The 115,343-nt window shown below is 37.1% G+C and carries 120 protein-coding genes, 1 other RNA gene, 2 pseudogenes and 1 riboswitch (2 of these 124 running past the window's edge); of the genes and pseudogenes, 25 read left to right on the top strand and 98 right to left on the bottom strand.

All coding sequences use genetic code 11. The annotated features are described in order from the left end of the window. On the top strand, positions 1 to 336 hold the 3' end of the coding sequence (gene trpS / locus KYI10_03320; GenBank protein ID QYA33474.1) for a tryptophan--tRNA ligase. It extends 657 nt beyond the left edge of the window; 336 of the gene's 993 nt are visible here — the last part of the coding sequence; the start codon falls outside the window, past its left edge; its stop codon occupies positions 334 to 336. Positions 337 to 534: 198 nt separating this feature from the next. Here trpS and KYI10_03315 read toward each other — a convergent pair whose 3' ends face one another. The 11 genes from KYI10_03315 to opp4A form a co-directional block, all read right to left on the bottom strand. Next, complete coding sequence (locus tag KYI10_03315) at positions 535 to 1,338, bottom strand: ABC transporter permease (GenBank protein QYA33896.2); 804 nt, start codon at positions 1,336 to 1,338, stop codon at positions 535 to 537. Next, on the bottom strand, positions 1,328 to 2,206 hold the full coding sequence (locus tag KYI10_03310; protein ID QYA33895.2) for an ABC transporter ATP-binding protein: 879 nt from the start codon (positions 2,204 to 2,206) through the stop codon (positions 1,328 to 1,330). Before KYI10_03310 ends, KYI10_03315 begins: the two co-directional genes overlap by 11 nt. 4 nt (positions 2,207 to 2,210) lie before the next feature. After that, the gene (locus KYI10_03305; protein QYA33473.1) at positions 2,211 to 3,776 is read right to left on the bottom strand and encodes an ABC transporter ATP-binding protein; all 1,566 of its coding nucleotides are present in this window, start codon (positions 3,774 to 3,776) and stop codon (positions 2,211 to 2,213) included. A 1-nt stretch (position 3,777) separates the two neighbouring features. Further along, a complete protein-coding gene (locus tag KYI10_03300) occupies positions 3,778 to 4,029 on the bottom strand; it encodes a DUF2087 domain-containing protein (protein QYA33472.1) in 252 nt (83 codons plus the stop codon). A gap of 52 nt (positions 4,030 to 4,081) precedes the next feature. Next, entirely contained in the window at positions 4,082 to 4,354 is a 273-nt protein-coding gene (locus tag KYI10_03295; GenBank protein ID QYA33471.1) for a hypothetical protein, read from the bottom strand. A 10-nt stretch (positions 4,355 to 4,364) separates the two neighbouring features. Continuing rightward, positions 4,365 to 4,508, bottom strand: coding sequence for a hypothetical protein (locus KYI10_03290; GenBank protein ID QYA33470.1), 144 nt, complete (start codon positions 4,506 to 4,508; stop codon positions 4,365 to 4,367). A 10-nt stretch (positions 4,509 to 4,518) separates the two neighbouring features. After that, on the bottom strand, positions 4,519 to 5,436 hold the full coding sequence (opp4C, locus tag KYI10_03285) for an oligopeptide ABC transporter permease (protein ID QYA33469.2): 918 nt from the start codon (positions 5,434 to 5,436) through the stop codon (positions 4,519 to 4,521). A gap of 10 nt (positions 5,437 to 5,446) precedes the next feature. Beyond that, the gene (opp4B, locus tag KYI10_03280) at positions 5,447 to 6,412 is read right to left on the bottom strand and encodes an oligopeptide ABC transporter permease (protein QYA33468.1); all 966 of its coding nucleotides are present in this window, start codon (positions 6,410 to 6,412) and stop codon (positions 5,447 to 5,449) included. After that, complete coding sequence (locus tag KYI10_03275) at positions 6,393 to 7,397, bottom strand: dipeptide ABC transporter ATP-binding protein (GenBank protein ID QYA33467.1); 1,005 nt, start codon at positions 7,395 to 7,397, stop codon at positions 6,393 to 6,395. The genes opp4B and KYI10_03275 overlap by 20 nt, the downstream gene beginning before the upstream one ends. Then, positions 7,397 to 8,392: an ABC transporter ATP-binding protein gene (locus KYI10_03270; protein QYA33466.1), complete on the bottom strand. Its 996-nt coding sequence runs from the start codon at positions 8,390 to 8,392 to the stop codon at positions 7,397 to 7,399. The genes KYI10_03275 and KYI10_03270 overlap by 1 nt, the downstream gene beginning before the upstream one ends. Positions 8,393 to 8,455: 63 nt before the next feature. Next, the gene (gene opp4A, locus KYI10_03265; GenBank protein QYA33465.1) at positions 8,456 to 10,189 is read right to left on the bottom strand and encodes an oligopeptide ABC transporter substrate-binding protein; all 1,734 of its coding nucleotides are present in this window, start codon (positions 10,187 to 10,189) and stop codon (positions 8,456 to 8,458) included. Between the two features lie 345 nt (positions 10,190 to 10,534). Between opp4A and KYI10_03260 the strand changes: the two genes are divergently transcribed. Further along, positions 10,535 to 11,635: an IS30 family transposase gene (locus KYI10_03260; protein ID QYA33464.1), complete on the top strand. Its 1,101-nt coding sequence runs from the start codon at positions 10,535 to 10,537 to the stop codon at positions 11,633 to 11,635. Positions 11,636 to 11,724: 89 nt separating this feature from the next. On the opposite strand, the gene KYI10_03255 is transcribed toward KYI10_03260, so the two are convergent. The 5 genes and pseudogenes from KYI10_03255 to opp3b all read right to left on the bottom strand — a co-directional run bounded on the left by KYI10_03255 (position 11,725) and on the right by opp3b (position 17,660). Then, positions 11,725 to 13,350, bottom strand: a complete 1,626-nt coding sequence (locus KYI10_03255; protein ID QYA33463.1) for a peptide ABC transporter substrate-binding protein — start codon at positions 13,348 to 13,350, stop codon at positions 11,725 to 11,727. 185 nt (positions 13,351 to 13,535) lie between these two features. Further along, positions 13,536 to 14,591, bottom strand: a complete 1,056-nt coding sequence (locus KYI10_03250; GenBank protein ID QYA33894.2) for an ATP-binding cassette domain-containing protein — start codon at positions 14,589 to 14,591, stop codon at positions 13,536 to 13,538. Then, positions 14,591 to 15,664: an ABC transporter ATP-binding protein gene (locus tag KYI10_03245; protein ID QYA33462.2), complete on the bottom strand. Its 1,074-nt coding sequence runs from the start codon at positions 15,662 to 15,664 to the stop codon at positions 14,591 to 14,593. Before KYI10_03245 ends, KYI10_03250 begins: the two co-directional genes overlap by 1 nt. Before the next feature lie 14 nt (positions 15,665 to 15,678). Then, a pseudogene (gene opp3C, locus KYI10_03240) lies at positions 15,679 to 16,659 on the bottom strand (oligopeptide ABC transporter permease). 74 nt (positions 16,660 to 16,733) lie between these two features. After that, positions 16,734 to 17,660: an oligopeptide ABC transporter permease gene (gene opp3b, locus KYI10_03235; protein QYA33893.1), complete on the bottom strand. Its 927-nt coding sequence runs from the start codon at positions 17,658 to 17,660 to the stop codon at positions 16,734 to 16,736. 344 nt (positions 17,661 to 18,004) lie between these two features. On the opposite strand from opp3b, the gene KYI10_03230 reads away from it, so the two are divergent. After that, the gene (locus KYI10_03230; GenBank protein QYA33460.1) at positions 18,005 to 18,352 is read left to right on the top strand and encodes a DUF3899 domain-containing protein; all 348 of its coding nucleotides are present in this window, start codon (positions 18,005 to 18,007) and stop codon (positions 18,350 to 18,352) included. A gap of 33 nt (positions 18,353 to 18,385) precedes the next feature. Here KYI10_03230 and fabF read toward each other — a convergent pair whose 3' ends face one another. The 3 genes from fabF to KYI10_03215 all read right to left on the bottom strand — a co-directional run bounded on the left by fabF (position 18,386) and on the right by KYI10_03215 (position 21,651). Continuing rightward, on the bottom strand, positions 18,386 to 19,615 hold the full coding sequence (fabF, locus tag KYI10_03225) for a beta-ketoacyl-ACP synthase II (protein QYA33459.1): 1,230 nt from the start codon (positions 19,613 to 19,615) through the stop codon (positions 18,386 to 18,388). Then, a complete protein-coding gene (locus KYI10_03220; protein QYA33458.1) occupies positions 19,612 to 20,565 on the bottom strand; it encodes a beta-ketoacyl-ACP synthase III in 954 nt (317 codons plus the stop codon). Before KYI10_03220 ends, fabF begins: the two co-directional genes overlap by 4 nt. 84 nt (positions 20,566 to 20,649) lie before the next feature. After that, entirely contained in the window at positions 20,650 to 21,651 is a 1,002-nt protein-coding gene (locus KYI10_03215; protein ID QYA33457.1) for a BMP family ABC transporter substrate-binding protein, read from the bottom strand. An 86-nt stretch (positions 21,652 to 21,737) separates the two neighbouring features. On the opposite strand from KYI10_03215, the gene KYI10_03210 reads away from it, so the two are divergent. Next, entirely contained in the window at positions 21,738 to 21,932 is a 195-nt protein-coding gene (locus KYI10_03210; protein ID QYA33456.1) for a DUF2929 family protein, read from the top strand. Positions 21,933 to 21,988: 56 nt separating this feature from the next. Here the strand turns inward: KYI10_03210 and clpB are convergent, their stop codons facing one another. Beyond that, positions 21,989 to 24,568, bottom strand: coding sequence for an ATP-dependent chaperone ClpB (clpB, locus tag KYI10_03205; protein ID QYA33455.1), 2,580 nt, complete (start codon positions 24,566 to 24,568; stop codon positions 21,989 to 21,991). Between the two features lie 129 nt (positions 24,569 to 24,697). On the opposite strand from clpB, the gene KYI10_03200 reads away from it, so the two are divergent. Then, positions 24,698 to 25,417: a Crp/Fnr family transcriptional regulator gene (locus tag KYI10_03200; protein QYA33892.2), complete on the top strand. Its 720-nt coding sequence runs from the start codon at positions 24,698 to 24,700 to the stop codon at positions 25,415 to 25,417. A gap of 56 nt (positions 25,418 to 25,473) precedes the next feature. Here the strand turns inward: KYI10_03200 and KYI10_03195 are convergent, their stop codons facing one another. After that, positions 25,474 to 25,782, bottom strand: a complete 309-nt coding sequence (locus KYI10_03195) for a metal-sulfur cluster assembly factor (GenBank protein QYA33454.1) — start codon at positions 25,780 to 25,782, stop codon at positions 25,474 to 25,476. Positions 25,783 to 25,867: 85 nt separating this feature from the next. Here KYI10_03195 and KYI10_03190 point away from each other — a divergent pair, with 85 nt between their 5' ends. Together KYI10_03190 and KYI10_03185 are read left to right on the top strand one after the other, a co-directional pair. After that, positions 25,868 to 26,680 carry a Cof-type HAD-IIB family hydrolase gene (locus KYI10_03190; protein QYA33453.1) on the top strand — a complete coding sequence of 271 codons (813 nt, stop codon included), beginning with the start codon at positions 25,868 to 25,870 and terminating at the stop codon, positions 26,678 to 26,680. Then, complete coding sequence (locus KYI10_03185) at positions 26,680 to 27,999, top strand: CoA-disulfide reductase (GenBank protein ID QYA33891.1); 1,320 nt, start codon at positions 26,680 to 26,682, stop codon at positions 27,997 to 27,999. Before KYI10_03190 ends, KYI10_03185 begins: the two co-directional genes overlap by 1 nt. 132 nt (positions 28,000 to 28,131) lie before the next feature. Here KYI10_03185 and KYI10_03180 read toward each other — a convergent pair whose 3' ends face one another. The 9 genes from KYI10_03180 to KYI10_03140 form a co-directional block, all read right to left on the bottom strand. Beyond that, positions 28,132 to 29,532: an alpha-amylase family protein gene (locus KYI10_03180; protein ID QYA33452.1), complete on the bottom strand. Its 1,401-nt coding sequence runs from the start codon at positions 29,530 to 29,532 to the stop codon at positions 28,132 to 28,134. Between the two features lie 130 nt (positions 29,533 to 29,662). Next, on the bottom strand, positions 29,663 to 30,049 hold the full coding sequence (locus KYI10_03175; protein ID QYA33890.2) for a YisL family protein: 387 nt from the start codon (positions 30,047 to 30,049) through the stop codon (positions 29,663 to 29,665). Between the two features lie 87 nt (positions 30,050 to 30,136). Then, the gene (locus KYI10_03170) at positions 30,137 to 31,036 is read right to left on the bottom strand and encodes a fumarylacetoacetate hydrolase family protein (protein QYA33451.1); all 900 of its coding nucleotides are present in this window, start codon (positions 31,034 to 31,036) and stop codon (positions 30,137 to 30,139) included. A 75-nt stretch (positions 31,037 to 31,111) separates the two neighbouring features. Next, positions 31,112 to 32,104 (bottom strand): hypothetical protein, encoded by a 993-nt coding sequence (locus tag KYI10_03165; protein ID QYA33450.1) that lies wholly within the window; start codon positions 32,102 to 32,104, stop codon positions 31,112 to 31,114. After that, positions 32,104 to 35,550: a helicase-exonuclease AddAB subunit AddA gene (addA, locus tag KYI10_03160; protein ID QYA33449.1), complete on the bottom strand. Its 3,447-nt coding sequence runs from the start codon at positions 35,548 to 35,550 to the stop codon at positions 32,104 to 32,106. Before addA ends, KYI10_03165 begins: the two co-directional genes overlap by 1 nt. Then, a complete protein-coding gene (addB, locus tag KYI10_03155) occupies positions 35,534 to 38,890 on the bottom strand; it encodes a helicase-exonuclease AddAB subunit AddB (GenBank protein QYA33448.1) in 3,357 nt (1,118 codons plus the stop codon). Before addB ends, addA begins: the two co-directional genes overlap by 17 nt. Positions 38,891 to 38,951: 61 nt before the next feature. After that, complete coding sequence (gene lepB / locus KYI10_03150; protein ID QYA33447.1) at positions 38,952 to 39,500, bottom strand: signal peptidase I; 549 nt, start codon at positions 39,498 to 39,500, stop codon at positions 38,952 to 38,954. A 33-nt stretch (positions 39,501 to 39,533) separates the two neighbouring features. After that, a complete protein-coding gene (locus KYI10_03145; protein QYA33446.1) occupies positions 39,534 to 40,100 on the bottom strand; it encodes a VTT domain-containing protein in 567 nt (188 codons plus the stop codon). Between the two features lie 95 nt (positions 40,101 to 40,195). Then, positions 40,196 to 41,533, bottom strand: a complete 1,338-nt coding sequence (locus KYI10_03140) for a glucose-6-phosphate isomerase (protein QYA33445.1) — start codon at positions 41,531 to 41,533, stop codon at positions 40,196 to 40,198. Between the two features lie 220 nt (positions 41,534 to 41,753). On the opposite strand from KYI10_03140, the gene KYI10_03135 reads away from it, so the two are divergent. Together KYI10_03135 and argH are read left to right on the top strand one after the other, a co-directional pair. Then, positions 41,754 to 42,962 carry an argininosuccinate synthase gene (locus tag KYI10_03135; GenBank protein QYA33444.1) on the top strand — a complete coding sequence of 403 codons (1,209 nt, stop codon included), beginning with the start codon at positions 41,754 to 41,756 and terminating at the stop codon, positions 42,960 to 42,962. Continuing rightward, a complete protein-coding gene (gene argH / locus KYI10_03130; GenBank protein QYA33443.1) occupies positions 42,955 to 44,328 on the top strand; it encodes an argininosuccinate lyase in 1,374 nt (457 codons plus the stop codon). The genes KYI10_03135 and argH overlap by 8 nt, the downstream gene beginning before the upstream one ends. A 40-nt stretch (positions 44,329 to 44,368) precedes the next feature. Here the strand turns inward: argH and KYI10_03125 are convergent, their stop codons facing one another. The 8 genes from KYI10_03125 to KYI10_03090 form a co-directional block, all read right to left on the bottom strand. Beyond that, a complete protein-coding gene (locus KYI10_03125) occupies positions 44,369 to 45,529 on the bottom strand; it encodes an iron-containing alcohol dehydrogenase (GenBank protein ID QYA33442.1) in 1,161 nt (386 codons plus the stop codon). 77 nt (positions 45,530 to 45,606) lie between these two features. After that, on the bottom strand, positions 45,607 to 46,851 hold the full coding sequence (locus KYI10_03120) for a Glu/Leu/Phe/Val dehydrogenase (GenBank protein QYA33441.1): 1,245 nt from the start codon (positions 46,849 to 46,851) through the stop codon (positions 45,607 to 45,609). Between the two features lie 93 nt (positions 46,852 to 46,944). Next, positions 46,945 to 48,138 (bottom strand): ornithine--oxo-acid transaminase, encoded by a 1,194-nt coding sequence (locus tag KYI10_03115; GenBank protein ID QYA33440.1) that lies wholly within the window; start codon positions 48,136 to 48,138, stop codon positions 46,945 to 46,947. A 60-nt stretch (positions 48,139 to 48,198) separates the two neighbouring features. Next, a complete protein-coding gene (pruA, locus tag KYI10_03110) occupies positions 48,199 to 49,743 on the bottom strand; it encodes an L-glutamate gamma-semialdehyde dehydrogenase (protein QYA33439.1) in 1,545 nt (514 codons plus the stop codon). Between the two features lie 131 nt (positions 49,744 to 49,874). Next, on the bottom strand, positions 49,875 to 50,243 hold the full coding sequence (ygs, locus tag KYI10_03105) for a S1 domain-containing post-transcriptional regulator Ygs (GenBank protein ID QYA33438.1): 369 nt from the start codon (positions 50,241 to 50,243) through the stop codon (positions 49,875 to 49,877). Positions 50,244 to 50,309: 66 nt separating this feature from the next. After that, positions 50,310 to 50,564 carry a DUF1871 family protein gene (locus KYI10_03100; protein QYA33437.1) on the bottom strand — a complete coding sequence of 85 codons (255 nt, stop codon included), beginning with the start codon at positions 50,562 to 50,564 and terminating at the stop codon, positions 50,310 to 50,312. Then, positions 50,548 to 50,751 carry a hypothetical protein gene (locus KYI10_03095; protein ID QYA33436.1) on the bottom strand — a complete coding sequence of 68 codons (204 nt, stop codon included), beginning with the start codon at positions 50,749 to 50,751 and terminating at the stop codon, positions 50,548 to 50,550. The genes KYI10_03100 and KYI10_03095 overlap by 17 nt, the downstream gene beginning before the upstream one ends. A 93-nt stretch (positions 50,752 to 50,844) precedes the next feature. Continuing rightward, positions 50,845 to 51,435: a peptidylprolyl isomerase gene (locus KYI10_03090; GenBank protein ID QYA33435.1), complete on the bottom strand. Its 591-nt coding sequence runs from the start codon at positions 51,433 to 51,435 to the stop codon at positions 50,845 to 50,847. A 63-nt stretch (positions 51,436 to 51,498) separates the two neighbouring features. Here KYI10_03090 and KYI10_03085 point away from each other — a divergent pair, with 63 nt between their 5' ends. From KYI10_03085 to mnhG, 8 genes are all read left to right on the top strand, one after another. Then, on the top strand, positions 51,499 to 51,876 hold the full coding sequence (locus KYI10_03085; protein QYA33434.1) for a kinase-associated lipoprotein B: 378 nt from the start codon (positions 51,499 to 51,501) through the stop codon (positions 51,874 to 51,876). A 171-nt stretch (positions 51,877 to 52,047) separates the two neighbouring features. Beyond that, positions 52,048 to 54,426: a Na+/H+ antiporter subunit A gene (locus KYI10_03080; GenBank protein ID QYA33433.1), complete on the top strand. Its 2,379-nt coding sequence runs from the start codon at positions 52,048 to 52,050 to the stop codon at positions 54,424 to 54,426. Then, entirely contained in the window at positions 54,410 to 54,838 is a 429-nt protein-coding gene (locus tag KYI10_03075; GenBank protein QYA33432.1) for a Na(+)/H(+) antiporter subunit B, read from the top strand. Before KYI10_03080 ends, KYI10_03075 begins: the two co-directional genes overlap by 17 nt. Next, positions 54,838 to 55,179 (top strand): Na(+)/H(+) antiporter subunit C, encoded by a 342-nt coding sequence (locus KYI10_03070; protein QYA33431.1) that lies wholly within the window; start codon positions 54,838 to 54,840, stop codon positions 55,177 to 55,179. Before KYI10_03075 ends, KYI10_03070 begins: the two co-directional genes overlap by 1 nt. Next, positions 55,169 to 56,650: a Na+/H+ antiporter subunit D gene (locus KYI10_03065; protein QYA33430.1), complete on the top strand. Its 1,482-nt coding sequence runs from the start codon at positions 55,169 to 55,171 to the stop codon at positions 56,648 to 56,650. Before KYI10_03070 ends, KYI10_03065 begins: the two co-directional genes overlap by 11 nt. 1 nt (position 56,651) lies before the next feature. Further along, positions 56,652 to 57,131 (top strand): Na+/H+ antiporter subunit E, encoded by a 480-nt coding sequence (locus tag KYI10_03060; GenBank protein ID QYA33429.1) that lies wholly within the window; start codon positions 56,652 to 56,654, stop codon positions 57,129 to 57,131. Beyond that, positions 57,131 to 57,430 carry a Na(+)/H(+) antiporter subunit F1 gene (locus tag KYI10_03055; GenBank protein QYA33889.1) on the top strand — a complete coding sequence of 100 codons (300 nt, stop codon included), beginning with the start codon at positions 57,131 to 57,133 and terminating at the stop codon, positions 57,428 to 57,430. Before KYI10_03060 ends, KYI10_03055 begins: the two co-directional genes overlap by 1 nt. After that, entirely contained in the window at positions 57,402 to 57,743 is a 342-nt protein-coding gene (gene mnhG / locus KYI10_03050) for a monovalent cation/H(+) antiporter subunit G (protein ID QYA33888.1), read from the top strand. Before KYI10_03055 ends, mnhG begins: the two co-directional genes overlap by 29 nt. A 49-nt stretch (positions 57,744 to 57,792) precedes the next feature. On the opposite strand, the gene KYI10_03045 is transcribed toward mnhG, so the two are convergent. The 8 genes from KYI10_03045 to KYI10_03010 all read right to left on the bottom strand — a co-directional run bounded on the left by KYI10_03045 (position 57,793) and on the right by KYI10_03010 (position 63,415). Then, complete coding sequence (locus tag KYI10_03045; protein QYA33428.1) at positions 57,793 to 58,188, bottom strand: PaaI family thioesterase; 396 nt, start codon at positions 58,186 to 58,188, stop codon at positions 57,793 to 57,795. A 21-nt stretch (positions 58,189 to 58,209) separates the two neighbouring features. Beyond that, the gene (locus tag KYI10_03040; GenBank protein ID QYA33427.1) at positions 58,210 to 59,523 is read right to left on the bottom strand and encodes a Na+/H+ antiporter NhaC family protein; all 1,314 of its coding nucleotides are present in this window, start codon (positions 59,521 to 59,523) and stop codon (positions 58,210 to 58,212) included. A 51-nt stretch (positions 59,524 to 59,574) separates the two neighbouring features. After that, the gene (locus tag KYI10_03035) at positions 59,575 to 60,543 is read right to left on the bottom strand and encodes a hypothetical protein (protein QYA33426.1); all 969 of its coding nucleotides are present in this window, start codon (positions 60,541 to 60,543) and stop codon (positions 59,575 to 59,577) included. A 10-nt stretch (positions 60,544 to 60,553) separates the two neighbouring features. Next, a complete protein-coding gene (locus KYI10_03030; GenBank protein ID QYA33425.1) occupies positions 60,554 to 60,874 on the bottom strand; it encodes a YuiB family protein in 321 nt (106 codons plus the stop codon). A gap of 10 nt (positions 60,875 to 60,884) precedes the next feature. Continuing rightward, positions 60,885 to 61,364: an NUDIX hydrolase gene (locus KYI10_03025; protein ID QYA33424.1), complete on the bottom strand. Its 480-nt coding sequence runs from the start codon at positions 61,362 to 61,364 to the stop codon at positions 60,885 to 60,887. 87 nt (positions 61,365 to 61,451) lie between these two features. Continuing rightward, positions 61,452 to 62,669 carry an NAD(P)/FAD-dependent oxidoreductase gene (locus KYI10_03020; protein ID QYA33423.1) on the bottom strand — a complete coding sequence of 406 codons (1,218 nt, stop codon included), beginning with the start codon at positions 62,667 to 62,669 and terminating at the stop codon, positions 61,452 to 61,454. Positions 62,670 to 62,807: 138 nt separating this feature from the next. Next, positions 62,808 to 63,167, bottom strand: a complete 360-nt coding sequence (locus KYI10_03015; protein ID QYA33422.1) for an iron-sulfur cluster assembly accessory protein — start codon at positions 63,165 to 63,167, stop codon at positions 62,808 to 62,810. A gap of 11 nt (positions 63,168 to 63,178) precedes the next feature. Then, positions 63,179 to 63,415, bottom strand: a complete 237-nt coding sequence (locus KYI10_03010; GenBank protein ID QYA33421.1) for a YuzB family protein — start codon at positions 63,413 to 63,415, stop codon at positions 63,179 to 63,181. A gap of 158 nt (positions 63,416 to 63,573) precedes the next feature. On the opposite strand from KYI10_03010, the gene KYI10_03005 reads away from it, so the two are divergent. Beyond that, positions 63,574 to 64,638, top strand: a complete 1,065-nt coding sequence (locus KYI10_03005; GenBank protein QYA33420.1) for an NAD(P)/FAD-dependent oxidoreductase — start codon at positions 63,574 to 63,576, stop codon at positions 64,636 to 64,638. 47 nt (positions 64,639 to 64,685) lie between these two features. On the opposite strand, the gene KYI10_03000 is transcribed toward KYI10_03005, so the two are convergent. Then, positions 64,686 to 64,994, bottom strand: a complete 309-nt coding sequence (locus tag KYI10_03000) for a YuzD family protein (protein QYA33419.1) — start codon at positions 64,992 to 64,994, stop codon at positions 64,686 to 64,688. Positions 64,995 to 65,094: 100 nt separating this feature from the next. Between KYI10_03000 and KYI10_02995 the strand changes: the two genes are divergently transcribed. After that, the gene (locus KYI10_02995; GenBank protein QYA33418.1) at positions 65,095 to 65,337 is read left to right on the top strand and encodes a NifU family protein; all 243 of its coding nucleotides are present in this window, start codon (positions 65,095 to 65,097) and stop codon (positions 65,335 to 65,337) included. Positions 65,338 to 65,380: 43 nt separating this feature from the next. On the opposite strand, the gene dltD is transcribed toward KYI10_02995, so the two are convergent. The 7 genes from dltD to KYI10_02960 all read right to left on the bottom strand — a co-directional run bounded on the left by dltD (position 65,381) and on the right by KYI10_02960 (position 70,970). Beyond that, entirely contained in the window at positions 65,381 to 66,535 is a 1,155-nt protein-coding gene (gene dltD, locus KYI10_02990) for a D-alanyl-lipoteichoic acid biosynthesis protein DltD (protein QYA33417.1), read from the bottom strand. Next, a complete protein-coding gene (dltC, locus tag KYI10_02985; GenBank protein QYA33887.2) occupies positions 66,532 to 66,768 on the bottom strand; it encodes a D-alanine--poly(phosphoribitol) ligase subunit 2 in 237 nt (78 codons plus the stop codon). The genes dltD and dltC overlap by 4 nt, the downstream gene beginning before the upstream one ends. 12 nt (positions 66,769 to 66,780) lie before the next feature. Then, positions 66,781 to 67,992 carry a D-alanyl-lipoteichoic acid biosynthesis protein DltB gene (dltB, locus tag KYI10_02980; GenBank protein ID QYA33416.1) on the bottom strand — a complete coding sequence of 404 codons (1,212 nt, stop codon included), beginning with the start codon at positions 67,990 to 67,992 and terminating at the stop codon, positions 66,781 to 66,783. Further along, a complete protein-coding gene (dltA, locus tag KYI10_02975) occupies positions 67,992 to 69,398 on the bottom strand; it encodes a D-alanine--poly(phosphoribitol) ligase subunit DltA (GenBank protein ID QYA33415.1) in 1,407 nt (468 codons plus the stop codon). Before dltA ends, dltB begins: the two co-directional genes overlap by 1 nt. Positions 69,399 to 69,413: 15 nt before the next feature. Continuing rightward, positions 69,414 to 69,545 carry a teichoic acid D-Ala incorporation-associated protein DltX gene (dltX, locus tag KYI10_02970; GenBank protein QYA33414.1) on the bottom strand — a complete coding sequence of 44 codons (132 nt, stop codon included), beginning with the start codon at positions 69,543 to 69,545 and terminating at the stop codon, positions 69,414 to 69,416. Between the two features lie 215 nt (positions 69,546 to 69,760). After that, positions 69,761 to 70,546, bottom strand: coding sequence for a TIGR01457 family HAD-type hydrolase (locus KYI10_02965; protein ID QYA33413.1), 786 nt, complete (start codon positions 70,544 to 70,546; stop codon positions 69,761 to 69,763). Continuing rightward, positions 70,533 to 70,970 carry a DUF86 domain-containing protein gene (locus KYI10_02960; protein QYA33412.1) on the bottom strand — a complete coding sequence of 146 codons (438 nt, stop codon included), beginning with the start codon at positions 70,968 to 70,970 and terminating at the stop codon, positions 70,533 to 70,535. The genes KYI10_02965 and KYI10_02960 overlap by 14 nt, the downstream gene beginning before the upstream one ends. Positions 70,971 to 71,053: 83 nt before the next feature. On the opposite strand from KYI10_02960, the gene KYI10_02955 reads away from it, so the two are divergent. Further along, the gene (locus KYI10_02955; protein QYA33411.1) at positions 71,054 to 71,317 is read left to right on the top strand and encodes a DUF3055 domain-containing protein; all 264 of its coding nucleotides are present in this window, start codon (positions 71,054 to 71,056) and stop codon (positions 71,315 to 71,317) included. A 39-nt stretch (positions 71,318 to 71,356) separates the two neighbouring features. On the opposite strand, the gene KYI10_02950 is transcribed toward KYI10_02955, so the two are convergent. The 7 genes and pseudogenes from KYI10_02950 to KYI10_02920 all read right to left on the bottom strand — a co-directional run bounded on the left by KYI10_02950 (position 71,357) and on the right by KYI10_02920 (position 78,037). Further along, entirely contained in the window at positions 71,357 to 72,448 is a 1,092-nt protein-coding gene (locus KYI10_02950; protein QYA33410.1) for a serine hydrolase domain-containing protein, read from the bottom strand. 61 nt (positions 72,449 to 72,509) lie between these two features. Continuing rightward, a complete protein-coding gene (locus tag KYI10_02945) occupies positions 72,510 to 73,472 on the bottom strand; it encodes a serine hydrolase domain-containing protein (protein ID QYA33409.1) in 963 nt (320 codons plus the stop codon). Positions 73,473 to 73,712: 240 nt separating this feature from the next. Then, positions 73,713 to 74,000, bottom strand: a pseudogene (locus tag KYI10_12620) (YutD family protein). 10 nt (positions 74,001 to 74,010) lie between these two features. Beyond that, a complete protein-coding gene (gene lipA, locus KYI10_02935) occupies positions 74,011 to 74,925 on the bottom strand; it encodes a lipoyl synthase (protein ID QYA33408.1) in 915 nt (304 codons plus the stop codon). Positions 74,926 to 75,011: 86 nt separating this feature from the next. Further along, complete coding sequence (locus KYI10_02930) at positions 75,012 to 76,328, bottom strand: bifunctional UDP-sugar hydrolase/5'-nucleotidase (GenBank protein QYA33407.1); 1,317 nt, start codon at positions 76,326 to 76,328, stop codon at positions 75,012 to 75,014. 15 nt (positions 76,329 to 76,343) lie between these two features. After that, positions 76,344 to 77,180 carry a sulfite exporter TauE/SafE family protein gene (locus tag KYI10_02925; GenBank protein ID QYA33885.2) on the bottom strand — a complete coding sequence of 279 codons (837 nt, stop codon included), beginning with the start codon at positions 77,178 to 77,180 and terminating at the stop codon, positions 76,344 to 76,346. 8 nt (positions 77,181 to 77,188) lie between these two features. Continuing rightward, a complete protein-coding gene (locus KYI10_02920) occupies positions 77,189 to 78,037 on the bottom strand; it encodes a DUF72 domain-containing protein (GenBank protein QYA33406.1) in 849 nt (282 codons plus the stop codon). A gap of 72 nt (positions 78,038 to 78,109) precedes the next feature. Between KYI10_02920 and KYI10_02915 the strand changes: the two genes are divergently transcribed. Both KYI10_02915 and fetB read left to right on the top strand, forming a co-directional pair. Beyond that, the gene (locus KYI10_02915) at positions 78,110 to 78,826 is read left to right on the top strand and encodes a phosphate ABC transporter ATP-binding protein (protein ID QYA33405.1); all 717 of its coding nucleotides are present in this window, start codon (positions 78,110 to 78,112) and stop codon (positions 78,824 to 78,826) included. Continuing rightward, the gene (gene fetB / locus KYI10_02910; GenBank protein ID QYA33404.1) at positions 78,823 to 79,584 is read left to right on the top strand and encodes an iron export ABC transporter permease subunit FetB; all 762 of its coding nucleotides are present in this window, start codon (positions 78,823 to 78,825) and stop codon (positions 79,582 to 79,584) included. The genes KYI10_02915 and fetB overlap by 4 nt, the downstream gene beginning before the upstream one ends. Before the next feature lie 54 nt (positions 79,585 to 79,638). Here fetB and KYI10_02905 read toward each other — a convergent pair whose 3' ends face one another. From KYI10_02905 to KYI10_02845, 13 genes are all read right to left on the bottom strand, one after another. Further along, on the bottom strand, positions 79,639 to 80,565 hold the full coding sequence (locus tag KYI10_02905) for a magnesium transporter CorA family protein (protein QYA33403.1): 927 nt from the start codon (positions 80,563 to 80,565) through the stop codon (positions 79,639 to 79,641). A gap of 116 nt (positions 80,566 to 80,681) precedes the next feature. Further along, positions 80,682 to 82,079, bottom strand: a complete 1,398-nt coding sequence (gene sufB / locus KYI10_02900) for a Fe-S cluster assembly protein SufB (protein ID QYA33402.1) — start codon at positions 82,077 to 82,079, stop codon at positions 80,682 to 80,684. Between the two features lie 20 nt (positions 82,080 to 82,099). After that, complete coding sequence (gene sufU / locus KYI10_02895) at positions 82,100 to 82,564, bottom strand: Fe-S cluster assembly sulfur transfer protein SufU (GenBank protein ID QYA33401.1); 465 nt, start codon at positions 82,562 to 82,564, stop codon at positions 82,100 to 82,102. Beyond that, positions 82,554 to 83,789 (bottom strand): cysteine desulfurase, encoded by a 1,236-nt coding sequence (locus tag KYI10_02890; protein ID QYA33884.1) that lies wholly within the window; start codon positions 83,787 to 83,789, stop codon positions 82,554 to 82,556. The genes sufU and KYI10_02890 overlap by 11 nt, the downstream gene beginning before the upstream one ends. A gap of 24 nt (positions 83,790 to 83,813) precedes the next feature. Beyond that, complete coding sequence (gene sufD, locus KYI10_02885; GenBank protein ID QYA33400.1) at positions 83,814 to 85,118, bottom strand: Fe-S cluster assembly protein SufD; 1,305 nt, start codon at positions 85,116 to 85,118, stop codon at positions 83,814 to 83,816. A gap of 30 nt (positions 85,119 to 85,148) precedes the next feature. Then, a complete protein-coding gene (gene sufC, locus KYI10_02880) occupies positions 85,149 to 85,925 on the bottom strand; it encodes a Fe-S cluster assembly ATPase SufC (protein ID QYA33399.1) in 777 nt (258 codons plus the stop codon). 188 nt (positions 85,926 to 86,113) lie between these two features. Continuing rightward, positions 86,114 to 86,938 (bottom strand): MetQ/NlpA family ABC transporter substrate-binding protein, encoded by an 825-nt coding sequence (locus KYI10_02875; GenBank protein ID QYA33398.1) that lies wholly within the window; start codon positions 86,936 to 86,938, stop codon positions 86,114 to 86,116. Positions 86,939 to 86,992: 54 nt separating this feature from the next. After that, the gene (locus KYI10_02870) at positions 86,993 to 87,688 is read right to left on the bottom strand and encodes a methionine ABC transporter permease (GenBank protein ID QYA33883.2); all 696 of its coding nucleotides are present in this window, start codon (positions 87,686 to 87,688) and stop codon (positions 86,993 to 86,995) included. After that, a complete protein-coding gene (locus KYI10_02865) occupies positions 87,678 to 88,712 on the bottom strand; it encodes an ATP-binding cassette domain-containing protein (protein ID QYA33397.1) in 1,035 nt (344 codons plus the stop codon). Before KYI10_02865 ends, KYI10_02870 begins: the two co-directional genes overlap by 11 nt. A gap of 66 nt (positions 88,713 to 88,778) precedes the next feature. After that, a riboswitch (SAM riboswitch) is annotated at positions 88,779 to 88,881 on the bottom strand. Between the two features lie 49 nt (positions 88,882 to 88,930). Then, complete coding sequence (locus KYI10_02860) at positions 88,931 to 89,242, bottom strand: thioredoxin family protein (GenBank protein QYA33396.1); 312 nt, start codon at positions 89,240 to 89,242, stop codon at positions 88,931 to 88,933. Further along, the gene (locus KYI10_02855) at positions 89,214 to 89,603 is read right to left on the bottom strand and encodes a toprim domain-containing protein (GenBank protein QYA33395.1); all 390 of its coding nucleotides are present in this window, start codon (positions 89,601 to 89,603) and stop codon (positions 89,214 to 89,216) included. Before KYI10_02855 ends, KYI10_02860 begins: the two co-directional genes overlap by 29 nt. Before the next feature lie 67 nt (positions 89,604 to 89,670). Further along, on the bottom strand, positions 89,671 to 90,039 hold the full coding sequence (gene gcvH, locus KYI10_02850) for a glycine cleavage system protein GcvH (GenBank protein ID QYA33394.1): 369 nt from the start codon (positions 90,037 to 90,039) through the stop codon (positions 89,671 to 89,673). A gap of 73 nt (positions 90,040 to 90,112) precedes the next feature. Then, positions 90,113 to 90,466 carry a Spx/MgsR family RNA polymerase-binding regulatory protein gene (locus KYI10_02845; protein QYA33393.1) on the bottom strand — a complete coding sequence of 118 codons (354 nt, stop codon included), beginning with the start codon at positions 90,464 to 90,466 and terminating at the stop codon, positions 90,113 to 90,115. 127 nt (positions 90,467 to 90,593) lie between these two features. Here KYI10_02845 and KYI10_02840 point away from each other — a divergent pair, with 127 nt between their 5' ends. Continuing rightward, the gene (locus KYI10_02840) at positions 90,594 to 90,917 is read left to right on the top strand and encodes a thioredoxin family protein (GenBank protein ID QYA33392.1); all 324 of its coding nucleotides are present in this window, start codon (positions 90,594 to 90,596) and stop codon (positions 90,915 to 90,917) included. A 43-nt stretch (positions 90,918 to 90,960) separates the two neighbouring features. Here KYI10_02840 and KYI10_02835 read toward each other — a convergent pair whose 3' ends face one another. Together KYI10_02835 and aroD are read right to left on the bottom strand one after the other, a co-directional pair. Continuing rightward, positions 90,961 to 91,494, bottom strand: a complete 534-nt coding sequence (locus KYI10_02835; GenBank protein ID QYA33391.1) for a nitroreductase — start codon at positions 91,492 to 91,494, stop codon at positions 90,961 to 90,963. 68 nt (positions 91,495 to 91,562) lie between these two features. Beyond that, complete coding sequence (aroD, locus tag KYI10_02830; protein QYA33390.1) at positions 91,563 to 92,285, bottom strand: type I 3-dehydroquinate dehydratase; 723 nt, start codon at positions 92,283 to 92,285, stop codon at positions 91,563 to 91,565. Positions 92,286 to 92,462: 177 nt separating this feature from the next. Between aroD and KYI10_02825 the strand changes: the two genes are divergently transcribed. Further along, positions 92,463 to 92,717, top strand: a complete 255-nt coding sequence (locus KYI10_02825; GenBank protein ID QYA33389.1) for a hypothetical protein — start codon at positions 92,463 to 92,465, stop codon at positions 92,715 to 92,717. Positions 92,718 to 92,804: 87 nt separating this feature from the next. On the opposite strand, the gene KYI10_02820 is transcribed toward KYI10_02825, so the two are convergent. The 13 genes from KYI10_02820 to KYI10_02760 all read right to left on the bottom strand — a co-directional run bounded on the left by KYI10_02820 (position 92,805) and on the right by KYI10_02760 (position 105,155). Further along, positions 92,805 to 92,966, bottom strand: a complete 162-nt coding sequence (locus tag KYI10_02820; GenBank protein QYA33388.1) for a hypothetical protein — start codon at positions 92,964 to 92,966, stop codon at positions 92,805 to 92,807. Positions 92,967 to 93,039: 73 nt separating this feature from the next. Next, positions 93,040 to 93,398, bottom strand: a transfer-messenger RNA (tmRNA) gene (gene ssrA / locus KYI10_02815). A 247-nt stretch (positions 93,399 to 93,645) separates the two neighbouring features. Continuing rightward, positions 93,646 to 94,107 (bottom strand): SsrA-binding protein SmpB, encoded by a 462-nt coding sequence (smpB, locus tag KYI10_02810; GenBank protein QYA33387.1) that lies wholly within the window; start codon positions 94,105 to 94,107, stop codon positions 93,646 to 93,648. Between the two features lie 10 nt (positions 94,108 to 94,117). Further along, entirely contained in the window at positions 94,118 to 96,442 is a 2,325-nt protein-coding gene (gene rnr / locus KYI10_02805) for a ribonuclease R (GenBank protein QYA33386.1), read from the bottom strand. Between the two features lie 12 nt (positions 96,443 to 96,454). Next, on the bottom strand, positions 96,455 to 97,195 hold the full coding sequence (locus tag KYI10_02800; GenBank protein ID QYA33385.1) for a carboxylesterase: 741 nt from the start codon (positions 97,193 to 97,195) through the stop codon (positions 96,455 to 96,457). Positions 97,196 to 97,291: 96 nt separating this feature from the next. Then, positions 97,292 to 97,525 (bottom strand): preprotein translocase subunit SecG, encoded by a 234-nt coding sequence (secG, locus tag KYI10_02795; GenBank protein ID QYA33384.1) that lies wholly within the window; start codon positions 97,523 to 97,525, stop codon positions 97,292 to 97,294. Positions 97,526 to 97,617: 92 nt separating this feature from the next. After that, the gene (gene eno / locus KYI10_02790) at positions 97,618 to 98,922 is read right to left on the bottom strand and encodes a phosphopyruvate hydratase (protein QYA33383.1); all 1,305 of its coding nucleotides are present in this window, start codon (positions 98,920 to 98,922) and stop codon (positions 97,618 to 97,620) included. 91 nt (positions 98,923 to 99,013) lie between these two features. Beyond that, positions 99,014 to 100,549, bottom strand: coding sequence for a 2,3-bisphosphoglycerate-independent phosphoglycerate mutase (gene gpmI / locus KYI10_02785; GenBank protein ID QYA33382.1), 1,536 nt, complete (start codon positions 100,547 to 100,549; stop codon positions 99,014 to 99,016). Next, entirely contained in the window at positions 100,549 to 101,295 is a 747-nt protein-coding gene (tpiA, locus tag KYI10_02780) for a triose-phosphate isomerase (protein QYA33381.1), read from the bottom strand. Before tpiA ends, gpmI begins: the two co-directional genes overlap by 1 nt. Positions 101,296 to 101,311: 16 nt before the next feature. Next, positions 101,312 to 102,502 (bottom strand): phosphoglycerate kinase, encoded by a 1,191-nt coding sequence (locus KYI10_02775; GenBank protein QYA33380.1) that lies wholly within the window; start codon positions 102,500 to 102,502, stop codon positions 101,312 to 101,314. Positions 102,503 to 102,608: 106 nt separating this feature from the next. Next, a complete protein-coding gene (gene gap, locus KYI10_02770; protein ID QYA33379.1) occupies positions 102,609 to 103,622 on the bottom strand; it encodes a type I glyceraldehyde-3-phosphate dehydrogenase in 1,014 nt (337 codons plus the stop codon). A 137-nt stretch (positions 103,623 to 103,759) separates the two neighbouring features. Next, positions 103,760 to 104,776: a sugar-binding domain-containing protein gene (locus KYI10_02765; protein QYA33378.1), complete on the bottom strand. Its 1,017-nt coding sequence runs from the start codon at positions 104,774 to 104,776 to the stop codon at positions 103,760 to 103,762. A 139-nt stretch (positions 104,777 to 104,915) separates the two neighbouring features. Beyond that, entirely contained in the window at positions 104,916 to 105,155 is a 240-nt protein-coding gene (locus KYI10_02760) for a glutaredoxin family protein (GenBank protein ID QYA33377.1), read from the bottom strand. A 161-nt stretch (positions 105,156 to 105,316) separates the two neighbouring features. Here KYI10_02760 and clpP point away from each other — a divergent pair, with 161 nt between their 5' ends. Next, the gene (clpP, locus tag KYI10_02755) at positions 105,317 to 105,901 is read left to right on the top strand and encodes an ATP-dependent Clp endopeptidase proteolytic subunit ClpP (GenBank protein ID QYA33376.1); all 585 of its coding nucleotides are present in this window, start codon (positions 105,317 to 105,319) and stop codon (positions 105,899 to 105,901) included. An 82-nt stretch (positions 105,902 to 105,983) separates the two neighbouring features. Here clpP and whiA read toward each other — a convergent pair whose 3' ends face one another. The 9 genes from whiA to uvrA all read right to left on the bottom strand — a co-directional run. Further along, positions 105,984 to 106,934, bottom strand: a complete 951-nt coding sequence (gene whiA / locus KYI10_02750) for a DNA-binding protein WhiA (GenBank protein ID QYA33375.1) — start codon at positions 106,932 to 106,934, stop codon at positions 105,984 to 105,986. A gap of 1 nt (position 106,935) precedes the next feature. Beyond that, on the bottom strand, positions 106,936 to 107,928 hold the full coding sequence (locus KYI10_02745) for a YvcK family protein (GenBank protein QYA33374.1): 993 nt from the start codon (positions 107,926 to 107,928) through the stop codon (positions 106,936 to 106,938). Further along, positions 107,915 to 108,817: an RNase adapter RapZ gene (gene rapZ, locus KYI10_02740; GenBank protein ID QYA33373.1), complete on the bottom strand. Its 903-nt coding sequence runs from the start codon at positions 108,815 to 108,817 to the stop codon at positions 107,915 to 107,917. The genes KYI10_02745 and rapZ overlap by 14 nt, the downstream gene beginning before the upstream one ends. Before the next feature lie 86 nt (positions 108,818 to 108,903). Then, positions 108,904 to 109,833, bottom strand: a complete 930-nt coding sequence (gene trxB, locus KYI10_02735) for a thioredoxin-disulfide reductase (GenBank protein ID QYA33372.1) — start codon at positions 109,831 to 109,833, stop codon at positions 108,904 to 108,906. Between the two features lie 53 nt (positions 109,834 to 109,886). Continuing rightward, a complete protein-coding gene (locus tag KYI10_02730; GenBank protein QYA33371.1) occupies positions 109,887 to 111,305 on the bottom strand; it encodes a hypothetical protein in 1,419 nt (472 codons plus the stop codon). A gap of 21 nt (positions 111,306 to 111,326) precedes the next feature. After that, the gene (locus KYI10_02725) at positions 111,327 to 111,800 is read right to left on the bottom strand and encodes an acyltransferase (protein ID QYA33370.1); all 474 of its coding nucleotides are present in this window, start codon (positions 111,798 to 111,800) and stop codon (positions 111,327 to 111,329) included. Continuing rightward, on the bottom strand, positions 111,778 to 112,617 hold the full coding sequence (gene lgt / locus KYI10_02720) for a prolipoprotein diacylglyceryl transferase (protein ID QYA33369.1): 840 nt from the start codon (positions 112,615 to 112,617) through the stop codon (positions 111,778 to 111,780). The genes KYI10_02725 and lgt overlap by 23 nt, the downstream gene beginning before the upstream one ends. A gap of 1 nt (position 112,618) precedes the next feature. After that, entirely contained in the window at positions 112,619 to 113,548 is a 930-nt protein-coding gene (gene hprK, locus KYI10_02715; GenBank protein QYA33368.1) for an HPr(Ser) kinase/phosphatase, read from the bottom strand. 155 nt (positions 113,549 to 113,703) lie between these two features. Then, a protein-coding gene (uvrA, locus tag KYI10_02710) for an excinuclease ABC subunit UvrA (protein ID QYA33367.1) crosses the window boundary here: on the bottom strand, positions 113,704 to 115,343 show its 3' portion. The gene runs 1,180 nt beyond the window's last position; 1,640 of the gene's 2,820 nt are visible here — the last part of the coding sequence; the start codon falls outside the window, past its right edge; the stop codon is at positions 113,704 to 113,706.

Raw genomic sequence — 115,343 nt, 5'->3', positions numbered from 1 at the left:
TCAGCAGTAACAGACTCTGACGGAATTGTGAAATATGATAAGGAAAATAAGCCAGGTATCTCGAATCTACTCAGCATCTATTCAATATTTACCGGTAAGACAATCGCCGAACTTGAAGCAATGTATGAAGGCAAAGGATATGGCGACTTTAAATCCGATCTTGCTGACGTCATGGTTGAATTTATTACGCCATTCCAGGAGAAATATGAGTATTATATGAACTCTGAGGAATTAGACAGAATATTAGACGAAGGTGCTGAGAAAGCACGTAAGAAATCATTCAAGATGTTAAAGAAAATGGAAAACGCAATGGGACTCGGAAGAAAGAGAAGGTAAGTTAAAGTTCAATTAAGAACGCCTGAACCGGTGATGGTTCAGGCGTTTTCATAGTGTTGTGCCCATATAGGTTAGTGTTTGGGCATTTTGTGCACAAACAGATGAGTATTTGGGCGTTTCCGAGTAGTTGTGATCAAACATACTCTAGTAAATGCAGAATCTTACCATTAAGCACCATCCATCATGCATACGTGCATCTCAATATTGATTGAGTGATCCTTTCTTTCTTGCATAATATGACAAACGATTAAACACTATCACACCAATTACAAAATATACAAACGAATTAATAATGAGCATTATTATCTCACCTATTGAAACAGTTCCATCAAATATAGCATTGATATTAATAATACCCCATGTTATCGGTAAACATTTTGAAAAAATATCTAATACGAACGGTAAATTATTGCCACTAACTAATACACCCGTAAAAAATAAAAATATATAATTCAAAATAACAGTAATCGCAGATATTCTTTTAAAAATAATGGATAGACCAGCTAACAAAAATGAAAACCCATATATTCCTAACATCGTCAATATTAATATAAGTATCATTAATGGATTGAGTAACGGTATAAGATTAAAGTGTCCTTTAACTAAATCAGGTGAGAAGATAAAGATAAACAATAATGTTCCCGATGACAGTATTATGCCTCCAATTGCATCAAAAATAAACGTTGCAATTGCTCGACCAAGCAGCATTAAATTTAAATTTGTCTTGGTCAGAAAAATTTGTTCAAGAGTTCCCAGCTGCATCTCTTCTTGTAATATAAAAGTAAATATTGCGATTGCATTGATACCGATATACCATACAAATATTCCTATCAATAACTGTGCAACAATATTGCTATTCCCACTATCCCTTGTCACTACTGCATAAGTAAGACCAGAAAATAATATCAAATATGAAATAATTTCAGCAATAGAATCCACATAATATCGCTTGAACATTCCTTTAAACTTGATAAATTCTGCATATAGTATATCAATCATCATACTCACCCATCACTTGTACAAATATCGATTTCAAATCTTGTCTCTCGGTCGTGATTTCTTTGATTTGAATATTTTGTTCATTTGCTTTCTGTATAAATTTCGATAATATATTCATATCTATTCGATAGATCATATCTTCGCTTATATATCCTGTTACTTTCTTATCAGTAACGATATTTACATAAGATTCATTTTGAAATGAAGCAAATAATTCCTGTTTAGATATGTCTTTTATAATACGACCATCCTTATATAAGATGATTTGATCAGCGAGCTGTTCGGCAACGTCCATTTGATGTGTCGTTAAGATGATGGTCTTTCCTGCATTCGTTAACTTCAATAAGTATTCCATCAAACTATTTGTAGATTGCACATCTAAGCCAAGTGTAGGTTCATCAAGTATAAGGAGCTCAGGATCGCGAATCATAACTATTGCTAACGCAACTTTTTGTTGCATCCCTCTCGATAATTCTGCTACATAAGTAAATTTCTTATGCGATAAATCTAATACCTCAAGCACTTCATCAATTCGATGATTCAATTGATTACGTCTTAATTTATTTAACTTGCCAAAATAGAACAAATTATCGTACACCGTTAAATAATAATAAACGTTTCGTTCTCCTTCTAGAATACATCCTATCTGAGATAATGGATTATTACCAATATAGTAATGAATCGTTCCCCTATCCGGAATAATCAAATCTACAAGGCATTTAATTAATGTAGACTTCCCAGCACCATTTTCACCGAGCAGACAAGTTATCTTTCCTTTTTGAATACTAAAAGACACATTATCTACCGCATTTACAACATCATTCTTATTTTTAAATACTTTACTTAAATTTTGAACTTCCAGTGCAAGCACTTCGTCACCCCACCTTTAACGTTCTATTTGTAAATCGTTCGACCTCCGGATCATGAGAGATTATAAATACAATTTTGTCATTACAATACTTTAACACTGATTCCAGAATCATCTGCTGTGAGGCTTTATCAATGTTACTTGTCACCTCATCTAAAATGACACAGTCTACCTGTTCATGGAATAGTCGTGAAATCATAATACGCTGCTTTTCTCCACCTGAGAAGTTCGTACCTTTTTCATAGATAACTTCATCTAAATTATGATGTGTTAATACTGACTGTAATACATCCAGACCGCTCATCATATCCCAGTCAATCGCACTTTCATCTTTCCCGAATGCGATATTATGCTTGATTGATATCGGTAATATGGAACTATCCTGAGAAAGATAATAAATATGTTCACGTAAATTTTGATTATTAAGTTCATTGACACTTTGTTCATTAATCATTACGCCTGAACTTGTTCTATACTTTAATAAGCTCTTCATCAATGTACTCTTCCCACTTCCTGACGTGCCTGTAACAAAGACGATATCACCTTTGTTAAATGTCTCGTCCACATGATATTGAAAGATACGATCGCCAATTTTAACAGTTGCATCTTTAATTGTTATTTTATCAATTCCATCAATGCTTTTATGTCCTTCTTTTTCAACTACAGGCAAAATTTCATCTGTAATAAATTCATTGGACACCTGCATATCACGATATTCTAAGTTGATACTTGTAAATGCTTGTAATGATACAAAGTATATCGGTAATACGATACTCACAATAACAAGCGCACTTACTTCAGTCTGTCCTGTATAGATAAAATAAGCGAGTACAAAATACATCATATTCTGAATAAAGCTGTTTAATAACTTAATCATTAAACTCGTGCTTTGCGCGAATTTATTTACTTCTTTCATCGAATGAAATATACGATGAACAGAAGGTCTGATTAAATTTTCTATACGTTCATATGTCGCTTGTTTAATCATATCAACATTATTAAATACACCAATGATTTCTTTATACCCTGTAGATGTCTGCTGCTGCATAACCTTACTTTTTTCCATCAATTTTTTATTGATCAGTTTATATCCAAAGTAGTTGATAGGAATCAGTATAAACAATATGACTGCAAGCCATAAATTAATTTTCAGTACAATCGCAAGGCATACAAGCAAAATAATAATATTGCTCATTAAACTGGTAATGCTATTTGCGATAAACATATAGAAACTGTTTACAATCATAGCAAATCGATCAATAAGATATGTCGGTTCTTTTTGAAGTAGATCATCATAGTTCATTTTATGCATCAGTCGATACAATTTATGCGTATGGCTTACATTAAACGAATAGGCAAAATGCTCTCTAATATACACCATGACAATTTGAATGACGTATGTTATGAACATGAAAATGATGACTAACCAAAGCGTGCTTTTATTGATATTATAATTCTCACCAAATACAGTTGTAAGCAGTAATGGTACAGATACTGTCAGCAGTGCAGTTATTAAAGTAAAAATAAAAGTAATGATTAAAAGCTTCTTATTTTCTTTAAAAAGACCGTCCACCTCACTTCACCCTTTCATAGCACTTCCCATCATCTGTTCGTTTCAAATATCCGTAATCTACCATGTACCTTCTGATTATTGCATAATCATCGTAGTATGCTTTGATTATTTCATTGATTTCTTTTTCTGAATACGTTTTAGTATGATTAAACAGAGTGACAAACCAATCGAACAATAATATTTTATCTTTTTCTTTCTTTGGAATTTGTACCAGTTTATTATTTTTGAAAAATCTTAACCTTAAATCTTCCATATAAACCTCCTTATAAAAATAAGCGACTGATTATGTTATCAGTCGCTTATTTTCAAAGTACTTCAACTATTACTTCAAATTTTGCAAACTTGAAATAACTTATGAGCATCTGCTCAAGTTGAGTTTTAAATTCCAATAGAGTGGTCTCTTCAACTTCTCCATCATGATGTAAATCTATTGAAATTCTATCATCTTGTTTTTCATGATTTTGTAATAGTCCTATACCTGTAACCAATGCATTTTTAAGTGCAATTATCTGAATAACAGACGGCACAAGTAATGGATTTGAAATAATGTCATGATTTCCAGTAATATCTACTTTCATATCCTCACTCCTAAATCAACTTACGATCATGTTCAATGATTTCTTCTTCAATTTCGATCTTTCGTTCTGTGATTTCTTCTTCAGACACTTCCTGTTCTGTAATCAGTTCGTCTTCATCATAACGAATTTCTCTGTCATCGTGATGTTCTGTCATATTATCACCTCTATCGATTTGATTTAGGGTTCATTGCATCTTTAATACCTTCACCGATGAAGTTAATACAAAGGATTGTTACTGTAATCGCAATCGCTGGTGGCATCCAGATCCATGGTTTCCCACGCAGGATATCCCCTTCTTGCGCGTCAGATAACATATTCCCCCATGTCGGTGTAGCTTTATCGATACCGAATCCTAAGAAACTCAATCCTGCTTCTGCTACAATCTGTACTGCGAATAATAATGTTGCCTGTACGATAATAACGCTTAAGATGTTCGGGAATAGGTGTTTGAATAAAATCTTATATGTTGGTGTTCCGATTGATTTTGCGGCTAAAAAATATTCATTTTCTTTCTCCTGCATCACTTTACCACGTACGAGCCTTGCAATTCCGACCCACGACAGCGCGATTAATACTGCTGCTAAGATCATTGCTGAACCGTATGGGTTTTTAATCTTATCGCTGAATGTTGCGTTTAATACGATAGCGAATGGTAGGAACGGGAATAACATTACGAACTCAGTGAAACGCATGAGTATCGTATCTACCCATCCACCGTAGTATCCCGAGATCATTCCAATCAATATACCAATAAGGAGTAACCCTACTGTTGTTACAAGTCCAAAGATTAATGACACGCGTCCTGAGTATAATAATCGGCTTAATATATCACGTCCACCGGCATCTGTTCCTAACCAGTGCTCCGGACTCATATCACCTTTAATAAGTACTAAGTTCTGAAGATTCGGATCATATGGGGCGATAAGGGGCGATAACAATGAAATAATAAAGATTGATAGTAAAGTTATCAATGCGCCCATCGCAAGTTTATTTTTCATAAATTTTGCACGTGCAATTTGCAGAGGTGACTTGGCTACTTTTTTAGGTTTTACGTTTACTGTTTCAGTTTTTACTGTATTCATAGTCATCCTCCTAGTTACTCTTAATTCTTGGGTCAACAATGCTGTATGCGATATCTGAGATTAAGTTCGCAAGTAACCCTAAGAAAGAGAAGAATAGTAATAACGCCATCATCAGAGGATAATCTTTACCACTGATTGAATCTACGAGTAATTTTCCGATACCCGGATAAGAGAAGATTGTTTCAGTGATAACTGCCCCACCAAAGATTGACAATACATCTGCTCCAAAGAAAGTAACGATTGGAATTATCGAGTTTCTTAAGATATGTTTATTATAAATCTTTGACTTAGATAATCCTTTTGCACGTGCTGTTCTTGTATAATCCTTACGTGAATTTTCAATGATATCATTACGTAGAAACTGAACATAGCTTGCTGTAGACAGAATCCCCAATATTGTTCCTGGTAGTATTGCATGGTATAGCTTACTTAAATAATATTGTAATGAACCATCTTCAAGCCCGATTGCTACCGATCCTGAAAATGGGAACCACCCTAATTTGAATGCAAAGATATAAATTGCAAACACACCAGCTACAAATGATGGTACAGCAAGCATGAGATAATTAAAGAATTGAACCGCATAATCTATAAACGTATAAGGCTTACGTCCAGAAATGATACCTAATGGAAATGCTGCAAGATATGTAATAATTAAAGTAACCACACCTAACAGTATTGTATTCGGCATTCTTTCTTTTATTAAATCAATAACTGGTCGCTTATAACGAATAGAATCACCTAAGTCTCCCTTAATTACGTTCTTACCCCATTTCATGTATTGTACATGAATCGGATCATTTAGCCCAAGCTTTTCACGCTGTGCTTCGATGTATTCAGATTTAGCATTTTTAGGATCACCCATCCCAGTAAATGCATCTCCTGGTTGAAGCTTTGAAATTCCAAATATAACAATTGATGTTAAAAATAATAACGGAATCATTAATAGTAGACGCTTAATGATTAACTGAACCATCTATAGCACTCCCTTCCTCTAGTAAGATGCAAGAAGCATAATGTCTTTCACTTAATTGAACACTTCTCGGCTTAATCGTCTTACACTCTGCTTTTGCTACAGGACATCTTGTGTGGAACGGACATCCCGATGGTGGATCAGCAGGTGAAGGGAGATCACCTTTTAATATAATACGCTCTTTACGCTTTTCAGGATCGATCTCCGGTATTGCTGAAATGAGTGCTTTCGTATACGGATGCTGTGGATTATTGTATACTTCATCTGCTGGCCCTTGTTCTACAAGGTGCCCAAGATACATAACACCAATATAATCACTAACGTGTTTCACTACACTTAAGTCATGAGCAATAAATAAATAGCTTAGATTAAACTCTTTCTGTAAATCATCCATAATATTTAATACTTGTGATTGTACGGATACGTCCAAGGCACTAACAGGTTCATCTGCTATGATGAGTTTAGGTTTTAATGCAAGTGCACGTGCAATTCCTATCCTTTGACGCTGTCCACCAGAAAATTCATGAGCATAGCGGTAATAAGCATCTTCATTTAAACCTACACGATTGAGCAGATCCTTAACCTCATCCTCAATTTCATCCATCTTTTTTCCGTAATAATTTCTAATAGGTTCACCAACAATATCTCCAACCATCTGCATAGGATTTAGTGATGCATAGGGATCCTGAAAGACCATCTGAAATCCTTTTCGCGCTTCTCTTAATTCTTTACCTTTGAGCTGTGTAATATCTTGTCCGAGAAAGTCGATTGTCCCATCTGTTGCATCTTGCAACCTTAATATTGTACGACCTGCTGTTGACTTACCACAACCTGACTCACCGACAAGACCCATTGTCTCTCCTTCAAATATCTTGAAAGATATACCATCAACAGCTTTTACGTGACCTACTGTGCGTTTAAAGAAACCGCCTTTGATTGGATAATACTGTTTCAAATTTTTAACTTCTAATATCGTTTTTTTCTCCATTACTTCACAACCTCCTTAGCGTCAGTATATAGATGACAATATGCTACATGTCCTGTTTCAAACTCCGACGCCCTTGGTGTAGTTGTATAACAATGATCCATTGCAAATGGACATCTCTCTGCAAAACGACATCCTTCAGATCTTAATTCCGTGATGGAAGGTACGATGCCCTTAATCGTTTCAAGACGCTCTACTTCTTCATCTAATTTCGGAATCGATTTAAGTAGAAGTTGAGTATATGGATGCTTTGGGTTCTTAAATACTTCAGCAACCGTTGCCTTTTCAATTATACGTCCGGCATACATCACCGCAACAGTATCACATACTTCTGAAATTACGCCTAAATCATGAGAAATAAAGATAATTGACATATCCGTCTTTGTCTGAACATCTTTCAGTAATTCTAGAATTTGAGCTTGAACAGTTACGTCTAAAGCTGTGGTTGGTTCATCAGCAATGAGTAAGCTTGGCATACATGATATAGCAAGCGCAATCATAACACGCTGACGCATGCCACCTGATAGCTGATGGGGGTATTCATCAACAATCTTGTCGGCACGAGGGATTCCAACTTGTCTTAATAATTCTATTGCACGTTCTCGTGCTTGCTGTTTATTTAACTTTAAATGTAATTGAATCATTTCAATCAGCTGATTTCCAATTGTGAAAACTGGATTTAAGGAAGTCATCGGCTCCTGGAAGATCATCGAAATTTCTTTACCACGAAATTTGTTGATTTCTTCTTCGGTTTTCTTTTCAATATGCTCACCCTTATATATAACTTCTCCTCCAGATATTCTAGAAATTTTCTCAGGGAGTAGTTTCATAAGTGACATACTAAGCACAGATTTCCCACATCCTGATTCACCAACGATGCCCATCACTTCGCCACGATCTATACTAAATGATACGCCATCGACCGCATTGTAGAACTTACCTTTGATATCGAATCCAACCTCTAGATCATTAACCTCTATAATTCTTCTATCACTCATATTCTCCCACCTTCATTCTTTCTTTCTTAAAAAAAACCTCGATAAGGATCGAGGTTTTTTTTATTATTTCTTGTCTTCTACAGCCCATTCATAAGATGGATTTGTACCTTTAAGTGATACTTCAAAGTTTTTAACTCGATCATTAACTACCGTAGTATCTACTAATTCCGCCATAGGAATAACTGGTAATTCTTTGTTCATTAATTGTTGCCATTTCACGTATAAGTCTTTACGTTTTTCTTTATCTGTTCCAACTTTGTCAAAGTCTAATGCATCATCTAATAACTTATCAGCTTCTGGATTATTATAACGAGACTCATTCCAAAGTGCATCTGAACGATATAGTCCTGATGGGTCTGGATCAGCGCCTTGAGACCAACTTCTGAAATACACTTCCATGTCTTTATCAGCATTCTCTAAATCTGTACCAAACTTACCAAATTCAACCATTTGAACTTTTGTTTTTAAACCAACTTTTTCCCAGTAACCTTTTAAAGCTGCAGTTCGTGGTTCGAATGTCGGATTAGAACCTGCATAATGTTTCAAGTTAACTTCGAATGGTTTACCTTGAGGATCCTCACGGAAGCCATCTCCATCTTTATCTTTATATCCTGCTTCATCCAGTAATTTTTCTGCTTCTTTTGTATCATATTTATAATCTTCTAACTTATCTTTATCCGCTGCTACCCAGTGATTAGATGGAATTAAACTATTCGTTTTTTCTCCATAACCATATAAGAATGCTTTAATCCATTCATCACGATTAATTGCATGCGCCATCGCTTTACGTAATCTTACATCTTGGTACTTCGGACGTTCTTTTCCGATTTTCATCGTCTTTTTATCATAATCATTTAATACAAATCCAAGAATCATGTAGCTTGTTGAAGGTGATTCTAAAACTTTAAGTTTTTCATCTCCAGATTCTTTAACCTCTTTAGCAATTGGTGCAGTAACAGAAGCCATATCTACTTCTCCACTTTCTAATGCTTGGGTTAATGAAGTCTGTTCAATTACACGTAGGTTAACCTTATCGATTTTTGGTTCACCTTGCCAGTAGTCTTTGAACTTTTCAAATTCAACAGACTCACCGTCAACAATCTTTTTAACTTTGAAAGGTCCAATACCGATTGGATTTTTACGAACTTCTGGTGATTTCCCCATATCCTTTACTGGAATATCTTTAAAGACTTTCTCACTGATTGGAGCGCCTGTCCATAAATTTAATAAATTATTTACTTTCTTCTTATCAAAAGTGACTTCTGCTGTATAGTCATCAATTTTCTTGATACCTGATACAGTATCGGCTTTGCCATCGTGCTTTTCTTTAGCACCTTTAATATCTTCCACACCAGTATAACGAGGACCATCGTAATCTTTATCCGCTAAAGTTTCTAAAGTGAAGATCCAGTCATTGATTGTAAATTCATTACCATCTTGCCATTTAATCCCTTTTTTAACTTTGAATTCATAAGTTTTACCGTCACCTTTATCTTTCCACGAAAGAATTTTAGGCTTCATTTCTAGTTCATCGTTATAATCTACTAATCCATCATTGAAATAACTAATAACTTCTGAATCTCCCGTACTTTTTGCAAAGATAGACTGGAAGTTACCTTCTGGTGGTGCACTCAGCCCTACATTTAAAGTCCCGCCTTTAGCGTCACTTTTTTCTGTTTTACCACTTTTTGCACCTGTCTTACCTGTGTCTTCATTCTTCTTACCGCCACCACATGCAGCAAGTACTAAAACTAATGCAAGTATTAAAATACTGAAAAACTTAAACTTTCTCTTCATGTTATACCCCCCATATTTGAATTAAAGTTGGAATCTATACTTATCGTGTTAGATTTTCCATTATATGAATAAATATTATATTCATATAATGGAAAACCCAATGAATAATGTACGAATTCCGATATAAATTATTAGCTTAAATAAATTATATTGATTTCAGACAATTCTGTCAACGTTATTTTCAGAATTTTTGTTTTTTTATATTATATTGATATTTATGTTTTTATGGGAAATTCTATAATCAAGTTAGCCACCTACGGTGTGCTTTAAAAAAATAAAAAATGAGCCATGTGCATCCATGTTAATATTGTAGTTACCACAACAAACAATAAGGAATGAATGCAAATGACTCATCTAAATGGTACCACTAATCATATTAAAGGAAAACACTTAACTGAATTTGAAAGACATCAAATTCAGATTTTGAAGAGTGAAAATTATTCAAATCGTGCTATTGCTAAAATTTTGAATAGAGCACCTCAAACGATTAACAATGAGATCAATAGAGGAACTGTTAAACAAATTAAGCGCATAGTTTCTAATAGTAAAGAATATTTTTATGATTATGAATGCTATTTCCCTGATGTTGCTCAACTTAAATATGAAACAAATCGTATGAATTCTTGCAGGACACCAAAACATCAGTTATCTCATGCTTTTATTGATTGGGCTGATAAGATGATGTTGAATAAAAAATGGTCTCCCGATGTTGTAATAGCCTATGCTAAAAAGAATAATATTTTTTGTGATTCTATTATTCCTTGTGTTTCAACACTATATAACTGGATTGAAAGAGGAATTATGAAGACCTCTAATATCGACCTTATAGAGAAGATATCACGAAAACCAATTACAAATAGAAGACCTAGTCGAAAAAATAAAAAAGTATTAGGAAAATCTATCGAAGATAGAAGTCACGAAATCAATTCTAGAGATGTCTTTGGTCATTGGGAAATTGATACTGTTATTGGTTCTAAACTTAAAAACGAAAGAGCGTTACTTACACTTGTTGAAAGACAGACACGATATGAAATCATCGTTCCTATTAAAAGTAAAAATAATGATGCTGTCACATTAGCATTAAGTCAATTAAAAGATCAATTAGATAATTCATTTTCACGAATATTCAAGTCTATTACTTCTGATAACGGATCAGAGTTCAGTGACCTTACGGAGACACTACCTGACACTGAAATATACTTTACGCACCCTTATTCATCATGGGAACGAGGTACTAAAGAAAACCATCATAAATTCATTAGACGGATAATCCCTAAAGGAATCAGTATGGAATCAGTATCTGATGAGATAATTTATCGTATCCAAAACTGGATGAACAATTATCCCAGAAAAATTCTAGATTATGAAACACCTAAATACCTGTTTCTGAAGTCACTAAAATCCGAAGGATTATTAAGTGAACCATTAAGCTACTATCTCTATTAATTTGGATGTAGTGGCTAACTTGCAATTGAAATTTTCGTTTATGTTTTTATAAAAAATAGCAGCGGAATTTTCCACTGCTAAATCGTCAATTATTTTTTCTTTTCGATATAAACTTCTTTTAATGAAGTGTCAGCTCCAAATTTGTGAATTATAAAGTTTTTAACGTGAGGTTGTACTAATCGAGCAGCTCCACGTTGATAAATAGGGGCAATTACAGCTTCTTCTAATACAATATCTTCTGCTTCAACCATCGTTGTCCATCGTTTATCAATATCATCTAATAATGGACCTTTTGCATCTTGAACCTTTTGATCAAATTCTTTATTTGACCAACCTGTTTGGTTATGGCCTCCATCTGTAACATATAAGTCAACAAACGTCATTGGGTCTGGATAGTCAGGACCCCAACCAGCAAATGATAAATCATATTTCATTTTCGATTCTAATTGAAGTTTCTGTTTAAATGGTTGCTGCTTAATATTTATTTTTAATCCAGGTAAGTTGTTCTCTAATTGTTCTTTGATATACTCACCAGCAGTTTTCGACTCTTCTTGATCATAAGTTAAATATTCAAATGTAAACGAATCTTTACCTAAAGCTTTTTTAGCTTTTTCGAAATGTGCTTTAGCTTCTTCTTTATTATAAGATAATTTATTCTTTAATGAATCAGTAAAATCTTTGCCGTCTTTTTCAACAAATTCTTTAGGTGTATTTGTATCTAAAGGTTTTGAACCATTTTTAAGTAAAGTATCAACATACGCTTGTTTATCAATTGATTTTGCAATCGCTAATCTTAAGTCTTTGTTAGCCAAATCTTTATTCTCTTGATTCATGCGGATAAAAAATGTAGTTGACTGTAATTCTGTCGATAATTTAGGATCATCTTTATATTTATCAACTTGCTCCGCTGGTAATGTTACACGATCTAATTTTCCAGTATTAAATAAGTTTAATGCAGTATTTTGATCTTTAATGATTTTGTAGTTTACTTCTTTAAGTTTTACTTTATCTTTATCCCAATATTTTTTATTAGGTGTTAACTTAAATGATTTTTCAGTTTGCCAATCATTTAAAACGAAAGGACCGTTGAATAAAGTAGTTTCTTTTGTAGTACCATACTTATCACCTTGTTCTTTAACAAACTTCTCATTTTGAGGTAGGAATACTCCAAATGTTAATAATTCTTCAAAATAAGGAACATTGTCATTTAACTGAATTTCTAAAGTATTATCATCTATAGCTTTAACACCTAGTTCCTCTGGTTTCATTTTTCCAGTATTAACTTCTTGTGCATTTTTTAGATCCATCATAATGTATGAATATTCAGATGCTGTTTTAGGATCTAATGTTCTTCTCCAAGCAAAAACAAAGTCTTTTGCTGTTACAGGATCTCCATTTGACCATTTTGCGTCTTTACGTAATTTAATCGTCCATGTTTTTCCATCTTTTGACTTTTCGGGTTTTCCTTCAGCAACTGCAGGAATCGCTTTATCATTTTTATCTAATGTATAAAGTCCTTCCATTACTTGAAAGAATACATTGAATGCAACAGCGTCTGTTGCTAATGAAGAGTCAAGTGTTGGTATATCTGAACCTTCTTGTAAGTTTAATACTTGAGCATTTTTATCATCTGATTTGTTGCCTCCAGAACAAGCTGCTAAAAATCCAGATAATGTAATTATTAGTACAAGTAAATAAGAAAAACTTTTTTTCATTTATATATCCCCCCAACTTTTTTTAAATCATCTGCGCAAATATTCAGAAGATTTGTAATTAATTATATTTTAATAGTTTCAGATAATCAATACCTTTGATTATATATATCTATAATTTTTTGAATATCTCTTTAACTTTGATTATTAAAGAAATATCAAAAATCATCTTCCTTATTAATATTTCTCTATAATTTGTAATTTTTCTTATATTTTTCAAGTTCTTCAATAGAACAATAAACATAATGATCGGGGGCGACTTCACGCAATTCAAGCTTATCTTCTGGAGAATATGCATGAACTTCCGGATTGTATGTTCTTCTGACTCTTGTTCTCTCTGACTCGGGATCTGGTAATGGAATTGCCGACAATAACGATTTAGTATATTCATGCATAGGATTATTGTAAAGTGAATCAGCTGGACCTACTTCAACAAGCTTGCCAAAATACATAACACCAATTCGATCTGAAATATATTTAACCATGGATAAATCATGGGCAATAAACAGAAAAGTGATGCCACGTTCTCGTTGTAGTTTCTGCATTAAATTTACAACTTGTGCTTGGATTGAAACATCAAGAGCTGAAATAGGTTCATCTGCGATAATAAATTCAGGTTCTACTGCTAGTGCACGGGCAATGCCTATACGTTGTCTTTGACCACCTGAAAACTCATGTGGATAACGGTTCGCATGTTCTTTGTTTAATCCTACTGTTTCTAATAATTCATACACACGATCAGCACGTTCTTCTTTATTTTTAGCCAATTTATGGATATCTATTCCTTCTGCAATTATATCCATTACTTTTAATCTTGGATTTAAGGATGCATAAGGATCCTGAAATATCATTTGCATACGACGATTAAATTTTAATAAGTCTTTCTTTTTCTTAATTGATTGAATATCAATTCCATCAAAAATTACTTCGCCGCCTGTTGCATTATATAACTTAATTAAAGTACGTCCTGTAGTTGATTTACCACATCCAGACTCTCCTACAAGACCTAAAGTTTCACCTTTATAAATATCAAACGAAATATCATCAATTGCACGTACTTCATTAGGTTTACCAACATTGAAATATTGTTTCAAATTCTTAACTTCAATAAGTTTTTCTTTTCCATCACCATATAATCCTTGTGACGTTATTTGTTTTGGTAAATTTTTTTTGTTCTCATCCATATGTTCTTTAAAGTGTACATTCTCATTTGTTGAATGATTATGAATTATTTTACTCACCATTAAAAGCTAACCCCCTCAACGCGAATAGGTTTATCAAAATCACTTGATATTGGACGCATCATTTGTTTTACCATTTCAGGTGGTTCAACTTTAGGTGCATTCGGATCCATTAACCATGATTTCACAAAATGTGTTTCAGACACTTGATACCATGGTGCCTCTTGTTCAAAGTCAATTTGAAGTGCGTATTCTGAACGTCGAGCAAATGCATCACCAATAGGTGGTTTAATTAAATCAGGTGGTGTACCTGGTATCGCTTTTAGCTCTGTTTCACCATCAGTATCTAAACTCGGCATTGATGACAATAATCCCCATGTATATGGATGTTTTGGATTATAGAAAACTTCATCAACAGTTCCTGTTTCAACAATTTGCCCTCCATACATTACTGCCACACGATCAGCTACGTTAGCGACTACTCCTAAATCATGTGTAATAAATATTATTGATGTATCAATTTTCTTTTGTAAGTCTTTCATTAATTCAAGAATTTGTGCTTGAATTGTAACATCTAAAGCAGTGGTAGGTTCATCTGCAATTAATATTTTAGGATCACATGCTAATGCTGTTGCAATTACTATACGTTGACGTTGCCCACCAGAGAACTGATGTGGATAATTGTTAAATCTACCTTCAGGGTTAGGTAAACCAACAAGTCTTAATATATCTAAAGCTCTTGATTTCGCATCAACTCTAGATAATTTCTGATGTTTAATCAATGGCTCCATCACTTGTTTACCAATCTTCATTGTTGGATTTAAACTTGTCATAGGATCCTGGAAAATCATAGAAATATCTTTTCCGCGCACCTTTTGCATTTCTTTTTCACTCAATTTCGTTAAATCTTTTCCGTCAAATAAAATTTGACCTTCTTTAATACGACTTGGAGGTGTCGGTAATAATCTCATCAATGCTTTTGTAGTAACCGATTTCCCTGAACCCGACTCTCCTACAATTGCAAGTGTTTCCGCTTTATCCAGATAAAAATCAACACCACGTACTGCTTGAACTTCCCCCGCCTTAATATCGAAGGAAACTTTTAAATTCTTAACTTCTAAAATTCTTTCTGCCATTTTCATTTCCTCCTTTATTTACGCATTTTTGGATCAAAAGCATCGCGAACACCATCACCAAATAAGTAAAAACATAAGATTAGTAAACTAAGTATCATTGAAGGTACAAACATTTGATACGGCTCAATTAATAACATTTTTCGTCCATCGTTTACAAGTGATCCCAATGAAGCATTCGGAGCTGGAATACCTAACCCTATGAAACTTAAGAATGCTTCAAAAAATATAGCACTCGGAACAGAGAACATAGCTGTTACAATAATTGGGCCTAAAGTATTAGGTAATATATGTTTAAAAATTAGACTCGAATTTGAAGCACCGAGTGTTCTAGATGCCATAACAAACTCTTGATTTTTAAGCTTCAAAAATTGGCCTCGGACAATTCGACTCATACCTATCCATCCTGTCAGACTCATTGCTAATACAATTGTTAACATACTCGCATCAAAGATAATTACAAATAAAATCATAATAATTAAGTTTGGAATAGATGCAATAATTTCAATAATACGTTGCATAAAAGTATCAGTTGCACCACCAAAAAATCCAGAAACAGACCCGTAAGTAATTCCTATCACTACATCTAACAATGCTGCAATTATACCTATTAATAGAGAGACTTGTGTTCCCTTCCACACTCGAGTAAAAATATCTCTTCCTAACCTATCTGTTCCAAACCAATAACTGTCTTTTATATTATTTTCTTCGTATTTGTTATACCCATCCTTATCTTCACCTGTAAAAGGTAAGAATTTAACATCTTTTAAGATTTCAATTCTGGGCGCAAGATTTTCATGACCTTTATGTTGTTCTCTATATGTATGTCCACTAATCAACGGACCTATAAGTGCCATTAATGTTAACAAAACTAACCCTATCAAACCTAAGACAGCGCCTTTGTTTGCTTTTAGCTGAAGCCATGCATCCTGCCAAAATGTTCTTGATTCTCTTTCAATTTTTTCATCGTTAATTTCATTTTTATCAGCAAGTATAAATGAGCCAGGATGTATTTGTAATGATTGGTTTAAATCGCCATGATTAATATATTTTTCATTATATTCTTGAGTCATTAATCTTTTCCTCCTTGAACTCGAATTCGCGGGTCAATTATTCCATATAGAATATCAACAATGAATAACACTGTAATGAATAAAAAGCTAAACAAAATAGTTAATGCCATAATTACAGGATAATCATTTTGTTGTATAGACCTAACGAACTGATCTCCAATTCCGGGAATTGCAAAAATTGTTTCAATGGTTAATGCACCTGTTAATATACCTACAGTCATTGGTCCGATCAAAGTAATAATTGGAATTAATGCATTTCTCAATGCATGACCAAATAATACTTTGATTGTTGAATTTCCTTTTGCTTTAGCTAAAGTTATATAATCAGAACTTAACACTTCAATCATTTCTGAACGAATATAACGTGCAATCGTTGCAATTACTCCTGCAGAAAGTGCTAAAGAAGGCAATACTGCATATTTTAGACCATCAAATTCTGCAACAGGAAAAATTGGATTTCTTACAGCAAAAAAGTACTGAAGTAAAACTGCTAGTACAAATGAAGGTACAGATATAGCTACTACTGAAAAGAGAGTTGCTAAATAATCAATCCAAGTATTTTGTTTAACTGCTGCAATAATACCTAGTATGATACCTATTGTTACACCAATTAACATAGCATAAGCACCTATTTCCGCTGATGGTCCCAATCTCGGTATTATTAAATCTAATACTTCTTTCCCATCATATTGGAAACTATTTCCAAAATCACCTGTTGCAACATTTTTAATGTAGTTACCATACTGTACTGGTAATGGGTCATTTAACCCGTATTTTTCTTTTACAATTTGCTTTTGTTCAGCAGATAATTTCTCATCGTTAAAAGGTGACCCTGGCATTAACTTCATAAGAAAGAAAGTTGCTGTAGCGACAATAAATAACGTAATTACCATGTAGAATAATCTTTTTAAAGCATACTTAAACATGAAAAAGCCTCCCATTCCTCCATAAAATACTTCTTTCAAACAGTTACAACATATTTTTAATTGTTTTTCTATATTTGTAGTACAATTATTATTTAAATTTTAAAAGTAACTAAATTTTCAGAAGATTAATTATATTATAAAACTTATGTATACAAAATATCAATATCTATTTTAAGATTTTTAATAATTATCTGGCTTTAAACAACATAATATAATGAGATAAACAAATGTTCATCGCGTTATCTCATATTTAAGTATATTTTTTTATAATAATATATAGTTATAATTATTTAGATATATTTATTTTTTTAATATAATAGATTTAATATAGAGGAGGACAATATATGGAAAAGTTTATTTATATAATTTTGACTGAATTATTTTTTATTTTATTATTAACTTTTATATTTCATTTTTCATTTATTAATGCTTTATTCATCATAGGTATGACAGGCTTGTGTGCTGGTTTACTTCTCTTGATTTATTCCGGTGGTGCCTTTAGTATTATCGGCTTTTCATTTCGAAGATTCCATTATATAATGGCCCCTAAAAGTGTGAAATCTACTATGGACGAGAGTAGTGATTCACATAAATCACTTACAATCAGAAGTGAAAAATATCCAATTACATCACCATTAATTATTGTATCTACGTTGTTACTAACGTTAAGCATTCTATTATTAATATTATAAAAGCGTATGCAGCAATTGCTGCATACGCTTTTATTAATATTTCTTCAACACTAGTACTGCATTATGTCCACCGAATCCAAGGCTGTTTGTCATGGCGTATTCGATATCCTTTGTCACTGCTTTCTCCGGAACATAATTTAGATCAAGTTCCGCATCAGGTGTATCTTGATGTATCGTCGGAGGAATCTGGCCTGTCTGTAATGCGAGGGCTGTAATAATCGTCTCAACAGCGCCTGTTGCGCCGAGTAGATGCCCTGTCATCGATTTAGTTGATGACACAAGTAGATCTTTCGCTGATTCCCCGAATGTTGCTTTGATGGCCATCGTCTCATATAAATCGCCAATGGGTGTACTCGTACCATGGGCGTTCAAGTATCCCACATCACTCGGTGTTATTCCAGCGTCTTTCAGTGCCATGTTCATCGTACGTGTGCCACCTTCACCGTTTGGCGCGGGTGCTGTAATATGATGGGCATCACCGTTATTCCCGTAGCCCACGACTTCTGCATAAATATGTGCTCCACGTGCTAATGCGTGCTCGAGTTCTTCCAGGACAACGACACCTGCGCCTTCACCCATAATGAAACCATCGCGTCCTTCCTGGAATGGTCTGCATGCTGTATGTGGATCATCGTTCGTACTTAATGCTTTATTCGCACTGAATCCTGCTAAGCTCATACGTGTAATCGGTGCTTCAGCACCTCCTGCAAACATTACATCTGCGTCGCCGTACTGTATAATACGCATGGCATCACCGATAGAGTTTGTTCCTGTGGCACATGCTGTCACTGTACAGCCATTCGGCCCTTTAGCACCGAGTGCAATTGATACTTGCCCTGCTGCCATGTCAGGTATCAGCATCGGTACGAAGAATGGACTTACACGTCTAGGTCCCTTTTCTGTCATCGCAGTATGTGCAAGCTCAAATGTCTCCATCCCACCAATTCCAGAACCAATCCAGACACCAACACGATCGCTGTTGTCATCATCAATCTGCAGCTTAGAATCTTTAAGCGCTTCATTTGCTGCGACAACCGCATATTGTGTAAAGCGATCCATTCTACGGGCTTCTTTCTTATCTATATAGTCTTCAACATTGAAGTCTTTCAGTTCTCCAGCCACTTTCACATTCATATCACTCGTATCAATACGCGTAATCGTATCGATACCATTGACACCGTTTAATGCATTGTTAAATGTTGTCTGTACATCGTTACCGATAGGTGTCAAAGCACCCATACCTGTTATTACAACTCTTCTCATCTTTTTTCCTCCTGTCCCCATATCAATGCGATTGCGCCGAATGTCAGTCCACCACCAAATCCGGTTAATATGAGTTGATCTCCATTTTTTATTTTACCGTTTTGACATTCATATGCAATAGATAATGGAATACTTGCCGCTGAAGTATTACCATACTTGTCGAGCGTTGTACTCACTTGTGAAGCGGAGAGTCCGAGGCGTTCTCTCGCTGATTCAATGATTCTCGTGTTCGCCTGATGTGGAATCAGCATATCAATATCCTGTGCATGAAGTCCTGCCTTATCCATAACAAGTTGTGACTGTTCTTCAAGAATACGCACCGCAAACTTAAATACTTCACGCCCATTCATCTTTAGGTACCCGGATGCTTTATCATCATAGAGATGAAATGCACCGCTACCGTCACTTCCCCAGTTATAAGCCTGAATACCATAATTATCACTGACCTGACTGACAATCACTGCACCTGCACCATCACCAAAGAGCACTGCAGTATTACGGTCCTCCATATTGGTAATTTTCGAAAGTTTATCTGCACCTACAACAAGAATATTACGGTAATTTCCTGATAAGATAAACTGCTGTGCCGTTATAAGAGAATAAATAAATCCCGTACATGCTGCAAGCTGATCCATTGCCGGCACTTTGCTCAATTTTAAACGATGCTGCAGCTGACAAGCCACCGATGGAAAGTGATGGTCTCCTGTTGATGTTGCAACAAGAATCAGATCAATGTCTTCCGGTTTAATCGCTGCATCTTCAATCGCCTGCAGCGCAGCATAATATGCCATATCACTGACATCCATGTCTTGATCTGCGAACCTTCTTTCCTTGATGCCTGTACGCGATACAATCCATTCATCTGTTGTTTCGAGATAGTTTTCAAAATAATGATTATCTATAATCGTTTCAGGTACATATGTTCCAATCCCTATAATCCCTGCATTCATTACAGCACCTACTTATATCAAGTTTTAGTATCTGGTACTAATTTATCACATAATAAAAAACACTTCAATATAAAGAAGTGTTTTTTAGCTTACTTTAATCAGATACGCACTCTCCTGATATGTCGGGGGTAGTTTCTTATTCGGAAGAATGCCTGTCACTTTAAATCTCTGTATATCCGATTTGAGTTTCTTAACATACACTTCATCTACAGATTTCGATATCTCAAGATCAGTGATGTTGTTATTCATTCCGTATTTTTTGGTTCCACCTTTAAGTCTCCGTTCATAGTAATCATCAGCAATATCTGAATATAATTTCGATATATTCTGCGTCGTACTACCGATAACAAAGTCCCCTAAGTAACTTTGATCAGAAATATACCCGATGGCTTTCTTATTGCGTGCTTTAACAACCTCCATTACATCTCGATTTGTCCCGTCTGCTGCTGGATAGATCACATCTGCACTCTCCTTATCAATCAACCCTATTGTACATGCTTGTGAATCCCCATTATATCCCCATGTCTTTATATACTTTGTTTTAACTTTAACAGATTTTTCTTCATAATGGGCGCCATCTATAAATCCATCTATCTCTGGCTGTCCTTTAAATGCCCCGACAATTCCAAGCACCTTCGTTTTAGACTCATGTGCCGCGAGCATTCCTCCGAAAAATCCCATCGCATATCCTTCTATATTTAATGAAGATACATTTTTAGCACGACTCTCCCCATTCAAAAAGACAAAATGCATCTTCGGATACTTCACTGCAGCCTGATTAAACACTGCTTCAAATTCAGAGCCTTGCCCGTATATAATATTGACATCGCGCTCAGCAAATTGATGAATCGTATCCATTACCGCCTTATCGGTCTTTAGATTCTCCTGAACAAAAAAGTTGGCGTTGTGTGTCTGGATAATATTTAATATACCCTTATATCCTTCTGTGCCCCATGTCTGGTCATGAACTGATTCTTTGGATAAATATGCGATACTTCTAATCTCCTGATGTTTCGGAATAATAGAATAAATACATAGGACAATAAGTACGCAGACCGTTGCTAAGGAGATAACTTTATAATTCATAATATTTCCTTTCTAAAATAAGGTATACTTTTTTATGCTACTCTTTTATAATAAACTATATAGAATAAAGTTGGGGGAGAAATATTATGAATTATATTTTCACATTTGTGTGGGCTTTCATTCTTGTTCAAATGATTAATTTCGTTTTAATGAGTCTCGGTGGCGGACAGGATCTTAACTTACCATTTGCATCAATCATGGGCGTCATCTTTGGTATTCTTGCAATTATTATTGCACATATTATTCCGAATGAACCGATACCCCACCACGAAGAGCATTAATATTGACATAAGAAAGTACCAGATGATGAATCATCTGGTACTTTCTTTATATCGCGTTATCTGAATACGACTTCACCATCAACTCTATCTACAGTAATTTCCGTACCTTCAGCGTAATCTTCTTTTATCAGTAATTTAGCAAGCGGCGTCTCAATTTCCTTCTGAACGAAACGTTTCAGTGGTCGTGCACCAAACTGTGGTTCATACGCTGTATCAGCAATCCATGTTTTCACTGCGTCTGTTAAATGGACGCGTACACCGTTACTAATCAATCTCATGTTCAGCTGGTTAACGATTTTATCGACGATAAATGTCATATCGTTTCTGGATAATGGTTTAAACATAATGATATCATCCATACGGTTCAGTATCTCAGGCTTAAAGTACTGATGAAGTGCAGCTGTAACATTGTTTCTTGCATCTTCCGTTATTTCACCATTGTCGATGCCATCTAACAGATATTGAGATCCAATGTTACTTGTCATAATGACAATCGTATTCTTAAAGTCAACATTGCGTCCACGTGAATCTGTTAATCGACCTTCATCAAGTAATTGAAGCAGCACGTTAAATACATCACTATGCGCCTTTTCAATCTCATCGAGTAACAGAACTGTATATGGATTTCTGCGCACTGCTTCAGTCAGCTGACCACCTTCCTCATGCCCTACATAACCAGGAGGTGCACCGATTAATCTGCTCACAGAATGTTTCTCCATATATTCACTCATATCGATTCTTACCATATGTTTCTCTGAATCAAACAATGTGCTTGCTAATGCTTTCGCAAGTTCAGTCTTACCGACACCAGTTGGTCCTAAGAATAAGAAACTACCAATCGGACGATTCGGATCTTTTATCCCTGCACGCGCACGAATGACCGCATCAGATACTAAGTCAACTGCTTCATCTTGCCCAACGACGCGCTCATGCAGAATATCAGAAAGACGTAATAATTTATCTTTCTCTGATTCTACGAGCTTATTCACCGGTATACCTGTCCATTGTGACACAATATAACCAATTTCTTCTTCTGTCACTACTTCACGAATCAGACGGTCCGTATCTTTCGTTTCCTCGTGCAGCTGTGCTTCTAGTTCAGCAAGTTCTTTCTCTACTGCCGGAATCTTCGCATATTGCAGTTCTGATGCTTTTTCCAGGTTATAGTTGCTCTGTGCTTCTTCCAGCTGCTTACGAAAATCATCCAGTTCTGCCCGTTTAGTCTGCACAACGCTGATCTGTTCTTTTTCTTTCTCAACTTTCGCAGTTAACATCTGCTGACGTTCTTTCTCATCTGCAAGCTCTCTTTGCAGTTCATGCAGTCTTGCTTCTGATTTCGCATCACTTTCATGCTTCAATGCATTCTCTTCAATTTCTAACTGTAACACGCGGCGATTTACCGCATCAAGTTCTGTCGGGTTAGAGCCCATTTCCGTACGTATTGTTGCACAAGCCTGATCGACTAGATCAATCGCCTTATCAGGCAGGAAGCGATCTGTAATGTAACGATCTGATAATTCAGCAGCGGCAACGAGTGCATTATCCTGTATACGTACACCGTGATGTACTTCATAACGTTCCTTTAAACCACGTAGTATTGAAATCGTATCTTCTAAATCCGGCTCTTTTACATTTACTTTCTGGAAACGACGCTCAAGCGCCGAATCTTTCTCGATATACTCACGATACTCATTTAATGTTGTGGCACCGATACAATGCAGTTCACCACGCGCAAGCATCGGTTTTAACATGTTCCCTGCATCCATTGCGCCATCTGTTTTACCAGCCCCAACAAGCATGTGAATCTCATCAATAAACAATAGAATCTTACCGTCAGATTCCTTAACTTCTTTAAGTACTGCTTTTAAACGTTCCTCAAACTCACCACGGAACTTCGCACCTGCAACAAGTGCTGATAAATCAAGCTCAAAGATTGTCTTGTCTAATAGACTGTCTGGAACATCACGCTTCACGATACGCTGTGCAAGACCTTCAACAATCGCTGTCTTACCGACACCCGGTTCGCCGATTAATATCGGATTGTTCTTTGTTTTACGGCTTAATATACGAATCGTATTGCGAATCTCATCATCACGACCAATCACCGGATCCATCTTACCGTTACGCACCTCTTCAACGAGATCGCGTCCATATTTCTTCAATACTTCATACTGAACTTCTGGATTTTGTGTTGTCACATGATTTCCCCCTCTTATATTCATTATGATTTCTTTAATAACATCATTCTTATTCCCTACAAAGTTACGTGTAATTTCATGAACTTCTGTGGCAGCTAGGATAATATGTTCAGCTGACACATACTGATCCTCCATTTCTGTCATCAGTGCCTGAGCCCGACTCATCAACTCGCTCATATTACTAGCAATATACTGGCCATACTGCACATCCCCCTCTACTCGAGGTTTCTTGTCCAGCGCTTCTTGTAATAAAGCTTTATATCCAGAGATGTCCAGATGCGCACGCTCGAACACTGTAACGAGCATACTATCAGCTGTTTCAGCAAAATGTAATAGCACATGCTCACTTTCAATGGCCTGCAATTTATCTTCTCTTGCCTTGTGCTGTGCTTGCTCTAACGCACTCTGCACATTAAATGTCATCTGTTCTATATTCATGTCATTCACCCCTGTTTGACCTTCTTTGACTATAACACTATTATAAAATGTTTTATAATAGAATACAAATATTACGGTTCGTATATAGAAGTTGAAATTTGTTATGTTATAATAAATACAAATTTGAAAATGATCCGTAAGAAGGTGAATACAATGGTTCAATCTGCATTTCACGAAGCAACAAGTATCGTCAACTACATTATGGAAGAGGGAAAGATAGAAACATTCGATGCAAATCAATATATCTTCCAGGCAGAAGATCCTATTGATTCAATCTATATCATTAAATCAGGGAATGTTGTGATTCATCGTGTACTTGAAGATGGCAAGGAATTCAATTTAAAACTGCTGGGCAGACGTAACCTGTTCGGTGTGAACACCCTGTTCTGCGGCAATAAGAAACATGCACTCTTTGCTAAGGTGAAAACAAAGACTACTGTCTATAAAATGGATTTAGCCACATTTGAGACTGCGATTCTTAACGATGAAGTACTAAACTATGAATGGCTGCTATTTATTCAAAATGAAAATGAAAAACAAGAGTATAAGTTACGTGACCTTTATACACTTGGGAAAAAAGGTGCCATCTACTCTACTTTGATTCGTCTGACAAATACGTATGGCGTTGAAACAGACGTAGGCATTAAACTTAATATTGATCTGACAAACAATGAACTGGCAAACTTCGGTGGCACAACACGAGAAGGCGTTAATCGCATCATCAGCGAACTTAAACAGAATGGTATCATCGAAACAAATAACAAGAAAATTACAATTAAAGATTTAGACTATCTAAAGAATGAAATTAACTGCGAAAATTGTCCACTTAATATATGTCGCATCGAATAAGAAGAAAGGAACGAGGCTGAAAATAAATTTTCAGCCTCGTTCCTTTCTCTTTATTATTAACTTACACCTAAAGCAATCTTAGCATAACGGCTCATCATATCTTTATTCCATACTGGATTCCATACAACGTTCACTTCTGTCTCTTTAATCTCAGGTAATTCACCTAATGCAGTTTTCACCTGATCAATAATTTGCGGGCCCATCGGACAACCCATAGATGTCAATGTCATTTCAACCGTGCACAGACCATCATCATCCATATCTACATTGTAAACTAATCCTAAGTTAATGATATCAATACCTAGCTCAGGATCAATAACATTTTCGAGCGCTCCCATTATACTGTCTTTCATAGCTTCTTCCATTTGTATCACCTCAAAGTTTATTATACACTTACTATATCAGAAATTAATATACATATAAACGAAATACATTTAAAGGAGTTATTTTATGGAACAGCATTTAATTTGTCTCGATCTAGATGGAACATTACTTAATAGCAAGCAGGAGATTACACCGTTTACGAAGAAGGTCATCCGTCTGCTACAGGAACAAGGCCATAAATTTATTATTTCGACCGGACGTCCATACCGTGCCAGTCAAATTTATTATAATCAGCTGAACCTGGATACACCGATTGTTAATTTCAATGGCGCATTCGTTCATCACCCAGGTGATACGAATTTTGAGACATTTCATGAAACTTTAGATTTTGAGGTATCAAGAGATATCTTCTCTAAGATTCCTAATCTTAATATTAAGAATATCGTCGCCGAAATTAAAGACAATGTTTTCTTACATTATCATGATGAATATTTATTCGAAGGCTTTAGTATGGGTAACCCTGTCATCAAGATCGGGAATCTACTGGAAAACATTACAGAACCTCCGACAACCATCCTTATCCAGGCTGAAGAATCCGAGATTCCTAATATCTATAAGCACTTTGATGAAATCTATGCTGACAGATTAGAGCATCGTCGCTGGGGCGCTCCATTTCCAGTCATCGAAATCGTTAAGAAAGGTATCAATAAAGCAGTCGGCGTGAAGCTTTGTCACGAATATTTAAATATTAAACAAGAACATGTTATAGCATTCGGTGATGAAGATAATGACAATGAAATGATTAAATATGCTGGAACAGGCGTAGCAATGGGCAATGCAATCGATGAGCTCAAATCTATCGCAGACGAAATTACTGACACAAATAATGAAGATGGGATAGCGAAGTTTCTTATTCAATACTTTAAGCTGGAGGTATAATCATGAAAATCATTATCGTCGGTGCAGTTGCAGGTGGCGCGACAGTTGCATCTCAAATCAGAAGACTCGATGCAGATGCTGATATCACAATCTACGAAAAAGATCGTGATATGAGCTATGCAAACTGTGGTTTACCTTATTACATCGGAGAAACAGTGGCCTCTCGTGATAACATCGTTATGGCAACACCGGATACATTTAATGATAATCGTAATATTCAAGTCCACACGTATCATGAAGTGACACGTTTATATCCGGATGATAAGAAAATAGAAATTTACAATCATCAAACTAAAGAAACATTCACCGATACATACGATTACTTGATTCTGTCACCAGGCGCAAGCCAAATTGTTCCGGATTTATATAAGCATGATCATGTGTTCCAAGTGCGTAACTTAGAAGATACGGATAAGATCGATCAGTATATTGAACGTACCCATGCACAGCGTGCACTCGTAGTTGGCGGTGGTTATATCAGTCTCGAGATGGCAGAAAACTTAAAGCATCGTGGACTGGATGTAACGCTTGTACATCGCAGCAGTCACTTCCTAAAACAGATGAGTCGAGATATTACAGACACGGTTCCTCAAGTACTTGAAGATAATGGTATTCATCTAAAACTAGAAGATGAGGTTGCGCGTATCAATGAGCACACTGTTACATTCAAGTCAGGTGATACCGATACATTTGATATCATCATCACAGCACTCGGTCTGCAACCGAATACGAAATTTATCGGTGATGCACTAGAACTCAATGATAAAGGATATATCAAGGTCAACCGTTATTTTGAAACGAGCAATCCATCTATATATGCACTAGGTGATGCAATAGAAACATTCTATCGCCATATAGATAAGACAGCAACAATCGCACTTGCCTGGGGTACGCATCGCGCTGCCTCTATCATTGCCCATAACTTATTCCATAAAGATAGAGAAGCATTTAAAGGACTACTTGGCAGTAATATTCTTCGATTATTTGATCATACGTATGCGTCGGTAGGCCTCACTGAAGCGCTCGTACTTGAAATGGATAATATCGCACACGTGTCACACACGCAAAAACATAAAGCCAGCTACATGCCTTACAGTTCGCCGCTAAGCATCACAGTTTACTACGAGCAATCAACCGGCAAAATATTATCAGCGAGCGTCTCTGGAAAAAGTGGTGTCGATAAACGAATCGATGTCCTATCAACGGCTATGATCGGCGGATTAACAATCTATGACTTCAAAGATATCGAAGTTGCGTATCATCCTGACTACTCCAGCCCAAAAGATATTATTAATATGCTCGGATATAAAGCGAAGTAGTCATTGATTGTTAATATAGAAAGCAGACGCCCAAGATTTGGGCGTCTTTGCATGGTGTTGCACTTTGTTTATGCACCCCCATCTCAACAGCGAAAAGACAACCCGTATGCACGGATTGTCTTTTCGTTGTTTCTATTTCCTTAAATTATTGACATGTTTCTTCCTATTTCTTGCTGCACCGATGATAAATACTGTAAAGAGCACGATCGTTAACAGTGATGCGATCACATAGCCTAAGTTCAATCCACGTGGTGGAACGAGTGCGTAAAGCTCCGTTTCTTCACGGTTCGTTATCAAATTAAACGTGCCGTCTTTCACATGGATTCTATCTCCAATAAGCAATCCGCTGAGCATCTTATCGCCTGGTATGTCTTTGTCTGTCAGTTTAACGTTCGTAGATTTGCTTGTATCGTTAATATTATAGATGAAGTCTACTTTGTCTGTATCGAAATAGATAAGCTGTTCACCTTTTTCGTTGTAGATTACTTTAGAAGTACCATCGAACATTTCTTTGTACTTATGATAAACTTCGCTCGTCTGTTCTAAGTATTCCACCACTTCTTTATCCGTTCTAAAATCGAGTAGTTGGTGTGTATCAGGAAGTTTTTCACCATTCATCGCAATTTCAGTACCATAAGTCATACTGACCGGTTGCTTTTGTACAAACAGATAGCCCATCATCTGTTTAATACGTGTTCCTGGGAACATATTTTCATGAACCGCATAGCTTGTGAAACGTGGGGTAAAGAAGTTATCAGCTGAAAGTAGCTCCTTCTTATTGTGCTGCTCTGGGATTTGCTCATCAACATTCTTGAATGCTTGTGCAATTTGCTCTGATGTCTTCCCAGTCTGAATGTAATCATAGCCGGTTACTTTAACATCGCTATTGGTAATAGCAATCTTTGTTATATTCTCAGGAAATACTTTTGAAAGATCGACATTATCCTGAAGTACATACATCGATAAGCCATCGACTTTCGTTTTGTTTACGAAGTCTGTCATCAGCTGCTTATAGCGCTTAATATTTGCTTCATTCGTTAAATCAATCATCGGTGTATCTTTGTAATACGATTTCTCTATTGCGTTCATCTTCGTGTCTTCTGTTACTGTGAAATCATCCGTTGCAACAACAGGCATATCGACGATGACTTTCATATTATTTTTATGTGCAAGATATACGAGCTGTTTGAAGTCCTTCTCTCCACCGAATGTTTTAGAAATCTGATTATAATTATTAATCTTATACCCTAGATAATCATTCTTGTCATGGTCAAACACCGGTGAGACATGAATGGCATTAAAGCCCATCTTCTTAATATAGTCTATTTTATTGATGATACCTTTAAAGTCTCCACCGTAAGGCAGATTATTGTCCTTGTCATTATGAATGTCTTTATTATTATTCTCATCACCATTCATAAATCGATCAGTAAGAATGTTATAGATACGCATTTCGTCCTGACTCGCTGCTTGTGCAGGTAGCGCACTGAATGATAGCAGTAATATCACCAATATGATTGAAATTCTTTTCATTTGAATACCCTCACTTAAGTTATTATATTGATTATACTAAATTACTTATCGTTTATGTAAGAGTTCATAAAATATTCGAATAAAAAAGACAGCGAGAAACAATAAACGTTTCTTGCCGTCTTTTCATGCTTTACTTAAACATCGTTGTAATTGGCCCCATCGGTAAATGAATACCTAAGCCGATTGTTAAGATGATAAATAATATTACGAGATAGAAGAAGGTTCTTGAAGGTTTCTTCTTTTTCTTCTTCGCAATTGTCATCTCCATTAAACCGATAGTAATTAAACCTAATAAGAATTTAATACCATACAATGCTGAATCTACTTTCATATACTGCATAAAAATCATAATTCCGCTGATGATCACAAGTAATGCAAATAATCGCTGAACCATAAGTAATGGTTTGAAATATTTGCTAGGACCTAAGCGATCAGAGAAATTAGAGTATGCTGCAAAGAAAACGATAATTAAAACAACCCAACTTAAAATATGCAGATGAAACATACCAGTTTCCATGTATTTCACTCCTTTATATTCATACTGTTATTAGTTTAACATAGATTCCTATACTTGTACCAAAATAACTGTATGAACAAAAGGATACTATTCTCCGATTGTATTCTGTAAAGTACCGATACCGTCAATCGTCACTTTAATTTCATCCCCACGCTTTAAGTATACAGGTGGATTCATGCCTGCACCTACACCGCTTGGTGTACCTGTTGCAATAATATCACCTGGATGTAGTGCAACATACTGTGAAATCTCAGCAATCAGATCGTCAATTTTCTTTACCATATCCTCCGTATTGCCATCCTGACGAATTTCACCGTTCACTTTCGTTACGATATTTGCATTTTCTGGAGTCGGCAGTTCATCTTTCGTTACGATATACGGTCCCATCGGGCATGCACCTAATAAGCTCTTAGATAAGAACGCCTGAGCATGCGCCTTCTGCAGGTCACGTGCTGTAATGTCATTAATGATTGTATAACCATAAACATAATCTAATGCTAATGCTTTAGGAATCTTATGACCATATTTACCGATGACTACGCCTAGTTCTCCTTCATAATCTAATGCTTCTGTAACATCGCTATGTGATGGTACAAAAGCACCATCTCCAATTAAGCTTGAAGGTGCTTTTGTAAAGACATAGAGCTCATCCACATTATTGTTCATTTCCTTCGCATGATCCGAATAATTTCGCCCGATAGCGATAACATTATTGGTCGGAACAACAGGTGGTAGGAACGTCATATCTGTATATGCAACTTTGTAATCTTCGGCATCCTTCTCTTGCTCTATATGTGCGATTGTTTTACGTACAAGCTCCTGAAAGTCGAGCGTATTGTTTTGCTGTAATGCTTCTAATAACGTCTTTGGGTAATTCGCTGTATTCGTTGCTTCAAATACACGGACAAGATCCCATGCTGCATCTTCTCTTTTAACCTTTACACCGAAAGATTGTTTACCTTTATACTCAAACGACAAAAATTTCATGAATTCCACTCCTTCTTATACTTTGTTTCATTATACAGAAAATAAGATGACGTTTCATTGTTTTAGAGTTATTTTTCAGATTTTTTTGAATTTATTATTTTTTACATGAAGAATTAACATCAAAACGACGAATACGGCACTTATAATTACAGTCAATATCAAGCTTTCTGTCATCATTACATTTAAGTTCTCTGGTGGAAATGCACGGAACCACCCTGTAAATAGCAGTGTGGCACTGATCTCGACGATGGCAATAAAAGCCATAAAAGTAATGACATCACGTGGAGTGACATGAACATTGCGGTCGAGTAACATAGCGATAGCTAGTCCTTGTAATAATGATCCGGACAACGTAATGATAAACTGTGTCCAGTCAAAAGTGGTGCTAAACAGCTGCAACTTAGCTGCTGTTCCTAAAGTTAACAGTATAAGTGCTAGTGGAAGCTTGAACTGCGTGATTCGTGCACGTCCTAAAAGCATAGAAGGTACGATAACACAACATAGCACGATTGTATAATGCCACAGATGCGAGTTGAACAGTTCTCTGTTCAACTGTAAGATTTCTCCGTAATGAGAAGCGTTGTATGTGCCAATAAATTCCTGGAATGCATTAACATTAAGAAATGTCTCCTTGTCACCATAGAGTAACAAAGACGGAATTAAAATAGCGATGAACAGCACACTTATCAATAAACAGGCGATGCTGATATAAAGTGTACGTGAATATGCTCCGATGAACTTATAAATCATATTCGTGACAATAAGTCCTAGCATCATCATAAATATGATACTCATTCTTGAATGTACTAATATGAGAAGCCCACCAATAATCAAGTAAGCCATCATTCTGCGTGTAAGTTGCACACGTGCCAGAAAATAAGCGATGACCGGAATCATTGTAAACAAAATGATAAATAAGTAAGTTTCTAGCACAGGGAGTTCTTCTTGCGCATAATAATCGAATGGATTAATAAATTCAACAGGCTGTGCACTTAAATATATAAAGTGCAGCCCGTAGATTAATAAAACGATTCCCATCATACTGTATTTAAGCAATAATTTTATCATTACACCTCAACCATTCCCGCCTCAAAGAAATATAGATATCCAGTTACAGGTTCATCTAATATAACTTCCAGCGTCTTCTTATAGTAATTCATCTGAACTTCGTAACGAAGCTTCAATTCTGCTAGTGTTTCCTCTGTCGTGCGGCTGAGCCGTGAGATTACTTTATCTGTCTTATAATCGATAAAATAGTAATGTCCGTCAAACTTAAATACACAGTCAATCATCCCCTGGACAAGCTGATCTGGATGACTTTGTGTGATATACTGCTTACCGATAACAAACGGCAGCTCAAAGTAAACCTCGTCTGCATGAACCAATCTGTCATAAAGTACAGTCTTTGTGAACTGATAAATATGTTTTTCGTTGATGAGTGGTCGTTCCTCATCTGAAATAATGCGACGCTCTACTAAATCATCAAGAAAATGCTTGATATCCTCTGATTCCACATTGTTCAGGCGCGGCAGATGCTGCATTACTTTATGCATAAGTGTTCCATATTCAGCTGCCGTCTTCTTCTCTTCAGACATAAACTTTGGACGATCATAAGTCGCTTTACCAAGTCGATATTGATTGATATATGTCCAGGCAGTGGCTTCATCATCTGTTTCCTGTGCTTTCTTTATTTCTGACACACTTTCTTTTGTCGGTAGCAAATTCTCACTTAAATATGGATAGCGGTACTCTTTAAGTTCCTGTAGCCATGTTACACCTTCAGCTTCATTAGATTCAGCTGTTTCTGTAGCTTCATTTTCGGGCGTGTTCAGCGTACGAATAATACGAACGTCGATAGAGGCATCATGTAATGCAATCGGTGCGATAAGCTGCAAAGGACTAAGCGCACTGAGTCTATAGTAATCATCCATCTTTTTATCGACTTCTACATTCTGAAACTTCTCTATCACTTTATCGTCTTTGACATTTCCTACAAGCACCAGTTTTTCACGGGCACGCGTAAGCGCAACATACATCAACCTCAACTCTTCAGACACTTGTTCATTACGAATCTTCGTCTTAAACAACTGATTGATTGCTAACGGATAAGTCGTATGCGCCGCCTTATCATAGAAATTAATAGACAGGCCAAGACGTTGATTCAGCAGCAGCTGTTCCTTTGTTTCCATCAAGTTGAACTGGCGGTCAATATTGTTATAGATGACAAAAGGAAACTCTAATCCTTTAGAGGCGTGGACTGTCATCATTCTGACAACGTCCGCTTCATCTGAAACAATATTCATCTCACCAAAGTCTTTACCAGCTTCAAGTATATTGTCTACAAAGCGAAGAAACTGATAGATACCTCGGTAACTACTCTGTTCAAACTGCTCTGCCTTTTGTAGCAGACCTTCCAGATTGGCTTGTCGCTGGTGGCCTCCTGGCAGTAAGGTAAACTTTTCAATGAGCAGCGTGTCATTATATATGTAATCGATTAAGTCCTTCACACTCACCTTTCTACTTTGTTCACGATAATCTGAAATATCAGCGAGCACCTTCTTCACCTTATGCTTAAGCTGTTCATTTTCACCATTGACACTATATGCGAGAAGGTTATGGTAAAGATAGACTGAACAGTCGGATCTCAATGCGGTAAGTTCATGAGCATCAAACTGATAGATGATGCTGCGCAAAAGCCCGGCTAAAGGAATATCCTGTAATGGATTATCTACCACTCTTAATAAACTTAAAGTCGTATTAATTTCGTCCGTCTGGAAATACCCTTCTTTACTATTCACATGAAAAGGAATCTTACGGTCTTTCATCACTTTCATATGCTCTGCCGCATTGCTGAATCCACGCTCTAAGATTGCGATATCTTTATACTGAGCTGCACGGTACTCACCCATCTTAACATCATAAACTTTTTCTTGTGCAATAATCTGTTCAATGACATCGGCAATATGATGAGAAGCATAGTATTCGATATCATTCAGTTCCTCTTTACTCAGAAGATGCAGTTCTGTATGCTGTGACACGTCGTCATACGGTGCACCGTAATATAGCATCTGTGCATCATCATAGATGATATCACCAAGTTTCTCATCCATTATTTTAGAGAATATTTCATTTGTATTGTCGATGACAGAACGACGTGAACGGAAGTTTTGAGAAAGATCGATGACTTTACCAGGTCCGCCTGATTTGAAATGACTGTATTTCTCCATAAATAGTTCAGGTTCTGCCTGTCGGAATTTATAGATGGATTGTTTCACATCTCCGACCATAAACATATTATCCTCACGTTTGATCGCCTGAATGATACTTTCCTGTACACGGTTTGTATCCTGGTATTCATCGACGAGAATCTCCTTATATTGCGCCTTTAGCATGTGTGCAATTTCAGTCGGCTCATCATTATGGATTAATATTTGCAGAGCGAAATGCTCATAATCGCTAAAATCTATCAGTTTACGCTCACGTTTAAGCTGGCTGAATCTATCGATGACCATCTGTGTTATACGTGTCAATCGTTCTACTTCAACCGACATGGCACGAATATCATCAGCAAGTTCTGCTATTGGTGCATATAGATAGTTTTCCTGAATATTTGATACCAGCTTCTTACTCTGTGCTAAATATTCTTTTATGCCTTCATTTAATTCTTTGTCGTATGGATCATCGCTCTTTTTCATATTTGGTTTGCGACCAAATTGAATACTTTGAATAAATGAGAATTTATCTTCCAGCGCTTCAGGAAACTGTTCCAGCTGCTGGCGTATTTTCTGTAGATATTCAAGGTTTGTATCTAATGCCGGGCTGATACATAGATCTTCTGCACGCTTAATTAACTGGACTGCCTGATGCAGTTCGTCATTAATCTGTTGATTAATCGATAAGAAATAACTGCTGTCTATTGAAACGTCACGATATGAAGCTGCAATCGCGTCTAGCCACCTCGAAGGATGACTGTTCGCAATCGCAAAGTCGTACATCTTCACTAATGTCTTTCTCACGTAATCATCTTTACGGTCTGATGAAAGGTGCAGAAGTAACGTCATATCATCCGGATGTGCAGCTTCATAAACTGTTTCTAATACATCATCAATCGCCTGCATGAGTAACAGCGCACGTTCTTCTTCAGAAGCGGTTCTGAACGTCGGATCAAGATCAATTGTATAATAGAAACGCTCGATTAAATTAAGACAGAAGCGATGCAAAGTCGATATATCTGCTTGATGCAATTTGATGAGCTGCGTTTTGAGATGTTCATTATGAGGTGCATCATTCAACGCTTCTTGCAAGCGATTAAAAATACGGTGTTTCATTTCTTTCGCGCTTGCATTTGTAAATGTAACGACGAGCAGTTCATCAACATTGACCGAGTGATCGATGACCTTTCTAATGATACGTTCTACAAGCACTGCTGTCTTACCACTACCCGCCGCTGCTGCAACGAGTGTATCTTGTCCTGTTGTCACTATCGCTTCTTGCTGACTAGCTGTCCATCGCATCTTTATTCACCGCCTTCATAATTTCATTTAATGGGTCGATTTCTTTATCAAACGTTCTGATATCCTCCTGGTTTAATATCGGATCTATGTGGCATACCGATTTAAACGCACAGTACTGACAAGGGTTCAGCTTATCGTATCTTACAGGATTGATACGGCTGTCTCCTTGCAATATATTTTGTGCTGTATGCATAAACTGCTGTTTATTATGCTGAATAAGTGCATGCATTTCTTCTAATGCAAGCGTTCTGGAGCTTCTCTTATTAAACGATCCGTCATTCTTTAACATCGCGGGAACGATTTTCGATTTCTGTCCCGCTTCAAGCGTCGTGTCCATATCTTTCGCGATCTCTATGTCATCAAGGATAAGCCCCTGCATACTATATTTATTAAATCGTTCATCGAAGAGTTGCTCTGCACCTTGCTTCACGTTAAATGAAAGTTTTGGATTGTACACATGAAAATAAAGCATCCCTGCTGGTATTACATCACTCTTCAGTCCAAGCCGTGCAGTGTTTGAAAGCACGACGTCCATATAAGTCAGCATCTGCATTTGCAGTCCATAATAGACCTGCTTTAAGTCAAGATCAGTCTCACGTGATTTATAATCGATGATGCGCACATAATCTTTATCTGTTGATGGGAGTATATCGATTCTATCAATCTGTCCGGTAATCTCGATCTGTTTATTCTTTCCGAAACGATAAATTTGCGTATCCAGTGCGCCACCTTTACCAAATTTCGTCTCAAAACGCGCCATCTTAAAGTTGCTGTACTTCGTCTGACGTTGAATCGCAGTGAAAGTCGAGAGTAAAATTGTCCTGATCTGTTTAACGATATATTGATAGTAATGTTTAGAATACAGCACTTCATAATGAACAGAAGGCAGTGACGCTTTCAAATAGTCGTCGATTTCTGAAGCGATGACAGCGGCATCCACTTGCAGCACCTGATCCTTAAACTTCTCACTTAAGTGTCGCAGTGCATCATGAAAGATATTGCCAAGCTGGAATGACTGAAATTGATAAGGTAGACGTTCTTTTAATTTTAAACCATGGTTTGCAAAGTGTTTGAATGCACATTGGTTAAATGTTTCAAACCTTGAGACGCTAGCCTTTATCGTATCGCCATAAAGATGCGACACTTCATGTTCGGCGAGCATCTCTGACTGATTTCTGTAATGTCTCAGCTTAAATACATGTTCAAATTGCGGATCTGTCTCATACACTGCAATAACATCTGACCAAGTATCGTCTTCAATATGTGACACTGCATGTTTAATACCTGCCTGATACGTTGTGATACAGTCTTGCGGTTTCATATCATGCGTCATATCCTGAACCTCAAGGTGTAACTGTCTCTCTAGCCGCACTAAATACCTTGAAGGACGCATCGCTTCCTGGTTCATATTCATTAAACTGTATGATATGTATACCGAATGCTGTGCATGTGTCACAGCATTATAGAATACAAACCATTCATCCTGTATCAGTACATCCGTTGTCGGTGCAAGATGAATATCCCCTATTTCCTGCATCATACGTTTTTCCTGGTCCGTAATCAGCGCATCTTCTTTCATCGGTCGAGGCAGAATATCATCATTGACCCCGCATACGAATACATACTTTTTATTTTCTACCTTTGCAAGATCAAGGTTTAATATCTGTATCTGGTCGAGTCCTTGAGGTGGTGCATTATATTCAAGTGCCAAGAACCCAACATCTATAATATCGCACATCACCTTATAATCTAATGTCACTTCATCCATAATCAATACGAAATCATCCAGTACCTGATTTAGTCCAGTTAGAATCTGATCAAATGTCAGCGCAATATACTGCTCGCCGTTGTCTTTAGCCATATCTTTATGCTGCATCAAATATTCTGGCAGCGAAATTGACAGCATAAAATTATAGATTGCACTTGCAAATGCACGTCCGGACTGCGCGTTCACTATCCCTTCCTTAAAAGGTTCTATAATCGATAGCATATACTCGATATATTGTAGTAATGCATCCCATTGGTCTTGTTCATAGACATCCTTTTCATCATAAAATAATTTACGTTTATGAATTAAATCATCATAATACATGCCACGCTCAATCATAACGTTTTCCAGCATATCAATAAGAAGCAGATCTTCTTCTCTCTTAAATTCGTGTGCAATTAAACCTGTCTTCAGTGCTCGAAATAGATGTTCAATACGCATATTTGTCTTAAATGCATCCAGTAATGAACGAATCAGTTCAATTGCTTTATGGTGAATCATTAGTTCTTTATAGTCCGTATGATATGGAATCTCATGCTTACGGCACACATCGATCAGCTGTTTGACATAACTTTCATCACGATAGAGTACTGCAATATCCTTAAATCTCTCCCCATTTCTCACGAGGTCCATTATTTGATGTGCGATATGCGCAGCTTCAGCTGGTACAGATGCATGCTGTGATAAATGTATATGCTCTGGGTGACTGATTGATACTTCACGTGAGAAACTGTTTTCAAGCGTGTTCAGTTCGTCATTGAAACGATAAGGAACATGCATATTGTCGACATGATATGTTAATGCGCGCTCATGCAAATAGGTTTTAATATGATCCAACGTTTCGGTCGTCTTTCTAAACAGTACAGGGTCTGTCTGATCGATTGTCAATGCGATTGTCAGTGATTTCGCATGCTGTGCTAACGACTGGATGACCATATATTCTACAGTCGTAAAGTTATAGAAACCATCAATGTATATATCCGCATTACGGATTGTCTCTGATGTTTCTATCATTCTACATAGAGAAACGAGCATATCCTCTGTCTGCATATACCGTCCGCTCATCTTCTCGTCTAATGCTGTATACACTTCATATATGTCATGCAGCTTATCTTTCGTACGCACATCCATTTCTTTTCCGAGCAGTGTATAAACATCGGGCGGTGTGACATTATATTTTTTTAGTTCTGAGATGACTGCTGCCATCTTCTGACTAAAGCCAAAATATGCGCTTGTCGACTGAAATCTCTTTAATTCATCTTTATGTTCGTTGAGTATCTGATACGTCAGCATTTCAACGCCACTGTTTGAAATATGCTGCAGCTCCGTGCTTCCTTCTTCGCTTTCAAGTCTCCAGAACAGTCGATCAAAGGAATAGATTGCTGTACGCATACTTCCTTTAATCATCGCATCATGACTTAACGCCTGTTCAATCTGAAAGGTACTTTGTCTTGGTGCAATCATGATAATTGGATCACCAAGCGGTTGTCCTTTCAGCTGTGACTTTATCCTTTCAATAATTTCATGGGTCTTCCCTGTCCCTCTTCTGCCGAGTAATAATTGAACTGTCATCTGTTTCCTCCTAAAAAAACAACTTTACAAACAGGAATATTTTGTAAAGTTGTATCTATATTTATTGTGGATTAAAATTCACATGAAATGTATCTAGCGGCCAATATCTTACCTGTACTTCTCCTACAACTTGCTGCTCTTTGATCAATCCGAAACTTCTGCTATCATTACTCGTCTCTCTGTTGTCTCCAAGAACAAGCAGCTTACCTTCTGGAATGACCGATTTACCACCCGCACCAGATAGATCACTTACTTTGAAATTTTCTGTAAGCAATATATTTGTCTTAGCAATTCTGTTTTCCTGAAGGTAGGGTTCTTCAGTACGTTCGCCATTGATATATAAAACATCATCCCTGTATTCTACTTTATCTCCCGGCTTTCCTATAATACGTTTAACGTAATCTTGAGTACTTCCTGTATGAAAGACGATAACATCGCCATTATGCAGTGTACTCATCTTATTAACGATGACCTTATCCCCATCAGTGAAAGTCGGATACATTGAATCGCCACTTACAGAATAAGAAATAAAGAAGAATGTCTTTACAACAAAATATAATACTGTGGCAATGACAATCGCAATCAGCCATTCAATAAATTCCCGCTTCAAAAGGAGCACCTCAACTTATTTTATATTAATCACTTATCTTTCCAGATGCCGCTCAATTCTTTTACCAATCCACCACAGAATCACGAGCACTATAATAACAATTATACTCTTTTCAGGTGCTTTCACAAAGGAATATATATCGTTACCGATAAAGCTTAAAGTAAACAACATAATCGCTTTTCCGAATAGAACGACCCATAAATATTTCTTTATATCGAGCGTGCTTAGACCTGCCACAATATTGACCAGACTGGAGGGTGTGAATGGAAAGCAGAGTAACAAAAATAATGGCAGCATCCCTCTGTTATCCACTCTTCTTATAAACTTTAATGTCTGCGGATGTTTGCTTAATCGTCTTAAAAGTCGATGCTGACCATAGGTTCTCACTAAAAGCGTAACACAATATGAACCAGCTACTGCACCGCTCCATGTAAGTAAGAATCCAGGTATCAGACCATAAGCATTCACATTAACAACAGCAAAGACCATAATCGGTAATATCGGAATAAATGCTTCAATAAATGGCAGAAGAAAAGCAATAATAATGCCGAGACCTTTAAATCGTTCAAATAATTCCAGTAAGTGCGCTTCTGTAAACAAACCTTCACCTCACTTTTATGTGATTATAATGTAAATATTAAAAAAAACAAACTATGAACAGTTCATAGCTTGTTTTAAGAATAACATGACATATATTATTGAAGCCTTGCTTCTAGTTCTGCCTTCTTGTCTTCAAAGCCCGGTTTCCCAAGCAATGCGAACATATTCTGCTTGTACGCTTCAACCCCTGGCTGGTTAAATGGATTAACACCGAGCAAGTAGCCGCTCATCGCAACACTTAACTCGAAGAAGTAAACAAGGTAACCGAAAGTAAATGCATCTAACTTCGGTACTTCAACGACGAAGTTTGGTACCCCGCCATCGCTATGTGCAAGTAGTGTCCCCTGGAATGCTTTCGTGTTGACGAAGTCCAATGTTTTACCTGCTAAGAAGTTCAGACCATCTAGATCATTCTCATCCGCTTCAATTGTGACATCGCTTCTTGGTGTCGTTACTTTAACGACCGTTTCAAAGATATCACGACGCCCTTCCTGAACGTATTGACCTAATGAGTGAAGGTCCGTTGAGAAGTTCGCGCTTGATGGATAGATACCTTTAAAGTCCTTACCTTCAGACTCACCGAATAGCTGTTTCCACCACTCGTTGAAGTATTGAAGACTCGGTTCGTAATTGATTAACATCTCAATCGTGTACCCTTTGTTGTATAAAATATTACGCAGCGCTGCATACTGATAACTGATGTTCTCTGTAAGTTCTGATGAACTCAGTTCATTACGTGCACTCGCAGCTCCTTCCATCATCGCATCAATATCATGGCCTGCTGCTGCAATCGGTAATAATCCAACAGCTGTTAATACTGAGAAGCGTCCTCCGACATCATCCGGCACGACAAATGTTTCATAGCCTTCAGTTGTGGCAAGTGACTTTAATGCACCTTTAGATTTATCCGTAGTTGCATAAATACGAGATTTCGCGCCTTCTTTGCCGTATTTCTCTTCCAATAGTTTCTTAAATACACGGAATGCAACAGCTGGTTCCGTCGTTGTACCAGATTTAGAAATCACGTTCACTGAGAAATCTTTGTCCTGAACATATTCAATTAAATCGTTCAAATAGCTTGATGATAATTGGTGTCCTGCAAAGATAATCTGTGTCTTATCTGATTTCAGGTGATCAAATGATTTATTCAGCATCTCGATTGCAGCACGTGCACCGAGATAAGACCCTCCAATGCCGATAACAATTAACACGTCGCTATCTGCATTTATCTTCTTCGCACTTTCTTTAATACGTGCGAATTCTTCCTTATCGTAATCTACCGGTAAGTCCAGCCATCCTAGGAAATCGCTACCTGCACCACTACCTTCATGGATTACATGATGAATATTTTTCACTAAATCCTGCATCTGTGTCAATTCATGATCTCCTACGAACGATTTTGCCATGTCGTAGTTAAATTTAATATGCGTCATTTCTATTCCTCCCGTTCATAGTTTCACAATCATTGTACTCGATTCAACTTAAGTTCACAATCCATAACGCTTTATAAAGTGCTTATATCTTAAAAATTGAAATATTTATATTTTTATTCTAAAAAATGAATATTTATACTTGATTTTAGTTATGCATACTGATACATTATTATGTATATTAATTAATAAAATAAATTCAAAAACTAATGGGGGAATTGAAATGAACGAAAAACAAAAAGTGGTATTAGCATATTCTGGAGGATTAGATACTAGCGTCGCAATTCAATGGTTAATCGAGAAAGGGTATGATGTTATCGCATGCTGCCTTGATGTCGGTGAAGGAAAGGATCTCGCACACATTAAAGAAAAAGCACTCAAAGTTGGCGCGATTGAATCGATCATGCTCGATAAGATTGAAGCATATGCAGAGGACTACCTATCATATGCGATCAAAGGGAACAGCCTTTATGAAAATACATATCCGCTTATTTCAGCACTGAGCAGACCGCTGATCGCTGAAGCGCTTGTAGAAGTTGCACATCAACATGAGGCGAAGTTCATTGCACATGGCTGTACAGGAAAAGGAAATGACCAGGTGCGTTTTGAAGTTGCGATTCATAGTATCGATCCATCTATTACGACACTTGCGCCGGTTCGTGACTGGGGATTCAGTCGTGAAGAAGAGATTGAATACGCTAAAGCGCATGATATTCCCGTGCCTATCAACTTAGATTCACCCTACTCAATCGATCAGAATTTATGGGGCAGAAGTAACGAATGCGGCATCTTAGAAGATCCCTATGCCACACCACCTGAAGATGCATATGACTTAACCGTATCACCGAAAGATGCACCAGATGAAGAAGAAATTATTGATATCACTTTTAAAGCAGGACTTCCAGCTGCATTAAACGGACAGTCTTTAAAATTGCACGAAATCATCAAACAGTTGAATGAATTAGGAGGCAAACACGGTGTCGGCAGAATCGACCACGTTGAGAATCGTCTTGTCGGCATTAAATCACGTGAAGTATATGAAGCACCAGGTGCAATGATCATCCTTAAAGCACATAAAGACCTTGAAACAATCACTTTAACGAAAGATGTACAGCATTTTAAACCCTATGTTGAGCAGCAGTTTGCTAACCTTATATATAACGGCTTATTCTTCTCTCCACTTGCCGATCATCTGAAACATCTGTTAACAGATATGCAGCAATACGTTAATGGCGAAACAAAGGTCAAACTCTATAAAGGAAATATCACAGTAATCGGCAGAAAAAGTGATAACACTCTGTATAACGAGAAGCTCGCAACTTATACGAAGGAAGATACATTCAATCAGCAGGCAAGTGTCGGATTCATTGAAATCTATGAACTTCCAGTGAAGCAGGCAACGAGAGTGTATAGAGGTGATGCACATGAGTAAAGCGCTATGGGGTGGCAGATTTAAAGAAAGTATGAGTGAACAGGTCGCCGACTTCAATCAATCGATTGAAGTTGATGCGAGACTGTTCTACCAAGATATTAAAGGGAGTATCGCGCATGTTACGATGCTTGAGAAGACGTATATCATCACTTCAGATGAAGCGAATCAAATTATCAATGGACTACAGGACATTAGAGAAGACTATGAAGCGGGTAACGTGACTTTCAAAAAAGAACTAGAAGACATCCATCTTAATATCGAGAAACTGCTGATAGAAAAAATCGGCCCTGTTGGAGGAAAGATGCATACCGCTCGTTCAAGAAATGATCAGGTCGCAACAGATATGCACTTGTATGCAAAAGAGATGACAGAGGCCATCATTACATCTATAAAAGCATTACAACACGTCATAATCGATTTAAGCAAGCAGTACCATACAGTAATTATGCCGGGATATACCCATCTTCAGCGTGCACAGCCGATTCTTTTCAGCCATCATATTATGACATATTTCTGGATGCTGGAACGTGATAAAGCAAGATTCAGTGAAGGCTTAAAACGCATCAATATATCACCACTCGGTTCAGGAGCACTCGCAGGAACGACCTTTCCCATTGACCAGCAGTATACAGCTTCACTGCTCGAATTTGATGATGTCTATGCAAACAGCATCGATGCAGTAAGCGACAGAGACTATGTACTCGATATAATGCATAATATTAATCTTCTTATGATGCATCTGTCTCGTTTCTCTGAAGAGATTATTCTTTGGTGCAGCGAAGAATTTAAATTTGTAACTTTAAGTGATGCCTATACTACAGGTTCATCCATTATGCCGCAGAAGAAGAATCCAGATATGGCCGAACTCATACGAGGTAAATCCGGAACAGTGGCAGGTAACTATATGGGACTGCTGATGACGATTAAAGGTTTACCACTTGCATATAATAAAGACTTGCAAGAAGACAAGAAAGGATTCTTCGATAGTATCGATACAGCATTGCAGTCTGTTCAAATATTCACTGGCATGATAGATACGATGGAAGTCAATGCGGCACATCTAACAGATATCACACAAAATGATTTCTCAAATGCGACGGAACTTGCAGACTATCTCGTGACGCTCGGCCTCCCTTTTAGAGACGCACATGAAATAACAGGACAACTCGTACTTTACGCAATTGATAACAATATCCTGCTAAAAGATATTCCATTAGGCCATTATCAAACGGTTAATAAAGATATTACGAACGATATATATACGAAGCTCAACCCCGAACATGCAGTAAATAGAAGAATCAATGACAATGGTACAAGTACAAAAAGCGTGATGAAACAAATTGCAAAAGCAGAACAATGTATGTAAAAAAGCAGCGGAATCCGCTGCTTTTTATTTGCGTACTGATTTATAACGCTGCTTTATAGATTGCCAGTATATCTTCACGTTGTAACTTATAGAAGTTACCGAATGGGCCATAGATTAAAGTTTTATCTGCAAATGCTTCTAAATCTTCAGCGTTCACTCCGTAATCAGATAACTTCTGCTTCGCTCCTAGACTTGTCCAGAAGTTCTGAAGTTCATCAATCGCATAATTGATCTTGTCTTCATCTGATAAAGATGCCTCTACATTGAATACATCTTCAGCAAACTTCACAAAACGTGCTGGAGACTGCTTACTTACATAGCGCATCCATTCAGGGAATAATATCGCAAGACCTGCACCGTGTGCAATATCATAGACGGCACTTACTGCATGTTCTAAGTTATGCGTTGCCCAGTCACCAACGTAACCTAGACGCAGGAAACCGTTTAATGCAACTGTTGATGATAGCATCAATGTCTCACGTGCTTCGTAATTTTTAGGGTCTTTCACTGCAATTGGTCCAGTCTTCATCACAGTCTTCAGTACGCCACTGATCATTTGGTCTTGTACTTCTGTATTATCCGCTTCGTTAAAGTACTGTTCTAATAGGTGACTCATGCTATCAATAATACCGTTTACCGTCTGATGTTCTGGTAATGTGTATAGCACTTCTGGATTTAACAGACTGAACTTAGGAAAAACAAGTGGCGAACCCCATCCTAACTTCTCATTCGTCTCCCAGTTTGTAATAACACTGCCTGAGTTCATTTCAGAACCTGTTGCCGATAAAGTTAATACCGTGCCAAATGGTACAGCATCATTTACTTGTGCTTTACGTGTAACGATATCCCATGCATCACCATCATATTTACTTGCAGCTGCAATCAATTTCGTACCGTCGATGACAGATCCACCACCTACTGCTACGATAAAGTCGATATCATGCGCTTTCACAATTTCTACACCTTTGCGTACCGTTTCAACACGTGGATTCGGTTCGATTCCAGCGAGTTCAAATACTTCAAAGTCTGATAGCTTTTCCATTACTTCGTCGTAAAGACCTGTCTTCTTAATGCTTCCACCACCATAGGTAAGTAGTACTTTATTCCCGTTGCTATAGGCTTTCACCATATCGTTCAGCTGTTCCAGACTTTCTTTTCCAAATACTAGTTTAACTGGATTATAAAATGTAAATTGATTCATTGCTTCCTCCTGAATTAAAAATGACATAATACGCAATTAAGCATATTATGTCATAAAAAATATAGAATTGAAAATGATTAAGCCCATCCACGGTAACGTGCAGCTTCTGCTGTTCGTTTAATACCGATAATGTATGCTGCTAGACGCATATCAATATTTCTGTTTTGTGATAATGTATATACATTATCAAATGCAGTTACAAGCTTATCTCTTAACTTCTCATTAACTTCTTCTTCTGTCCAGTAATAGCCTTGATTATTCTGTACCCATTCAAAGTACGATACAGTAACTCCACCTGCACTTGCAAGTACATCTGGCACAAGTAGAATGCCGCGTTCAGTTAAAATTTTAGTTGCTTCAGGTGTTGTTGGACCATTTGCAGCTTCAACTACGATATCTGCTTTAATATCATGTGCATTATCACCAGTAATCTGGTTAGAAATTGCAGCTGGTACTAGAATGTCACAATCTAATTCGAATAATTCCTTATTAGTAATTGTATCTTCAAAAAGATTCGTTACTGTACCGAAGCTATCACGACGATCTAATAGATAATCGATGTCTAAACCATTCGGATCATGTAAAGCACCATATGCATCTGAAATTCCGACAACCTTAGCGCCAGCATCATATAAGAACTTCGCTAAGAAACTTCCTGCATTACCGAAACCTTGAATAACTACTCGAGCATCTTTAATCTGCTTACCACGACGTTTTGCTGCTTCTTCAATCGCAATTACTACTCCTAATGCAGTTGAACGGTCACGTCCTTGTGATCCTCCAAGTACAATCGGTTTTCCTGTAATAAATCCTGGAGAGTTGAATGCATCCATCATGCTGTATTCATCCATCATCCAAGCCATAATCTGACTGTTTGTAAATACGTCCGGTGCTGGAATATCTTTCGTTGGACCTACGATTTGAGAAATCGCACGAACATAACCACGAGATAAACGTTCAACTTCATGAATACTCATCTGACGTGGATCACACACGATACCCCCTTTACCCCCACCGTATGGTAGATCAACGATACCGCATTTTAATGTCATCCACATTGATAAAGCTTTCACTTCATCTTCATCAACATCCGGATGGAAACGTACCCCACCTTTAGTAGGACCTACAGCATCATTATGCTGAGCACGGTAACCCGTGAAAGTTTTAACCGAACCATCATCCATTCGTACTGGAATACGTACTGTTAATAGACGTAATGGTTCTTTCACTAAATCATACATACCTTCATCAAACCCTAATTTTTCTAAAGCTTCATGAATAATTTCCTGTGTAGATGACACTAAGTTAGTAGTTTCTGACATTTTATTCGCCTCTTTTTATATTCTATAATTCTACATTGTTAATTGTAACATATTAAAAAACTTTTAAAAGTCTAAAATTGAAAACGCTACCAACTATTTTGAAAATACTTGTTGTACTTTGTCGATCGCCCAGTCTAAATCTTCTTGAGAGATGATCAAAGGGGGTGCAAAGCGGATGACCGTGTCATGTGTTTCTTTACATAGTAACCCTAGTTCTTTAAGTTGTTCACAGTATGGACGTGCTGCTTCATTTAATTCAACACCAATAAATAATCCTTTACCACGAACTTCTTTGATTACTGGGTTGTCAATTTCTTTTAATTTGGACTGGAAGTATTCTCCTAATTCTAAGGAACGTTCTGCTAACTTCTCATCCACTAATACATCTAATGCTGCATTTGAAACTGCACACGCTAACGGATTACCACCAAATGTTGAACCATGGCTACCTGCATTGAACACTTCTAAGATTTCTTTATCAGCTAATACACATGAGATTGGGAATACTCCCCCACCTAATGCTTTACCTAGAATATACATATCAGGGACTACATTATCCCAATCTGTAGCAAACATCTTACCGGAGCGTCCAAGGCCTGCCTGGATCTCATCGGCGATAAATAATACATTGTTTTCAGTACATACATCGCGCACTTGTCTTAAAAATCCATCTTCAGGAATATTGATACCTGCTTCGCCTTGAATTGGCTCAAGTAATACCGCAGCAGTGTTCGGTGTTATAGCCGCTTTAATCTGTTCGATATCATCAAACTCAACAAGTTTAAAGCCACCCAATAACGGACCATAGCCACGTTGGTATTCTGCTTCGCTTGATAATGATACGGCGGCCATCGTACGACCATGGAAGTTTCCTTTCATCGCAATGATTTCAGCTTGATCTTTCGCTACACCTTTAACATCATAAGCCCAGCGTCGTGCTGCTTTAATTGCAGTTTCAACTGCTTCCGCACCTGTATTCATTGGTAATACCATTTCTTTACCTGCAAGTTTACAGATCTTTTCATACCAGGGACCTAATTGGTCACTGTGGAAAGCACGTGAAGTTAATGTCACACGGTCAGCCTGATCTTTCAATGCTTGAATAATCTTTGGATGACGGTGTCCTTGGTTTACCGCTGAGTACGCTGATAACATATCCATATATTTGTTGCCTTCCGGGTCACTTACCCATACCCCTTCAGCTTCTGAGATCACGATTGGTAGCGGATGATAGTTTGGCGCTCCGTAATGATTTGTAATTTCGATAATATCTTGAGATTTAGTCATTATTATTCCCCTTTTTTAAAAACAGTAGTGCGGCGCACTACTGTTTAGATTTTATATAGATTAAAGCATTTCGGAAGTTGTACGACCTTGCATGTGTAGTACTAAGTAGTCCGGTCCGCCTGCTTTAGAATCTGTACCTGACATTTTAAATCCACCAAATGGCTGGTATCCAACGATTGCACCTGTACATCCACGGTTGAAGTATAAGTTACCTACCATGAAGTCACGACGTGCCTGTTCTAGATGTTCACGATTATTTGTAATAACCGCACCTGTTAAACCGTAGTCTGTATCATTTGCAAATTCGATTGCTTGCGTGAAGTCTTTCGCTTTAGTAATTCCGACAACAGGACCAAAGATTTCTTCCTGCATTAAGCGATCATCATGTTTTAGATCAACGAAAACTGTTGGATTTACAAAGTTTCCAACTGACTCCTCAGTTGTTCCACCTACAAGTAAACGTCCTTCAGATTTACCGATTTCAATGTATTCTTTAATTTTATTTAATGATTTTTCATCGATGACAGGTCCCATGAAATGTTCATTCGTCTCTGGGTTCCCTGCAGATAACTTTTCAGTTTTCTCTTTAACTAATGCAACAACTTCATCGTATACATCTTCAACGATGACTGCACGAGAACATGCAGAACATTTCTGACCTGAGAAACCAAACGCTGATTTCACGATTGATTCTGCTGCTAATTCAATGTCTGCTTCAGAGTCAACAACGATTGTATCTTTACCACCCATTTCAGCGATGACACGTTTTAAGTTTAATTGTCCTTCATGAACCTTCGCTGCACGCTCATAAATATGAATGCCAACGTCGCGGCTCCCAGTAAATGAGACAAAGCGTGTATCTACGTGATCTACGATGAAGTCCCCAATATCACGGCTTGAACCTGGAATATAGTTTACTACACCTTTAGGCATACCCGCTTCTTCTAATACTTCCATAAACTTATATGCAACAACCGAAGTATTACTTGAAGGTTTAAGTAGTACAGTGTTACCCGTAACTAGAGGTGCAACTGTTGTTCCTGCCATGATTGCTAATGGGAAGTTCCAAGGTGAAATAACAACACCCACACCTAGAGCGATATAGTCATAACGGTTATATTCACCTGGACGGCTCTCAACTTTTGCGCCATCTTTAAGACGTAACATTTCACGTCCATAGAACTCAAGGAAGTCGATTGCTTCAGCTGTATCTGCATCCGCTTCGTTCCAAGGTTTACCAGCTTCTTTAATCATGATCGCTGAGAATTCATGTTTACGGCGACGAATGATTGCAGCCGCTCGGAATAAGATGTCTGCACGCATTTTAGGGTCTGTATTTCTCCATGTTCTGAATGTTTCTTTAGCAACTTTCATTGCTTGTTCAGCATGTTCTTGTGTTGCTTGTGATACATTACCGACTGTTTCTTCACGATTCGCCGGATTATATGAACGTACTTTATTATCCGTAAAGATACGCTCACCCCCGATAATGAGCGGATAGTCTTCTCCTAAATATCCTTTTACTGTTTCGATACCTTTTAGCATCGCCTGTTTATTCTCTTCTACAGTGAAATCTGTAAAAGGTTCATGTCTGTACGAAATCATTTAATATTTTCCCCCTTAGTATTATGGTTAGAAAACCCTTACATACATATAATGAACAATTTCTTTCAATAGTTCAACCCTAAATGCTCGAAATTTTACAAAAATTATTTATACATGTTCGCGAATAAAAATTATAGCTTTAATCCGCGTTCTATCCACCCGGGTAAACGTTCTTGAAGTGTCTCAAAACCAATAGATTCAGGCTCATTGAGCTGCTCCAGTACCGAACGTTTCGTTTTCTTTCTTTCTTGTTTCTTAAAGTATTCATTTTCTTTCAAACTTAAGTTGAGTTTCCCATCTCTTGAAACATTCAATACTTTAACCTTCACAATCTGTCCTACTGATAGCAACAAATTTAAATTGTGGACATAATCGTTCATTACTTCTGAGATATGGATCAGACCTTCAGTATGATCCTCAGTTTCAACGAATGCACCATATGGCTGAATGCCTGTAACCTTTACTTTTATAAACTGTCCCTTTTTATATGTCTTCTTCATCTTCATCCCTCATTTTCTTAAGCTTATTTTATCATAATTAAATCATTAAAAAAAATCATGTGAAGTCTACACTTCACATGATTGATCTAATGCATATATTTGTACCAGAACATCTGCTATTTCTGTTTCAGAAAGAGATGCGTCAAAACTGAATAGGAAGACATCTTGAATCTTTTCAATTGTGATTTTGTAAGGCAGTTTCTGATGAATGATATCCATGATTTCGTAATACTCCATATCGCCCTCGTTTGCATCTTCAAGCTGCATCGGATTCCATTGGTTTAAAATTTGATACATCTTAATATTAAATTCTGGATTCATGGTCTTTATCCTCTTTTAATCTTTGCATAACTTCTGCTTCAAATGCTTTTAACTTTTTCTCTTCCGCTTCTGAATTCTTCTTAAAGAAACGATATGTGATATAAGCAAGGACCATAAAAAAGATCAGCGAAATGACTGCAGGTATATACTCCCACTTATTTTCAGGGAAATATAGAAATTCCATCATAATAACTTCACACTCCTAATTTTATTATTATAACATGATGGATATAAAAAAAAATCATAAGTCATGACGATTTCATGACTTATGAATGATTAATTATTGTATTTCAATACGTTCGATAATCACATCTTCAAGAGGTTTATCTTGCCCGCCTACTTTTACTGCTGCAATAGTTTCTAACGTATCTGCACCTTCAACCAACTGACCAAATACCGTATGTTTCTGGTCTAACCATGGTGTGCCTCCATGTTCAGCATATGCATCAACAATTTCTTCTGGCCAGCCACCCTGCTTTAACTGTGATAACATTTGTGCCGGCACTTGTTTCATCTGTACGATAAAGAATTGTGAACCATTTGTATCCGGCCCTGCATTTGCCATCGATAATGCACCGTATAGATTGAAAGCTTCCATAGAAAATTCATCTTCGAATTTGTCACCATAAATACTTTCTCCACCCATGCCAGTACCAGTTGGGTCTCCACCTTGAATCATAAAGTCATTGATCACACGGTGGAACGTAATGCCTTCATAGTATCCTTTTTGTGATAACTGAATAAAGTTCTCTACAGTCTTTGGTGCAATTTCAGGAAATAACTTAAACTTCATTACACCTTTATTTGTATGCATTGTTACGAGTTTTTCATTTTCAGAAATTTCTGTACTTAATTGAGGAAAATTAGTCATTTTTCTCTCTCCTTCATGATATGATGTTTACAATAAACCATTTTAACATAAAGGATGATGAATATGTATTTTAGACTAATGCATAAAACAGGAATTTATATTGTAGAACATCTGGAATCAAGACCAAACGGCGAACTTGTCCAGGTTATAAACGTTATCACCCACCCCACTCAAGGTGATCTACATAACCGTAACGAAGTGGAAAATGTCTTTTTCCATGAACGCCGTGCACTAAGCTTCAAAGAAAAACGCATTGTTGATAAAAATTTATTGAAACCTTATGAAGCAGCTCCTCTGTCCTATGAAGAATCACTCCGTAATGCTATCAGTAAGATGGAAGAAAAACTTAATAAAGAGGATAGTGCATTTAATCAGCAGTCATTGGCAATGCTTCGAAATTTAAAGGGAGAATATGAAAGACAATATAAAGTTAAATTTTAAAGTTATATTGTTACAATTTCGTGAACTTTTGAATTTGGAAATATGTTTTCTTCTTATTTAAAGAAATATGAATTTTATATGTACAATGATATTTTATTCCAAGCAGTGTCGTTAATAAACTCACATTTTTCTGTATAATAGAGAATATGAAATTTAAAGGAGGTTCAATCGGTGTCTATATTATTAATCGTATTACTTCCAATCTTCGCTAGTCTTTTACCTGGCATTTTGGCAAAGTATATAAAAGGCATACATACAGGCTATTTTGTGTTACTTGTACCTGTTATCGCGTCACTCTACTTTTTATCGTTAATTCAAACAGTGATGCACGCACCCATCAACAAACACTTCACCTGGATGCCAAGTATCGGTCTCAACTTTGATATCCGTCTTGATGGCTTGGCATTGCTATTTACATTACTCATCTCAATCATTGGAACGCTTGTTGTATTTTATTCGATTCATTACCTGCATAAAGAGGAAGCGCTCGGTCGTTTCTATACATACTTATTATTGTTTATGGGGGCAATGTTAGGCGTTGTAACAAGCAACAATGTCTTATCGCTCTATTTATTCTGGGAGCTTACAAGTATCTCAAGCTTCCTGCTTATATCATTCTGGTACCACAAAGAGAAATCAACCGACGGGGCATTGAAGTCAATGCTAATCACAGTGTTTGGCGGATTGATGATGCTTGGTGGGTTGAGCATCCTAATCAGTATTACAGGCACACCTGTTATTTCTGATATGTTTATCCAAGCAACAAAAGTGCAGTCACACTCATTGTTCACGTTAGCAGCTATCCTTATTCTACTTGCAGCATTTACAAAATCTGCGCAGTTTCCGTTCCACATCTGGTTACCAGATGCGATGGAGGCACCGACACCTGTCAGTGCTTACCTGCATTCTGCAACGATGGTTAAAGCCGGCATTTATTTAGTTGCAAGATTTACACCATTATTTGCAGTGAGTAATACATGGACATATGCAATCGTTATCGTTGGATTATTCACAATGTGCTTTGCTTCTATTAAAGCAGTCAATCAAATTGATTTGAAAGGTATTTTAGCTTTCAGTACAGTCAGTCAGCTCGGACTTATCATGAGCTTACTCGGTATTGGGTCAATCAGTTTAAAAGCAGGACATGAAACAGCATATTATATTGCAGTTACTGCTGCTGTATTCCATATATTGAACCATGCAACATTTAAAGGTGCACTGTTTATGCTCGTCGGTATTATCGATCATGAAACAGGGACACGTAATATTCATAAGCTCAACGGCTTAATGTTTATCATGCCAATAACATTTACACTTACAACGTTAGGTGTACTCAGCATGGCTGGTGTGCCCCCGTTTAATGGATTTATCAGTAAGGAAATGTTTTTAGAATCTGTATTATTATCAGCAGAACATGGGTTATTTAATACATTACTAAGTGGGTTCCTACTACTATTGATGTTTGTCGGCAGTATATTTACATTTATCTACTCTTTAAAACTGATTAAAGATGTGTTCCTACCTAACAAAACCCAAAACAAAACTGAAAAGAAGCCACACGAAGCACCGATATTCTTTTTATTATCACCGATTATACTTATTTCAGTGATGTTGATAATATCAGTATTACCGGATATGTTCCGCCCGTTATTGCAATCAGCAACAAGTGCAATTGTGAACGATACTGTTACGTTAAAACAGATCCATCATTTCCATGGTATTAATACGCCTCTTTTAATTACGCTGGCAATCATTATTATTGGTAGTGTCCTGCTCTACTTTATTACAAAGTGGCAGAAGGTTTACCAGTTATGGCCTGCGCAATTAAAGTTGAATAACGTATATAATATTATATTAGATCAATCACAAAAGCTCAGCTACGAAGTGAATAGAAGACTTGTCTATCACTCTATTCGTTTCAGCATTTTAAGTATTTTCTCAACATTATTATTGATGTCTGTGTATGTGTTTTTAAAAACTGATCTCTCAATATACTTTGAATCCATTGCCAGTATTCGACTGTATGAACTTGTGCTTATATTAATCATCGTGATTGCAACGATAATGATATTAAAGGCTCAGTCGCGATTATTCAGTATTATAATGCTGAGTGCGATAGGCTATTCAATCGCTTTACTCTTCGTATTCTTTAAAGCGCCGGACCTTGCACTCACACAGTTGTCAATCGAAACCATTTCAACCGCTTTATTCCTGATGTGTTTCTATCACATGCCTAAGAAATACCGTCACGTTGAGGAAAAGAAATTTAAAGTTACAAATGTTATCATTGCCATTGCTACAGGTATAATCGTGTCACTCATTGCATTAGTATCTTATAGCAATAAACACTTTACATCTATTTCTGAATACTACATCAAAAATGTATATGATCTTGCAGCCGGAAAAAACATGGTCAATGTTATCCTCGTGGATTTCCGTGGTTTTGATACATTATTTGAATCAAGTGTGCTCGCCATTGCAGGAATCGGTATCTATACACTAGTCAGATTAAGAAAGACGAGAGGTGAACATAATGAAGAAACAAGATAATGATGTGATATTACAATTCTGTACGCTTGTCGTCTTCTTCATCATTGTAATGTTTGCATTCTCTATATTTATGAACGGACATTATTTGCCAGGTGGTGGTTTCGTTGGTGGATTATTAATTTCTGCTGCGTTACTGAGCATATTAATCGCTTATGATATTAAGACTTTATATCGTATCCTGCCAATTGACTTCAAAAAAGTAATCGGTATTGGACTTATATTTTGCTATGCGACACCGCTTATCAGTTTATTGCAAGGCAAACCATTTTTTACGCATTCTTTTGGCGAACTGCATGTACCTGTACTTGGTGCAATACATTATCATACAGCATTATTCTTCGATATTGGGGTAATGCTCGTCGTTATCGGAACGACACTGACAATCATCTTAACGATTGGAGAGAATGAATAATGGAAATATTAATAATTATTTTAAGCGGCATATTAGTTGCTGCTGGTGTCTATTTAATTCTTTCTAAAAGTTTAATTAGAATTATCATTGGTTCTTCAATTATTTCGCACGCAGTCAATTTGCTGCTTCTTACTAGCGGCACTTTAAAAAATGCTGCTTCTCCGATTTATTCCGGAAAGCATAAAATATATGTTGATCCTATTCCACAGGCACTGATCTTAACAGCTATCGTTATCAGCTTTGCCGTAACTGCATTTTTCCTTGTACTCGCTTTTCGTAGCTATAAAGAACTCGGAACTGATAACGTAGCTGATTTTAAGGGGGTGCCGGATGATGAGTAACTTAGTTATAATGCCGATCATTCTGCCCGCAATTACCGCAATTATATTAATCCTGATTGGTAAACGTCCAATCATCAAGCGTATGGTGGCTTTTTTCGGCACATTAATCACACTTATTGCAGCTGTGATACAGTTCTTTCATGTATACAAGAATGGAACGACATATCTAGAGCTCGGGAACTGGAAAGTACCTTATAGTATCGTCCTTGTTTCTGATATGTTTGCTTCAATTCTTGTAGTAACTTCTACATTTATTACATTGCTCATGATCTTCTACTCTTTCCAGACAATCGGAAAAGATCGTGAAACTTATTATTACTATACTTCTGTAATGTTTATGCTTGCGGGACTTAACGGTGCATTTACAACAGGAGATATCTTTAACTTGTTCGTATTCTTCGAAGTCTTCTTAATTGCTTCCTATGTTCTGATGATCATCGGAGGAACGAAGATACAGCTACAGGAAAGTATTAAATATATTTTGGTCAATGTCACATCTTCTGCCTTTTTCGTGCTGGCAATTGGGATGCTTTATTCTGTAGTCGGCTCGCTGAACATGGCAGATATCAGCAGTAGAATATCAACGATTCAGGATCAGGATATTATTATCGTTGTATCTATTCTATTTATCTTCATATTTGCAACGAAAGCGGGAATGTTCCCACTTTATTTCTGGCTACCGGGCGCTTATTATGCACCGCCGATACCAATCCTAGGATTGTTTGGGGCATTACTTACGAAAGTCGGTGTCTATGCAATCTATAGAACATATAGCTTGTTCTTCAGTTATTCAGGACCTGTAGTAACAAATATATTACTTGTCCTTGCATTGCTCACAATAATATTCGGCTGTATCGGTGCGATTGCATATTTCGATATGAAGAAGATTATTATTTATAACATTATGATTGCAGTCGGTGTAATTATTATGGGTATCGTCATATTTACAAAAGAGTCTACAATCGGTGGCATATACTATTTAATTCACGATATGCTCATTAAAGCAAGTCTCTTTATGCTAGTCGGTGTGATCATTAAGATCACAGGAGAAACAGATATTAGAAATATCAGCGGCTTAATTAAACGCTATCCTGTGCTCGGGTGGACATTCTTTATTGCAGCTTTATGCTTAGCTGGTATTCCACCACTCAGTGGATTCTTCGGTAAATTTTTTATCGTAAAAGCGGCCTTTATAGAAGGTTATACTGCAAGTGCACTTATCATTTTGATCAGTAGCTTGATCGTACTGCTCTCTGTTATAAAAATCTTTATCATGGTATTTTTCGGTGATGATAAGGGAATTGTATATGAAACCAAACCTTATCATAAAATGCTGATTGCTTCTGTTATCATGACAACAGTGGCTGTATTATTTGGATTATGCAGTGAACAACTTTATCCGTATATAGCGACTGCAGCTGAGCATATTTATAATCCAGCGTCTTACGTTAAAGCTCTGGGGGTGAAATAATATGGCAATACAACTTATTATTCATATTGGACTCATGATCATGTGGGTGATCATGACCAGCTCAGCTTCACTTGGCAATTTAATATTAGGATATCTGTTTGGATTGTTTGCACTGTATATTATGCGTCCATTCCTGCCAGGTGGATTTTATCTCATTCCGTTTCTTAAAGTATTACGATTATTTGCAATTTTTATTATTGAACTCTTTAAAGCAAATATCGGTGTCTTAAAGATTGTTATGTCACCAAAAATCGATATAAAACCTGCATTTTTCACATATGAGACATCTTTAAGAAAAGACTGGGAGATTAGCCTATTATCTCTGCTCATCACGCTTACACCTGGTACAGTCGTTGTTGCTGTGAGTGATGATAAATCTAAACTTTATATTCATTCGATTGATTTTAGTGATATCGAATCTGAATGTGAAGGGATCAAACAGTCTTTTGAAAAAGCGATAAAGGAGATTGGTATCCAATGATCAATATGGATTTAATAATTATTATCGCACTGATTCTCGTTTCTTTTGCGATGCTCGGAATACTTTACCGTGTAATAAAAGGTCCTACGCTAGCAGACCGCGTGGTCGGTCTGGATGCATTAGGCATTTCACTGATGGCAATGATCGCCTTATTTTCAGTATTATTAAATACAAAGTATTTCATTAGTATTATCATGTTACTTGCAGTTCTCGCTTTCTTAGGCACAACAGCGTTTGCGAAATTTATGCAAAAAGGAGAGATCGTTGAATATGATCGTAACAATCGTACAGATCATTAGCATTATCTTTATTATGATTGGTGCACTGCTGTCATGTGTCAGTGCAATCGGGCTTATTCGTCTTCCTGATGTGTATACAAGAGCGCATGCTGCAGGTAAATCATCAACGCTAGGTGTCATGTCTATGATGTTCGGTGTTTTCTTACACTTCCTGGCACGAGATCATCACTTTGAACCGACATTACTTCTTGCAATTTTATTTATCTTTACGACAGGACCTATTGGATCTCATCTTATTATGCGCAGTGCCTATTATAGTGGTACGAAGTATACGGATAGTACAGTTAGAGATGATTTAAAGGACGTTAAATAAATCAGAATATAGAACAAACGCATCCGTAACTTTAACGGATGCGTTTGTTTTATTTCTTCTTCTTGATTGCAATGGTCGCTCTGCTAATACTGATCAGTGTTTCGCCTTGAACTACTTCCATCTGCCAAACATGTGCAGACTGACCTTTGTGGACGATGCTCGCACGTACTTCTACTGTCCCGCTATTCACACTTCTGATGTGATTGGCATTGATTTCTAATCCTAGCGGAATTTCATCGTCTGAAGCGAGAAGTTTTGACCCGAGTGAAGCGGCTGTTTCACATAAGGCGACAGTCGCACCTCCATGGAGATAACCAAAAGGCTGCGTCACTTCTTCAATGACTGGCATCGTAAGTACTATCGTCTGACCATCGAAAGAGTGAAACTTCATATTTAAGTGGTTCAATAAATTGTTCTGTTCAAATAACTGATGAATCGCTTCCATATAGACTCCTATCGTTTTTAACTATAATATCATTGCAGCGATAAACCCACAAATAATTAACGGTATATTAAATAATAGGAATGTCGGTACACATGTATCCCAAATATGATGGTGCTGACCATCCATATTCAATCCAGCGGTTGGACCTAACGTAGAATCACTAGCAGGACTACCTGCATCTCCTAAAGCAGCGGCCGTACCGATAACTGCGATTATTGCCGCAGTTGATAAACCGATAGATTCACCAAGTGGAATAAATAATGCTGCAATAATCGGAATGGTTGCAAATGATGATCCAATACCAAGTGTTACAATCAGTCCGACGATTAACATAAATATAATCGTCAATACTTTTGAGCCACTTGTAAAGCCTACCATACCCGCAACTAAACGTTCAACATCACCTGTTGCTGACATTACACTGGCGAATCCATTCGCTGTGAGCATGACGACACCGATATATGCCATAATCTTGATGCCTGAGACAAGTTCGTCATCAAGTGTCTTCCAGTCAAATGCAAATGACAGGAAGAATACTAGAATCCCAGCCAGTGCACCGAAAATCATGGATTCTGTCGTAAGCTGTACTAGAAAGGTTGCAGCAATTGCTACTATAGAAACCATGACAACGTATGGTTTCAATGCTTTTCTCGGAGCTTCTTCTTTAAATTGAACCCTCTTATATTCGCGTGGTTTCCTGAATATTATAAACGCTAGTATTAACCCGATAACAAATCCTAACGATGGAATAATCATCGCAGGGAAAATCTGGTTCATTTCTATAGGATGGTCTGCTTTATCAAAACCTTTTTTGATAATGCCATGGAAGATATAACCGAAACCATATGGCATCAGCACATACGGAAAGTTTAATCCGAACGTAAGGATTACCGCAATTAATCGTCTATCGATTTTGAGTTCATTGAATAAACTTAAAAGTGGCGGAATAATAATTGGAATAAAGGCAATATGTACCGGTAAAATGTTTTGAGACATACATGCAATACTAATCAGTGACACAAGTATCGTCACTTTCGTAACTGTTCTTGTCTTTACTGTGTTATCCCTTTTAAGCATATTGATAATTTTTTCAACGAAATAATCTGTAATACCACTATAAGATAATATCGCTGCAAACCCTCCGAGCAATGCATAGCTCAGTGCAACTTCACTACCGTCGACAATTCCTCCTGTAAAGGTAACGATCGTCTTATCTATCCCGAGTCCAGAAACAAGCCCTCCTGCTAGTGCACCGATAAATAATGACAGCACGACATTCAGTCGACATAAACTTAATATAACCATTACAAGTACTGCGATTAAAACTGCATTCATCTTCTCAACCTCACTTTAGTTCTCTAATATATTAGCATACTAAAGTAATTTTTACTTTTCGTCAACCGATTTAACTAATTTATTTAAAATATACTGATAATAGCTTGTCAAATTCCAATATTGTCCGAGATCAATCCAGTGAAACCATTTACTTTCATCAAACAGCAACTTTCCTGCTGTAGCTTCTGTCAGTACAGACTCCGCTGCTGCCACATCATAACGAAAGCGAATAGGAAGTGATAAACCAATCAAAGTATCGATATATGTGCTTGATGTTCCACTGATTGTTATACATGCTTCGTCGTTAAGGTGCGTCAGAATTACGGGCTTTTTTCTATATTGCTTTGCATAACTGAGTGCATCATAGATGATAGCATATGGTACGGGTGCATCGATTTCAAGCAGACGGTTATTATATGCAATTCTCGTCGCTAATTGTGTATCAGACTGATAAACTATCTTTATCATATCTTCATGCTTCAGTTCAACATGATAGAGCGCACTTTCGGGTTGACTAATAATAATATAGAGTCGTTCATTATCTCCGATCACTTCTTCTACGTGCTCTATTTTGTCATAAGAGAGCGGAAAATAACGTTCGATTTCAAATGCTTTATGATGATATACCGCTGCATCATAAAGCATCGTTTCAGCTTTTATTACCTCTTTCTTTTGCTTCTTCTGTATCAGTTCTGAAATCATGCTGACCAATTCATTGTCAAGATAATGCGAGAGCAATGTGAAATCGACGCTCACTTCTACATGTATTGAGTGAAGCGTATTAATTTTGTGCATCAGCTTTCTTACATCACTGAATTGGTAGTGTTTTAAATTACCACATGGAATTAAAGTATAATGCTTACCATTAATTTCTCTGATGATAATTTCGTTACTATGCAACGGATATACCGTCTTAATATCATTAAATATATCGTTATCAATATAAGGTTTCAACTGGCTTATTTGTGATGGTAAAAAACACATATAGCTTGCTATATGTGCCTTAATTTCATTATTCATCTGTTCACCTCTAAAACATACTGTAACCGCTACGACGTAAATTGCGAATCACAAACCCTGCAGTAATTGCACCGATGAGTCCACCGGATAACATTAGAATATCGGCAGGCATCAAATGTGTGATTCCACGTATAAGCTGGTTGAATGCAAATTTTGGTTTCAGTATATAATCTGCTGTAGAAATCTTATCCACAATCGCAAATACGACAAAAGGATAAAGCGCTGTCATAATCCACGTAGATTTTAACAGCATATTGAGAATAAACGCTATTCCGAAAAACAATACAAAAAACAAGATAGTAGATATAATTAATTGTAATAATGCTGTCACTTGAATCCTCCTATAAAAATAAATGATAATGTGTATAGTTAAACTGTGGGCCCGGCGAAGTCGTACTCTTTAAACGCAAAGGTTCCTGCATTTCATCAATCAGCGCTCTAACCATGGGGCTACAGTAATCATCTTGATATAAATCATCAGTGCTACGGAACTGTACATCTTTAATCTCTTCGTCAGGAATGTCTTGACGAATCGTTGTATGTGCAGGACGTACTAAAAAGATGATCATATTATCTGAAATGATATCTTTAATTACCCCTGTACGTAATCCAATTACACCTTCAACAGAACCTTCAATACCCGTCTCTTCATATATTTCTCTTAATACTGCCTGGTCTGCAGTCTCTCCATTATCGACAAAACCTGCAGGAAAGCTCCACATTCCTTTCATACCCCCATACTGCTTCGTAACGACAAGCCATTCACCTTGCTCATTTATTACAAGGCCACTAACGCCAAGCCATACTTTATCTCTTTTCATCTCTTCACCACTTTATATAAATAAAAAGGATGGGACATTGCATCCCATCCCTACAAACTTAGATTCTTAGTGCAAATTCTATAGCGATTATAGAAATTTACCTTTTTTGAACGCTACACCTGTACCACCAATTTTGAATACAGCACGTGTATCGATTAATTTCTTCATAAATGCTGCTTTCTTACCAGTAATTTCTTTACCGAATACAACACCTACACCATCATGTGAACCTAAAGAACATACTGTTCCTTTATCATCATATTCGAAAGTAGCTAATTTCTCATTGTTTAATAAACGTTTAACTGCATCTGCAGTAAATTCACCTTGTTGCATTGCAAGTTGAGCTGTCGTTGGCAATGGACGTTTGTTGTCACCTTCGCCAGCCATCACTGCTGAACAGTCACCGATAACGAAGATATCATCGTAACCGTCGATACGTAAATCTTCACGCACTATGATACGACCACGTTTAACGCCGTCAAATGATTCTTCCATCAATTTAGAACCACGTACACCCGCAGCCCAAATTACTGTGTTTGCATAAAGCTGTTCTTCTTTTTCGTCAACTTTAACAACGAAACCATTTTCGTTTGCTGCAACGATAGGTGTTGCAATCTTGAATTCAACACCACGTGCTTCAAGATAATCTACAACATATTTCACTAATGTTTCAGAGAACATCGGTAACATCTTTGGTGCTGCTTCTACACATGTCACTTTAACTTTAGACTGATCGATATTGTATTCTTTACACAATTCAGGAATACGTTCAGCAAGTTCACCTAATAATTCGATACCAGTGAATCCTGCACCACCAACTAAGATTGCTAAGTCCTTATCATCTTTGTCTGCGCTGTTTGCATAATGCGCAAAACGCTCTTCAATATGTGTAGCAATACGACGTGCAGTATTGATATTCTCGATTTGGAAGGCATGCTCTTTCATACCAGTGATACCGAATGTTTCAGATTCGAAACCTAATGCTACGACTAAAATATCAAAATTGAACGTACCTTTAGACGTTTCAACTGTCTTTTCATCTTTGTTAATCTTTGTAACTTCAGCAGTAACAAAGTCAACTTTAGACTGATTTAAAACACTCGCAATCGGATATAGACAATCTTGATATGCACGTGTACCTGCAGATGCTTCATGTAACCAAGTTGATTCATAGTGATATTCATTCTTATTAATAAGCGTAATATCACAATCTTGTGAACTTACTAATTTTTGAAGTTTAGTAGCTGTTTGTAATCCAGCGTAACCTCCACCTAAAATCACAACTCTCTTTCTCTCAAAACCCATCGATTTCACCCATTCTTATATAATTTTATTCCAATAATCATGTGATATATGTCACAAATATAATTTTAAGTGTTCCATCTTTTATAATAATCCTTTTACACTTTGAATTCAAGCATATACAAGCAAAATAAAAACTGCTTAACAGTTCTCAGGCGTACCAGCGACGTCTTTCGTTCTGAACGAGCTGCCACAACCACATGAAGCAATTGCATTCGGATTCTCGATTGCAAAGCCGCCCCCCATTAATGATTGTTTAAAATCTACAGTTGTTCCTTTCAATATCGGTGCATCGGCTTTATCTACAAGTACCTTTACATCATAGAAATCATGTACTTCATCATTATCTGATGGTGATTCCTCTGCACTCATACCGTATGATAATCCGGTACAGCCCCCACCTTTGACTGAAATTCTTAAGTAACCTTCCGGCATACCGTTTTGTTGCATCATCGATTTTACTTCATATGCTGCTGCTTCTGTTAATATTACTGTTGACATTGCATTACCTCCTAAAAAATCCATGTTTCTTCTATGTGCTGATAAATATTCTTCTTTAACGCTTCAGGCGTCTCACCAGTAACGATATCACCATTAACCAGTGCATATAGACTCTCGTTACATTGCCCGCAATAAGTCAGACAGCCATATTCAAGTACGTCCAGATGCTCATCCTGAGACAACTCATCAAAAACGACCTGGCCACCTTTAGCTAAATTAGAAATACAAAATTCTACGATTGGATTCATCTGATCATCCTTTTTTCATGATAACTATTACTTATCAAGAATCATTAAGTTTTTTTATAGCGAGAAACTTACAATGGCTATAAATTAAAGTCAAACTATATTATAATTTAAATTGTACAAAAACTATAGAACTTTGACTTATAAATGGGGAGAATACAATGAAAAATTTAGTGTTACTTGGTGGGGGATACGGTAATATGCGTATTATGCAACGTCTTTTGCCTAATACGTTACCGGATGAGTACAATATTACTTTGATTGATAAGATACCATTTCACGGACTTAAGACGGAGTTCTATGCACTTGCAGCTGGAACGGAATCGGATAAAGATGTACGTGTAGAATTCCCAAAGGACAAACGTCTGAATATTGTCTTCGGGGAAGTAACACATATTGACTTGGATAAACAGATTATTTCACTCGGTGAAAATCATGTAGATTACGATGAACTCGTTATTGGACTCGGCTGTGAAGATAAGTATCACAACGTACCAGGCGCTGAAGAATATACCTACAGTATTCAGACGATGACGAAAGCACGCAAAACATATCAAGCGATTGCTGACTTACCAAATGGCAGCTGCGTTGGAATTGTAGGCGCCGGTTTAAGTGGGATAGAACTCGCAAGTGAGCTACGAGAATCAAGAAAGGATCTTAAGATTCGATTATTTGATCGTGGTGAACGCATACTTCCTGCATTCCCAGAGAAGTTGAGTACGTATGTAAAGAAATGGTTCGATAAGAACGACGTCGAAGTGATACCGAACTCTAATGTTGTTAAGGTGGAGCCAGGGAAACTTTATAATAATGACATCACCTATGATGTAGACATTTGCGTTTGGACCGCAGGCATCCAGCCTGTAGAATTAGTTCGTACACTACCTGTTGAACTTGCTGAAGGTAATCGTGTAAAAGTGAATCAGTATCACCAAATACCAGAGCATCGCAATGTCTTCGTAGTAGGCGACTGTGCTGCACTACCACATGCACCGAGTGCACAACTTGCGGAACTTCAAGCAGAACAGATTGTTGATGTCATGAAACATATATGGCAGAATAAATCGCTACCTGAAACAATGCCAGAACTTAAAATTCAGGGATTCATGGGCTCATTAGGAGATAAAGAAGGCTTTGCATTCTTGATGGAAAAAACCGTTACAGGAAGACTTGCACGACTTATGAAGTCAGGTGTACTCTGGTTATATAAATATCATAATGGATAGTATAAGAACCCATCATTTGATGGGTTCTTATACTATCCGTTAATACTTTAACGGTAATGTTGCGCTACAAACTTTGTTACTTGCGGCAATTGAATGTAACCATCTGCAACAATCTCATCATCCATCGTAATCAGTGGATAGAATAATTCATCATTGTTAATCTGTTCAATGATATTTTCATCATGATCCGTTAAATTAGAACTATTATTAATATCAATATAATTAAAATTAAATGCGAGCTCTGGAAATTTCCGTTTTAAATTTGGCTGAATCCAGTCATAAATATCCTTTGACGTCGGTGCATTGACACAGCTTGCACACACAACATCGGCACCATAGATGATAACATTTATCATTTATAAGCCATCCCCCTTAATTTTTTCATTAAAATATGCTATATTGATTATACTAAAGAAATGAGTAATTACATAGTAATACTCTTGGAAAGGAGTTATTATGACAACTGAACAGCAAACAATGTTTGACCAAGTCAATGAAGTGCTTGAAAAGTTACGTCCATTTCTTTTAAGAGATGGCGGCGACTGCGAATTAGTTGATGTCGAAGATGGTATCGTAAAATTACGTTTACTTGGCGCATGTGGTACATGTCCTTCTTCTACAATCACATTAAAGGCAGGTATCGAACGCGCATTACTTGAAGAAGTGCCTGGCGTCGTTGAGGTTGAACAAGTATTTTAATAAAATCCCAAATCAACACTGTTGATTTGGGATTTTATTTTACTTATGGGGTTGTTATTGGACGATGATGAATGTGATTATCCATCTGTTCATCTATATACGCCCATCCTTTCCAGCCGATATGTACTGCGTCGCTTAATACATATGGTTCGTACTCCTTATCACTTAAATCATAGAGTTTAAATCCAGCTGAAGTGATTTTCTTGTTGGTTTTATCATATACTGGCTGTCTTTGAGATTGTGGAATATTGATATGATCATACCATTTTCCATTGGCAGGAATAGAGATAAATATCGGGTCTGATTTGCTCTCCTTTAAAATATCAAGCAATAATTGTAAGTCGTTAAATTCTTGAGAGTTGATATAAAACTCACCATTTCTATATAATTTTTTTTGATGTTTTTGTATCATATCAAAATATTCATTTCTCATAAAATATGGATTGTTAGTTGCATGCCTACTTCCAAATTTCACTGCTAAATCTCTGATTTCTTCCCAAGATTTATGTTCTAGATCGAGATGCTTTCTCTTTTTAAATCGATTTCCAGGAATCATGAACTTTGATTTAACAATATCATTTTTCTCCATAAGATTTTCATAGATGCCCCTTGAAACTTCGCTATTATCCGCTTCACTATTTGCATACATATTAACTTGTTCATCATCCTTAGTCGCAGAAAAATGCATTAATCTCTTACTCATCCTATGCTTTAAGTCTGGAGATAGATTTGGATTGCTCAATAGTTTATCTAATTGTAATTGAGAATATCGTGCAGAAAAATTATTATCTTCCAGTCCTTTTTTTGTAAACCATTGTGGTGAAATGATAATTGCAAACTTTTTGTTCTCGATATGCCCAGCATGACTTCCAATATTAATGGCGTGAATTAAGTCGGTAGATCCACCTGTCCCAATAAGAAAAGGGATTTTACCGAATTTCTTTTCTTTGAATATATGCGTCGGATGAAAGGGATCACGTTTCTCAAGTTCACTTGAACCAAATATCGGGTAGAACTTCTTATCTTCGAACATCTCTGTCTGAATCGCACTTCCCTTAAACGTTATTTCATTTAAATTGACACCATCACCGGTTACTGTCTTAAAAGGAACATATCTTTTTAGATAGTCAGATGGCATTGCTAAAAAAACTACAAATAGACTAATGGCAATTATTGCCGGTAAGAACTTTTTAATCATCTTAATTCTTCTAATACATCTGCTATCATGTTTGGTGTTGCCCATTCATCACGATCAAAGTCGGTGATTGTGAGATCAATATCTAATCGATCATTTAATGCAAGTAATAATCCGACTGTTGCAAACGAATCAAGAATATTCTCATCAAATATTCTTACGTCCGGATTTTCTTTTACAATATTGTTTTCTGCTACATCTGCGATTACATCTAATACTTCTTGTTTAAATTCCATTATTCTTCACTCCTAAAATAGTTTTCCTGAAAAAATTAAAAATCCAAATGCCACAACGTGGAAAGTAATCAGAATTCCTATGAAATCCACTACTTTTACTGGTAGCTTATAAGGATGTTTCTTTCGGTATTGTTCATAATAACCATATAGTACAAATAAGATACCGTGGTATATTCCGTATGCTATATAAAACCATTCAATGCCATGCCAGATACCCATGATAAGAAAGTTCAGCATAAAACCTATATTGCTTGTCGTAAAGTTATTCTTAATATATTTATTCTTTGAAATAAAGAATACAAAACGCATATACACCATGTCTCTAAACCAAAAAGACAGTGACATGTGCCATCTATTCCAGAAATCTTTGATATTCTTTGCTTTAAAAGGCTGATTAAAGTTCGGTGGTGTTTCAACACCCATAATATAACTAAATGCAAGGGCAAATAAACTGTAACCCGCAAAATCAAAGAAGAGATAGAAACTATAAGCATACATATAGATAATCTTCATCCATAAATCTGAATTCTCAAAAGTTATATTCAATATTACTTTCTGGTTAATAAAATACGCAATGATATATTTATATAAAAATCCAATAAAAATATAATGAATTGCTTTTTGTAAAAGATCAGAATATTTTTCCTGAGTTATCTCTCTCACAATATCTTTATTAAATCGTTTATATCGGTCAATAGGACCGGAAGAGATCGTCGGAAAAAAGGTTAAGAACTTCAGTACTTCAAATAAATTAAGTGTTTTGATGCGTCTATCTCTTATTTCCATAATTATTTGAATACATTTAAACATGATATAGGATATCCCTAAGAATCCAATCAATGATTTAATAGAAAATTCACCTAGATGACCTGTAAAACCAAATAGTGAACTTTGAATCACTTTTACAGCTGCCAGCGGGGCAATAGATAACACTAAAAAGATAATAAACAAAGATAAGGTATTTTTGTGCTTTACTAACTTTAAATAACTACTAATTATAATAAGTTGATAGATGATATATATAATAAAGCTAATCATCTCAAACGACAGTATCGATATGCCAAAAAGGTTCTTGTTAGGATCTTTAAAGATTAAAACCAGCATGATAACTGTAACAAACCAATTATAATAATGGTTCCTTCTTCCACAGAAACCGAGTACTATGACAGGTACCAATAGTGCTAATGCTATAAAGAAAAACTGAAAATCTCCATAAGGTATCATTATCGATCACCTAATAGTGCTTTGCGATCTACTTTCCCGTTTGCAGTCATAGGAATTTGATCAATCACATTAAACTTTCTTGGAATCATATATTCAGGCAATTCATTTTTTAGCTTTTCTTTAACAGTAGCTTCTTGAAGATTAATTGCAACAACATGGGCAATTAGGTATTGTACTCTTCCTTGTTTCTCAACAGGTGTTACAATACACGCCTTAATGCCTTCCTGCTCAGTAATCACATGTTCTATCTCTTCAAGCTCCATACGGTAACCATTCAGTTTAATCTGAAAGTCAATACGCCCGTCAATAAACAATAGTCCATCTTCAAGTCTAGCTTTATCTCCCGTACGGTAGCTACGTTCTTTATCTTGGTAGAATTGCGCTGCAGTCTTATCCGGCGCATTGACATAACCTGTACTTACCGCATTACCATGAACGTGCAGCTCATCATCGGTAATAGATAATGTAACACCTGGTCGTGCATATCCAACAGGTAAAGGGTTATATTTGTGCAGTACATCTTCAGTTATTTCTAATCCTGTCACTGCAACAGTTGCTTCAGTAGGACCATAAGTATTGTAAATATGACTATCATTAAACTTGGACTTTAAGCTTTCAGCTGTCTTATGCTTGAGTGCCTCACCACAGAAGTAGAAATACTTTAAATTACTATGATGCACTGCGTCAAATTCCGGTAGCATTAAACACATTTCCATGAATGACGGCGTAGATACCCACGCCGATATCGGATATCGTTTTAAAGTTTCATAAATGCCGATCGGTTTTTTGATCATATCCTTGTCAATCATCACTAATGTGCTTCCCGTCGCTAGTGAAGGGTATACGGCCATTACCGAAAGATCAAAAGATAAAGGCGCCTGATTTAACCAGTAATTTTCTTCTTGTGTTTCGTATAAAGATGTCATCCACTCTGTAAATTCATTTAATGATTCACTCAGTATTGTTACTCCTTTTGGCATCCCTGTCGACCCACTTGTGAATATTGTATAGGCTACATCATCCGCTTTAAGACCTGGTAAATTATAGTATTCTTCTTTAACGTCACTTGGAGTTATCGTTTGTATGGGTGTTGCTAATTCTTCTGTCGCAAAGATAAATTCCGGTTGGATTGTATCGATTATTTTATCTATACGTTCACTTGGTATCGACACATCTATCGGTACATAGCCAATTCCAGCTTTAAGTGATGCGATCATACCTACTAGCATCCATTTTGACATATGTCCGTATACGATGAGTGGTTTTTTCGAATGTAATAACTTCTGCCCCAAATCATCACTTAATAAATCAAGTGCACGATACGTCATCGTTTCCTCTCTATGAATAAAAGCAATTTTTTCTGGCTGCTGATTTACAACTTGTTCAAACGTTTTTAGAAAATCCATTTTCCACCTCTTACATTAAAATTCATTGTATATAAAGTTATTCTCAACGCTTCCACCAGCGTATATCCAGAACAATATGAACAGTATTGAAATATAAAGTAAAGTTAGGAGTACTAATCTAGTATTCTCGTTTATTGTATCTTTCATGGCTTCACCTCTTTATTCTCACCTAATTATATTACAACTATATTTCAAACATTAAAATTATATTAATAATTTATTTACAATAACTGATATTACTATTTTTTAACTTTAAAATCAATAAATTTCCTGTTCATAATTTGGACACAAAAAAAATACTATGATTTCTCATAGTATTTTTATACTTCTGTTTTCTTCTTTTGATGATTAACACACGTATATTATTCACCAGTTTCGTATATGCGAATAACATCTAATAAGTTTTTAACACTATGCGTTGGCGGAACTTGCTCTGCCATCACCTGTTCATAAGTGCTGACTCCTGTTTGAACATGTAATGTATCTATCCCTGCATTGATACCACTCATAATGTCTGTCATATATAAATCACCGATCATTACGAGTTCTTCTTTCGGTAATTGCATCATATCTACTGCTTTATTCATAATTGTTTCCATGGGTTTACCGATAAACTTAGGTTCTATACCCGTTGATACAGAGACCACACTCGTTAAAGCTCCATTCCCTGGTAAAAATCCACGTTCTGTCGGAATAGACGTATCTGGATTTGTCGAAATAAATCGAGCTCCATTACGCACAGCAAGACATGCTTTAGATAATTTTTCATAGTTGATGTCTACATCTAGGCCAATAACGACATAATCCACATGAATATCATCTGTAATAACAAGCTGTTCATCTTGTAATGCTTGTCTGATTCCAGTACCACCAATAACATAGACACTTGCACCTGGATGTTCTTCTGCGATATAACTTGCTGTTGCCATTGCACTTGTGACAACATTATCAGGCGTTGCGATAAATCCCATATCCGTTAATTTCTCAGCAACCTCATCCGGACGTTTCGATGCGTTATTTGTAACAAAGAGATAGGGTAGATTATTATTCGACAAATATTCGATAAATTCCTTTGCACCTTCTATAACGCGTGTGCCAGCGTACATCGTTCCATCTAAATCTAACAGATAACCTTTATACTTCTTCAACTTTTCCACCCTTTCCAAATGCTGATACTGGTCCTAATTCATTTTCGATAAATGTATCCACATTTGCTTTAAACTGTTTATAGCTTGCAATATTCTCCATAAATACACGCTTCACTTCATTGTGATCAATATTAATATAATCACGTACAAACCATTGTCTTAAATACAATGTATCGCGCATCATCTGCGCATCTTGTGCAGGAATTACTTGTTCCATTTCAAGGATATCCAATACATCTTTATAACTTCCTGGATCTCGCATAATAAATCCATCGATAATCATATTTCCTACATCTACAACACTCTCAATCAACATATGCGCAATACGCTCGAGTGCGTATCCTTCACTCTCTTCTAACACTTGTGATAATTGATTGATATACGCTAACTTTAATGTGAGTTCTTCTCTATCTACGAAATACATACCATCGCCTCCACTTCTCAGTTTATCAAATTTTGTATTCCGCTGCACTTCAATGTATACTATTCTTAAATGAGGTGAAGAAAATGATAGATATGTTCTTATATGATGATGAAGAACAAGCCAAAGTCAGATTCGTCAGCTTTGTTGGCGATAGCCGACATGATTTGACTTTAATTCAAACTGACCGACATTACGGTAAGACCATTGTATTAAATACACAATCAAACAAATTCGGTATTATTGGTCGAGATGATCTGGATGAACCTGGCTATATTGAACACGTACTTGGTGTCAATGAAAGTGATGCAGAAGAAATAAAGAGCTTTTTATATGAGGTCATTCTATAAAAAGCGATAATGATTATTATAATAATCATTATCGCTTTTTTATTTTAGTAGACTATAAATCTGTTGTGCCAATTTCTCATTATTAGGAATTTCATTTTGTGTTAGTTTGTTAGTAGCAACGACGACGACCTTGTTATGATTAAACAGGCTGACAAAATCTATCCCAAAGAAGTATCCACGCGAACGGTAATATTCTTTTTTTAAGGACATACCATATCTATATTTAGAATGTATATTAAAAATCATGGGCTTCGATATTGAATCTAATTGTGACTTACTTAACACTCTATATTGCATCACATCATTCAATAAAATTCCCATATCTTTCGGAGACATATAAATATTCCCTGCACCATAAAATTTATCCAAGCCCGTTGGCTCTATCGCTTTCCAATTATGATTCACATACTTTAATCCTTTAACAAAATAAGGGCTTAATTTTTCGTCATCAAAAAAACTTGATTCTTTTAAATGATATTTCTTAAATATACGCTGTTCAACATTTTGCTGATAAGATTTTCCTGTGACATTTTCTATCACCTTTGCAAGTAAAATATAATTTGCATCATTATATAAATATGATCCATGAGGAACTTGGCCAAGACCTGTCGCATTTATATTATCAACTGATGCATCTAATCCATGATAATCTCCATGAGATGCATACTTCACTAACCCCGAGCGATGTAATATTAAATCTTTTATTTTAATATTTGGATATTTGAAATTTGGAATGTATTGTTTAACAGGTACATCAACATTAATTATCCTATCATCAACAAGTTGCTTTGTAATAATCCCGGTTATTAATTTTTGGCAAGAACCAATTAAATACATGCTATTCTCGTCAAATTTTTCAGTCTGATCAGCACCTTTAAATCCATAAGACTGATCTAACAATGTATCATTATTGTAAGCAACAAATACACTTCCATTAAAGTGATTTTTCTTTATCAATTGATCTACTTGTATTTTTAATGTATCATTTTGATTCGTTTTAACTATGTTTGTTTGAACACCTGTATTTTGTTTACCTCTTGCTTCATGTCCTTCATTATTTTTTCCTGTTAATTCATAAATTAATGCTGCCCATAATCCAATGATTAGCAACAAAACGATTAGCTTTCTCATAAATACCTCTTTGACAATGTGATATGTAGAATTTATAACTTTTATTTATAATTGTCAATTATTAGCAATATTCATTTGAATTGAGTATATTTAATAGTATTGTTTCTGCTTGATATACATTGCTTTCCCTATTGGATGCCACACAAATAAACGATTTTGCATTAAAATAAACAACAACATCATGTGCATATAAAGAGCCTCTTAATCTTAAATAATTATCTCTTAAAGAAATCCCACTTCTGTACTTTTGATTTTTATATCGATGAGGTGCTAGTATGAACTCTGTTTTTGGTTTATTGAAGATAAGATGGTTAGCGAATAGATGACTAAGTATATCAATATCCTTCAGTGACATATACATATTTCCTGCTCCATAGTACTTATCAAGATCATTATGCCAATCTTCAATAAGTACACTACCAAATTGATGAAGGCCCGTCGTTGCATCGGTAACTTCATCATAAAAGCAACTATGCGCAAGCTGATATTTGTCGATAATTCTGTCATAAACTACCGTTCTATACGTCTGATTTTCGACAATTTCGATTAGTTTTGCGAGTAATATATAGTTTGCATCGTTATAATCAAATTTATGAAATGGTAGTTTAGCACCCGATGCTTGAATCATATTTACGGATTGATCAAGTCCATAAAAATTGTGATGTACCTTATACGGACTAAGTCCACTAATATGAAGTAATAAGTCTTCAATCGTAATAAAATCAGGTAAACCGTTAATATATTTAACAATCTTATCCATTCTACGGATTTTACCTTCATCTATCAGTTGTTCAATGATAATACCCGTAATAAATTTTTGTATAGATGCTGTTAAAAATTGTGTATCGTATGTTATCGGATCCTGGTTTAAGTTTTTATATCCATAGCTTTGATGTAAGATACCTTTTCCTTCATGACTTATTCGAATTTGTCCATTAAAGTTTAGACCATGTAAATATTTATCTATTGCAGTGTAAGATATATTACGGTTACGATTAAATAAAAATTCAAAGGCTATTTTCATTACGCTCTCCTAAAAAAACCGAAAAGCATATGCTTTTCGGTCTAGTATAATAAATTCAATTTATTTCTGAAAATATTTGAAGGTCTTATCTTTATGCTCAGTTGGCTCTTCTTGCTCATTCTGCTGTTGTTTTTCAACTTGTGTCTGTTTCTCTAGTTGAACAGGCACCTCTGACTCAGCACGCTTTGTGTCATCTTGTTGTGATGTATTCGCTGCAATCACAACCTCAGCACCGAAATGCTTTACAACTTCTTGTTCATTCAGTCTTCTCAGAACAAAATATGCACATCCAAAGTTGCAGTACTCAAGTAAATAATCCTGGATTGTAGAGAACCTTTTATTTACTTCCGAGCCCTTTTTATTATCTTCAAAGAAACCACGTAGCCTGAGCTGTTCGAATCCTATATCGCCAACAATATAAGGATAGCGATCTAATATTTCTGAATATCGATGGTCAAACATTTCCTGATTGAATGCTTCTCGATAATTCTCAATGACTTCAAAATAATGTCGTCCAGTCTGTATAATCATAGCGCACCTACTTACTAGAAAGCTCACCTAAACGATGTTTTTCTTTCGCAGCTTCATTTACTTGTTCATCTGCATGATATGAACTTCTCACCATTGGTCCTGCCTGGCAGTGTTTGAATCCTTTTTCCATCGCTACTTTACGTAACTTACCGAATTCAAGCGGTGTATAATATTTTTGGACCTTAAGGTGTTTACGGCTTGGCTGAAGGTACTGACCGATTGTCATAATATCTACGTCATTTGCACGCAAATCATCCATCACTTCGTAGATTTCTTCTGTTGTTTCTCCAAGTCCAACCATTAAACTCGATTTTGTCGGGATATCTGGATATAGTTCTTTAGAACGTCGTAATACTTCAAGAGAACGGTCATACGTTGCACGCGCACGAACTCTTGGCGTAAGGCGTCTTACCGTTTCAATATTATGGTTTAAGATATCTGGTTTTGCTGCCATCAACGTTTCCCAGTTCTCAATGCTGCCACCCATATCAGATGGTAATACTTCAATTGTTGTATATGGATTGACTTCACGTACTTGACGAATTGTTTCCGCATAAACATGTGCACCACCGTCTTTTAGGTCATCACGAGCAACTGCTGTGATAACGACGTGCTTTAGATTCATTAGACGAACAGATTCTGCAACACGTTCTGGTTCGTTTAAGTCAAGTTCATTCGGCAATCCTGTCTTAACTGCACAGAAACGACATGCACGTGTACAGATTGCACCTAATATCATGATTGTCGCAGTCTTTCTTTCACCCCAGCATTCATGGATATTCGGACATTTTGCTTCTTCACATACTGTATTTAAATTGTGCTCGCGCATCATTTTTTTTAGACCAGTGTAACTTTTATTAGTATTTAATTTTATCTTTAGCCATTCGGGTTTTCTTAGTATTTCTTCATTTTTTGTAGCCAAACTAATCCCTCCAAAATTCTGATGATTTCATTATAACATATATGTAAGATGCCATTATTGTCAAATTTATAAACTCAGCATGTGTATTATATTTTTTTCACTGCTGTTTCCATAATATCACGTAAAAATTCTGGCATATAATAGCGCTTTTCATTTTGCGTAAACTGAGGAAAGAATCTTCCGAAAGTATACATATCGAGTGTCGCTAAATAATATTTCTTATGATTATCTATTTCCTCTGTACCAATGAAATAGCGTTGCTGTGACTGTATATAACCAATATTCTTCCATACATACATTCCAAAGATATCCCCTCTGAATCCGAAACCTTTGACAATGTCATCGCGGTAATCATGCAGCATACTCATATTGATAATTTCTTTTAGTTCACGTCCTGAGAGCGTAATCTTAACTGGGTTAATCGGGTGTGGCAGCATCGTATGTAAATCGAAATATGAAAAACCTCTACCTTCAAATCCTTTTACAATAAGACCAGAATTAATCAGAGCACAGTCCCCACCTGTGAAATCCATCAAAGCTTGTGAGAGCAGATCTGTTGTATAGGATGCACTGTAAAGGCGTCTCGGCAAATCCAGCTGCTTGTCTGAAACTTTTTGGCTGAGCAGCGCTGCACCTGCTTCAAAGAAGTCTTCTCCTGTTGGTCTGAGGTCGTTCGTATCAATCAACCTTGCACTTTTACGGATAAGCTTTCGCCCTTCAAATATTAAAGTCATCTCTCCGATGTACTCACCATATCTACCAGCAGCACCGATAAGTACATCATTTACAACTTCTCCTTGCTGGAAGAAATGATGTGTATGTGCACCTAGTATAATATCAATTTGCGGACAAGCTTCAGCAAGCTGTCGATCAAAGAACTTTCCGAGATGGCTCAGAATAATCACGACATCTACATGTTCATGAATGCGATGTACTTCACGAATAATGGCAGACATCGGATCCGTAACCTCCCAGCCTAGCGCTTTATAAAAAGGTGTAAATTCAGCTGTAGCACCGATGATACCATAAGTGATTCCTTGTCTTTCCATAATAACGGATGTGCGAATGTTTTCTGGAAGATTGCCTTGTTCATCAAATAGATTACAGCATGTAATTTCGAACCGTGCATCTTGATAAAGTTGATTGAACGCATCATGATCGAGCGTGATTCCCTCATTATTTCCGATCGTCACTACATCTACTTGTGCATCATTCAGTAATTCTATATTCGCTTTTCCTAATGTTGCCTCAGTCAGCGGATGACTTCTGTCCACATGATCCCCCAGGTCAAAATAAATCATATCTGTGTGTTCTTCACGTCTATCATTGAGATAACGACTAATTTTATGATAGTTGGATAAATAGCTATGTATATCGTTCGTATGAAATAATTTCACTTCCATGTCGCTTCACCTCTCTTAGCTTATCGTACTCTTAATTATTAAATATATTCCTAACAGCATCAAGATTACTCTGAGCATCATAACGACCGTTGAGGATTTCATTGATTTATTGATACGTACACCGATACGTGCGCCAACATAGCTGGCAGCAATCAAGATGAGTGCATAGGGCCATATAATATTACCTTGAGCGATATGACTCACTGCTCCTGTCACACTAGACACAAAAATCATAATCATACTTGTACCTACTGCAATATGAGGCGGAAATCTAAAGATAATGATCATCAAAGGGGTCATCAGGGCACCACCACCAATGCCGAATAACCCTGTCAGACAACCTACGAAGAAAGTCGCAATTACAGCCGGAACAGGTGCAATGCTATAATGATATGTCACACCTTCCTTGTCCGTAAATGTCTTCTCATGTGCTTTATTCTGAAAAAGTCTTATCGGTTTTATCTTATCTCTCACCAAAAGAACAATACTCATGATAATGAGAAATATTCCAAAGTATAGATTGAAGCTATGTAATGTTAAATACTTACTTAAATGTGCACCAATTAATGCACCAGGAATGATACCGATCATAAAGATGACTGCGTTCTTCAGATCTGCCTGTTTATTCTTCATATATCCAATTGCAGCGGTCAGTCCAGTAGAGATTAAAATCACTGTAGAAGTCCCGATTGCCTTTTGCGGTGTAATACCATCAATAATCCCAGCATCCATCCCAAGATATATGAGTGCAGGAACAATGATTATACCGCCACCAATTCCAACGATAGCGCCGATAATACTTGAGAATAAACCGAGAATAATTAATATAATAATTGCTTGAATTGTCATCATGTCACTTCCTAAAATAATTTCAGCTGTTTATGATTCAGCCCTGTATATTCAATACCTAATAACTCACATATCTGTTTAGCATTTTTAGCTGCATGACCCCCGGAATTATTGTTGAATAGACAATAGACGTCTTTCGCTTTATGATCTAGTATCTTTAGCGATTGTGCAATGTGCTTGAGTTCCGTCTCATTATAATCGTACAAATATCTGACATCTCGCCATTCATCATCTGTTAAGTCTTTCTTTGTCCATCCAGCAATATTTCTTCCGTGAAGTCGCATCAACGCTGTATTTGAAGTAACTCTATTGACGAAAGGAATAGAGCCATGCCCCGCCTGGGGTTCATCACACACAGAATGCATCAGTTCATGTTCATAAAGAAACTGTAACGTATGCTCTTTCATATCATCTGTAAACCAGCTATCATTTCTAAACTCGATACAGAGTGGAAATGGTTTAAGGTGTTGTTTTAAATAGATGATATAGTTAATATTAATAGTAGAACATTCATACCAAGGTGGAAACTGAATTAATATACAACCGAGCTTTCCCGCTGCAAAGAGTGGCTGAATCATCTGTTTGTACTGGCGGATCAGTTCTTCTTTATTGGCAGCAAACTTGCTGATATCATTATGTCCTGTTAATGCCTGATGAATCTTCACGATAAACTTAAAGTTGTCCGGCGTCTCACTGATCCATTTACGAATATTACGTTCCGGCTGCAGTGAATAGTACGTCGCATCTAATTCAACGATGGGAAAATGTGCAGCATAGTTAAAAAGCTTCTCTGATTTATTCGTTAAATCTTCATATAATAAATCGTGGTCGCCCCATCCTGTTAATCCAATATATATCATATCATCACCCATTTACAATCTTATCATAAAGTAAGGAAAACGATGAGAAAACTGAACTAAGAAGGAGCACTTATGACTGATATCAAATTAGAACATATCAACTTTTCTGTTGATAATAAACAAATCTTAAAAGACATTACGACAACCTTTCATTCAGGTAAGATTACAGCACTTATCGGACCCTCTGGAGCGGGCAAAACAACATTGCTGAAACTGATCAATGGTCTGAGAAGTCCGGATTCCGGTAATATCTATATCGGTGAAAAAGAGATTCAATCATTCGACCTTATCAAGCTGAAGCAGCAGATTGGAATGGCACTTCAAAGCGCACCGATGATTCAAGGGACAGTATATGACAACCTTAATCTACCGCGCTCGATTTTCGGGGACACGCTTGATGAACATAAAGCAATGGAACTGCTGGATCAGGTAAATCTGGAGACAACGGAGCTAACGACTGATGTTAAATCATTATCTGGCGGACAAAGGCAACGTCTATCGATTGCCAGAACGCTTGTTAATCAACCGGAAGTATTATTACTGGATGAGATTACGTCTAGTCTGGATCCAAGAAGCGTCAAGGAAGCAGAAGCCCTCATACGCAAAATCTGTGTTCAGTTCGGTGTGACCATTATATGGATTACGCATGATGTAGAACAGGCAAAACGCATCACAGATGATTACTGTATGTTAAAGGATGGACAATTTATCGTAGCAGGCCATTCTTCAGAACTAGAAACGACAGAACATCCTGTATTAAAAGCATTCTTGAAAGGAGAAATAGAATGACACTTTTTCAAATTTCACTCGCATTTATATTTGTAATTATACCGTTAGTGATGAGCGCTGTGCTCAAGCTAGGTCTTGAGAAAGATGTTATCATCGCTGCAGTACGAAGTACAATCCAGCTGATGATTGTAGGATATATATTGACCTTTGTCTTTGAAGGCAATCATCCTATTTATATGTTTTTAATGATCTTACTTATGATCGTAGCAGCAACTCAGAACATCATTAAAAAAGGACAAGGAATCAGAGGAATCACCTGGAAAATTGTCCTTACGCTTATCGTTGTGGAAGTATTGACAATCGGTATTCTGACGGGATTTCGTATTATTCCATTTGAACCAAGATATGTTATACCGATCAGTGGAATGATGATTGGTAATGCGATGGTGCTTTCACTTTTATTCTTAAATCGTTTCTTAAGTGAATTGGACCAGAATGACGAACAGATTGAATTAATCCTGTCACTTGGGGGTACTCCAAAACAAGCAATTCACAGAGTATTGATGACAAGCATTAAAAATTCGATGATACCAACAATCGAAAGCACAAAGACGATGGGACTCGTTCAGCTTCCTGGTATGATGAGTGGCCAGATTATCGGGGGAGCTGATCCTCTTGTTGCCGCACAGCTACAGCTTATAATAATCTTCCTGTTAATGACTGCAGCAACGTTATCAAGTGTCCTTGTCGGATTCTTAAGCTATCCAACCTTATTTAATGACCGTGAGCAATACATAGGCAAATATTCAAAATCGTAATCTATATTGCTTATGCAGAATTTATAAAAGGTCGAGACATAGAGTCTCGACCTTTTATTTAAACATTTTCCTTTTATAGAGTGTGATAAACGTTACAAGCATTAACGTTAATGCCACACCAATTGTTCCATACCAAGTTAGTTTCGGTAAATCTACATTCATTCCGAAGAAGCTGAACACAAGTGTCGGAAGCGTTAAAAATACTGTAAACAGTGTTAATATCCGCATAATATTATTCATTTCATTCGCAATTAATGATGAATAAGATCCTGTAATACTTTCTAATATGCGTGTATAAAGCTCTGTCGTATTTAAGGCCTGTGTATTCTCAATCATTAAATCTTCTAGCAATTCTTTATCTTCTTCGTAAAGTTTAAGTGAACGTGATCTGAATATTTTTTTTATCGTATCTCCATTTGCAGTAAGTGACGTCAAGAAATAGACTAAACTTTTCTCAATCTCCATTAATTCATACAGCTGCTTATTCGTTAAGGAGTGTCTTAAGTTTGCTTCAATCTTAATACGCTCACGATTTATCTTCTTCAATGTGTTATTATATTTCGTTGCAACTGTAAGCATCACTTCTAGCAAGAATCGAGATTTCATCCGAAGATCAAAGGTCAGATTCACAATCTTATTGAATAGATCGTTTTCTCTTGAACAAATCGTTATAATATAACCTTTGCTTAATATGATACCGATAGGCACTGTAATATACGATTCTGTCTGCCTTATATTCTTATCCAGTACCGGAAAATCCGTTATCACTAATGTACTGTTAGAATCTTCATCATATTCTATACGTGCCCCTTCCTCTGGATCAAGTGGATCCTCGAGAAACTCTATAGGAACTTCAAATGCTTCAGCAACTTCTTCCATTTCTTCACGGGAAGGCATGACAAGATTAACCCAGTTATTCAGTTGATACTTCTCTGTTTTAATAATTGTGCCTTCTTCTGAATTAATATATGTAGTAATCATTTGCCCACCTCCGTGATATCAACATTAAAATCTTATAATAACTTCCATTTAAAATCTATAGATAATTAGAAAAAATAAAAAAGATTGGGTTACCCCAATCTTTTTATATGTGAAGATTATCCAATCGAGCCTTCCATCTCAAACTTGATCAAACGGTTCATCTCAACTGCATATTCCATCGGTAATTCTTTCGTGAATGGCTCAATGAAGCCCATTACGATCATTTCAGTCGCTTCTTCTTCAGATATACCACGACTCATTAAATAGAATAGTTGTTCTTCAGATACTTTTGAAACTTTAGCTTCATGCTCTAATGAAATGTTATCGTTTAACATTTCATTATATGGAATTGTATCTGATGTTGACTCGTTATCCATAATTAATGTATCACATTCGATGTTTGAACGTGCACCCGTCGCTTTACGTCCGAAGTGAACGATACCACGGTATACTACTTTACCACCTTGTTTTGAAATTGATTTCGAAACAATTGTAGAAGAAGTATTCGGTGCCATATGCATCATCTTCGCTCCAGCATCCTGAACTTGTCCTTTACCTGCTAAAGCAATAGATAATGTCATACCACGTGCACCTTCACCTAGTAGGTAACATGCTGGATATTTCATCGTAAGTTTAGAACCGATGTTCCCATCAATCCATTCCATCGTTCCATTCTCATAGACGAAAGTACGTTTCGTAACTAAGTTGAATACGTTGTTCGCCCAGTTTTGAATTGTTGTATAACGGCAGTAAGCATCTTTTTTAACGATAATTTCAACGACTGCTGAGTGCAATGAATTCGTCGTATAAACGGGTGCTGTACAACCTTCAACGTAATGTACACTTGCCCCTTCGTCAACAATGATTAATGTACGTTCAAATTGTCCCATATTTTCAGAGTTAATACGGAAGTAAGCTTGTAGCGGCGTTTCAAGTTTAACGTTTTTAGGTACATAGATAAACGATCCACCAGACCATACTGCTGAGTTTAATGCAGAGAACTTATTATCTGCAGGTGGAATTACTGACGCAAAGTGTTCTTTAAAGATATCTTCGTTTTCACGTAATGCTGAATCTGTATCTTTAAAGATAATCCCTTGGTCTTCAAGGTCTTCTTGCATATTGTGATATACAACTTCTGATTCATATTGTGCTGATACCCCTGCAAGATACTTCTGTTCAGCTTCTGGAATACCTAATTTATCAAATGTCTGTTTAATTTCTTCAGGTACTTCATCCCATGAACGCTCTGTATGTTCAGATGGTTTTACGTAATACGTAATTTCATCGAAGTTAAGTTCTGATAGATCTCCACCCCATGTAGGCATTGGCATCTTATAGAACTGCTTTAATGATTTTAAGCGGAAATCTAGCATCCACTGTGGTTCTTCTTTCATCTTTGAAATTTCACGTACAATATCCTCTGTTAATCCTCTTTCTGAACGGAAAATCGATACGTCTTTATCGTGGAAACCATATTTGTAATCTCCAACTTCAGGTGCTTTTTTAGCCAATTGACGTCACTCCTTTTATTTTATTCATCTATTTCTTCACTGACATGTGTATCATTGTTTTCTTTCGTGCCACGTTCCAATGCTTTCCAGGCAAGTGTCGCACATTTAATACGTGCAGGGAACTTCGCCACACCAGAAAGCGCTTCGATGTCTCCAGCACTTTCATCAAATGTATAGTCTTCTCCAAGCATCATCTTAGAGAATTCTTCTCCCATTCCAAGTGCTTCACTTACTGATTTCCCTTTAATGGCTTCTGTCATCATCGAAGCACTTGACATTGAGATAGAACACCCTTCACCTTCAAACTTCACATCTTTAACGATATCATCGACTACATCTAAAGTTAAACGAATTCTATCCCCACAAGTGGGGTTATTCATATCAATCGTTAATGTACCATCTTCAATAATCCCTTTGTTACGAGGATTCTTATAATGGTCCATAATAACTGAACGATATAGCTGATCCAAATTATTAAAACTCATAACTGAAAAACTCCTTCGTTTCTTTTAAACTTGTTACTAGCTGATCGATTTCTTCTTTTGTGTTATAGATGTAGAAACTTGCACGTGCAGTTGATGACTGACCTAACCATTTCATAAGAGGTTGAGCACAGTGATGTCCCGCACGGATGGCGATACCATGACTATCTAAAGCGGTTGCTAAGTCATGTGGATGCACGCCTTCAAGATTAAAAGTAATAAGACCTGCACGTTTATCAGCGGTCGGGCCATAAATTTCAAGTCCTTCGATTGCTGACATCTGTTCGTAAGCATAAGCTGTTAACTCATGTTCATATTCTAGAATGTTATCTAAACCAATAGATTCTAAATATTTAATGGCTTCCGCTAAGCCAACTGCTTCTGCAATAAGCGGTGTCCCTGCTTCGAACTTCGTCGGCAGTTCTGTCCATGTTGAGTCTTGTAATCCAACAAAATCAATCATGTCTCCACCAAATTCAATCGGTTCCATCTTATCAAGTAATGCTTTCTTACCATATAACACACCGATTCCTGTCGGGCCACACATCTTGTGTCCACTAAAAGCAAAGAAATCACATCCAAGCGCCTGGACATCAACTTTCATATGGGGAACAGACTGTGCACCATCAACGACCATATAGGCACCTTGTGCATGTACAAGTTCTGTGATAGCCTTTATATCATTAATTGTTCCTAATACATTAGAAACATGGGCTATCGATACAATCTTCGTTTTATCTGTCAATGCGTCTTTAACGGAATCTAGAGAAATCGTACCGTCTTCGTTTAGTGGAATATATTTCAGTACTGCACCTTTACGCTTTGCAAGCTGTTGCCAAGGTACTAGGTTTGCATGGTGTTCCATCTCAGTAATGAGAATTTCATCACCAGCTTCGATTATGCGATCGCCAAAACTCTGAGCAACAAGATTGAGCGCTGTCGTTGTCCCACGTGTGAAAATAATTTCTTCGAAGTACTTTGCATTGATGAAGTTACGAACGGTCTCACGTGCCCCTTCGTAACCATCCGTTGCACGAGTCCCAAGTGTATGCACACCACGGTGAACGTTTGCGTTCATATGCGTATAATATTCTACTGTTTTATCGATGACGCTCTTTGGTTTCTGACTCGTTGCAGAAGAATCAAGATAAACGAGTGGTCTATCATTGACCACTTCTGAAAGAATCGGAAAATCTTTACGAATTGCTTGTATATTTAAATTGGTCACACTATCAAGACCTTTCAAACGTATTTATTTACCAGTAACTTTAGACTCAATTACTTCTGTTAATTGTTTCTTAACTGCTTCAATCGGTAATGCATTAACAACAGGCGCTAAGAATCCATGAATTACGAGACGCTCTGCTTCTTGTTTAGAAATACCTCGACTCATCAAGTAGAAGAGTTGCAGCGGATCAACACGACCAACAGATGCCGCGTGTCCTGCTGTTACATCATCTTCATCAATTAATAGAATTGGATTTGCATCTCCACGGGCTTTCTCAGAGAGCATTAATACACGTGATTCTTGTTGTGCATCCGCTTTCGTTCCACCGTGTTTAATGTGTCCGATACCGTTAAAGATAGATGATGCGCTGTCTTTCATTACACCATGTTTTAAAATATGACCCTCAGAACGTTTGCCGTACTGAATAATTTGTGATGTAAAGTTTAATTTTTGTGAACCGCGACCAACAACTACAATTTTAAGGTGGCTCTTAGAGTCATCTCCCATTAAGTAAGTCGTATTATCATGAATCGTATCACCATCATTCATCAATCCTAGTGCCCAGTCAATAACTGCGTCACGACTTGCAATACCACGACGAATGACATGTCCAACTAAATCTTTATTCAAGAAGTCTACTGCACCGTAGTTTACTTTCGCATTATCTTTAGCGATAACTTCTGAAATGATGTTAAGGTGACCTTTAGCTGATGTAACACCAGATAAGTAATTTTCAACGTATGTTACTTCTGAACTTTCTTCAGCTACGATTATAACGTGGTTGAACAGGTTCGCATCTTCATTATCGTGTAGCACGATGTATTGAACAGGATGTTCAATAACGACGTTACGTGGCACATAGATAAATAATCCACCATTCATCATAGCGGCATGAAGAGCCGTTAAACGATGCTCATCAACTTTAACAGCATCTGTCATATAATATTGCTCTACAAGTTCACCGTGTTCTGTAAGCGCTGTTTGTATATCGGTAATGATAACACCTTGAGATTGAAGTTTCTCCTCAATTTCAATGAACGCAGGTGTGTTGTTATGTTGAACAATTAAGTTATGCGTGTTCTCTAAATCGATTAATGCTTTAACAGATTCAGGTAACGCTTCTTTAGACGTAAAAGTTTCGCTTTCTACTACTTTATGATGCACATCGAAATTCCATTTATCCAGTTTCGTTTTATCTGGCTTTGGCATTTCGATTGTATTTAATTTATTAAGTGCATCTTGACGTAAATTTTGCATCCATGATGGTTCTTTACGTGCTGCTGAAAGATCCGTTAATATTTCTTGTGTAAAATCTATCGTATTGCTCATGAATATATCCTCCTATATGTTTAATCAGGTTTATGCGTCTACAGTTTCATCTTGAATATCTAACTCTTGTTTAATCCAGTCGTATCCTTCTTTTTCAAGACGTTGTGCAAGTTCTTCTCCACCTGATTTTACAACGCGACCTTGCATCATTACGTGAACGTGGTCTGGAGTAATATAGTTTAATAGACGTTGGTAATGCGTGATAATTAAGCAGCCGAAGTTTTCTCCGCGCATCTCGTTGATTCCTTTTGATACAACTTTAAGCGCATCGATATCTAAACCTGAGTCAATTTCATCTAAAATCGCGAATTTAGGTTCTAACATCATTAACTGAAGAATTTCGTTACGTTTCTTTTCCCCACCAGAGAATCCTTCGTTTAAATAACGTTGTGCCATATCAAGATCCATTTCTAAGAACTCCATGTTTTTATCTAATTTCTTGATAAATTGCATTAAGTTGATTTCCTTACCTTCCTCACGTTTTGCATTAATTGCTGAACGTAAGAAGTCCGCGTTTGTCACACCTGAAATTTCTGATGGATACTGCATTGCTAAGAAAAGACCTGCTTGCGCACGTTCGTCAACTTCCATCTCTAATACGTTCTCACCATCAAGTAATACTTCACCTTGAGTCACTGTATATTTCGGATGACCCATGATTGCAGCAGATAAAGTTGATTTACCTGTACCGTTAGGACCCATGATTGCATGTATTTCATTTTGCTTAATTGTCAGGTTCACACCTTTTAAAATTTCCTTACCTTCTATCTCAACGTGTAAATCTTTAATTTCTAATACTGATACCATATTGATGTCCTCCATTTATATAAAATTTTCATCTCATCTAGTTTATAATAATTTTAATCTAAGGTCAAAGGCCTATGACATAAATCACAGTTTTAATTATAACGTAATTGAGAACGAATATGAATTAAATGAGATTAAATAATAAAAAAAGATGAATATTCCTATAGGAACATTCATCTTTTCTAATATTATTTCGCCGGGATTACAGCACCATTATATTTTTTATTGATAAAATCTTGTGTTTCTTTAGATTGTAATGCTTTCACTAAAGCTTTAATTTTAGCATCACCTTTGTGTCCTTCTTGTACCGCGATCAAGTTTGCGTAAGGTGAATCACTCTTTTCAATCGCAATTGAATCTTTTAATGGATTCAGTTTATTTTCAAGTGCAAAGTTAGAGTTAATGATCACTGCATCACCTTCACCATTGTTATATGATTTCGGTAAGAATTCAGCACTTTGCTTGTTGTTGAATTTAATGTTCTTCTTATTTTCTTTAATATCTTTAAACGTAGCTTTTACTGGATCTACGCCATCGTTCAATGTGATTAATCCAGCTTCAGTAAAGAATGATAAGAAACGCCCTTCTTCAGCTGGGTTATTTGATACAAATACTTCAGCGTTTTCTGGAAGCTCTTTTAATGATTTATATTTCTTTGAGTAGATAGCCATCGGTTCGATATGGATGTTACCTGCTGATTCAATTTTATATCCTTTTGCTTTCTTCTCAGTGTCTAAGTATGGTGTATGCTGGAAGAAGTTTGCATCAAGCTCACCTGCATCTAAGAAACGGTTCGGAGTTGTGTAGTCATTGATTGTCTTAATCTTTAAAGTATAGCCTTCTTTTTCTAATACTGGTTTAACTTGTTCAAGTAATTCCGCATGCGGTGCTGGTGAAGCGCCGACAGTAATCGTCTTATCGTCTTCTTTAGAAGCTTTCTTTTCGTTGTCTCCACAAGCTGCAAGTACAAGTACTAATGTAGCTACGAATAATAATGATATAAACTTTTTCATTTAATTCACTCTCTTTCCGTTATTTAATTTATAGTCAAATTCCATTGGAACTGATTATCGTTTATCAATACGTTTTGTGATTATATCACCGATAAATTGTATCGCAAATACAAGCAGTAATATTAACACTGTCGAAACTAAGATGACATCATTCTGTGCTCTAGTGAACCCTACTAAATAAGCTAAGTTCCCTAATCCACCTGCACCGATAACCCCGGCAATGGCAGTAGACCCTACTAAAGCGATTGCTGTTACTGTAATACCAGACACAAGTGCCGGTAAACTTTCAGGAATCAATACTTTACGAACTAATGTAAAGGTATTTGCACCCATTGACTGCACCGCTTCAATAACACCCTTATCAATTTCTTTCATCGCAATTTCAACGAGTCGCGCATAAAATGGTGAAGCTCCGATGATGAGTGCCGGCAATGCGCCTTTTACACCACTAATTGTCTGCATAATTAAGTTAGTAAACGGGAACAGGAGCAAGATTAAAATGATAAATGGTATCGCTCTGAATAAATTCACTAAAAATGCAGTGATGGAATAAAAGATGCGCACTCCTTTATTGTTACTGCGTGATGTGAGGAATAAGATAATCCCGATAATCAACCCGAAGAAAAATGTAAAGAAGGTTGCAATCAATGTCATTTGCAACGTTTCTACCGTTGCTGTCCATACATCTGCCCAAATTACATTTTTGAAGCTCAGCATCTCTTTAAGCGTATCTAAAAAACTAGTTTGCATCTTGTTCTACCTCCACTTCTACACCGTGACGCTTAAGTTCATCCGCAATTTTCGTAAGATCACCATTCACCGACGTTAAATGGACGATTAAATGTCCAAATGAGCCTGCTTGTGTATGCTTTACGTTACCTGCCAGAATATTCATATCCAGACCATACTTCTGTATCACCTGACTGACAATCGGCTGTCCTGTAGCAGAACCGATGAACTTAAGTCGAAGCAGTGCCCCTACAGGATACTCTGCTTTAATCTCCTTGATAGAAGCTTCCAGTTCTTCGTCAGAGATATCATCTTTTACGAAGCGCTTCGTAATGTTCGTCTGTGGATTGTTGAATACACTTAATACTGAACCTTCTTCAACGACCTTACCGTGTTCCATCACTGCGACACGATGGCAGATTTTACGGATAACTTCCATCTCGTGTGTAATCAGCACGATTGTTAAGTTCAGCTTCTTGTTGATATCAACGAGCAGTTCAAGAATTTCGTCTGTCGTCTGAGGGTCAAGTGCACTTGTTGCTTCGTCACATAACAGTACTTTCGGATCGTTACTCAGTGCACGCGCGATACCTACACGCTGTTTTTGACCCCCAGACAGTTCGGAAGGATATGCATTTTCTCGACCATTGAGTCCAACAAGATTGATTAATGACTTCACCTTACCATCGATATCTGATTTCTTAACACCTGCAATTTCCAGTGGCAGCGCAATATTGTCATACACTGTACGCGACCATAACAAGTTAAAGTGCTGGAAGATCATCGAGATCTTCTGGCGTTTCATATTCAATGTTTTCTGATCAAGTTGATTGATAATATCATTATCAACCACCACTTCACCAGACGTCGGTTTTTCTAAACCGTTAAACATACGGATTAACGTACTTTTACCCGCACCACTAAAGCCGATGATTCCATAGATTTCACCTTGCGTAATATCCAGTGAAACACGATCTACAGCAGTGATGTCACCTTTTTTCGTTGTAAAAGTCTTTACAACATTATTTAACTTAATCACGTGCATCCTCCTAAAATAAAAAGTCGTCTTCCTTAAATACATAAGAAAGACGACATAGTGATATATTCGACTCTCTCATCTTCTAAAGTTTACACTTTATGTGAATTGGCACCATTTCTTTTCAGACGGTTGCCGGGCTTCAAAGGGCACATCCCTCCACCTCTCTTGATAAGAGCAACTATTAAATTGTTTTGTTAATGATTTTTATAATAAAGCAGATTGAATTATTCGTCAATAGATTTCGATAAAATTTCGTATATTGAAGTAACAGACTCAAATCGAAATATCGTGTCAACGACTTCATTGTCTTTGACGATGAGCAATACAGGTACACTTGAAATCTTATACTGTGTACTGAGGGATTCATAATAATTCAAATCAAGCTTTAATATATCCAGCTTCAGTGACATGTTAACGATATCCAGCATCTTTTCTGCGAGTTTACATGTGCCACAAAAAGGGGTGTAGCCAAAAATAATATAATTGTCTTGTATTCTTTCTAGATCTTTAGATTGCAAATGCGTTCTGATACTCATAAGGTTGCGACTTACCTTTCCATTCAAACTGTTCTTTAATTTCAAAGTCATGACGACTGACAACTTTCGCTAAGTAATCAAGCGGACAATTACTCACCTCACCATACTTTGAATCGATATAAATATGATGTCCTTCGCTTAAATGACGCTTAAACCACGCTCTGATCTTGCGCCCTGCTTTATCACTGTCGGTCATGATATACACTTTATGATGATACAAGTCTTCAATCATGGCATCTAACTTCTCGATGCCCATTGTGCCATTCGTGCAAATAATATGTACAGGTTCCGTTAATACTTCTTGTAATCTTTTCTTGTCTCGCTTACCCTCTACCACGATGACCTTCTGAATTACAGACATTTTCCATCACCTTTTTCGTCATATTAAAAAATCCTTGATAAATTTATTATCAAGGAAAGTATATCATTTATGCATTAATCATTTCATCATATTGCGCTTGATCCATTAATTCATCAAGTTCGCTGTCATCTGCTTCAACTTTGATCATCCATGCTTGATCCATAGCAGATTCATTTACTAATTCAGGAGAATCTTCTAATTCAGAGTTAACTTCAACAACTTTGCCTGAGATTGGAGCATATAATTCAGAAACAGTTTTAACCGACTCAACGCTACCAAATGGTGAACCAGTAGTAATTTCATCGCCTACTTCAGGAAGTTCAACGAATACGATATCCCCTAGTTCTGATTGTGCAAAGTCTGTAATTCCGATTACTTTTACGTTATCTTCTAATTTAACCCACTCATGATCTTTTGAAAATTTTAAGTTCGACATTATAAGCCCTCCATATAAATAAAATACTTAACACTTTTATAATGACATAATGTAAGCGTATCTTCAATCTTTTTTATAACCAAGTTTGTTTATAGTCCGCTTCTTTGAATCCTAAAGTGATTCTATCCTTATTTACAGCTAAAGGACGTTTTACAAGCATTCCATCTGAGGCAAGAAGCTCTAATTTCTCTTCATACGATTTATCCGGCAATGTTTCCTTTAAATCAAGCTCCTTATACTTTGTGCCTAGCCTGTTGAATAATAAATCCACATCAACACCAGTATTCTTAATAATTGTATCAAACTCTTTTGCAGTGGGTGTATGTTCCACAATGTGAATCGGCTCGAAACTCACACCATTATCCGCAAGGTATTTTGCTGCTTTTCTACAGGTTGTACAGCTGGGTAACTGATAAAATTTAATCATATGTAACCTCCTGAATGTGATACCTCAATCATAACAACTTTGTAAGATTACGACAACTAAGCGTTTTCTTTTCTTTACTTCTTAAAAAGAAGTATAATATAAGAAAAGTATATAAGGAGTAATAAAAGTGAGAACAATTAGTCAATACGAAGAGTTTAAAGAAATTATTGCAAGTGAGGAACCTGTTGTTATCAAGTTCTTCGCAGATTGGTGCCCAGACTGTACGCGTATGGACTTTTGGATCGATCCAATTGTTGACGAATATCACAACTATAACTGGTATAAGATTAATCGTGACCAAGTGCCTGAAGCAGCAGATGAAAACGACGTTATGGGTATTCCAAGCATCTTAATTTTTAAGAATAGTGAAAAGCTAGCACACTTGCATTCAGCGAACGCCAAAACACCTGAATCAGTGAAAGCATTTCTAGCAGAACATTTAACAAAATAACAAAAAACTGCGCGTCCGGTTAACTGGATGCGCAGTTTTTATTTTAAAATAGCGTAATCAAGTTTTCTTTCTTTCTCTCCTTGTGCGGTGCTTCAGTTTGTGCCGTTAAATAAATCACACCATAGATTATTTCATCATCTTGAACATTTAGTGCATCGTTCATTTTTGGATTTAGATAGGGGGGCTGTGTTTTTATGCAGCTACCAACACCGTTTTCAAATAGAGCGAGTGATAGTGTCTGCATAAACCCGCCAACTGCAAGTAAATCTTCAAAGTTTTCTTTCTGACGGCGATCACGTTTTCCAACTATGACGAGTACTCCAGCTAACTTTTTAACTGTTTCAATATGCGTCTGATACTTCTCTTCATTATTTTTAAATGCGATATCAGCAAACAATTGTCCAAAATCAGTTAAGCGTTCTTTCTTCACCCATACTACACGCCACGGTTCACGCATACCATGGTTTGGTGTATATGTCGCGAGTTCAATAGAAGCCTTAACCACGCTGTCGTCAACTGTCGTATCTTCATATTGCTTAATACTTCTTCTCTCTTTAATTGCCTGTTTTAATTCCATAAAAAACATCCTCTCACACTAATTGATAACTATTATCAATTATAGTAAAAGGATGTTCATTTGTAAACTTAATACAGTGCAAGCCGATGATGCAGATCACGTACATGAATCTGTCCTGGTGCTACAGGTTCACCTACATAGCCAAACGTCATTGACGAACCAAATACACCACATGCAAGTCGTGTTATCTTACCGATTTCACCCATCGCTATACCAATAACATTCGTATCATAAGCTTGCTTCGTTTCATACACTGCATCCATTAGATTCAGCACATCTTTACCATCATGAGGCATTACTGCAAGTTTACAGTAATCTGCATCTAGTGTAATCATCTTCTTGTACATCGCAAGCATATCTTTTATACGAGGTGTGTACTGAAATTCATGATGACTGATCAGCACTTCAATTTGATGCTGACGCGCGAGCTGTAATAAATCTGTCATGTATTGTTCATAGATCATTAAATCAATATCAATAATATCACAGAGGTCATTTGAGATTATAAACTTAATAATCTCATAGTAATCTGCAGCTTCTATCGTTGCTCGGTCTCTATCATCGAACATACGATATGTAAACAGCATCTTCTTATTTGGAAAATGGCTTCTAATATATAGAAGTTCATCTTTATAATCCGCTAGTGTCATCACCTTTAAATCTGCACGGTACTCAATAATATCAAAGAAAGCACTGTTTTCCTCAGCCTCTTTCACATGAATATTATTCTTATTTTGCACATCTGATAATGTAACGATAATCTTTGGAATCGCTAAACCTTTATCACTCAATTTAAATCCTCCTCAAATGAAAGCCCGAAACTGTGGTAAAATGTATATATGTGTTTGAAACGAGCTGTTTTCTCCATTCTACAACATCTTTGTTCTTTATTACATGAAAATAACCTCATTTTAAATTTGTATCTCAATTTAAATGACGGAACACAAATTTAACTTAAAGGTGATACTATGAAAAATACATTCAATCTTAAATATTTACCAGGCTGGTCATTAACGAATAATACTAAAATTCCGATTCGATTAGTAGAAAATAAATCTTATATCGCAGTAACGAAACCTATTTACAAAAGTCATAGTATTCTTGATATCATTGAATTTAATAATGGAGAACCTGTTGCTTTCACCAACCCGAACAACAGTAACCAGATTGCTATAGCAATTAGTCATGACACGAAAGAAATAACCGTTAACCCGCGTGATTAACGGTTATTAATTTATGCATTCGGTTGATGATGTGATGTCTCGAGGTGGCTCGTAAATTTATACACGCGCCACCTTGCTTATACCCACCTATTTATCAGACCGTTTCACTTCTTGTGATAATGTTAATATCGATAACAATACTGACAATCCTAAGAAATAATACTTATAATCATCGATTGACGGTATAACAAATGACAGCAAAAATGCAATAAACAATATAACCGCTAGACCATTCATAAAATTATTCATAACATCCTCCTTTGTTCGTCTATAACCAATATAGCACAAAAAAAGCCTATAACACTTGGTGTTATAGGCTAATGTATGGAGACGGCGGGAGTCGAACCCGCGTCCAAGGATCCTGCAGCTGATACTTCTACGTGTGTAGTCCTGTTATTAAGTTTCGCTATTAACCTGAAAACGGACATCCTGGTTAATAGCTAGCTCGATTAATCTCTTCTGTACAGACCGCAAGCGGAGGTGTACAGCGTATCCTACTTAAGTTGAACCTCTACATCAGGCACATAGGCGATGCTTGAGAGAGGTGCAGAGTGCGATTAGGCAGCTACTGCGAAATTGTTTGTTTTGCCAGTTATTATAAACTGTTGTGTTGATGACGAAGACAACCCTCCGACACGCTATACCAGCCCAAGTGACCCCTGTCGAATCCGTAACGCCCCCGTGGTTAGTATTTTCTAACTAGCATTTTCTAATATAACAAAATTATAAGGGAGTATCAAGAAAAATGATTGCATTGAAGATGGCCCATGTTTTTTATTTATGGGCCATCTTCAGCAGTATACCCTCATCTCGGCATTCATCTTGGCCCATGTTTTTTATTTATGGGCCATCCTCAGCAGTAATCGCTACTTCATCTTAATCTCACACATCAAAATACGACCTGCCACATAAGCAGGTCGTACTTATTCTAATATCTTTCTTTCATTGCACGGTCCATTTCACGTTTCGCTTCTTTTGCTTTTAGGGCATGACGCTTGTCGTAGTCTTTCTTACCTTTCGCTACACCGATCAGCATCTTGCAGTAGCCGTTTTTAATATATAGCTTCAGTGGTACAAGCGTGTAGCCTTGTTCACGAGTCTGTCCAAACAGTTTATCGATCTGTTTTCTTTTCAATAGTAACTTGCGTGTTCTAAGTGGATCATGGTTAAATCGATTACCCTCTTCATAAGGTGCAACGTGCATATTGTAGACATACATTTCACCATTATACACGCGTGCATAGGAATCACGTAAGTTTGCGCTTCCACGTCGAATGGACTTAATTTCTGTTCCTTTAAGTTCGATTCCCGCTTCTATCGTTTCTTCAATCGTATAATCGTGACTCGCTTTTCTATTTTGTGCTAATACTTTTCCGGTTCCTTTAGGCATAACGTCACCTCTACTTCTTCTTTCTACGCCCTGAATTTTTCACCGCTTTCGCTTTATAGAACGGTTTCTTATTTTTATGCTTCTTACTCATTTCTGTGCCACGCGCTTTACCGCGTCCTTTTTTTTGCGGTTTTTCATCAGATGATTTTGTGTTCCTTTTCGCTTTAATTTTCACTTCGCGAATCTTATCTTCAATCTTCTTCATATCCATACCAACAATCGCAAAGTCAATCATGCGTTCATCAACGTTGACATTCACAACTTTTACGCGCACTTTCTGACCGATTCTGTATACTTTACCGTGACGTTCACCAATCATCGCCATATGACGTTCATCAAAGTTATAGTAATCGTCTGTCATGTTTGAATTATGAACCATACCTTCGATTGTATTCTCAAGTTCAACGAACATACCGAAGTTTGCAACACTGCTGATAATCCCGTCAAATTCTTCACCGATATGCTGCACCATGTATTCCGCCTTCTTCAGATCATCTGTATCACGTTCGGCATCGATGGCACGGCGTTCTCGTTTAGAAGTATGTTCACTAATCTCGATCAATGCTTCTGCCCAGAAATCCTGTGCTTTATCGTCCATAGATTTCTCGAACAAATATTTACGAATCAGTCTGTGCACGATTAAATCTGGATAACGTCGTATCGGGGATGTGAAGTGCGTATAATATTCAGCTGATAATCCAAAGTGACCTAAGTTTTCTTCTGAATACTTCGCCTGTTGCATCGAGCGCAGCATAAGTGTCGAGATAACGAGTTCTTCAGGTTTACCATGAATTTCGTTACCGATATTCTGCAACGTTTTCGGATGAATATTCTCTGTGCCACCCTTAACTAATATACCGAAGTTTGTAATAAACTCAAAGAAACGTTTCAGGCGATCCGCTTTCGGTTCTTCATGTACGCGATAGATGAACGGTACTTTCATCTTTGCAAAGTGTTCTGCAACTGTTTCATTTGCTGCAAGCATAAAGGATTCAATCAAGCGCTCACCGAGCCCTCTATCTCTTATCACTACTTCTCTAGGAACGCCGTCTTCATCTACTAATATCTTTGCTTCTTTTAAATCGAAATCAATCTCTCCACGTGCTTCGCGCATACGTTTAAGAATCGCTGCTAAATCTTTGGCGTGTAATAGTAGTTCATGAATATGTGCATATTTATTGATTAAAGCTTCATCCTTATCCTCTAATATTGCATTCACGTCATCATAAGTCATACGTTCGTCCGAATGTATAACACTTTCATAGATCTTATGATTTACAGTATGTCCATTTGGTGTGATTTCCATCTCACAGCTTAATGTTAAACGGTCTGCGTGTGGATTAAGTGAACAAATACCATTGCTGAGTCGATGTGGTATCATCGGAATTACGCGGTCCACTAGATACACACTTGTGCCACGTTCATATGCATCTGCATCAAGACTAGATCCTTCTGTTACATAGTGACTGACATCAGCAATAGAGACGATTAAACGGTAGTTCCCATTATCCAGCTTATCAACGCTGATTGCATCATCTAAGTCCTTTGCGTCAGCTCCATCAATTGTAATCGTCAGAACGTCACGTAAATCCGTTCTTCCTGTGATTTCTGAGGGACTGATTTCATCTGGTACATTATTAGCTTCTTCAATCGTCGCTGGATTGAATTCAATATTAATCCCGTGTTGATAAATTATCGATAATATATCAACGCCTGGATCATTTTTATGACCAAGAATGGCTTTTACCATACCTTCAGGATTATTCGTACCATCAGCATACTGCGTAAGTTCTACGAGTACTTTATGACCTTCAACTGCCCCTAAATTTTTACCTTTTGGAATAAAGATATCTTGTGTAATTCTTGAGTCGTCGGGTAATACAAAACCGAAATGTTTCGCTTCAGTATAAGTACCGACAACTTGAGTAATTGCACGCTTTTCAATTGCCTTTACTTCACCTTCATTACGACCATCTCGCGCCTTTGATACGCTCACGAGTACCGTATCTCCATCCATAGCACGATTAATCTTATTCGGTGGAATAAATACATCATCTACTGTTTCGTCCTCTGCTCTTACGAATGCAAAACCTTTCTTATGCTGACTCAGCGTTCCTTTTACGAGTGCTTTACTACCATCAAATGCAATGTAGTACTTATCGTTTTTCGTGCGACTCAATTTTCCTGTTTGTTCTAAATGTACAAGCGTTTTAACTAAATCTTTAAATGCATCTGCACTCTCAAGATTTAGATGCGCTTCTATTGCTTCTATCGTAACTGCACTACCCTTTAATGATTTTAAATATGCAATTACTTCATGTTCATACAGATGCATATAATTCCTCCTTTAATTTGACCAGTCTAATTGTTCTAAAAACTGATGATAATCTTCAAATAACTGTTCTTTTTCTTTATCTATTGTTATAACGTGACCACTTTGTTCATACCAATGCATTTCTTTGTCATCGCTTTCTGCTTCATTATAGATGATGTTCGCTGAATCTGGATTAATCATCGTATCTAGTCTACCTTGAGCTACAAACAGTGGTGCGTATACATTATCTACTGTATCTCGGACATCTTGAATCGTCATTTGTAAATCTACAAGCATATCTGTCGGATGGAAATTTTCCATTTCCTGATTAATCTGAGTTTCAGGTTTACCTTCACGCTTCTTAAATTCACGCGCATATGCCAGGACACCTTCATACATATTGCCAGTTGTCTTAATATACATCGGACTGCACATTGTAGCTACACTTAACACATCACGATATTGCGCCAGCTTCAAAGCGAAGACACCACCAAGCGATAGTCCTGCTACTGCAATTTCATTATACCCTTTTTCAACTAAGAAATCATAAGCTTCTAGGACTTGGCTCCACCATACGTGTGGACTAGATGCAAGCAGTTCTTCCGGGGGTACCCCGTGACCTTCATAGTGCGGTGCATAACTTGTATAACCTTTTTTCTGCAGGAATCTTCCAAGTTGTCTCACATCTGATGAATTTCCTGTAAACCCATGTAATAATAGGACTGCTCTTTTTCCCTCTTCAAAAAAGAACGGTTCTGGTAATCTTATTTTCATAATACATTCTCCTTTTAATAACCTCATCTACTATTGTAAGTTTTTTAGGAACAGATTTAAAATAAAAAAGCCCGAACGCGATTGTCCGGACCTGTTTTAAATATTAAAGTAACCAATAGCAATAGTAATTAAGAATAATAATACCGATGCAACAATTGTGATTCTATTTAATATTAATTCTACACCACGTTGTTTTTGTTTACCGAAAAGTGTCTCAGCACCGCCACTGATGGCACCTGATAAACCGCTGCTCTTACCTTCTTGTAAAAGTACAACTGTGATTAATACGAAACAATCTATGATTAATAAAACGGTTAATAGCGTATTCATGAGTGGTCCTCCTATATGATAACTCTTAACATTTTACCATATATACATAAAAAAAGGAAGAGACGTCGTCACGTCTCTCCTTATAAATGCAATTATTTATTTAAATTGTAGAATGCATTTAAACCTTTAAATTTTGCAGTTTCAAATAATTCATCTTCAATACGTAACAATTGATTGTATTTCGCAATACGGTCAGTACGTGATAATGAACCTGTTTTAATTTGTCCAGCGTTTGTTGCAACTGCGATATCCGCAATTGTAGTATCTTCAGTTTCACCAGAACGGTGTGAAACAACTGCAGTGTACCCAGCTTTTTGAGCCATTTCGATTGCTTCGAATGTTTCAGTTAAAGTACCGATTTGGTTCACTTTAATTAAGATTGAGTTACCAACCCCTTCGTTAATACCACGTTCTAAAATCTTAGTGTTCGTAACGAATAAATCATCACCAACAAGTTGTACCTTATTGCCTAAACGATCTGTTAATGCTTTCCAGCCTTCCCAGTCATTTTCATCCATACCATCTTCAATTGTGATGATTGGATATTTGTTTACTAATTCTTCTAAATAATCTACTTGTTCAGCAGAAGTACGTTTTTTACCGTTTTCACCTTCAAATTTAGCGTAGTCATATACACCGTTTTCGAAGAACTCAGAAGCAGCACAGTCAAATCCTAAGAATACATCTTTACCTGGCTCAAGTCCTGCAGCTTTAATCGCTTCTAAAATTGTTTCAACAGCATCTTCAGTACCTTCAAATGTCGGTGCGAATCCACCTTCATCACCTACAGCAGTAGATAAATTACGGCCTTTCAAGATTTTCGCTAAGTTGTGGAAAATTTCAGCGCCCCAGCGTAATGCTTCTTTGAAGTTTGGTGCTCCTACTGGTAATACCATGAACTCCTGGAATGCGATCGGTGCATCTGAGTGAGAACCACCGTTAACGATGTTCATCATCGGAACTGGTAATTCAGTACCGTTAAATCCACCTAGATATTTGTATAAAGGCATACCTAAGTAGTCAGCAGCAGCACGAGCTACAGCGATAGACACACCTAAAATTGCATTGGCACCTAATTTACCTTTGTTATCTGTACCATCTAAAGCAATCATCATTTTGTCGATTGATACTTGATCAAGTACCGAGAAGTCACCTTCAATAATCTCAGGTGCGATAATTTCATTTACGTTTTCTACAGCTTTTAAAACACCTTTACCCATATAACGGTCTTTATCACCATCACGTAGTTCTACTGCTTCGTGTTCACCTGTTGAAGCTCCTGATGGTACTAATGCACGCCCTAGTGCGCCACTTTCAGTAAATACTTCTACCTCAATTGTAGGGTTACCTCTTGAATCTAATACTTCGCGTGCATAAACATCTGTAATAATTGGCATTTATAAAAACTCCTCTCAATTTGTGTTCTTATTTATTATTATTGATTTAATTGAAATAATCAATTATTTGTATTTCATTTTCTGTATCACATTAACCTTTTTGAATCAACGACTCACCAGTCATATCTTCAGGTTGTTCAACACCCAATAAATCGACTAATGTCGGTGCTAGATCAGCTAGACGGCCGCCGTCACGCAACGTAACACCTTCACGCGTCACAATCACAGGTACTGGATTTGTTGTATGTGCCGTCATCGGACTACCATCAAGCTTTACCACTTCATCCGAATTACCGTGATCAGCTGTAATAATCGCTGTCCCTTGCATTTCCAAGATCTTGTCTACTACTGCACCTAGACATTCATCCACCGCTTCAATCGCTTTAATCGTTGGTTCTAGCATGCCAGAATGTCCAACCATATCAGGATTAGCAAAGTTTAAAATAATTAAATCTAAATCGCCTTTATCAAGTTCAGCAAGCAATGCATCGCGTACTTCATATGCACTCATTTCAGGCTGTAAGTCGTAGGTTGCAACTTTCGGTGAATTTATTAACACACGACGTTCGCCTGGAAACTCATCATTACGTCCACCACTCATAAAGTAAGTGACGTGCGGATACTTTTCTGTTTCAGCGATACGCAGTTGTGTCAAGTTGTTACTTGCTGCGACTTCACCGATTGTGTTCACTAAATCTACCTTTTCAAATACAACATCTGCTTTCACTTGATCGTTGTACTTAGTAAATGTTACGAACTTAATCCCGATTAGACGCTTATCCATCTTGAAGCCGTCAAATTCTTCATTCGTATATACTTCTGAAAGCTGTGCTGCACGGTCAGGTCTGAAGTTGAAGAAAATCATTGCATCTCCGTCGTTTACACCCGTGTTCTCTTCTCCTTTTTCGTGGTCTTTAACCACAAACGGAACAACGAACTCATCATTTACACCTTCTGCATAACTTGCTTCTACACCTGCAGCGGCTGAACTATATTCTACACCTTTACCGTATGTCATAGCATCATATGCTAATTGCTCACGATCCCAGCGTTTGTCTCTATCCATCGCATAGTAACGACCAGAAACAGAAGCAAATTGACCGATACCAATCTCTTTAAACTGCTTTTCAGTTGCCTCGATATACTTAAGCGCTGTCTGCTGACCGACATCGCGACCATCTAAAAACGCATGCACATAAACCTTGTCTACTCCTTGCTCTTTCGCAAGTTTAAGTAACGCAAATAAATGTTCATAGTGACTGTGCACGCCACCATCAGAGAGTAATCCCATTAAGTGCAGCACTGTATGATTCTCTTTCACATGCTGCATTGCGTCTAGCAGCACCTGATTCTTAAAGAAGTCACCATCTTCAATCGATTTATTGATACGTGTCAAAGACTGATAGACAACACGGCCTGCTCCAATGTTTAAATGGCCCACTTCAGAATTCCCCATCTGTCCTTCAGGCAATCCTACATCCAATCCACATGCTTTCAGTTCGCTATGTGGATATTGATTGTAGTAACGGTCAAAATTTGGTTTATGTGCTTGAGCGACTGCATTCCCAAATGTTTCTTTACGGTTTGCAAAACCATCTAAAATGATTAAAGCTGTCGGGCTTTTCATTACTTAGCACCTTCTAACAATTGAACAAAAGAATCCACTTCTAACGATGCGCCACCTACTAATGCACCATCGATGTTTTCGTTTGCCATATATTCCTTAATATTACCTGGTTTAACAGATCCGCCGTATTGGATACGCACAGCTGCAGCTGCATCTTTACCGAAGTCTTTTTCCACAACTGAACGCACGAACTTACAGCTTGCTTCAGCATCTTCACTTGTTGCAGATTTACCTGTTCCGATTGCCCAGATAGGTTCATAGGCAATAACAAGCTGCTTCACTTGTTCAGCGTCAAAACCTTTAAGCGCGTTGCTTACTTGAGCACCTACTTTAGCTTCAAACTGACCTGATTCACGTTCTTCGTCTGTTTCACCACAACAAATGATTGGTGTCATCCCATGTTTAAATACAGCCAATGCTTTCTTATTAATATCTTCGTCTGTTTCACTAAAATATTCACGACGTTCAGAATGTCCTAAAACTACATACTGTACACCTAGATCCTTTAATGCTGCTGGAGATGTTTCGCCAGTGAATGCACCGCTATCTTCAAAATAACAATTTTGAGCACCAACTTGTAAGTTTTTAACATCAGCAGAAATAATTGCATCTAATTGAATATGTGGTGCACAGATTACTGCATCAACACCTTCTGCCGGTAACTCTGGTAAGCTTGAAACAAATGCTTTCGCTTCTTTTACCGTTTTGTTCATTTTCCAGTTTCCTGCGATAATTGGTTTTCTCATTTATAAAAACTCCTTTTTATTTGTCAGAAATTGATTTAATACCTGGCAGTTCTTTACCTTCTAAGTACTCTAACGAAGCGCCGCCGCCTGTTGAGATATGCGTGAACTTATCTGCGAATCCAAGGTCCATTGCTGCTGCTGCTGAATCTCCACCGCCGATAATTGTAGTCGCGTCTTTCAGTTCAGCAATTGCTTTACATACTCCTACGGTACCTTTCGCAAAATTACTCATTTCGAATACACCCATCGGTCCGTTCCATACGACAGTTTTAGCGCCTTCAAGTTCTTTGCCAAATAATTCAACTGTTTTAGGACCGATATCTAAAGCTTGTAAATCAGCTGGAATGTGGTCGATTGCTACTGCTTCGATTTCTCCATCATTTGAGAACTCTTTTGTCACTTTCGCATCAACAGGTAAAACAAGTTTATCTTTACCACGTTCCATTAAATCTTTCGCTAAGTCAATTTTATCTTCCTCTAATAATGAATGACCGATTTCTTTACCTTGCGCTTTTAAGAAAGTGTACGCCATGCCGCCACCGATCAATACTTTATCAGCTACTTCTAATAAGTTCTCGATAACACCGATTTTATCTGATACTTTCGCACCACCTAAAATGGCAACAAAAGGACGTTCTGGTTTTTCAACGACACCACCGATAAACTTAATTTCTTTTTCCATCAAGAATCCTGCAGCAGTATCTATATGTGTCGCAACACCAACGTTCGATGCATGCTCACGGTGGGCAGTACCGAACGCATCATTCACAAATACATCTCCAAGTGATGCCCAATACTTCCCAAGTTGCGCATCGTTCTTACTTTCTTTCTTACCATCAACATCTTCGAAACGTGTGTTTTCGAATAATAATACTTCACCTGATTGTAATGCATTAATTGCTGATTCTAACTTTTCTCCACGTGTTTCAGCTACAAACTGAACATCTTTTTCGAGTAGTTCTGATAAACGATTTGCTACAGGTTGAAGTGATAAATTCGCCTTATCTTCTTCGGTTTTCACTTTACCAAGGTGAGAGAATAATATCACTTTCCCGCCTTGCTCGATAATATATTTAATAGTAGGTAATGCTTCAACGATACGATTATCGTTCGTAATGTTCCCATCTTTCATCGGTACATTGAAATCAGCACGCACGAGTACTTTTTTATCTTTTAACTCTAAATCTGAAACAACCTTTTTAACCATGTTACGGCCTCCTAATAATATATTCTTACAATATAATTATACCAAATAACTTATTAAAAAAAGCAGGAGAAGCGAAATCTTCCCCCGCTTACGCGTGAATAAACTATTATTTAGCTTGTGCTTGTTCAGCTAAGAATTCTAATGTACGAACTAATTGTGCAGTGTAGCTCATTTCGTTATCGTACCAAGCAACTGTCTTAACCATTTGGTGTTCACCAACAGTCATTACACGTGTTTGTGTTGCATCGAATAATGAACCGTAAGTAATACCGATGATGTCTGATGATACGATTTCGTCTTCAGTGTAACCGAATGATTCGTTAGAAGCAGCTTTCATTGCAGCATTTACTTCTTCAACTGAAACTTCTTTTTCTAAGATTGTAGTTAACTCAGTTACTGAACCTGTTGGAACTGGAACACGTTGCGCTGATCCGTCTAATTTACCTTTTAATTCAGGGATAACTAAACCGATTGCTTTTGCAGCACCTGTTGAGTTAGGTACGATGTTGTTCGCTGCTGCACGTGCACGACGGAAGTCACCTTTTGCGTGTGGTGCATCTAATGTGTTTTGATCACCAGTGAATGCGTGAACTGTCATCATTAAACCTTCGATAATTCCGAATTCGTCGTTTAATACTTTAGCCATTGGTGCTAAACAGTTTGTAGTACATGAAGCTCCTGAAACGATCTCTTCTGAACCATCTAATACGTCATGGTTAACGTTATATACTACAGTTTTTAAGTCACCTTTTGCTGGCGCTGAAATTAATACTTTTTTAGCGCCTGCTTCGATATGCGCTTGAGCTTTTTCTTTATCTGTGAAGAAACCAGTACATTCTAAAACTACGTCGATTCCAAGTTCGCCCCATGGTAATTCAGCAGGGTTAGGATTTTCGAATGATTTAACTTCGCGACCGTTGACACGGAATCCACCTTCAATAACTTCAACTTCTTCTTTGAAACGCCCTTGTGTTGTATCATATTTTAATAAATGCGCTAACATTTTATCGTCTGTTAAATCGTTAACCGCTACTACTTCAATACCTTCTACCTCTTGTAATCTTCTGAATGCTAAACGTCCGATTCTACCAAACCCGTTAATTGCTACTTTTACTGCCATAATGTATGGCCTCCTTTAAATGTCTATTTTTAAGGGGTATACCCTTTACTACCAACTTCATCATACATCCTTATTATAATCAAAATACACAGAAAAATAAAAATATTACACTTCTGATATTAAGATTTCCTTTGAAACTACTGATTCATCAGCCAGTTACCTACAACTGAATCTGTAATCAATACTGTATGCTTCGGAGCTATCTTCAGATAGGAAGCTATCGCTTCTTTCTTACTATTTCCTCCTGCTACAGCAATGATTCTTTTATCTTCAGTAAGATCATCAAGATGTATACCAATTGTTCTTACACGATAAACGATGTTGCCATCCTCATCAAAATAATAACCGAAAGCTTCGGCAACAGCATTGCCATCCATCAGTTTCTCCATAACTTGTGGTGACGAGTGTCTTCGTTCCGCCATCTTCTGAGCTGAACCAATGCCGTGCAGTACAATATCTGCCTGTTGAATATGATGTAATACACGTCTAACAGACTGTTCTTCAAGAAGTGCATTATAACCTGCTTCACTTACTTGGTCCGGGACATAAAGAACTTCGAACGTCCCACCCGTCTGTTCAGCCATCAAATGCGTTATCGCATTAGCTTGAAAAGAAACTTCTTCACCTAATCCGCCACGCGCAGGAATAAAATTGATAGATTTATCTGTAGGACGCATTGAACGCGCAATGTGCGCCATTGTGGATCCTCCAGTTACAGTTACTCTAGTCCCATCTTCAAAACAGCTTTCTAGATACTCGCTTGTCGCCTGACCCATCCTAAGCTTCACTTCATCATCAATGTCTGCATCACCACTTACAACGATCACCTTTTGAATAGCAAAACGACTTTCAATTGCATGTGCAATATGTTCTAGCCTAGTCAAACTATCCATAGAAGCTTTCATCTTGTAAAGCACATCTTCGCCACTTTCAGTTACTGACATTCCTTTAGACGTAATGATAATCAAACCCTGTGTTTTTAATATATCCGTCTCAGTTCTAAGGATGCGTTCACTGAGGTGAACCGTTTCACTAAGTGCCCGTCTGCCAATCGGCTGATGCAGCTCAATTGCAGAGAGTATTTGAAATCTTCGGTACATCTTGTCAACTAAATCAGGGACAAGCTTCTTTTGAACCTCAAATAAAGCATTCAAATACATCCCTCCTCAATTAGTTATGGACAAAATTTGTCCCGCTCGGGTCAAAAAGTAACTTGCGTTACACATACATAATAGCAAGTCCATCTATAGTAAGCAAGTAAAAACTCCTAAAAAAATAATGAATACGCTTTCTTTAGTTATCGCTTAAATATTCCAGAATGGTCACAAAATCAATCTGGCCTTCCTGTATCACAACATCATTATGTAATAGCACTGGAATCGACATGAAATATTGCACTTCTAATGCTGGATCGCTCGTAATATTGATTTCGTTCACAGTGAAATCAATATCTTCTTGTGCTAGGGCAATTTGAATCTTTGCATCATTACAAAGTCCACATTGATTTCCTACTAATAAAGTAAGTTCTTTCATAAATACACTCCTTTTAATGTGATTTCGACCTAAATAATACTATAATATTAGCAGTAACGTTAAAAATATGAATGATATGAGCGCTTTTTTTGACTATCTTTGACTTTATAGTGTATATTAATTTTAACGAACTTTAAACGAATCTTAAGGAGGATTTACTAATGAACTTAATACCTACAGTAATTGAATCAACAAATCGCGGAGAACGCGCATATGATATTTATTCACGTCTGTTAAAGGACCGTATCATTATGTTAGGATCGGCTATCGATGACAACGTGGCAAACTCTATCGTATCTCAATTATTATTCCTACAAGCACAAGATGCTGAGAAAGATATCTACCTATACATCAACTCACCAGGTGGTAGCGTGACTGCTGGTATGGCTATCTATGATACAATGCAGCACATCAAACCTGATGTACAGACAATCTGTATCGGTATGGCAGCATCGATGGGATCATTCCTACTCGCAGCGGGTAAAAAAGGAAAAAGATTCGCTCTACCGAATGCTGAAGTTATGATTCATCAGCCATTAGGTGGCGCACAAGGGCAAGCAACCGAAATTGAAATTGCTGCACGACACATTTTAAAAACTCGCGAAAAATTAAATCGCATCTTAGCTGAACGTACAGGTCAACCTATCGAAAAGATTGAAAAAGACACAGATCGTGATAATTTCTTAACAGCTGATGAAGCGAAAGCTTATGGCTTGATCGACGAAGTTATGCATCCAGCAGAATAAAGATATAAAAATAGCGTGTACTAAGTAAAAGCTCTTAGTACACGCTATTTTTTTGTAGTTAAAATGGAAAATAACTAATATTTTATTTCTTCAATTCAATATGTTCCCCATTTCTTAATTTCTCAGCAATCTCATCTATCTTTCTTAATCGATGATTCACTCCCGACTTCGATATCACACCGGTAGAAACCATCTCGCCAAGTTCTTTCAAGGAGATATCCTGATGTTGCACACGCAGTCTCGCAATCTCTCTTAATCGTTCTGGAAGTTCATCGATACCAACTTCTTCATCAATCAATCGAATATTCTCTACTTGGCGCATCGCAGCACCAATCGTCTTATTTAAGTTGGCCGTTTCACAATTGACAAGACGATTCACGGAATTTCGCATATCTCTGACAATCCTCACATCTTCAAACTTAAGTAATGCCTGATATCCACCTATAATACTCAGAAAGTCTGAGATTTTTTCCGCTTCTTTTAAGTACGAAATATATCCTTTCTTACGTTCCAAAGTCTTCGCATTCAGTCCATAACCATTCATCATTTCTGTTAATCCTTCAGAATGACTTTCATATAACGAGAATATTTCAAGATGATACGAAGATGTCTCTGGGTTATTCACAGATCCTCCTGCTAAAAATGCCCCTCTTAAATAGCTGCGTTTACAACATTCCTCTTTGATCAGTGATTGATCGATATGCTGCACAAACTGGCCATCTTGCAATATGCTTAGTTCATCAAGAATTTCTTTTGTCTTCATCTTGATGCGGCAAATATAGACATTATTTTTCTTTAATTTCATTTTCTTACGTACGAGTAATTCAATATCAACACCGAATATTTTCTTTGTCAAACTATATACACGTCGTGCAATGGCTGCGTTTTCTGATTGTACATTAATCACCCACTGCATATTCTGTATATTTAAATTTCCGTTCATCCGAATGAGCGCGGCAAGTTCTGCTTTACTACAGCAGAGATCTGTCTCTATCCGCGTCAATTCATTCTTCATCTCTGAAGCAAATGACAATTTATTCTCCCTCTTTCTGAGTGAATTCAATTGTACTGATTTCACTTAATGCTAATTCATAAATCATTTCAGCGAGCACTTCATTATTATGACGTACCGCACCTTCCTCGTTGATTTCAACGAGATTATCATCTGTGATAAGCGTGACTCCCAAACGTTTAATATTCTCAGAGTCACACGTTACAAATTTTGAATTACGCTTTTCATAATTCTCGTTAATCTTATTTTGAAGTACAATTTCATTGGCAATGACAAACTGAATAAATGGGGAGGCAACATGTTTATGAATCGCTTCTATATGGTCTGATACCGAGTAATCTGTCGTTTCACCTGGTTGTGTCATAATATTAGAAACGTAGAGCTTCTTCGCTTTACTTTCAATAACAGCGTCCCCTAGTTCACGGATGACTAAGTTTGGAATGATACTTGTATAAAGACTGCCTGGTCCCAATACAATGAGATCCGCCTCCAGAACTGCATCTATAGCTTCTTGCATCGGTTTGATATATCCAGGTGTCAAGAAGACACTATCTATTCTTTTGAACTTTAAAGGAATAAGAGATTCCCCGACAACAATTTCACCGTCTTCCATTACGGCATTCAATATCGGACTTGTATTTGTCGAAGGAATCACCGTCCCTTTAACGTTCAATATTTTACTTAGTTCTTTGACAGCATGACCGAAATCATCCGTGACGTCTGTCATTGCTGCAATCATTAAGTTGCCTACAGGATGCCCTCCGAGTGTATCCGAATTAAAGCGATACTGAAATAATTTCTCAAGCATGGGTTCTACGTCACTTAAGGCTGCAAGTACATTCCTAATATCTCCAGGTGCAGGGATGTCCATGACATCTCTTATCTTACCTGTACTTCCTCCATCATCTGCAACAGTTACAATGGCGGTGATATCAACAGGATATTCTTTAAGTCCTCTCGCCATAACTGAAAGACCTGTACCTCCACCGATAAGACAGACTTTAAGCCTTTTCATTGATCGTTCCCTCAATAAGTGCATCTCTGTGGCGAGTATGAAGCTCAAAGTCAAAGAAGTCCTTTAATTCATTACTGATACGTTCACTTAATGCAACTGAACGGTGCTGTCCACCTGTACATCCGATAGCGATGACAACCTGACTTTTACCTTCGCGCATATAACCAGGAATGACGAACTTCAGCAGATCGATTAATTTCTGGTAGAACATTTCAGTCTCTTTCCATTTCATGACATAGTCATATACAAGGGGATCGAGACCTGTTAATTTTCTCATTTCTTCTATGTAATATGGATTCGGTAAAAACCTCACATCGAATACGATATCAGCATCGATGGGCAATCCATGCTTGAAGCCGAAACTCATCACATTAATCGTGAATATATTATCTTTGCCAGATCCAAAGATTTCAATCACTTTAGAGCGCAATGCTTTTGGCTTATACTCAGAGGTATCAATAATGTGTGTTGCAACCCCTCTTAAATCAGCAAGCAGCATTCTCTCCTCCTGAATCGCATCAATCAATGAAATGTTATCCTGAAGCGGATGTGTACGTCTTGTTTCTTTATAACGAGAAACTAATATTTGATCGCTTGCTTCGACGAATAAAACTTGTACGAGTACTTCATTTAGATTGATAATATTTTGAATTTCTTCTTGTAAACTATTAAAGAAATCTTTCCCACGCAAGTCAATCCCGATAGCTACGCGTGACAGAGATTCTGTATTATTATTCATCAGTTCGATAAACTTCGGCAGCAATATAGGGGGCAGGTTATCAACACAGAAATAACCTAAGTCTTCAAGACATTGAATTGCTACACTTTTCCCCGCACCGCTCATTCCAGTGACAACAACCAGTCGTTTATATGTATCTTCGTTCGACATATACATTCCTCCTCATCTTAATTTCATTCTACATGAATTCATAAAAATAGACACGCACAAAATGCGTATCTATTTTTATGAATATATTAATCATTCAAGCTTTCAATATAATGCTGAGCATTCTGTGCAGCAATACTGCCGTCACCTGTCGCTGTTACGATTTGACGAAGCTTCTTCTGTCTAACGTCACCAGCAGCGAATATTCCAGGAATATTCGTCTCCATCTCTTCATTCGTCATAATATAGCCGATTTCGTCAGTTATACCAAGATGCTGGAATGGTTTTGTCAGTGGCTGCATACCGATATAGATGAATACTCCATCTGTTTCAACATCTGTCTCTTTACCTTCATTATCGATCAATGTTACAGATCCGACTTTTCCTTCTTTTTCGTTGATTGATTTTAACGTACTATTCCAGATAAAATCAATCTTATCATTTTTAAATGCACGTTCCTGAAGAATTTTCTGAGCTCTTAATGTATCTCTTCTATGCACGATTGTTACTTTGTCTGCATATTTCGTTAAATATACACCCTCTTCAACTGCAGAATCTCCCCCACCAATTACTACTAAGTTCTTCTGCTTGAAGAATGCACCATCACACACAGCACAGTAAGATACACCACGTCCACCAAGCTCTGATTCTCCTGGCACACCAATTTTCTTATATTCTGCACCTGTCGCAATAATAACAGCTTTTGCTTTTAACTGCTTGTCACCTAAATCCACAATCTTGTCATCGCCTTCAACAGTAATATTTTTAATATCACCATAAGTATATTCTGCACCGAATTTCTGTGCATGAGAGAACATCTTCGTTGAAAGGTCAGGTCCTGTGATCAAATCAAATCCAGGAAAATTTTCGACATCTGCAGTATTGGCCATCTGTCCACCAGGCATACCACGTTCAATCATAATCGTAGATAGGTTTGCTCTAGACGCATAGACTGCTGCTGTCATCCCGGCTGGACCAGCACCAACAATGATTACGTCATATTCTTTAATTTCACTCATAATTATACCTCCATGTTTGTTCAGTACTTATAATATACATGAATTCCAGATTTTTAAATATTATTTTGCTTGAACTGTTCATACACCTTCATAAAATGGTAGCGCGTCGTGTTAAATTTTTCTATCACCGCACGTTTTGATAATTTTTCATTTCGTGCTCTTTCAAATAAGAAGTAGCAAACCGCTGTATATGCATTGATCTGCTTAAGATTTAATTTTTTGTCTATGATGGCCTCTGCCATATCAATCCATCGCTCCATCAGCTCCAGCCTGCCATCCTGATCATAGATTAATTCAAGACCTCTATGAATGAAGTCTAGTTTAACAAGCTGAATATTATGAAAGATATAAGAGAGATATAACTTTTCGTAATCTCCCATCTCTTCAAGCTGATTCCATACTTTCTGATTGATCATCAACGTCTTATCCTTGAGACGCGATAACAGAAAGATGCCAATAATACGACGGTGCTGATCTTCACTATTTAAAAGCGGCATAACATCATCCATAATATAGGCTTCACCTTCAGCCATCTTACGTGGACTTACACCAGGGTGGCTTACAATCTCACCGAGCTGCTGAAAGAACATATCAGACTGCGATACATAGCCAAGTGCATAGCTTGAATAACTTAACGCATGCAGCATCTGTGAACTGTGAAACTTTCCTTTTTGATATAGTGGAAACAGCAGTTGATAGGATTCTGTATATTCCTTCAGGAAACTAAGTACGATACCCAGTTTAAATTTTTCGTCATCGTTAATCGGGATAATCGTTCTAAGTTTCTTCAAATAGGATTCATAAGTTTTCGTCTGATGTGTATTGTATAGCAGTAAAGTATAGTGACAGAGCGCATTAATATCAGCAGGATTTTCCTCAAGTAATTGCTTTAATATCTTTGCCGCTTCATGGTACTTGCTATTAAATAGTAAAGTCATGGCCTTCAAATTGCGCACTTCAGTACGCATCTGAATATTATAAGGCTGAAAATCAATCCATTCTAAGGCAAGATCATAATTCATATGCTCAAAAAAATACTGAAAGATGTAATGGACGACAAAGTTTTCACTTTCTATCTCTACTTTAGTGACGTCATTATAAACGACTTCAAACATTTTTTTCAGCTCGTCAAGATATACATGGTCATCTGTGAGCAGACAATAATACATACCGAATAAAAAGGCTTTATTAGGATCACGTTGTCTAATAAAGAGCTGGCTCAGATCATAGAAGACATCTTCTTCATTAAAATCATCTTTAAAATAATCTATTAGATAATGCTGTGCTTTATCGAAATTACCAAGTTCCGAAAAACAAAAAGCAATGTGCTGTACTGTATCGTATCTGAGATTTAAATCCAGTGATTTTATGAAGAATGAGATGGCCTCTTCGTAATGATGTTCACTCTGCTTCTTTACTCCAATTTGATAATATTCATCTTCAGTTGCTGGAAAACGGATAACATTACTCATCCATCTCACCTCCGTTCGTTATTATTTTATGTGCATCGGATTACCGTATACAAAGGCATTCGCAGGAATATCTTTCGATACAACTGTCATTGCGCCAACCTTCGCACCATCACCTATTGTGACCCCCGGCAAGACTGTAACATTTGCACCAATTAATACATTTCTACCAATCGTAATCTTTCCAGTGCGATACTCGTCCGTCAAATATTCATGTGCAAGTAACGTTGCATTATACCCAATGATTGAGTTATCCCCTATTTTTATCAGTTCAGGAAACATCAGATCAGGCATCGCCTTATAAGCAAATGACACATGATGTCCGAGCTGCATCTTCAGACATTTACTGAACAGGTAATGTTTCCATTTCACTGATGGCAGAATGCGACACAATTCAATAACAACAAAGTTACGGCAAACCTTAAAGAATGAGACCGTCTTATACATCTGCCATAACGGGTTAGGCCCCTCTAATCTATAGCGATTTAACTGACGCATAAGCGGAGCTCCTTATAGGTTCATTTACTTCACCATAACGCGGCAGTCGATATTTATAATTACGATAGAGCCATATTAAAGTCGCTGCAATCATAATCACGATCGAAATCACTTGGGCAATACGCAGATTTGATGTGAGCATCAAACTATCTGTTCTTAATCCTTCCACAAACACACGCCCAATCGAATACCATATCGTATATAAAAGAAATGTCTGACCAATCTTCAGGCGTTTACGTATCAATAATAATATAACAAATCCTGTGAAGCTCCATAACGATTCATAGAGGAAGGTCGGATGATAATATGCTCCACCAATATTCATCTGATCGATTATAAATTTTGGTAAATGCAATGACTCCAGGAAATCTCTTGAAACCATACCACCATGAGCTTCCTGATTCATAAAGTTTCCCCACCTACCAATTGCCTGTCCGAGAATGATACTCGGTGCCGCAATATCTCCAAGCTGAAAAAACGATATTCCTTTCTTTTTACATAAGAAATATGCCATACCAATTGCACCGATCAAACCACCGTGTATTGCTATGCCACCGTTCATAATCAACGGAATTTCAGAAAAATGATCCTGATAATAATCCCATTTAAATAATACATAATAGATACGAGCACAAATTATCCCCGAAATGATAGACCACATGACAATATCGATCAACGTATCTTCTTTAAAATGCTTTTTTTCTGTCTCTTTTTGAGCGATAAGATATCCGACTAAAATACCAAATGCAATAATAATACCGTACCATCTTACAGGATAGCCAAAGAGCTCGAATGCAACTGGATTAAATGGTGTCATGTTAAATCTCCTTTATCGACTGCTTTCTAATTTGTTCATTCAGGCGTTCATTAAAATCTTTTGCGGTGTTTGTTCCCATCTTATTGAGACGATAGTTCATCGCAGCAACTTCTATGATTACCGCTAAGTTACGCCCTGGTCTGATAGGGATCGTCTTCTTCGTAATTTGAGAATCAAGGATCGATAATTTTTCTTCGATTAATCCTATGCGGTCGTAAACTTTATCTTTATCCCATGTTTCTAGGTTAATATTGAGCATTAGACGTTTCTCTGGAAGGACACTCCCTGCGCCAAATAAGGTCATTACATTGATGATTCCTAGTCCTCTAATTTCAAGAAGATGTTCTATCAGCTTTGGTGCTTTGCCCATCAGTACATTACGTGAAACTTCCTTTATCTCCACATTGTCATCTGCAACAAGTCGATGTCCACGCTTGACAAGTTCTAGTGCTGTCTCACTCTTACCTACTCCAGAATCACCGGTAATCAATACACCTACCCCATATACATCGACCAGAACTCCGTGCATCGTCGTTTCAGGCGCAAGCTCACTCTCAAGATAAGATGTAATCTTGCTGATTAAACTTGTCGTCGCTTCTTTGCTCTGAAGGAGTGGTGTCCCTTTACGATTACATGCATCGATTAGTTCCTGCGGGGCCGGAATGTTTCTTGTTAGGATAATACACGGTGTTTCCTTACGACAAAGCTTTACCATTCTTTCTGCACGTTCTTCCTTCGACAACGTTTCAAAGAAAGACATCTCAGTCGTCCCCAGTATTTGTATGCGATCGGAAGAATAGTGAGAGAAGAAGCCTGCCATCTCAAGGCCCGGTCGCGAAATGTCTGCATTAGCCACCGGGATTTCTATTGCGACATTGCCCGCTAAAAACTTAAGGTCAAATTTATCAATTAGTTCTATACTTGTTATCATAGTTTTCCTCACTTTCTCTTATCATTTATATTAAATAACTTTATATCAATTTACAATTCATAATCACCAACAAAACCCGAGCACTGCAGAAAATTATTAACAATTTCTACAGCGCCCGGGTTTAGCTAGAGATGATCTGACAATGACCTCAACAGTTATTTCTCTATATGATGTTTTAAATATTGACCTGTGTATGACTCACGCACTTGCATAATCTGTTCTGGAGTGCCGCTTGCGATAATCTGTCCACCGTTATCTCCACCTTCTGGACCGAGGTCAACAATGTAATCGGCCATCTTGATGACGTCCAGATTATGCTCGATGATCAGAACCGTATCCCCATTGTCAACAAGTTGCTGTAAAACTTTCAGTAGCCTTGCAATATCATCAACGTGTAATCCAGTCGTCGGTTCATCTAGAATATATAACGTTTTACCTGTACTGCGTTTATGCAGTTCCGAAGCTAATTTGACACGTTGTGCCTCACCCCCTGAAAGTGTTGTAGCAGGTTGTCCAAGCTGAATATACCCTAATCCAACATCCATGATGGTCTTAAGTTTACGCTTAATCTTAGGAATATTCTCAAAGAAATGATACGCATCTTCTATCGTCATCTCGAGTATATCTGCAATATTCTTATCTTTATATTTCACTTCCAGCGTTTCACGATTATAGCGTTTGCCATGACAGACTTCGCATGGCACGTAGACGTCAGGAAGAAAGTGCATCTCTATCTTGATAATGCCGTCTCCGTGACAAGCCTCACAGCGTCCGCCTTTAACGTTAAAGCTGAATCGACCTTTTTGATAGCCTCTTAACTTCGCTTCATTCGTCTGCGCAAAGACATCACGTATATCATCAAAGAGACTCGTATACGTCGCAGGATTTGAACGTGGTGTTCTACCTATAGGAGATTGATCAATATCGATTATCTTATCAATATGCTCTATCCCCTTTACCGCTTTATGAGGTCCCGGTTTTTCTTTCGATTTATATAGCTTCTGAGCAAGTGCCTTATACAGCACATCGTTAACAAGCGTACTCTTTCCGGAACCGGAGACTCCGGTTACCACCGTCATCATACCCAGTGGAATCTGAACGTCCACGTCCTTCAAGTTATTACTTATTGCACCTTCTACCGATAAGAATCTTCCATCCGGTGTACGTCTTTTTTCAGGAAGCTCTATTTTTTTTGCACCGCTCAAATACTGACCTGTCAGCGATTTCTTGTTCTTCATCACTTGCTTAGGTGTACCTTGTGCGACAATCTCTCCTCCGTGCACGCCGGCTCCTGGACCAATGTCAATCAAATAATCAGCGGCAAGCATCGTATCTTCATCATGTTCAACGACAATAAGGGTATTCCCAATATCTCTCATCGATTTCAATGTATCAATGAGACGGTCGTTATCTCTCTGATGCAGACCTATGGACGGTTCATCCAGAACATACATTACACCTGTTAATCTTGAACCAATCTGCGTTGCAAGTCGGATACGTTGGGCTTCTCCACCAGAAAGCGTTCCTGCTGTTCTATTTAAAGTGAGGTATTCCAGCCCTACATTATATAAGAATGTCAACCTTTCAGTGATTTCTTTCAGAACGAGTTCAGCAATTTGCTGTTCTTTCTTTGAAAGTTCAAGCTTACTGAAATATTGTAATGCCTCTCTGATAGATAACGTTACAACTTCTCCTATATGCTGACTATTAATCTTAACACTCATCGCTTCTTCAGAAAGACGATAGCCATGACACGTATCACAGACCTCATCCACCATATATTTCTTCATCTGTT

Origin of the sequence: Macrococcus sp. 19Msa1099, assembly GCA_019357535.2 — a bacterium.
Lineage (GTDB): Bacteria > Bacillota > Bacilli > Staphylococcales > Staphylococcaceae > Macrococcoides > Macrococcoides psychrotolerans.
The sequence above is the reverse complement of the archived record's forward strand: the minus strand, read 5'-3'. Positions and strand labels throughout refer to the sequence as shown.

Coding starts and splice junctions, on each gene's coding strand:
- KYI10_03315 (QYA33896.2), bottom strand. CDS start 1,338: ATGATGATTGATATACTATATGCAGAATTTATCAAGTTTAAAGGAATG.
- KYI10_03300 (QYA33472.1), bottom strand. CDS start 4,029: ATGGAAGATTTAAGGTTAAGATTTTTCAAAAATAATAAACTGGTACAA.
- KYI10_03295 (QYA33471.1), bottom strand. CDS start 4,354: ATGAAAGTAGATATTACTGGAAATCATGACATTATTTCAAATCCATTA.
- KYI10_03290 (QYA33470.1), bottom strand. CDS start 4,508: ATGACAGAACATCACGATGACAGAGAAATTCGTTATGATGAAGACGAA.
- opp4C (QYA33469.2), bottom strand. CDS start 5,436: ATGAATACAGTAAAAACTGAAACAGTAAACGTAAAACCTAAAAAAGTA.
- opp4B (QYA33468.1), bottom strand. CDS start 6,412: ATGGTTCAGTTAATCATTAAGCGTCTACTATTAATGATTCCGTTATTA.
- KYI10_03275 (QYA33467.1), bottom strand. CDS start 7,397: ATGGAGAAAAAAACGATATTAGAAGTTAAAAATTTGAAACAGTATTAT.
- KYI10_03270 (QYA33466.1), bottom strand. CDS start 8,392: ATGAGTGATAGAAGAATTATAGAGGTTAATGATCTAGAGGTTGGATTC.
- opp4A (QYA33465.1), bottom strand. CDS start 10,189: ATGAAGAGAAAGTTTAAGTTTTTCAGTATTTTAATACTTGCATTAGTT.
- KYI10_03260 (QYA33464.1), top strand. CDS start 10,535: ATGACTCATCTAAATGGTACCACTAATCATATTAAAGGAAAACACTTA.
- KYI10_03255 (QYA33463.1), bottom strand. CDS start 13,350: ATGAAAAAAAGTTTTTCTTATTTACTTGTACTAATAATTACATTATCT.
- KYI10_03250 (QYA33894.2), bottom strand. CDS start 14,591: ATGGTGAGTAAAATAATTCATAATCATTCAACAAATGAGAATGTACAC.
- KYI10_03245 (QYA33462.2), bottom strand. CDS start 15,664: ATGGCAGAAAGAATTTTAGAAGTTAAGAATTTAAAAGTTTCCTTCGAT.
- opp3b (QYA33893.1), bottom strand. CDS start 17,660: ATGTTTAAGTATGCTTTAAAAAGATTATTCTACATGGTAATTACGTTA.
- KYI10_03230 (QYA33460.1), top strand. CDS start 18,005: ATGGAAAAGTTTATTTATATAATTTTGACTGAATTATTTTTTATTTTA.
- fabF (QYA33459.1), bottom strand. CDS start 19,615: ATGAGAAGAGTTGTAATAACAGGTATGGGTGCTTTGACACCTATCGGT.
- KYI10_03220 (QYA33458.1), bottom strand. CDS start 20,565: ATGAATGCAGGGATTATAGGGATTGGAACATATGTACCTGAAACGATT.
- KYI10_03215 (QYA33457.1), bottom strand. CDS start 21,651: ATGAATTATAAAGTTATCTCCTTAGCAACGGTCTGCGTACTTATTGTC.
- KYI10_03210 (QYA33456.1), top strand. CDS start 21,738: ATGAATTATATTTTCACATTTGTGTGGGCTTTCATTCTTGTTCAAATG.
- clpB (QYA33455.1), bottom strand. CDS start 24,568: ATGAATATAGAACAGATGACATTTAATGTGCAGAGTGCGTTAGAGCAA.
- KYI10_03200 (QYA33892.2), top strand. CDS start 24,698: ATGATCCGTAAGAAGGTGAATACAATGGTTCAATCTGCATTTCACGAA.
- KYI10_03195 (QYA33454.1), bottom strand. CDS start 25,782: ATGGAAGAAGCTATGAAAGACAGTATAATGGGAGCGCTCGAAAATGTT.
- KYI10_03190 (QYA33453.1), top strand. CDS start 25,868: ATGGAACAGCATTTAATTTGTCTCGATCTAGATGGAACATTACTTAAT.
- KYI10_03180 (QYA33452.1), bottom strand. CDS start 29,532: ATGAAAAGAATTTCAATCATATTGGTGATATTACTGCTATCATTCAGT.
- KYI10_03175 (QYA33890.2), bottom strand. CDS start 30,049: ATGGAAACTGGTATGTTTCATCTGCATATTTTAAGTTGGGTTGTTTTA.
- KYI10_03170 (QYA33451.1), bottom strand. CDS start 31,036: ATGAAATTTTTGTCGTTTGAGTATAAAGGTAAACAATCTTTCGGTGTA.
- KYI10_03165 (QYA33450.1), bottom strand. CDS start 32,104: ATGATAAAATTATTGCTTAAATACAGTATGATGGGAATCGTTTTATTA.
- addA (QYA33449.1), bottom strand. CDS start 35,550: ATGCGATGGACAGCTAGTCAGCAAGAAGCGATAGTGACAACAGGACAA.
- addB (QYA33448.1), bottom strand. CDS start 38,890: ATGACAGTTCAATTATTACTCGGCAGAAGAGGGACAGGGAAGACCCAT.
- KYI10_03140 (QYA33445.1), bottom strand. CDS start 41,533: ATGACGCATATTAAATTTAACTACGACATGGCAAAATCGTTCGTAGGA.
- KYI10_03135 (QYA33444.1), top strand. CDS start 41,754: ATGAACGAAAAACAAAAAGTGGTATTAGCATATTCTGGAGGATTAGAT.
- argH (QYA33443.1), top strand. CDS start 42,955: ATGAGTAAAGCGCTATGGGGTGGCAGATTTAAAGAAAGTATGAGTGAA.
- KYI10_03125 (QYA33442.1), bottom strand. CDS start 45,529: ATGAATCAATTTACATTTTATAATCCAGTTAAACTAGTATTTGGAAAA.
- KYI10_03120 (QYA33441.1), bottom strand. CDS start 46,851: ATGTCAGAAACTACTAACTTAGTGTCATCTACACAGGAAATTATTCAT.
- KYI10_03115 (QYA33440.1), bottom strand. CDS start 48,138: ATGACTAAATCTCAAGATATTATCGAAATTACAAATCATTACGGAGCG.
- pruA (QYA33439.1), bottom strand. CDS start 49,743: ATGATTTCGTACAGACATGAACCTTTTACAGATTTCACTGTAGAAGAG.
- ygs (QYA33438.1), bottom strand. CDS start 50,243: ATGAAGAAGACATATAAAAAGGGACAGTTTATAAAAGTAAAGGTTACA.
- KYI10_03100 (QYA33437.1), bottom strand. CDS start 50,564: ATGAATCCAGAATTTAATATTAAGATGTATCAAATTTTAAACCAATGG.
- KYI10_03095 (QYA33436.1), bottom strand. CDS start 50,751: ATGATGGAATTTCTATATTTCCCTGAAAATAAGTGGGAGTATATACCT.
- KYI10_03090 (QYA33435.1), bottom strand. CDS start 51,435: ATGACTAATTTTCCTCAATTAAGTACAGAAATTTCTGAAAATGAAAAA.
- KYI10_03085 (QYA33434.1), top strand. CDS start 51,499: ATGTATTTTAGACTAATGCATAAAACAGGAATTTATATTGTAGAACAT.
- KYI10_03075 (QYA33432.1), top strand. CDS start 54,410: ATGAAGAAACAAGATAATGATGTGATATTACAATTCTGTACGCTTGTC.
- KYI10_03070 (QYA33431.1), top strand. CDS start 54,838: ATGGAAATATTAATAATTATTTTAAGCGGCATATTAGTTGCTGCTGGT.
- KYI10_03065 (QYA33430.1), top strand. CDS start 55,169: ATGATGAGTAACTTAGTTATAATGCCGATCATTCTGCCCGCAATTACC.
- KYI10_03060 (QYA33429.1), top strand. CDS start 56,652: ATGGCAATACAACTTATTATTCATATTGGACTCATGATCATGTGGGTG.
- mnhG (QYA33888.1), top strand. CDS start 57,402: ATGATCGTAACAATCGTACAGATCATTAGCATTATCTTTATTATGATT.
- KYI10_03045 (QYA33428.1), bottom strand. CDS start 58,188: ATGGAAGCGATTCATCAGTTATTTGAACAGAACAATTTATTGAACCAC.
- KYI10_03040 (QYA33427.1), bottom strand. CDS start 59,523: ATGAATGCAGTTTTAATCGCAGTACTTGTAATGGTTATATTAAGTTTA.
- KYI10_03035 (QYA33426.1), bottom strand. CDS start 60,543: ATGAATAATGAAATTAAGGCACATATAGCAAGCTATATGTGTTTTTTA.
- KYI10_03025 (QYA33424.1), bottom strand. CDS start 61,364: ATGAAAAGAGATAAAGTATGGCTTGGCGTTAGTGGCCTTGTAATAAAT.
- KYI10_03020 (QYA33423.1), bottom strand. CDS start 62,669: ATGGGTTTTGAGAGAAAGAGAGTTGTGATTTTAGGTGGAGGTTACGCT.
- KYI10_03015 (QYA33422.1), bottom strand. CDS start 63,167: ATGTCAACAGTAATATTAACAGAAGCAGCAGCATATGAAGTAAAATCG.
- KYI10_03010 (QYA33421.1), bottom strand. CDS start 63,415: ATGAATCCAATCGTAGAATTTTGTATTTCTAATTTAGCTAAAGGTGGC.
- KYI10_03005 (QYA33420.1), top strand. CDS start 63,574: ATGAAAAATTTAGTGTTACTTGGTGGGGGATACGGTAATATGCGTATT.
- KYI10_03000 (QYA33419.1), bottom strand. CDS start 64,994: ATGATAAATGTTATCATCTATGGTGCCGATGTTGTGTGTGCAAGCTGT.
- KYI10_02995 (QYA33418.1), top strand. CDS start 65,095: ATGACAACTGAACAGCAAACAATGTTTGACCAAGTCAATGAAGTGCTT.
- dltD (QYA33417.1), bottom strand. CDS start 66,535: ATGATTAAAAAGTTCTTACCGGCAATAATTGCCATTAGTCTATTTGTA.
- dltC (QYA33887.2), bottom strand. CDS start 66,768: ATGGAATTTAAACAAGAAGTATTAGATGTAATCGCAGATGTAGCAGAA.
- dltB (QYA33416.1), bottom strand. CDS start 67,992: ATGATACCTTATGGAGATTTTCAGTTTTTCTTTATAGCATTAGCACTA.
- dltA (QYA33415.1), bottom strand. CDS start 69,398: ATGGATTTTCTAAAAACGTTTGAACAAGTTGTAAATCAGCAGCCAGAA.
- dltX (QYA33414.1), bottom strand. CDS start 69,545: ATGAAAGATACAATAAACGAGAATACTAGATTAGTACTCCTAACTTTA.
- KYI10_02960 (QYA33412.1), bottom strand. CDS start 70,970: ATGTATTTCGTAGATAGAGAAGAACTCACATTAAAGTTAGCGTATATC.
- KYI10_02955 (QYA33411.1), top strand. CDS start 71,054: ATGATAGATATGTTCTTATATGATGATGAAGAACAAGCCAAAGTCAGA.
- KYI10_02950 (QYA33410.1), bottom strand. CDS start 72,448: ATGAGAAAGCTAATCGTTTTGTTGCTAATCATTGGATTATGGGCAGCA.
- KYI10_02945 (QYA33409.1), bottom strand. CDS start 73,472: ATGAAAATAGCCTTTGAATTTTTATTTAATCGTAACCGTAATATATCT.
- KYI10_02930 (QYA33407.1), bottom strand. CDS start 76,328: ATGGAAGTGAAATTATTTCATACGAACGATATACATAGCTATTTATCC.
- KYI10_02925 (QYA33885.2), bottom strand. CDS start 77,180: ATGATGACAATTCAAGCAATTATTATATTAATTATTCTCGGTTTATTC.
- KYI10_02920 (QYA33406.1), bottom strand. CDS start 78,037: ATGATATATATTGGATTAACAGGATGGGGCGACCACGATTTATTATAT.
- KYI10_02915 (QYA33405.1), top strand. CDS start 78,110: ATGACTGATATCAAATTAGAACATATCAACTTTTCTGTTGATAATAAA.
- fetB (QYA33404.1), top strand. CDS start 78,823: ATGACACTTTTTCAAATTTCACTCGCATTTATATTTGTAATTATACCG.
- KYI10_02905 (QYA33403.1), bottom strand. CDS start 80,565: ATGATTACTACATATATTAATTCAGAAGAAGGCACAATTATTAAAACA.
- sufU (QYA33401.1), bottom strand. CDS start 82,564: ATGAGTTTTAATAATTTGGATCAGCTATATCGTTCAGTTATTATGGAC.
- sufD (QYA33400.1), bottom strand. CDS start 85,118: ATGAGCAATACGATAGATTTTACACAAGAAATATTAACGGATCTTTCA.
- sufC (QYA33399.1), bottom strand. CDS start 85,925: ATGGTATCAGTATTAGAAATTAAAGATTTACACGTTGAGATAGAAGGT.
- KYI10_02875 (QYA33398.1), bottom strand. CDS start 86,938: ATGAAAAAGTTTATATCATTATTATTCGTAGCTACATTAGTACTTGTA.
- KYI10_02870 (QYA33883.2), bottom strand. CDS start 87,688: ATGCAAACTAGTTTTTTAGATACGCTTAAAGAGATGCTGAGCTTCAAA.
- KYI10_02865 (QYA33397.1), bottom strand. CDS start 88,712: ATGCACGTGATTAAGTTAAATAATGTTGTAAAGACTTTTACAACGAAA.
- KYI10_02860 (QYA33396.1), bottom strand. CDS start 89,242: ATGAGTATCAGAACGCATTTGCAATCTAAAGATCTAGAAAGAATACAA.
- KYI10_02855 (QYA33395.1), bottom strand. CDS start 89,603: ATGTCTGTAATTCAGAAGGTCATCGTGGTAGAGGGTAAGCGAGACAAG.
- gcvH (QYA33394.1), bottom strand. CDS start 90,039: ATGTCGAACTTAAAATTTTCAAAAGATCATGAGTGGGTTAAATTAGAA.
- KYI10_02845 (QYA33393.1), bottom strand. CDS start 90,466: ATGATTAAATTTTATCAGTTACCCAGCTGTACAACCTGTAGAAAAGCA.
- KYI10_02835 (QYA33391.1), bottom strand. CDS start 91,494: ATGGAATTAAAACAGGCAATTAAAGAGAGAAGAAGTATTAAGCAATAT.
- KYI10_02825 (QYA33389.1), top strand. CDS start 92,463: ATGAAAAATACATTCAATCTTAAATATTTACCAGGCTGGTCATTAACG.
- KYI10_02820 (QYA33388.1), bottom strand. CDS start 92,966: ATGAATAATTTTATGAATGGTCTAGCGGTTATATTGTTTATTGCATTT.
- smpB (QYA33387.1), bottom strand. CDS start 94,107: ATGCCTAAAGGAACCGGAAAAGTATTAGCACAAAATAGAAAAGCGAGT.
- rnr (QYA33386.1), bottom strand. CDS start 96,442: ATGCATCTGTATGAACATGAAGTAATTGCATATTTAAAATCATTAAAG.
- KYI10_02800 (QYA33385.1), bottom strand. CDS start 97,195: ATGAAAATAAGATTACCAGAACCGTTCTTTTTTGAAGAGGGAAAAAGA.
- secG (QYA33384.1), bottom strand. CDS start 97,525: ATGAATACGCTATTAACCGTTTTATTAATCATAGATTGTTTCGTATTA.
- eno (QYA33383.1), bottom strand. CDS start 98,922: ATGCCAATTATTACAGATGTTTATGCACGCGAAGTATTAGATTCAAGA.
- gpmI (QYA33382.1), bottom strand. CDS start 100,549: ATGAAAAGCCCGACAGCTTTAATCATTTTAGATGGTTTTGCAAACCGT.
- tpiA (QYA33381.1), bottom strand. CDS start 101,295: ATGAGAAAACCAATTATCGCAGGAAACTGGAAAATGAACAAAACGGTA.
- KYI10_02775 (QYA33380.1), bottom strand. CDS start 102,502: ATGGTTAAAAAGGTTGTTTCAGATTTAGAGTTAAAAGATAAAAAAGTA.
- gap (QYA33379.1), bottom strand. CDS start 103,622: ATGGCAGTAAAAGTAGCAATTAACGGGTTTGGTAGAATCGGACGTTTA.
- KYI10_02760 (QYA33377.1), bottom strand. CDS start 105,155: ATGAAAGAACTTACTTTATTAGTAGGAAATCAATGTGGACTTTGTAAT.
- clpP (QYA33376.1), top strand. CDS start 105,317: ATGAACTTAATACCTACAGTAATTGAATCAACAAATCGCGGAGAACGC.
- KYI10_02745 (QYA33374.1), bottom strand. CDS start 107,928: ATGAAAAGGCTTAAAGTCTGTCTTATCGGTGGAGGTACAGGTCTTTCA.
- rapZ (QYA33373.1), bottom strand. CDS start 108,817: ATGTCGAACGAAGATACATATAAACGACTGGTTGTTGTCACTGGAATG.
- trxB (QYA33372.1), bottom strand. CDS start 109,833: ATGAGTGAAATTAAAGAATATGACGTAATCATTGTTGGTGCTGGTCCA.
- KYI10_02730 (QYA33371.1), bottom strand. CDS start 111,305: ATGAGTAATGTTATCCGTTTTCCAGCAACTGAAGATGAATATTATCAA.
- KYI10_02725 (QYA33370.1), bottom strand. CDS start 111,800: ATGCGTCAGTTAAATCGCTATAGATTAGAGGGGCCTAACCCGTTATGG.
- lgt (QYA33369.1), bottom strand. CDS start 112,617: ATGACACCATTTAATCCAGTTGCATTCGAGCTCTTTGGCTATCCTGTA.
- hprK (QYA33368.1), bottom strand. CDS start 113,548: ATGATAACAAGTATAGAACTAATTGATAAATTTGACCTTAAGTTTTTA.